The sequence below is a fragment of the Streptomyces sp. NPDC004266 genome (genome assembly GCF_042874095.1).
Classification (GTDB): domain Bacteria; phylum Actinomycetota; class Actinomycetes; order Streptomycetales; family Streptomycetaceae; genus Streptomyces.
Window position 1 is genome coordinate 1 of sequence record NZ_JBIAMM010000021.1, and the last position, 108,888, is coordinate 108,888.

Consider the following 108,888-nt stretch of genomic DNA (forward strand, 5'->3'; position numbering starts at 1 on the left):
AGAGAACACCACCGCAACGACCAGGAGCCTCGTCTCGTTGCACACCCCTGCTGACCTGCCATTTCACCCCACAGAGACAGGATGAAAACGGCTCAGTGAACTCTCGAGGCGTGAGCTCGCCGGCAAGCATGCGGCGCGCCAGGGCTCGGGCAGCGGCTTCCCGGCCGGCCTCGTCGGCAACCGGATAGAAGGTGAGGCCGAGTTCGTCGAGCGCTGCGGGGAGCAGGTCGTGGACGTCGTAGTCCGCCTCAGCGCGCGTGAGGGCGGCGAGAGTGCGAAGGCCGGGGGTGTCGAGTCCGGCGACGAGCGCATCACAGGCGGCGTTGACGACTTCGATCGCGCGGACTTCTCCCATGCTCCAGAGGGCGGCACGGTCCTGTAGGGCGATTGCTGCCGCTCGGGTCGACGTCATTCACTCATGATCCACTTCAAGGTGCGCCCCGGGCGAGTGGATTTCATCGAAGGTGCCTGTTCCGGAGCCTGCTTCTGTCGTCCAGGCCTTCCTCGGCGCCGAGCCGTCCCGCAGGTGGCCGCCGCGGTGCCGGACGGAGTGCGCGACGAATGGATGGGCTTCCCCCGCCGCTACCTCTGTGACCACGGCATCTCCCTTCTACGCCACCGTCGGCACGGAAGTCTCCTCGTCCGGATCGTCGATGGCGGCCCACCACTTGAGAACCCCGCCCTCCCGTTCGGAGTGATCGGCGTCGAAGGTCACACCGACGAAGCTTTGCTTCTCGTCGGAGCCCTGCTCCCGGATGCCTGTTCCGGGCCGGACCAGACTGCCGTACCGGCCTATGGCGATACGGACCTTGTCGGCGATGAACATCCCGTCCTGCTTCAGCGTGAGGGTGTCCCCGTCGGTCCCGGTCCGCCTGGTCGAGAGTTCGGCTACGCCACGGCAAGGGGGGGCATGATCTGTTCGCGCCGAGCCGTTCCTCCCTTCGATGCGCTTCCGTACGGAAGCCCTTGCCGGTGTGACGGTCGGTACGGATGTTCGTTGATCGCCCCGCCCCGCCCCGCCCCACGGCTCACGTCAGTACCAACAGCACCGCCAGGGCGACAAGGAGGGAGTCGATCCGGTCGAGGAGGCCGCCGGAGCCGGGCAGCCAGCGGCCGGCGTCCTTGACGCGGGCTCCTCGCTTGACCATCGACTCCAGCAGGTCCCCGAGCGGGCCGCCGACCGCCACGGCCACCGCGGTCTGCCACGTCAGGGACGACAGCACGGTGAGGACCAGAAGACCGGCCGCCGCCCCTGCCAGCGTGCCGCTCCACCGTTTGGCGGGCGACAGCGGGGAGAGCCGCGGGCCGCCGAGGCGGCGGCCCGCCGCGTACGCGACGATGTCGGCGATCGAAACGGCCACGAACAGGACGAGCCCGAGGGCGCCGGACGGTACCAGGCCGGCCAGGGCACCCAGCCACACGAGCCCGAGCAGGCCCGCCCCCAGGCGGCGGAGCCCGTGCTCGGCGTCGCCCGCGAACAGCGGCACCCCGGCGATCGCCAGCGCCCCGACCGCCGCCACCCGGACCACCTGGTCGGGGGCCAGCCAGGCGGCCAGGACGAGTGCGACAACCGCTGCGCCGAGCACCGCCCGGTCCACCGGGCCCAGCCGCAGCAGCCCGCCGAACTCCGCCACCGCAACCACCCCGACCACGGCTGTGAGCACCGCGATCCCTGGCGGCCCGAGCCAGAACGCGGCCGTCACCAGTGGCACCGCGAGCGCCCACACGCACCAGCGGACCATCAGCTCGCGGCGTCGGGTCGCCGCCACCGCGACACCCCCGGCCGCCAGTGCCCCGCCGAGGTACGGCACGAGACCCGCGACCGTCGTCACCGCGAGACCGGCGCCGGGACGCCCGACACCATCGCGGCCGGCGCGCGCAGGGCGTCCAGGGCGCTTCGGCACGCCGCCACGATCCGCGCGTTCTCCGCCGTGTCGCGGACGGCGATCCGGACGGTCCGTCCCTCGTACACCGGGGACATCGGCGACAGGTCACGCAGGAACACGTCGTGCCGCCGGCACTCGCGCACCAGCCGCGCCGCACTCGGCCCGTGCGGCGGCAGCGTCACCGTGAGGAAGTTCGCCACACCCTCGTCGACGGAAGAGAATCCGTCCAACTCCCTCAACCCGTCTGCCAGTTCCCGGCGCAGCACATGAGTGCGGGCCCAGCGCTCCGCGTAGTACGCGGGGTCGCGCAGCGCCGTCACGGCAGCCAGCTGGGCCGGCAGGCTCACGGGCCACGGCGGGGTCCAGCGGCGCAACTCCCCGGCCGTCTGCGGATCGGTCACCAGGTACGCGGCCCGCATCCCCGACAGCGCGTACATCTTCGACAGCGAGGTGCAGACCACGACCCGGCCGTCCGCCGAGGCGAGCCCGGCGAGCGAGTCCGCCGGATCGACATAGCCCAGGTACGCCTCGTCGATCCACCACCGGGTCCGCGCGGGCGACGCCTCGATCACCGCGCGCAGCGCGTCGGCCGGGGCGTGGCGGCCGGTCGGATTGTTCGGGTTGACCACCACCACGAGGTCGTACCGCCCGTCGCCGGTCGCGGCGGCGAGCCGAGCGGGATCGAGCAGCCAGCCGTCCTCCCGGCACAGCTGGAGGCGGTCGACACGGCAGCCGACCACCCGCTCGGTGACATGGGCGTACTCCCCGTAGCCGGGGTCGAGCAGGAGCACCCGGCTGCCCGGCGTCAGCCACCGGCCGAACGCCCGGAAGATCAGATCGGACGAGCCCGCCCCGACGACCAGCGACTCCACCGGCAGCCCACGGACCGCGGCGATCTCCGCGAGCAGTCCCTCCGCGCCCGTCGGCGGCGAGGTCCGGGCCGCCCATCCCGGATCCTCCGAAAGGACCGCGCGGACCCCCGGGGACGGCGGGAACCACGCGTCCAGCACATCCGCCGCGACCACCTCGTGACGGCGGGGCAGCGTCCGGAAGTCCGTACCGATCGCCGAGAAGAACGCCCCGCCGTGCTCACAGCCGTCCGCACGCGGCGCGAAGGGCACGTCGAGCCGCCAGTCGAGTCCCGTCCGCAGCCGCTCCAGGGACCGGCCGTGACGCTCCGAGACCGTCCTCGTCAGCTCGGCCACGGAACCGCTCAGCACCTCGAACGAGACCGCGCCCGAACGGACGGTCCGCCCCACCGGCCGCAACCCGGCGGCGAGGTACATGCCGAGCAGCTCCGTGCGTCCCATCGCCACCACCCGGCGGCCGCCCCGCGCCGCGACCCAGCGCAGCGCCGCGTACATGAGGAGCGGCGCCGCCGCGGTGGACCGCCACTGCTCCTCGACGGTCAGGACGCGGATCTCGAACGGCGACTCCTCGGTCAGGACCGGCAGTTCCTCGCGTGTCAGGTACTTGTCGAGGGAGTAGCGGCCGACCCACGGCGGGGTGAGGCTGACGAAGCCGATCGGCGTTTCGCCGCGCGCGGCCACGAGGTAGACGTTGTCGCCGTCGAGTCCGTCGCTCAGCCTCCCCGAGGGATTTACGGGATGCTGGCCGAGCTCCTCCGCGTACACCCGGTGGCGCAGTTCGTGGATCCAGTCGTGATCCCGAGGCGTGGCAGTCCGCAGCTGCAGTGCCTGGTCCATGCGTGTGTCCCCCTGAGACGTTCCGGCGTTCGCGACCCAGCATGGAGGAGTCCGGCGGACGGCACCTGAGTACGCGTACTCAGTCGGACGGCGGGGGAGCCGGAGGCGGTCCGGGCCAGGGTGGAGGAGACGCCGCCGCGCAAAGACCCGTGTGGGGAGCTGGTTTCGGGGCTGGTCAGGATTCGAGAAGCGCTGAAAGCGGTGCGGCTTCTAGCGTGATGGTCATGGCAACCACCACTTCCACCGAGGTCCGCATGTCTCTCTCGTCCGTCACTGTCGAGGGGGCCGATCATGAGGCCGCCCGTCCTGGCACCGGCGGCACGATCACGTTCCGCGCCTGTGTCGAGCCGCCTGAGCCCATGCGGGGTCTGGAAGTGCCGCCCGAGGTGGTGGCGGCGCTGGGAGGCGGCGCGCGGCCGCCGGTGACGATCACCGTCAACGGGCATTCCTGGAAGAGCCGCATCGCGATCCTGCGAGGCCGCCACCTGCTCGGCCTCAGCAACGCCAACCGGCGGGCGGCGGACGTCGCGATCGGCGAGGAGGTCGAGGTCGGCCTCGAGCTCGACAACGAGCCGCGTGTCGTGGTCGAACCGACGGACTTCGCTCGGGCTCTGGACGACGACCCGGTGGCCCGCGCCGCCTACGACGTCCTCGCCTACAGCCGTAAGCGTGAGCACGTGCGCGCGATCGAGAGCGCGAAGAAGCCCGAGACGCGCCGGCGGCGCATCGAGAAGGCCATCACCACCCTGCGGGGCTGACCCGAGAGCAACGACTCCGCACCGGGCCGCGATTCGCCGGTCTGAAGAATCACCCTGCCCACATTTCCCGCTGGAGGAAAGAAACATGTCGAAACGACTCATGAGTGGTGTGTACTGGTTCCTGGCTCTCGAGTTCGCGCTGGGCGCCGTGACCAAGTTCTGGCCGGGCGACACGGTGTTCAGCTCGGCGTACTCCGTGAAGTTCGCCGAGTGGGGATACCCGTCGTGGATGCGCTTCGCCGTCGGTGCCCTGGAAGGTGTCGCCGCCCTCCTGCTCGTGATGCCCGACGGGCGAGCACGGTTCCTGGGTGCCACGACCCTGATGTTCGTCCTCACCGGCGCGGTCACCACCCACATCGTCAACCACGACCCGGCGGTGGAGAGCTGGGCCGCGCCGACCCACCTCGTCATCATGGGCGTCCTCGCGCTGGCCAACTGGCCCGCCGACTGGCGCGACCTCCTGCGGGCTCCTGCCGTGCCGGCGACCCGGACACCACGTGCATCCAGCGAGGCCGACAGCGCCTGATCACGCTGTCGCCCGGCCGGTGCCGGGCGCTTGCCGTCCTGGCGTCCGGCGACATCGTGTGCCGGGACGGACGGGGGATTCTCGCCTGGTCATTCGCTCACGTGAGCGGGTCGAGAGGCAGAGAGCGGCCCAATGACCCAGGGCGGAGCGACTGGACCATCGGACGGGACGGAACTTGAGAGCCTTGACGCCACGGCGGCCGAGGCCGGCTCGACCGGAGGCCGGACAGGCCGGCCGAGGTGGGATGAGAATTCGAGGATCTCGCGGTCGAGGGTGCGAAGAGGGGTTCGTGGTGACAGATGCCGAGTGGGCTCGGATTCGGAGGGGGCTGCGCTTCGGGCAGGTTTTCGAGGGCACCGTGGTGAAGGTTCCCCGGCCCGGCGCGATCGGGATCTTCGTGGACATCGGCCTGAACGTCGGAGGATTCGTCGACGTCCTGTTGCTTCCGGAACAAAGCGACGACTGGCCGACGGAGGGTAAGGTTGCGGATTTCGAGATCTGGTGGGCAGACAGCCATCAGCAGATCCGGCTGAAGCCGTCCGATCCTCGGTATCTCCGGAACGACTTCACAGACTTCGTAAGACGTTTCCGCCCCCATTGGTCATCCGAGGTGGGTCAGCCCGTTCGTGATCCCGGAGCCCCGGCCCTTGATGAGGTGCGGTCCGCGCTGCGACCTGATGGGCCGTCGGCCGGCTTCCCGTGAGTTGTCAGGTGAGCCAGGGATTCGCACCGTCCGGAGCCCTGGGAAACCGGTGTCCGGTCCGGTCTTCCCTGCGAGGCCGACAGGATCATCGCCCGCCGGTAGCGCACGCTGTCTGTGCCGCCCCGTCGCAGACAATCGTGTTGACCGCCTCGGCAGGCGGTGCTTGAGTCGGCGCGTGGACAGCATTTCTGCCAACCGGCGGTTCTGGAACCAGATCAGCAGCGCCTACCAGCACGAGCACGACCCGCAGATCGGCGCGGCGCCCCGGCTGTGGGGCATGTACTCCCTCCCCGACGCGTACCTGCACGCCCTGGGCGACGTCACCGGCAAGCGCGTCCTCGAACTCGGCTGCGGCGCCGGCCAGTGGTCCAGGGCGCTCGCCGCCGAGGGCGCCACCGTGGTCGGGATCGACCTGTCCGAAGCCCAGCTCGCCGCGGCGGCTCGCGCGATGGGAGCGGCCCGCTACCCGCTGGTGCAAGGCGCCGCCGAACACCTTCCGTTCGCCGCCGACAGCTTCGACCTGGTGTTCTGTGACTACGGCGGGCTCAGCTGGGCGCCCCCGCACCTGGCCGTTCCGCAGGCCGCACGCATCCTGCGCCGCGGCGGGCGCCTTGTGTTCAACGTCGCCAGCCCATGGTTCGAAGCCTGCTACGACGAAGCCGCCGGCCGCGTGACCACGACGCTGCGGCAGGACTACTTCGGGCTGAACGCCGTCGCCGAAGCCGACGGCGCGACCAGCTATCAGCTCACCTACGGCGACTGGGTCAAGGTCCTGCGCGGCGCGGGTCTCGTCATCGACGACCTCATCGAGCCGCGGCCCGAACCCGGAACACCCAACGGCTACAACGAGACCGACCCACCCGACTGGGCACACCGCTGGCCGGCGGAACTGCTCTGGGTCACCCACAAACCGTAAGCACCGCCGCCACCAGGACGTGAAGGTACCTCTTTCCTGGTCGGCCCCAGGCAGTGTCCGGAAAGGCAGGGGAGCCAGAGCCGGAGGCAGGCGAGGGTGACCACGGCCTGGAAGCGGACGGCTCGTTTGTCGTGGCGAGTGGCCAGGGCCCGGCTCTGCTTGAGCCGGCCGAAGCAGCGCTCGACCACGCTGCGGCGCCGGTAGAAGGTCCGGTCGAGGCGACAGCGTGTCTCGCCGCGGCGGAGGCGCCCGTTGATCCGGTCGATCCGCTCCGGGATCGTCGCCGCACGCATCTGGGGCGGGATACCCGCCGAGGACCCGGCCGCCGCAGGCCGGGTCCTGGCCTGGCCGCCGCCGGCAGGAACGGTCACAGCGGGATCCGTACGCCTTGTCGCGCGTCATCGGTCAGGACGCCTGCGCGGAGGCGCCCCGGCTGAGCCCGGGCGCCCGGACCGCTCCCGCAGCGCACCGCGACTCCACGCCCTCGATCCCGGACCCGGACGAAAGACGACGCCGGTGGCGTCAGGGACCGGGACCGAGGCGGAGGGCAGCCCGGGCGCGTACCCCTCCCGGCGGCAGGGCGCGGCCCCGTCCCGGGCGATCCCGGAATCCGGCGCCGGGTCCTGGACGCCGTCGGATATGGTCCTGATCGCCATAGGCCCGACCGAGGAGTACCGGTATGCCTGACAGAGAGCCGCCGCTGGGCGGTGCGACGACCGCGACCGCCGACAGCGGCCCGGCAGACGAACGGATCCACCGCATACGCCGACGCCTGGAACGGCTCATCGGGATCGCGGCGACCGAGGGCAATTCCGTACGTCCCCTGCGCAACGGGGACGAGATCTTCGCTGCGATGCTCGGCGCGATCGGAAGTGCCCGTCACACCGTCGACATGATGACCTTCGTCTACTGGCGGGGCGACATCGCGCGGCGATTCGCCGTGGCCCTGTCCGACCGGGCGCGTGCGGGCGTGCGGGTGAGGCTGCTGCTGGACGGGTTCGGCAGCCGCCTGATAGAGCAGGACCTTCTGGACCGGATGAGCGAAGCCGGAGTCGAAGTCGCCTGGTTCCGCAAGCCCCTCTACCTCTCGCCGCTCAAGCAGAACCACCGCTGCCACCGCAAGGTCCTCGTGGTCGACGAGCAGACCGCTTTCACCGGGGGCGTCGGGATCGCCGAGGAATGGTGCGGTGACGCGCGGAACTCCGACGAGTGGCGGGACACGCACGTCGAGGTCCGAGGCCCCGCCGTGGACGGCATCGCCGCCGCCTTCGCCCAGAACTGGGCCGAATGCCATACGGAGCTCTTCGACGAGCGCGACCGCTTCGTGAGCCACCGCCCCAGCGGGAACGCCATCGTGCAGGTGGTCCGCGGCTCGGCCAGCTTCGGCTGGCAGGACATGCAGACCCTGATGCGCGTGATCCTCGAGTCGGCCGAGGAACGGATCCGTCTGGCGACCGCCTACTTCGCCCCCGACGACTACTTCATCGACCTGCTCTGCGCCACGGCCCGCCGCGGCGTGGAAGTCGAGATCCTGCTGCCCGGCCCCCACACGGACAAGCGGGTGTGCCAGCTGGCGGGACAGCACCGCTACGAGGCGCTGACCGCGTGCGGCGTGCGCATCCACCAGTACCAGCCGACCATGATGCACGCGAAGATCATCACCATGGACGGCGTGGTGTCGCTGATCGGCTCGACGAACTTCAACCGTCGCTCGCTCGACCATGACGAAGAGGTCATGCTCGCCGTCATGGACACCGAGTTCACCGCCGCCCTCGACGCGCACTACGACGAGGACCTCGAGGTCAGCGAACTGATCATCCCGGACCGCTGGAAGCGGCGTTCGCTGCTGCAGCGCGCACGGGAGACCGCCGTCCTTCCCATCCGCCGCTACCTGTAGGAGGAAGCGGTCTCGGCGTTCGCCGGCGCCTCGTCGGCCCGTTCCCCGCTCCCCGCGCGCACCGCGTTGAACTGCGCGCCGGCGAGCAGGGCCAGGTTGCTGAACCACAGCCACACAAGGAAGACGACGGTCCCCGCCAGCGAACCGTACAGGCGGCTGTAGGTCCCGAACTGGGTGTAGAGGGTGAAGAGGGCCGAAGCGCTGAGCCACAGGAAGGCCGCCAGGGCACCGCCCGGGAACCCCCGGCGCATGCCGCGGGCTTGGGCGGGCCCGGTCCGGTAGAGGATGAGGATCAGTGCCGTGACGACCACCAGGAGCACGGGCCACCGCAGGAGGGTCATGGCGGCCGTGCTCGAGTGGCCGGCGGCCGCGGCGAGCTGACGGGCCACGGGGCCCGTCGCGACGAGGCTCGCGGCGCCCGCGACGAGCAGGGCCAGCAGCGTGCCGGCGGTGAGGACGAGGACGTGCGCCGCGCGCAGCGGAGGCCGCGTGTCGGGCTGCCGGTGCATCGTGTGCAGGGCGCGACGGAAGACCGCCAGGTAGCTGGAGGCCGACCACAGGGCGCTCAGGACCCCGCTGACGAGCAGTGCCCACAGGGAGGAGGGCGTCGAGGTGAGGCCCTCCAAGGCCTCCCGGAGCGCCTGCGCCGACGGGGGAGGGACGTAGGAGGTGAGGTCGCGGATCAGGTGCTCGCGGGTGGCGGTCCCGGCGAGTCCCACCAGGGAGACCGAGACGAGCAGGGCGGGCACGAGCGCCAGCACCGCGTAGTAGGTGAGGGCCGCCGCGTAGTCGGCGATGTTGTCGTCCCAGAGGCGCACGGCGGTGTTCCACAGGCTGGAGCGGGTGCGCCTGAGCAGCTCGGCGGACCGGTTCCCCGGAGTGCTCCGCCGTGCGCGGAGAGCGTTCGATGTCACGGTGGTTTCCTGCCCGGCGGCATCGCTCTCATCCTTCTTTCCACGCGGTCGGACACCGTCGACGGAGGAGTGAGGACCGGGGAAGGGGGCAGCGGAGAGGTCGAAACCGTGTCTCACCGAACGAGGAGACTCTGATGCGAAGCACCCAGGAACCGGAGCTTCCCGACCCCGTTCCCGCGACGCGGGACCCCGTCACGCCGGACCTGCCCGTTCCGGGGCCGGAGGCACCGGACATCCGGATCGCCGGCAGGGAGCGCCCACGGACCGGCGACGCCGGCGAGGACGGCGAGCGGCAGAAGGACGCCGGCGCACAGGACGAGGACCGCCCGATGGCCGGCCCGGCCACGCCGGCGCCCCGGGAACCGACCGGCTAGGACGCCCCTCCGGCACCTCGTGCGGCCCCCCGGCCGAGACGTCGAGCGGCGGGGGGCGACATGGCGGGCGTCGAGAGGAAGCGCCGCAGCAGCGTGGTTCGGGCGCCCGGCGGAAAACGGCCATGCCGCGGCGCCCCGGCCTCGTCCACGACGCCGCAGGGCCCGGATACGGCCACAACGGCCCACCGGGCGTTTGACCGGCGCCCGTCAGGTAACACGGCGCGAATGACGAACCCGCACGAGGCGGCCAGACCGGGTCGCCCGCTCCTGCTGCTGCCCGTCCAGGCGGCCGCGGTCGCCGCACTGGGGCTGCTGGTGACCGGCCCCCTGGCACACCGCTGGCCGCTGTCGGCGGAAGACGACGTCAACCGCGCCCTCGCCGCCCGTCGTACCCCTCTCGCCACCGCGCTCACCGACGGGGCGTCGCTGCTGGCCGACACGGGGAGCGTGATCGCCCTCACCCTGGTGTGCACGGCGGCACTGCTCCTGGTGCCCCAGGTGCCCCGATGGCGTGAGGCGGCGTTCCTCGCCGTGGCGGTGGCCGCACAGTCCGCCGTCTTCCTGCTCGTCACCCTCGTCGTGAACCGCGAACGCCCCGACGTGCCCCACCTGGACCCGGCGCCGCCGACGTCCAGCTTCCCCTCCGGCCACGTCGGAGCCTCCGTTGCCCTCTTCGGCGGGCTGGCCGTCCTCGCGTCCCGGCGTCTGCAGGGCTTCCGGCGACACCTCGTGGTGGGGCTGTTCCTCGTGATCCCGCTGTTCGTGGCGGCCTCCCGCGTCTACCGCGGCATGCACCACCCCTCCGACGTGGTGGTGGGACTGCTGAACGGCGCCTGCGTGCTGGCCCTCGCGGCTGCCGCCTTGCTGCCGCGCCCCCGGGAGCAGGCGGCGAAGTCCGTCTCCGACCCGTCCGCCTCCTGCGCGCGGCGGGTCGTCGTGGTACGCCACCCGCACGCGTGCGACGACACCACCGCTGACCGCGTACGGGCCCTGCTGCGCGACCACGGATACGCGGAGCAGCGGTGGACGGAGACGACGGCCGCGGATCCCTCCGGCGGCCTCGCCCCGTGCCTCGCCGGGACGGACGCGGATCTGGTCGTCGTCTGCGGCGGGGACGGCACCGTACGAGCCTGCGCGGACGTCCTGGCCGGTACCGGCATCCCCCTGGCGATCGTCCCCTGCGGCACCGGGAACCTCCTCGCCCGCAACCTGCGGCTGCCCGCCGATCCCGTGGCCGCTCTGCGGGAGGCCGTGAACGGGCGGGCCGCCGCGCTCGACGTGGGACGGATGCAGGGCGACGGGATCGCTCCGACCCGGTTCGCGGTCATGGCGGGGGCGGGCTTCGACGCCGCCATGGTCCAGGACGCCTCAGCGCGGCTCAAAGAGCGTCTGGGCTGGGTCGCGTACGTGGTGTCGGCCGTACGGCATCTGGGAGACGCCCGGATGCGGCTGTCGATCCGGCTGGACGGGGGCGCCCGGTTGGACCGGCGGGCCCGCATGGTCGTCATCGGCAACGTCGGGACGCTCCAGGGCGGGCTGCCGCTGTTGCCGGAGGCCCGACCGGACAGCGGCAGGCTGGAGGTCGTCCTGCTCGACCCGCGAGGGCTGACCGGGTGGCTCGCCGCAGCCGGGTACCTCGCCTCGCGCGCACCGGGCGGAAGGCGGCAGCGTGCTGCCGGCCCGGGGGAGCGGTCCCTCGCGCGCGGCGCACTGGAGTACTTCAGCGCCGCCCGGATCGACCTCGAGTTCGCCCGGGCCCAGCCGCGCGAACTCGACGGCGACGTCTTCCCCGCGGGTACCCGGCTGACCGCGGAGGTCGAACCGGGTGCGCTGCGGGTGTACCTGCCGGCCTCGGCGCGGGCGGACGCACCGGCGGGGACGGACACCACGGCAGACGCCCTGGCGGAAGCAGGGTTCCCGGCCCGGGAAGAGGCCCCGGCCCGGGAAGAGGCCCGGAGCGGGGCGGTGCCACCGGGGCCGGCTGCCGTCCGGGCCCGGACGGGGACCTCGGCCGGGTCGGACCTCCCGGCGGGGACCGGAGCGGAAGGAGGAGTCCATGGGCACCGCGACGCGCGTACCACAGCGCAGTGAGGTCGACGCCGTCGAAGCCGCACTGCGTCTGCGGGGGGACGCCCTGTCGGGCGAGGAAGCATGGGCCGCGCTCCGCCACTACGGAGGCTGGGCCCTCGTACGGGACTCCTTCGTACGGTTCCGCTACGCCGACGGGTTCAGCCACTCCCGGGCCCTCGCCCTGCAGACCGTCCTGGCGCTCCTTCCGCTGGCCATCGCCGTCATCGGACTGTCCGGAGTGCTGCACACCGAGGACGTCGGGCGGATCGCCGAGCTGACGATCCACCGGATCAGCGGTCCGAGCCAGGACGTGGTGGACGACGCCCTGCGGGAAAGCCGACGGCACGCAGGGGAGGGCGGCACGGTGGCCCTGTGGCTCGGCCTCCTGTTCTCCGTCGCGAACGTCACCACGGCCATGTGCCAGGTGGAGCGCGGCGCGAACCGCATATACGGCGTGGAGCGCGACCGGCCGTTCCTCCACAAATACGCCCGTGGGCTGGTGATGGCGGTGCTGGCCGGGGTGCCCCTCGGACTGAGCTTCTGCGTCACCGTCCTCGGATCCGACCTGAACCGGGCCCTGATCGAGGTCTATCACCTGGAGCCGTCCACGTCCCGCGCGTGGGACGTGCTGCGCTGGCCCGTGGGGATCCTGCTGGCGGTGATCGCCACCAGCGTCGTCTTCCGCCGCTCGCCCCGACGCGCCCAACCGGGCTACACCTGGCTCGCCTTCGGCGCCACCGTCCACCTGCTGCTGTGGCTGGGCGCCACGTGGGCACTGAGCCTGTACGTCGGCTCCGCGAGCTCCTTCACCACCGTGTACGGGCCGCTGAGCGCGTTCGTGGCACTGCTGTTGTGGTCGTACCTCACTTCGCTCGCGCTGTTCCTGGGCCTTTCCTTCGCCGCCCAGCTGGAGGCCGTACGCGCGGGCGTGGCGACGCCGATCACCGAGGACCCCGGCGTCTGAGCCGACCGGCCCTCCCGCCCCCTGACGGAAAGGAACCGTACCGACCATGACTGAGCGTTCCACCCGGACCCGGAGGCACCGTCCCGGACGGCTCGTGACCGGTCACGGCGGGCCCGACACGAGGTTCGGCGCGCGGTTGGTGGTGGGCGCGGCCCTCACCGCCCTGGCGGCCGTCCCGTTCTCCCTCGCCCTGGTGCTGGTGGAGTCGCGCTGGGCCCCGCTGTACCGTTTCGACCAGGACGTGGCCGAGCGGCTGCACCGTTCCGCACTCGGCAGTCCGGCCTGGGTGCGGGTGCTCGACTTCCTCACGCACGTCGCGTGGGGACCGCTGACGATGCGGCTCCTGGTGGCAGGTGTGGTGGTGTGGCTCCTGCGGCGGCGGGCGTTCCGTCTCGCCGCCTGGGCGGCGGTCACCGCGACGGTCAGCGGGCTGGTGGGGCTGCTGGTCAAGAACGTGGTCGAGCGCGCCCGGCCGCACCTGCCGGAACCCGTCGCCCACGCGCCCGGCTTCTCCTTCCCCTCCGGGCACGCCATGACGGCCACCACCTCCTGTGCGGTCCTGCTGCTGGTCCTGCTCCCTCTGGTCCCGCGCGCCTGGCGGCCGCTGCCGTGGGTCCTGGCGACGGTGGCGGTGCTCGGCGTGAGCTACACGCGCGTCGCGCTGGGGGTGCACTGGGTGAGCGACGTGGTCGGGGGCTGGCTGCTGGGACTGGCCGTGGTGACGGCCACCACCCTCGCTTTCGAGGCCTGGCGCTCCGACATCGGCCGGCCTCGCACCACCCCCGCCGAGGGCCTGGAGCCCGAGATCGTGGCGGACTTCCCGGAGCCGGCGAGCCGGCCCGGCTCCCGGTGACGCGGGATCGAGGGCATCAGAGGGGCGAAGCCCGCAGGCCGTCCCGTTTCTCCCCTGTGCTCGGGAAGCCCCCCACCGGAGCCGGTCCACGCCGGCACGAGATGTCTTCCGTGAACATTCGGCCGACAGAGGAGAAGTGCCGGCTCCACCCGTGCGAGGCGCCCGTGGCACCGAAGGCCGCCGGTCCAGGATCGTGGCGATGCCGCGGTGTCGAAGGACGGCCGGCCCGTCCTGCACGGCCTTGATCTGCTGGGGCTCGCCGTCCGCCGTCCGCTCGCCGCTCGCGGCGTTCACGGACGAGAACCCTCCCGCCCCGTCTCACGAGGTGGTGGTCGAGACGTGGAGCGGGCCCTGCGTGACCGCCCGGCGGAGGGCGAGGCGGCCGAAGGCCTGGTCGGGATGAACGGATACCGGCCAACAGCGGGGTGGCGAAGGCGGGGTGTACGACCCGTTTCGCGGACGTGGGTACGGCTGCCGCTGCCGTTGTCGCCGACGGGGATCGGCCTGCCGGGGGCGGCGCGTTTCCCGGGGGAGCGGTGCTGCGGGGAGCGGTGCTGCGCGGGTCCCGCCGCGTCGGGGGTGCGTCGGGTGACGGACAGGGCCGAGCAAGGCAGTTGGCGTGCGTGGCGCGATACCGGCTGAAAGCGCCTCAGGCCGGGGTGAACTGGTGTCTACGTGCTGGTAACTTACGTGAGTTGATCAAGGTCGAGGCCCCGTCCACGGTGCCGTCGACCTGAGCCACCCCCCCCCAGCAAGGAACCGAACCACATTGGCACCCACCCTCCGCACGATGGCCCTGCCCCTCGCGCTCTCCAGCCTCCTGCTGTCCGCCGCTCCCGCGCTCGCCGACACGCCCACCCCGCACCTCGACGGCGTGGAACAGGCGCTGCGTCAGGTCTCTCCCGGTCTGGAGGGCTCCGTCTGGGAGCGGACGGAGGGCAACCGGCTCGGCGCCTCCGCACCCGGCGGCGCCGACTGGCTGCTCCAGACCCCCGGCTGCTGGGGTGATGCCACGTGCGCCGACCGCTCCGGCTCCCGTCGTCTGCTGGAGAAGGTGCGCGAGGACATCGCCGGGGCCCGGCACAGCGTGGACATATCCACGCTGGCCCCGTTTCCCAACGGCGGCTTCCAGGACGCGATCGTGGCCGGTCTGAAGGAGGCGACGCAGAAGGGCAACCGGCTCCAGGTCCGCATCCTGGTCGGCGCCGCGCCCCTCTACCACGCCAACGTCATCCCGTCCTCGTACCGCGACGAGCTGGTGACCAAGCTCGGACCCGCGGCCGCGGACGTCACCCTCAACGTCGCCTCGATGACGACCTCGAAGACCGGCTTCTCCTGGAACCACTCCAAACTGGTCGTCGTGGACGGCACTTCGGTGATCACCGGCGGCATCAACAGCTGGAAGGACGACTACCTCGACACAGCCCACCCGGTGAACGACGTCGACCTCGCGCTGTCGGGACCGGCCGCCGGCTCCGCCGGCCGTTACCTCGACGCGCTGTGGGACTGGACCTGCCGCAACAAGGGCAGCTGGACCAGCGTCTGGTTCGCCTCCTCCAACGGCGCGGGCTGTCTGCCCACCCTGCCCCGGCCCGCCGCCCCGCCGGCCGACGGCGACGTCCCCGCCCTCGCGGTGGGCGGCCTCGGCGTCGGGATCCGCCAGAGCGACCCGTCCTCGTCGTTCCGGCCCGTCCTGCCCACGGCCTCCGACACCACCTGCGGGATCGGCGTGCACGACTACACCAACGCCGACCGCGACTACGACACGGTCAACCCGGAGGAGACCGCCCTGCGCGCTCTCGTCGCCGGCGCCACCGAGCACATCGAGATCTCGCAGCAGGACATGAACGCGACCTGCCCGCCGCTGCCCCGCTACGACATCCGGCTCTACGACACCCTCGCCGCGAAGCTCGCCGCCGGAGTGAAGGTGCGCATCGTGGTCAGCGACCCGGCCAACCGGGGCACCATCGGAAGCGGCGGCTACTCGCAGATCAAGTCGCTGTCCGAGGTGAGCGACGCCCTGCGCGGCCGCCTGAAGGTCCTGACCGGCGACGAGCCGAAGGCACGGGCGGCGATGTGCCAGAACCTGCAGCTGGCGACCTTCCGCGCCTCGGACAAGCCGACCTGGGCGGACGGCAAGCCGTACGCGCAGCACCACAAGCTGGTCTCCGTGGACGACGCGGCCTTCTACATCGGCTCGAAGAACCTGTACCCGTCCTGGCTCCAGGACTTCGGCTACGTGATCGAGAGCCCCGCCGCCGCCCGCCGGCTGGCGGACGATCTCCTCGCTCCGCAGTGGAAGTACTCGCAGAAGACCGCCACGTACGACTACGCGCGCGGCGTCTGCCAGGGCTGACGCCCCCAGGCCGTGGATCTGGCTGGACGCGGTGCGGCTCGGCAGATCCACGGCACGCTTGTCGGTCCGCAGGGCCGAACCGCACCACGCATTCGAGACATGGTTCCGCCCTGGGCCCCGAGGGGCTCCGACCTCACGACGAAGACGCCGCGCCGCACCGCTCCGCACAGGAGCGCTCCGAGGTTCCCACCGACCTCTTCCCACTGCTGCGGCACGACGGGCGCAGGTCGGTCCGTCCCGGACGGCGTCGGCATCGCATCGTCCGCACCTCCCACCGGTTCCGGCCCGGGAACCAAGGCCTTCGCATCACCCTCGCCCGACCGAGTCGTCTGCGCGGCACGCCTTACCAGGCCGTGTGGAACGCGGCGAGATCCGTGGGGGGAGCCCGGTCACGTGCCCCTCGCCACGGCGGCGGCCGGCAGGCGGGTGGCCACCCCGTCGGCCAGCCGCTCGAACTCCGACCGCAAGAACGGCGTCGCCAACTTCGCGAGGCCCTTGAACGTCAGCGAAGCCCGGTAGGTCAGCCGCGTGCCGTTCCCCTCCACGCCGAAGCGGAGATCGTCGACCGCGGTCACCGTCTTGTTCTCCCCGACGAACCTCAGCCGCGCGGACTCACGCACGTCGAGCCGGTACTCCAGGTCGGTCGTACGGCCCCGGAAGACCGAGGTGTTGCGCCAGCGCGCACCTGCCCGCACCGGCCCGTCGTCAAGCCGTACGCACGACACCGTCCCGGGGTCCCATTCCTCGGTGCGGGCGAAGTCCTCCAAGTACGCCACGAGGTCGGCAAGGGGCAGGCCCACCACGAGAACCCTCTCTACGCTGATCACCGCACGGCCTCCCTCTCCGCCACCGACGCTCCTGCGGCATCTCCGGACACAGATGCTTCCGAGGGTGGGGGAGCCCCGGATGCGGCGGGCCGGGAAAATGTCCGCAGGGTCACGCCGCGGACCGGGCTGTGCGCCATCACCTACGGCGGTTCCTCGCCCCGGCCCTGTTCCCGCTCCAGCAGGTCGGGCACCCCTCGAGCCGGTCGAGGCCGTGCACCGCCCTGGAGACCCGGGCGTTGTCACCGGGCCGCCCGTGGTGACGGTGCGGGAACACGTCACCGCTCATTGCGCCACTTCAGCAAGGACAACGGCGCCGGAACCTCTGCGCCCGAATCCCCTGGCGGACGGCTCGCCCTCCGCTGGAGGTCGCAGGGGCCGCCGGACCTCTGGGACCGGCCCGACGGATACCGGACCTCCTCCTTCGACTGGGAACAGCCCCTGAGCGTCGGCCGCGACGTCTACGACACCTTCGGGGCAGAGGACACCTCCGGGGCAGAGAAGGACGGGGAGGCACACATGGACGACGTCGCCGCGCACACTGCCTCTGCCCGACGACGTCACGGGCCTGTTGCGCACACTGCGCGAACGCCTTGACGAACTCGTCGACGAGGAGCCGTTCGTCGTGCTGAAGGCAGTCGGTCAGCTGGAGGAGATCGTCACCGACCACGGGCCGGATCGCCGCCCGGTACATCGCCGACGGCTCCATGCCGCTGCGAGGTCACCCTCGCCCGCGCGGTAGATGAACGGGGTTGCGGTGGAGCGGTGATCCCGGTGAGGTACTTCCATGGACGGTGCACTCGGGCCGGTGTTCATGACGACCCAGAACGCGATGCTGCATTGCGCTCCAGGCCGTACGGACATCGCGCTCGCGGCGAACTCCGGTTCCTACCACGTCGGTATCGCGGCGGGCGCCGCGCTCGGGGGACTGATCCTGCCCCTTGCCGAGGTACGGGGCACCTTCCTCGTCGGCGGCCTGCTTTCTGTCGCAGCCCGCGCGGTGCCACTCGGCGGGCGGCTGCTGCGTCAACGGCCACCGGTAGTCAACGGCCACCGGGAGGAGGGGTTCGAGCAGGGTCCGCTCGGCGATGATGGTGTCGGAGGGGTAGCGGCTGCGGCGGCGCGAGGAGACGGCCCTAACGGGTGCGGCAAGGTTCGAGATCGGGCTATCGGGTGAGCTGGCTGAGGGCCGCGCGGACGCCGGTGAGCTGCGCGACGGCAAGCTGAACCCGATGCGTAGTCCCATTCGTGGTCCCAGGCCGTAGCCTCCCTGATGACACCTCTGTCCCATGGCGCCGGGCCACGTGAACCGCCCCTGAAACCGCACGGAGCGTCAAGTGTTCTTCCGGCTGCCCATTCGGCGCCGCGACGATGCGGTGGCGTCCGGCCCTGCGATCGCCCTCGAATCTGCACGGCCTGGGTCACGAGGTTCTAGGGTGGCTGGTAGCACTCGCCGCAGGAGGAGCCGATGAGCGCCGAGCCCGATCACACACCTGTCGCCGCGTACGCGCCCGCGCCCGGCGCCCCGGCCGAGCTTCTCGCCCGGCTGCGAGCCGATCGGCGTGCGGACCGGTGGGTCCCCGCCTTCGAAGGGGAATGGGCGGCCGCGTTGGAGGAGTCGCGTCGGACGTTCTCCTTGAACACCCTCTACGAGGTCGTGCACGTCTGGCAGGCCCGTCTCGCTTCCGCCGCCGCGGTCGAAGCGTTCGTGGCCTCCGGCCACGATGAGACCGGGTTCATCGACATGGCCGAGCTCCGCGGCCGGCGGCGCCGGTGAGCACGCAGCCGTATGCGGTCCGCCTCTCGGCCCCGGCCGCGAAGGTCCTCGCCGGACTTCCCGAGCACGCCGAAGAGACGGTCTGGGACCTGCTCGACGCCGCCGCGGCCGACCCGTGGGGCTTCCGCCAGTGGGACCCCGACGACCCCGAGGGCGAAGGCGTCCGGATCGCGTCCGCCGGCCGCCTGTCCGTCATCTACTTCGCCAACCGACCCCTTCGGCACCTGTCCGTCCTGGACATCGCCTGGCTCGGCTAGGACGTGTCTCCTTGATCGGTCGGTCAGTTGATCGGATGTGTCCGTCCGGTTAGTGATCACTGAGGCGATGTGGGACCGGATCGCGCCGCTGATGCCGGCCGACCCGGTACGCGGTCGGCGGTGGGCCGATCACCGCCGGACCTTGGAGGCCATCGCCTGGAAGTACCGGACCTGGTCGCCCTGGCGGGATCTGCCGGACGAGCTCGGCTCGTTCCAGACCGTCCACCAATGGCTGATCAGATGGGCCGTGGACGGAACCCGGGAACGCATCCTCGCCGCGCTCCTGGCAGCGGCCGACGACGGTGACGACATCGGCTGGACCGTGTCGGTGGACTCCACCGTCTGCCGGGCCCACCAGCACGCTGCCGGAGCCAGGGAAAAGGTGCTCCAGGCCGGGCCGAACCCGAAGACCATGCGCTGGACGCTCCCGCGGCGCTCTGAGCACGAAGGTCCACCTCGCCGGCGACAGCCACGCATGGCCCTTGGCCCTCCGTATCACCGCAGGCCAGACAGGTGACGCCCCGGCCTTCGAGACCGTCATGGCCGCCATCCGTGCTCCGCGAAGCGGACCGGGAAGATCGAGGACCCGACCCGATGCGGCCCTGGCCGACCGCGCGTACTCATCCCGCTCATCCCGCGCGATCAGGAAGCACCGTCGCCGACGCGCGATACGTGCCGTCATCCCTCAGCCCGCGGACCAGGCCGGCCTCCGCCTCCACCGCGGCCGGGCCGACGGCCGACCGCCCGCTTTCGACGCCGAGACGTACAAGCAGCGCAACGCGGTCGAACGATCCGTCGACATCGGAGCCTGACCGCCCCGACGACCGCGAGGGCAGCAACACTCCTGTGACCCGCCCCAACAAGGCGGGCAGTGGCGGCCGACCCCACTCGATCGTGCGGTCAAAGTCGGGTCAATCCGCACGGCGCAGGCGTCGTACGGCGAGGTATCCGCCTGCCAGGGCAGCTCCGACGAACAGGGTGAGGCCGACGCCTACGCTGAGACCGGACGGACGGAACGCTCCGCCGATACCCGCCCGGGTGCCGCGGCTCGGAGCGACAGGGCCGGGAACGACAGGGGCCGCCGACTGCAGGGCGGGGGCACTCGGATTCACCGGCGGGACGCCGGTAGCGCTGGGGCCCACGGGCGGCACCGTCTGCATGCCGCGCCTGGGCAGTGCTTCGCAGGCGATGCCGTCATCGGGACCCTGGTCTTCGTCGAGCCGGTTCGGGTCGCTCGGATCCCGGTCGAACACCGCCTGAGCGTCTTCCTGGAAGCGGAAGTCCCGGCAGTCGAGATCCTGAGCGTGAGCGACACCGGACCACGGGGCGACAGAAGCGATGGCCAGAGCTATGCCGGCGACCGTCCTGCGACTGCTCATCGGAAGACCTCCTCGGTGCCCTGCGAGCGTCATCCCACGCTAAGAGCGGCCCATGCCCGAGGCGCGTGACGCTAGGCCAAACGGGCGTCACGCGGGATGGCTCACAGGGCGCAGCTGTGTCCGCGCTGCGCCCCCATCTGCGGCCGACCTCAGCCTTGATCCCGTACTGCTCCCTGCTCGTGCGGGGATGGGCCCTGGTCGGCCGAAGGACGGAAGTGGACCCGCCGCTTCTCCTCGAGTCTGCGGGGATGGTCCTAAGACCTCTGGATGCGGTCGTCCTTGAGGTGAACCATCGGTCAGGCAGCACGTCGGGTGGGGGACCCTGGCCGGGCGATGGTGAAAACTGCTCGTGGTCTAGTGTCCCTCTGATCATTCGTACTGTTCAGAGGCCAGGTCATGCGTACAGGTGCCTTTCGTCGTTCCTCCGGCTTTCTCGTGCTGGCGGCCGCTGTCGTGCTGTCCGCCTCTGCCTGTGCGGCGGAAGCCCAGCCGTCCATGCCGGCGTCGGCATCCGGGCCGTCTGCGCCGCCTGTGGCTTCCCAGTCGCCCATACCGGCGTCGGCATCCGAGCCGGGCGCGGTCTCGTCCCCGGCCGTGGCCCGGCCCGCTCGGCGGCTGACGGCCGAGGAGCTGGTGGAGGCGGCGCTGCCGGTCGGTACGGTTCCGGATTTGATCGGTGAACCGGCCTCTGTCTTCCACACCGGAGCGGACGGTGCGGAAGTCAAGTTTTTGTCCGGGTCTACCTGCCGGGAGATGCTCGATGCCGCGGAGGGCGAGCAGACACCAGCCCCGGCGAAGGCCTTTCAGTTGTTCCGTTGGAAGGGTGACGTCTACGGCGGTAGCTCTCTGCTGGCGTCTTACGAGGGCTCCAGCGCCAAGGAGGTGTTCGCGAAGGTGCGTGAGGGCCTGAAGACCTGCCGGCACTTCGAGCGGCAGAGCCCGGCCGGCCGGTACAAGGCAACGGTCAGCGTTCTTTCCGCCCCGCGACTCGGGGATGAGGCTGTGCGGTTCGAGCTCGCCGCTCCGGTGGAACTGGGGCCGTCCGTGATCGAGTACACCGTGGTACGGGTCGGGAGCACGGTGGCGCGTTTCAGCAAGCTGTCGATCGCCGGCCGCGATGTACGCGCCTTCCCGCCTGTGCTCATCGCAGAGCAGGTCACCCGCCTTCAGAGGGCCCAGGGTTAGGTTGTCTCGTCGGCCTGGCCGGTGGTGAGGGGGGAAGACGCAGGTCCGGCGGCTGCGGGATCGCCAGCCGCACGGGGGCGGCTGTCAGCGCCTGCAGCGCCCGCTCGATGACGTTGGCTCTTGGCCGCATCCACCAGAATGCCGGCCAGCTCGACGGGCCGGCTGAGCGCGACACAGTGACTCGCGGCGATCTCGTGCGGGACCAGACCGAGACGTTTCAGCACGAGCCGACGCAGGAAGTCGGGAGGAAACAAGCGGTCCTCGGTACACAGCACGAATCTGGTCGGCACGGCCGGCCAGGCGTTGAGCGGCCATGGCTGGGCCGATGCGGCCGACGACGGGTGCGCCCGTCCCTTGCTCAGCGCTTCCTGGGCGAGTTCTCGGGGCACGTCGTGGTAGAAGGCGATGTATGGGTCGTCGCTGCCGGTGACGCCGTCCCGGGCAGCCTGGCGCCTCACGGCCTCGGTGTACCCGGTGCTGCTCCACCACTGGTCGGGTGATTCGCCGGGCTCGGGGACCATTCCGGCGACCAGCACCAGTGCTTCGACCGGGCGGCGCACGGAGACCAGGGGCGCGGTGAACGCACCGAACGACTGCCCCACGACCACGAGGCCGTGACGGTCGCCGACCGCCTCGACCACGGCGTCGGCGTAGTCGTCGAGCGTCAGCGAGTCATCGTCTCCCGGAAGGTCCGGAGCCACCACACAGTGCCCGCGCGCCCGCAGCTCTTTCTCGACCAGGTGCCAGTACCAACCGACGTCCCCGGCACCGTGGATCAACACGAACGTACTCACCACACGGCCCCTATCCTCCGCGACACGCCTCTCCGGCCTCCCGTGGGAGAAGCACCCCAGGCTCCCACTGCACGGTCCTGACTGCAGCCCAAGCAAGGCGACATCCCCAGACTCGGTCAGCAGGCACCTCCCATGGTCGCTCACGCACCACTTCCCAACTCATCGGCACGGCCACGCCCAGGCAGTTTCTTGCGGATCACTGCACCAGACCCGACCTGTCGATGATGTGGTGGTTTCATGCGACCTGAGCACTGTGTGACCAGGAATCACATCGAGGCGCGGCATGAAGGTGTGCCGCTGTCGGCACCGGAACGGATCGGGTTCGGGACGGTGCTGCGCGCCTCGCTCCTGCCGATCCTGGTCTGGGCTGGTGTCGCGTGCTTCGTGTACTTCGTCTCCAACCCGCTGGTAGAGACGGTCCTCGGGAGGCTCTTCGTGTTGTCGTTCATCGTGGGGGTCGGGCTGCGTCACAGGGCAAAGCGCTCGGTTCGTCGCAGCGTCTACGGTGCGCTGGGCGGAGTGCCCGACAAGTCCCTGGCAGGGCCGCCGGTGTCGGCGTACTCGAGAAGGGGTCCTGGCGTAACTTCTGTGGAGTCGAGCCGATTGTGTGTCTCCTGGTATTCGCTGACCGAGCCGCGGTCGGCATCTCAGCAGCCGCTGACGCCGTTCACTGCGCAAGGAGCACACGCTTGTGGAGCAGGGCAAGGCCTGCACGGCCGAACAACTGGCGCTTGAGCATCTTGATCCCGTCCAGTCCGACAGATCGTCGCTTCGTCGCGGGTGGGCTTGATCGTGATCTCTGGTTCTTCCAGCCCGGCCCCACCCCCTCGAACAGGCGACTCAACGCTCGACGCCACCACCTACCGATCGCCGGCCCCACGAGATCGACCAGCCTTCATCGGGGCCGGACACCTGTCTTCATCTCTCGTCGACATTCCCGAGCCGGTCGATCACCAACTGCCTCCGCAACCCATCGACAAGCGCTGTTCCTGCAAATGAACGAAGCCAGACCCTCTGCGCACGGTGAAGGGCGTAGGACCGAAGAGCATCGACTACCTGGGAAACCTTGTCGGCCGTGCGCAGGTCGCCGTCGACGTACACCTGCGCGGGCTGGGCATCCGGCACACCGTTCCGGAAAGGACGAGCAACCGGGCCGATCGTCTCAGGACGGTTCCGTGCTCGCCCGGACAGGTCCTGGCCTTGCCCGGAGCAGCACGGAGGCCGGCGCCGGGGATCCCCGGCGCCGGCCTGTTGGGGCGGGTCAGTGGATGCGGATGAGCCCGGCGGTGGCGGTGGCCGCTTCGAGGGCGGGGGTGCCGTGGTAGGTGGCGGTGTAGCCGAGGTTGAGGAGGACGGCGACGACGGGGGAGGGGCCGGTGCAGGTCGCGGTGCCTGCCGCGTTGGTGGTGGCGCTGCACACGGTGGTCGTGCCGACGGCGAACTTCACGGTCGCGCCGCTGACGGGCTTGCCGGTGGTGGTGTCGGTGAGGGTGGCCGACAGGTTCAGGTTGATGTTCAGCTGGCCGGGGGTCAGGGAGAACAGCAGGGGGTCGGCGGTGAGTTTCGTGGTGTCCCGGGTGTAGGTGTAGCGGTCGGCCGGGCTGGTGGTGCTGGTCCCGGCAGGGGTGGTGACGGTGACGTCGGCCGACCCGGCGGTGGTGGCGGCCGGGGAGGTCGCGGTGATCTCGGTGTCGCTGTGGACGGTGAACGAGGCGGCCGGGACGGCGCCGAAGGCGACGGCGGTCGCGCCGGTGAAGCCGGTGCCGGTGAGGGTCACGGTGGTGCCGCCGGCGGCCGGGCCCCGGGCGGGGGTGACGGCGGTGACCGTGGGTGCGGGCCGTTGGTAGGTGTAGGTCCCGGCGGCGACGGTCCGGCCCTTGACGGTCAGCGAAACGCCGACGGTGCCGGGCGTGTGGGCGGGGGCGGTCGCGGTGACGGTGGTGTCGTCGACCACGGTGATGCCGCTGGCGGGGGTGCCGTCGAAGGTGACGGCGGTGGTGCCGGTCAGGTGGCTGCCGGTCAGGGTGACGGTGGTGCCGCCCGTGGCCGGGCCGTGGTCCGGTGAGATGGCGGTGACGGCGGGCGGGACGGCCTTGCCCATCGCCAGGCCCCAGGGGCGGGAACCGGTGGGGACGGTGGCGGTGACCGTGAGCGTCGCGGTGTCGATCACCGACATGGTGTTGACGAAGGTGTTGGTGGCGTAGACACGGGTGCCGTCCGGGTCGGCCAGTACGCCGCTCGTCCCCGCACCGGTCGGGACCGTGGCGACGACGGTGTTGGTCGCCGTGTCCACGACGGAGACGGAGTTGCCACCCCGGTTGGCGACGTAGACGCGTCCTCCGTCGGGTGCGACGGCCACGTTCTGCGGCAGGCTGCCGACGGGGACGGTCGCCGTGACGGTGGCGGTGGCGGTGTCGATCACCGAGAGGCGGTTGTCGTTGTAGTCGGCGACGTAGACGTGGGCGCCGTCGGGACTGACCGCCAGCCCGGCCGCGTTCCCCACGGGAACGGTGGCGGTGACGGTGTTGCTCACGGTGTCGATCACCGACACCGTACTGCTGGAGAAGTTCCCCACGTAGAGTCGGCCGCCGTCCGGGGACAGGCCGACGATGTCCGGGAAGCTGCCGGCCGTGATGGTGGCGGTGACCACCAGGGAGGACGTGTCGATCACGTCGACCCCGCCGGGGTCGGCCGTGCGCACCACGTACGCCCGCCCCCCGTCCGGAGAAATGGCCACCGACTGGGGCGTGCGCCCCACCGCGACGGTGGCGGCGACGGAATTGCTCGCGGTGTCGATCACCGAGACCGTGTCGCTGGCGCCGTTGGCCACCCATGCCTGGGAGCCGTCCGGCGTGAGCGCCACGCCCGTCGGCGCGCTGCCGACCTCGATGGTGGCCACCGTCGACCCGGTCGCCGGGTCATAGGCGCTCACCGTCCCCGCACCGGCATTGGAGATGTAGACCAGCTGCGCCGGCCCGGCCGCGTGCGCCGGGCCGGCGGGAAGCACCGCGCCGACAGCGCCGAGCAGCGCGGCGGTCAGCGCCCCGGCTGTGGCGCGCCATAAGCGGCGCGGCGCTCTGCCACGTGCGTGAGGTCTGTCGATCGTGAATGCCATGAGCTCCGCCTCTCGGAGAGAACTGACCGGATGCCTTTGCTTCTGCCTTCAACTCATGCTATTCACAGCTTTTTTGATGCAGCCTCACATGCTCCGTACCTGCCGGATCGGCCCACTAATTGATCTTTTTTGATCAGCTTGGATCGGTGTGCTGGGCGTACGCCTCAGGGAACGGGCACTGCCGGCGGGCTGCCCGCAGACCTGACCGGCACCTCTGTCGCTCATGCGCTGACGGCGGGCGAGGGCTCGCCGGTTCCCGGGGGCAATGCCGTGCTCGCCCCGGACCCATCGTGAGGAATGTGCCTTGCGCTGTCGCTCGTGCACTTCCTTGTACCGGCCCGGAGGGTTCTTCTTGAACTTCCGGTGCGGTGGCGTCACCACGCCCCCGCCCCTTCTGGGCGCTGAGGCCGCCCCGGCGCTTGCGTCCGGCGGCAGGGCGATACCCGGATCTCGGTACGAGGCGCGGCAAGGATGCACGGGGTGGCGGTCAGGTAGAACCTGAAGTCGGTGGAGATGCGAGTGTGGTCGTGTTCTCCGGCGGGGTGGTAGCCCCTCATGCGGCGGCGGGTCATGTGGTGTCCTTGGGGCGTATGTGCTTCGCGCAGGCTTCGGGGGTGGTGGCGGCGTCCCACCGGTTCCATTCGGTGCCGGGGCCGTCTTCGTCGAACGCGGCGGCGAAAATTTCGTCAGCGGTCTGCTTCCGGCCCGCGCCCTCGAACTTCCGGACCACGTCCAGTGCTTCGGCGTAGGTGCACATCACGCCGACGGACCGGATGAGCCGGGCAAGGTGGTGCCGACGGCCGTCGAGTTTCATGTGTACCTCCGGCATTCGATGTGGTGGTCCCGGATGATGAGGGGAAGGAGGGGAACGGCGGCGTCGGCGTGTGTGTCGAGGGACCAGCCGCAGGGGCGGACGGCCCGGTAGCGCCAGTGCCGGATGCCCCGGTAGCCCCGGATGCGGATCTTCATCGCGCCTCCTTTCAGACGCCCTGGATGCCCTCCCCTCGGCGCTCGGCGCCTTGAGGGCGCACCGGGAGAGCGCGGAGGAATCGGTTCCGCCGAGCCGAGCGATTGCAGTTCATGTAATGGCACAAGTGCGCTGGTCAGGAGGCCTGTTGGCTGAAAACCTGTGCGATCATGATCATCTGTTTCCGGCCGTCGCCGGATTTTCCTTCTTGATTGCAGAGGACCATGAAACTCACCGCGTTCGCCCGTGCCAGGCACGGGCTGCTTGTTCTTGCCGCCTCCCTGGGGCTCGTCTTCGGCCTCTCGGCCGCTCCGGCCCAGGCCTCGTCCTTCATCTATCTGGGCACCGTCAAGCTCCAGGCGGCGCACTCTGGGAAGTGTCTTGAGGTGGCGGACTGGAGCAAGGCGGATGGCGCGGCCGTCCGGCAGTGGGACTGCCACGGCGGCGACAACCAGAAGTGGTACCGCTACGGCCTCTCGGACGACCCCAACGCGTTCTTCTACATCAACGTCAACAGCGGCAGGTGCCTGGAGATCGGCGGCTGGAACCGCAACAACGGTGCGACCGCCAACCAGTGGGGTTGCCACTACGGCCTCAACCAGATGTTCCGCGGTGATCGCGGTCTCAGAATGGACGGGGCGTACGCCTACCAGAAGTGCCTGGAGATAGCTGACTGGCGCACGGACAACGGCGCCCCCGCGCGGCTGTGGGACTGCCACAGCGGCGACAACCAGTACTTCTACATCTACGCCGCGTAACTCCTGGGCGGGTGTCGGGGCATGACTCCGACACCCTGCTCACTGGTTGAACGCTCTTCATCGCGCCCCCTGCTCGAGCCAGGTGTGGGCGACGGTGATGGCGACGATGAACGCCCAGTCGGCGTCCCGGCAGGCGTACTGTCCACCACAAGGACAGGTGGCCGCGTATCGCCACCCGCCCTGGAACTCGACGCCGACGACGCGGGCCGTCATACCGGTCCTCCTGCGAGATGGATTCGACGTCACAGGCGACCAGACCGCGCGCCATGTTGCAGGGCACCGCATTGCCCGCCATCCGCACCCGGTCCCGCTTCGACCCACGTCGCCGGTAGGTGTCCGGGAACGCCATCACGGCGGCGTACTCCTTCGCCTGGAGCATGCGGAAGCCGCAGTCCTCGACGCGCAGGGCGGGCTGGACCAGGCCGTCCAGAGAACCGCGGAGGCAGACACCAGGACGATTCTGGGCACGAGCACACCGTGCTTGCTGTCGAGGCTCATCCATGTGCCCGTCCGACGCGGGTGCTGGTCTGAGCTCGCCTCACCGCATCCGGCGCACAGCACAAGGCGCACGCCGTCAGGGGAACGTTGTACTGCCCTGAGAGGGCAGCCAAGGCCCTTCGTAGCTTTAGCGATCCCGGGCGGGAGCAAGAGCACTGCGTCGTGCCCGCCCTGTTCCCAGCGAACGCGGGATCCGACGGGGCGTGAGACCCACAGACGACCGCGGCCGCCAGACGCAGGCACGCGGCTGATCCGTCTTCCTGTGGAGCAGTGCGGTTTGTCCGTGATGGGGAAGCGGGCTGGGCCGTCGAGGAGCCATCGAACCAGTCCTCGCTCCCACGCCGTGGGGAGGGGGAGGCATGCCGACGGCTCCCGTCCCGTGTGCCACGGGGGAGGGAGCCGTTCGGGGCTGTGGTGCTTGTGTCTTCGGTGGGTCAGGCGTGGCGGTGGGTGTGGCGGTTGCCGGTGATGAGGCGGTAGAGGGCGAGGAGGATGACGGAGCCGACGATGGCGGCGATCCAGGTGGATATCTCGAAGAAGCCGTCGATGGAGTCGACGCCGAAGACGACCTTGCCGAGCCAGCCTCCGAGCAGGCCGCCGGCGATGCCGATGAGCATGGTGATGATGATGCCGCCGGGGTCCTTGCCCGGCATCAGGGCCTTGGCGATGGCGCCGGCGATCAGACCGATGAGGATCCACGCGATGATGCCCATAATGCCTCTCCACTTCGTCGCGTAAAGACTGTGTCAGCTCAGCGTCTGCGCCGATCTCGCCCGGGTAAACAACCCCTCCCATCGGAGTCCTGCCGATCCACGGTCCGAGGGACATCCGCGAACGTCGCAAAGTCGAACAGCGTCCGCTACCTCCTGCAGGGATGCCCCGGGAGCGCGCGTCTCCCTTCTTCAGGGCCTGAAGCGGAGTGGATCACGGTCGGTTGCCGTCCGTGCTGTCCGATCCCCTTCACCCACCTCGCCGAGGAGAACCGCCATGCCGAACCCTGGCGCTGACCGACCCCCCACCGCATGCCGAAGGCCCTCGCGGGACTTCCCGCGCCGGCCTGTGCGGCGTGCTGCGCGCTGCCCGTCCGGATCACCGCCAAGGTCGTCGGCTCCGGGGGCGGTGACGGGCCGGCTGCCCGCCCCCACCGCCCCCGGAGCCCTCGCTCTGAACGTCAGCGTGGTCCTGGCGCTCCTCGTCATCAACCCCCGCCTCCGTACCGGTCGCCAGGACCGCACCGAGTACAGCACCGGGTACATCTGTCCGGCAGACGCCGACCCGTCCGCCATCACGGAGGCCCTGGTCGGTGACCACCGCGCCCCCCAGCTCCAGACCCTCGCCCGTATCGCACTCACCAAGATGAGGCTCCTGCGCGTCGCCGGTGACACCGCCGTCGTCGCCATCGCCGCCGCGCTCTTCACCCGCTGACCCAAGAGGTGTTTTCAACCTCTGGGAAGAGGGGTGGGCGGTCGTGTCTGTGAGGTCGGGGGTTCGTTGAGTCGAGCGGGTCACATCGCTCCGTCACGCCCGGGTCCATCGGACCTCCGCCACGTTCGAGTACAGCCGGAGTGACGGCGGGATGCAGCCGAGCAAGCTCAACTGCGGCGGCCCCTACGACATCGGCACCTACAACCTCATGGTGGTCGTCGCCGAGAACGGCGACGACGGCGACTACAACGACTCCATCCTCGAGCTGAGCCGGCACACGTCGAAGGCGTGACGCCTGAACATGCCGTCACCGCGGCTGACGTGGACGAAGGCGACGACAAGGACAGTCGACTGCCCGTATCGTGCTGGACACCCGGATCGGCGAGCAGGCGGACCGGAGGGCAAGCTGCCGGTCGGCGACTTGAGGCGATCAAGGAGCCTTTTCCGAGCCGGCGGTGCCTTCCCGCCTCGCGACAAGCCCTGCTCGCCCTGGCTCCCTGCGGTGCGGTGACACCTGCGCCCCGCCGGCCGCCGGGTTCGGCATCAGGGTCGCGACCATCCACCGCCTCATACGTGAGGCCGTCGAGGCCCCGGCCGTCCTCGCTCCGTCCCCGGCCGAGGCGATGCGGACGATCCGGGAGAAGGCGTTCGTCATCCTCGGTCGGCACCCTGCTCACCCTGCTGCCGACCGGCCGCATCGCCGCCGATACTCCCTATTGCTCCGGCAAACGCAAGCGCTACGGCATGAACGTGCAGGTCCTCGCCGACCCGCCCGGGCGGCTGCTCCGGGCCTCGCCGGCTCCGCCCGGGTCAGCTCACGACCCGATCGCCGCGCGACAGCACGGGATCATCGAAGCTCTCACCGAAGCGGAGCTCGGACGTCGGGCGGACAAGGCGTATCAGAGCGCCGGCGGACCCGTCCGCGTACCCTTTCGGGGCCTTGGTGATGTACTGTCGCCCGAACCTTGGATTCCCCTCTCTGGGCAGCGTTCCCGTGGAGTCTGTCAAGAACCACTTGATCACCTTTGACACATCGGGGCCGTTTTCTGCAGGGCAGGTGTCGTCAAAGCCTCGGGGCAGAGCCATCCACTGGGTTTCGTGTCATGAATGTCCGCCGCCTGCGAGATGTTTCCACTCAGCGGAAGCGTCATCAGAACCGCCATGAGAAGGGCCGAGGAAAACCCGGGCGGATTCGCATGGAACTGCCTCGATTCACCGTTTGACGTCGGGTCGGGACTGGTGATTCGAACACAACGCCGTCCTGATGATCAAAGCAAGGTTCCGATCTTCACCCGAGCGGGCGTGTCGTACGGTGTCCGAATGGCCCCCCAAGGGGGAGCCTTTGGTTCCGGGGATCCCGTGTCTGCGACGGCTCCGACTTCGCGGCCCCTGCCGTCGGCCCGCAGGGAAACGGTCTCTGGTGATCCGGGAAGCGATCTCCACCTGGCCCCGTTGATGCACGTCATCCCCACTCGTGAACAGTCCCTTCGGGGCGCCGTGGTGAGCGCGGCTGCGGTAGAGGCGAGGGGCGGGCGGGATCTCCTGGAGTTGGCCTGTCATCGTCCAGGGGGCTGGCACCGTGGTCGACCGCGCGGCGTTCGAGGCTCTGCAGCCGGACGACCGGCCCCGTTTCTGGCCCTATCGTGCAAGTCGTACACCGACACCGCCGGCGGGCTGGGGCGTGTCCCGTCGTGTGGCGCCCCTCAGCCACATGGGTGTGGTGTTGCTCGGATGGGCGAGCCCGTGACCGGCTCGCCTGGCCGGGGTCGGGCCCGGCTTGAAAGATGAGGAGCCAAGCGCCTCCGCCCGCGCCCAACACCCCGAGTCACGAACACCGAGGCCCGCCCGCCATGCCCGACGGACAGAACCGGACGCGCAGGACGCACGACCTGCGCGTGCGAACACTGAGGATCTGCACCGCCACCACGGTCGCCGTGGCGGCGCTCGCCGCGTGTTCCACCGCCGACACGCCCCTCGAGGCGCAGGCTCCTTCGACACAGGCAGTCATGCCGGCCTCCGGGCCGACGGCACCGCCGCACAAGAACCGCAGGGCGACCCTCGCATCGGCGCTCAGGCCCATCCTGCTGGACGGCCACGCGCAGCTGGCAGTGGCGGTGCTCGACCAGGACAGTGCCGATCAGCAGATCATGTCGTTCGGACAGAACGCGACATTCAACACGGCAAGCATCATCAAGGTGGGCATCCTCGCGACGCTGCTGCTCCAGGCGCAGGACGAGGACCGAGAGCTGACAGCCGCGGAGCGCCAGAACGCCGAGGAGATGATCCGGACCAGCGACAACGAGGCAGCGACTGAGCTGTGGCAGGCGATCGGTGAGGCGGAAGGTCTCGACGCGGCAATCGAACGGCTGGGGCTTTCCTCGACGTACGGCGGCCCCGACGTCAGATGGGGACTCACCCAGACCACGGCAACGGATCAGGTCAAGCTGTTGCGCGCGGTCTTCTCCCGAGGGCCGATGGCCGCCCGTCCGCCCGAAGGGCTGAGTCAGACGTCCCGTGCCTACATCCGGGACCTGATGGGCCAGATCGCGCAGGACCAGGACTGGGGAGTCTCCGCAGCCAGCCCCCAAGGATCCCGATGTGCCCTGAAGAACGGCTGGCTGCAGCGGAGCACAGATGACCTGTGGGTCATCAACAGCATCGGTCAGGTCGCAGTCCAGGGGCACCGATATCTGGTGTCGGTCCTCAGCGGCGACAACGCCTCGATGAAAAGCGGGATCTCGCTGGTCGAGCGGGCGGCGAGAGCGGCGATCGGCGCGGCCAGCGCACACGCCCGCCAATGGCCACGTTAGGGGGCCGGCGCAGCACGGGACGCCTCCACCTGCCGACTGCGACCGTGCCCCCGCATGAGGGGCGGGGGCACGATGCGAGACAGGCATGGGAAGGCGGTCCGAGATTCTGATCAAAGGTGACGTGGTCCACGAGAGGCTGGTGGCCGAGTACGGCTTCACCGGCACCTACCAGCGGGTCAAGCTCTCCATGCGGGAGGCCCGGCCATGGATCGCGGGGAACTGGGCATCAGCCCGGGCGAGCCGGCCGGCCTGCACTGCAGGTTCGAGGTCGTGCCCGGGGCGCAGGCCCAGGTCGACTGGGGAGACGAAGGGCAGATCCTCGCCCGCGTCGGCATCCCGAAGGACTCCTCGTTTTTCAACGTTTGGCTTCCGTTGCGCAGGGCGAAGTCCCACGGCACCCACGGCGAAGTCATCAGGCATCGCGTGATCCGCGACCACATGGCCCTACGACCCCTGCCGACGACGCCCTATGTGGTCGCCCAGCGGCATCTTCGCTACGTGGGCAAGGACTTCCTGGTCGCCTTCGGCGCGAACCTCTACTCGGTGCCGGCCTGCCAAGTCCGCCCGCGCCGACTGGTGGAAGTCAGAGCCACGAAGTACCAGCTCACGCTGCATTCCAGCGTCCCCGGCGTCGAAGGCGACACCCTGCCGGCTACCCACTCAAGAGCCGTCGGCCGCGGAGCCTGCATCGTCGACGAGAAGCACTGGGACGGTCTTCCCGACGGCCGGAACCGACGGACCATCACGGGCGACATCCCTTCGCAGCCCCGCCATCAAGACGCCCTCGGCGAGGAACTCGCCATTCGTGACGACCGGCGCTTCTGCCAGGACCTGCGGCTGTCCAAGCTGCCGCACCACAAGACGCTCGACGAGTAGGATTTCTCCTTCCAGCCCGAACCCGATCCCCCGAAGATCAAAGACCTCGCCACTCTCGCGTTCGTCGAGGCCAAGGCCAACGCGGCCCTGCTGGGACCGCCCGGGGTCGGCAAGACCCACATCGCCGTCGCTCTCTCGGTCGCCGCCTGCCGGGCCGGCTTCTCGGTCTGCTCCACGACCCTCGACGACATGCTCCGCCGACTCAAGGCCGCCGAAGCCGCCGGCCGACTCAACAGCAAGCTCCGCACCTACCTCCGGCCCGGCGTTCTCGTCATCGATGAAGTCGGCTACCGGTCCCTTGAACGCGCTGAGGCGAACCTGGTCTTCCAGGTGATCTCGAAGCGCTACGAGAAGGGCTCGATCATCCTGACTTCGAACAAGACCTTCAGCGAATGGGGACAGGTGTTCGGTGGCGAAGTCCTGGCCACAGCCATCCTCGACCGACTCCTGCACCATTGCGACGTCGTCTCCCTCAACGGCCCCGGCTACCGACTCAAGAACCGTCTCGCAGCCATCGAGCGCGAGACCGCAGCCTAGGCCACTACCTCCGGATCTGGCCCTTGCTCGCGCCCCCCTGCCCCTCTGCTGCCGCCCGCCGGGCGGCAGGATGAGCGGATGGCGATGAGCGAGACGGAACTGCTGGCCCTCCTGCGCGAACTCGACGACCCCGAACGGCTGGAATGACCACTGCACTACGACCGCGCCGCGACCGGCCTCGCGTTCAGCAGGCTGGTCCGTCGACTCGAAGCGGACTTCAGTACCCCGTGCGAGTCCGAGCGGGACACCCAGGACTCCAGTGAGTACGGGCGCATCCGCGTGCCCGCGGACGCGACGATCTGCGGAACAAGGATCGTGGTCTGCGTGAGCAAGTTCGGCTCCCTCGCCGAGGTGTGCGCCGACAATCCGGGGGCCTTCCTCGGCACGGACGAAGCCCGTGAGGAGGGTGCGCTGGATCCCGCCGACCTCGCCACGGTGGAGCAGGCCCTGACCGAACTCGGCTACGTGAGCGTCCCTGAAGAACTGCTGGAGAGCGACTACGAGGGCCCCAGCGCGCTGGAGCACTTCGCAGCGCGGCCCACGTGGTGGACACGGTTCTTCGGCCTCTGGTGATCCATCCACCGGGCCGGGCGAACAGCCTGTCATCTCGCTGAGCACGTTCATCCGTACTTCACTGAGCACATTCTCGAGTACGCCGACACCAGAGTGAGGACGGCTGTGGCGAGGGCGGTCGTGTGGTGGGGGCTGCAGCGGGTTCTGCGGAGGTTCGCCAGGATTTCCGCCTTGCGATGCTTCGCTCGACCGGTGCTCGCGCCGCTGGCAGGGCCCGGTTGATCGTCCGCTGGGTCGTGGTGAGGTCCCGGCCAGGAAGCCGCCTGATGGGCGTGGTCACCCAGGAGCCGGCGCCGATGTAAGCGCGGTCGGCGAACGCGGGGACGCCCTGACGTTCGCATCTGAAAGAGCTCACTGGACCGTGGAGCCGATCGGACCCATGTTTACGCACTGTGATGGAGCTATCGAGTGAAAGCCCCATTCTGCGCGGCGCGGCTGAAGCTCGCGCCATTCGGATGGTCACACTATGCAACGGAAGTCGAACGTTTCCACGGAAGTCGCGCTTCTGTGCGTACCTAACTGAAGGAGCTGATGTGCCAGACACCCCGCAAAGTCGCCACTACGTGAGCAGGGGGATGGATGTCCGGATCACGGCGGAGAAGGAAGACATTGAGCTCCGCCTGAACGGTATGCCCGTAGACGTCATCTATCTCGACGGCGAGTACCACAGCCAAATGGCCAATCAATTCACCGGGTTCCCTACGATCGACGCATTGGTGGAGTCCCTGCTGCAGACTCAAGGGCGGACGTGGAGCGGACGCGGCGGGAGCTGCTGTGGCGGTCACCCGCACGACGGAGGCGGTCACCCGCACGACGGCGGCGGGCACCCGCACGACGGAGGGGGACACCCCCATAACGGCGGCGGGGGTCATGACCACGGCCATGGCGGGGGAGGTCACAAGTGAACATCCGTAAGAACATCTACAACCTGACTCCGCAGGAGCTCGCGGACTTCCAGGACGCGCTCAACGGGATCAAGACCGACGGCAGTTACGATGACTTCATTCGCCGCCATCACCACGCGATGATGACCGAGACCCCTGCGTCGGGAGAGACACCGCATCCGAGCAGGCGCAATGCCGCCCACCGCGGACCGGCATTCGCGCCCTGGCACCGGTACTTCTGCCGCGAACTGGAACTACTGCTCCAGAAGAAGAAGCCGCGCGTCACCCTTCCCTACTGGGACTGGTCTGCCGACGCGGACAGCCCCGCCACGGCGGCACTGTGGAACACCGACCCGGCCGCCGGCCCGGTATACGTGGGTGGCGACGGTGACGGCCCCAACGGTGAGGTGACCACCGGACCGTTCGCGGGATGGACCGCTCTGATCGAAGATCTCGCCACGGGAGGTCTGGTCCCCCGGCCGGGAGGAATCCTCCGGGCGTTGGGTAGCACCATCGGCGTGCCGGACTTGGACCTGGTCCTCTTCCCGACCGAGGCCCAAGTGGAGGACGCCATCCAGAACTGGCCGGTGTACGACACGGAGCCCTGGCGAACAGCGAGTGTCGGCAGCTTCCGCAACCGCTTGGAAGGCTGGAATCCTCCCCCGTTTCCCCCCCGGGGAGGGCGGCGGCTCGCAGCTGCACAACCGGGTGCACATCTGGGTCGGTGGGGACATGGGCCCCGGCACCTCTCCCAACGATCCCGTCTTCTTCCTGCACCACTGCAACGTCGACCGTCTGTGGGCACGCTGGCAGCACGCGCACCCCACCAGCCCCTACCTTCCGGCGAGCGGTGGCCCCCTCGGCCACAACCTCGGCGACACGATGGAACATCTGGTCACGACCGACGCGACGCCCGCACGGTCTCTGGACTACCGGCGCACCCTCGGCTTCATCTACGACACCGACCCGCCCCTGGTCGAAGCAGTCTCCTCCACGGTGCACTTCTACAACGTCCCGACGCTGGAGACCACCTGGCGGCCGGCGACCTTCCGGGTCAGGGCGGGCTCCGCGGTCACGTTTGAGGTGGTGCCGGGCAGCGGTCTGGCCGCGCCCTACTCGCTTACCTCTCTGGGCGCATCGGTCACCCACACCCCAGAGGTGAACAGCGACCCCTTCGACCTCGTGAGGCTCTGGTTCGCCTTCACCGGCGAGGGATCCCCCGGGCCGGCGGCCAGCGGGACCGTGAAGATCCGGTGTGTGGAAACCGGCCAGGTCTTCGACTTCGTCCTCACAGCCAACACGATCGAGCGGCAGAGCACCGGCGTCGTCTTCAGCCTGGACAAGTCCGGCAGCATGAGCCGCCCGGCAGGCACCGGTACCACCCGCATGGACATGCTGCACGAGGCAGCCGCCCGGTGTGTGGAACTGATCCGCGACGGCAGCGGGGCCGGGATGGTCAGTTTCGACCAGGACGCCCACCCCGAGGTGAAGCTCGCGCCCTTCGGCCCCGGGCTGGTTCAACGCGCCGACGTCCTGGCAGCGGTCGAGGCCCTGGCGCCGGGGGGCGACACCTCCATCGGAGACGGAGTGGAAGCCGCCTATCAGACGTTGGCGGCGAACGGCACCTCCTTCACCGACCACGCCATCGTCGTACTCACCGACGGCCTTGAGAACCAGCCCAAGTTCCTGAACGAGGTCAGCGGACTGATCGACGCACGTACCTTCGCCATCGGCCTGGGCGCCGCGCAGGAGGTCAGTACGTCCGCGCTCACAAAACTGACCAACGGGACCGGCGGCTACCTCCTCCTCACCGACGCTCTGGGCACCGACACCGACAGCTACTTCCGCGTGTCCAAGTACTTCCAGCAGATCCTCGCCTCGGCCAGCAACGACAGCGTGGTGACCGACCCGTCGGGCGTCCTTCCCGCCTCGGAGCTCATCCGGGTCCCCTTCGAGCTCACCGAAGCGGACATCGAGGCCACCCTCACCGTGCTGACGGACGTGTCGGCAGTGGACCTCAAGCTGGAGACGCCGGCCGGCGACGTCATCCCGGAAGCCGGTCTCGCAGCACTCGGCGTCAGCGTCTAGCACGGGACCAACATGATCTTCTGCCGGTTCAGGTTGCCCCTGCCCGTCGGGGTCGGCGCACACGGCGGAACGTGGCATGTGCATCTGCGGGCCGACGAGGATGCCCTGCGGGAGGAGACGGACACCCGCAGGGCATCGGCCGAAAAGGACCCGACACGCCGTGCCGACCTGGATCGGCTGACGGCTCATGGCCCGCGCTACAGCGTCTCCGTGAGCTCCTGGAGCAACCTGCGCTTCGGGGCCCGGCTGACGCAGTCGAGCATGGAACCCGGAGCCACCCTCCGGTTCGACGCTGCACTGACCGAGTACGGACGGCCGGTCGAAGGCCGTGCCGAGGTGGTGGCAGAAGTACAGCGCCCCGACGGTGTCCTGATGAGGGTGCCACTCGACGAGGAACTGCCCGGGGCCTTCACCGGCAATGTCACCGCGGCGATGGCAGGTGTCTGGCAAGCCCGGATCCGGGCCAGCGGGCACACCTACGGGCAGACACGGTTCACCAGGGAGCAGCAGCTGACCGCTGCCGTTCTGGTGGGCGGGGACAAGCCGCCCGCGCCCAGGCCGGGTTCCGACAACACCGAGAAGCGCTAGGTGTGCATCTGCCGGAGCTTGGTCACAGGGGGGTCTGGGCCTTCTGCTTGAGGCGTGCGTAGGGCGTCTGTCCGCCGAGGGCGCCGCGGGGGCGGTGGCGGTTGGAGTGGTCCTCCCACTCGCGGAGCTTGTCGTTGAAGACGCCGGTGTCGTCGATGAGGACGCCGACGAGCATGCGGGAGAACTCCTCGGCGCCGTTGTCGGTCTGGATCGCCTCGACGCGGAACGGCAGACGCTCCAGGGCGGAGTCGAGGAACTGCACGGCGGTCTTCTGGTCACACCGGGGTGGAGCCGCAGCACGCGCAGCCGGGTGCAGTCGTCGACGGCGGGGAACCGGTAGTACTTCGCCCGGCGCCGCCGCCGCCGGGGCAGGGTTCCGGTGACCGGCGCCGCGGCTGGTGGTTGTTCCGTGAGGCCGGTCGGTTCGATGAATTTCACGTCGATCTGGACTCGGTTGCCGGGCTGCTGCTTCTCGTAGCGGCTGTAGCGCCTGTCGTGCCGTTTGTGGTGCTGGGAGGCCGGCAGGCGGTTCATGCCCAGCTTCTTGAGGATGCGGGTAGACGGCGGAGCAGGCGAGGTCGATGTCGTGGTATCGCGTGAGGTACATCTTGATCTTCATCGGGCCGAAGTGGTGGTGCCGCCGCAGGTAGACGATCTTGTTGACGACGTCGGCCTCGGTGGCGTGCGGGCAGTGGTGGGGCCTGCTGGAGCGGTCCCGCAGGCCCTCGTACTGGTAACGGCGCAGCCACTGGGAGAAGCAGGTGCGGCTGATGCCGTAACGGCGACAGGTCAGCGCGACGTTCCGGTGACTTCCTCGGAGTGGCGTAGGACCGCCAGGGGATGCTGGGCCTGGCGGTCCTGTTGCTGTTGCAGCGAAGGGGGCATGGCAGATCTCCGTCTGTTCGGAGACCCATGTGTCACCAACGTCCAGCAGTTTTATGCCGCTCAGAGCGCCGGGCGGACCGCTGACAGACGTGGTGCGTCGGTGGCGTCGTGACGGGTGTGGGGGACGTCTGCCGCCTCTGTGGGAGACGGCGTCACGTCGATCACGTCGACGAGCCTGCGCAGCTTGTGCTGCGCGCGCAGGGCGTCGGACTGTGCCACGCATACGACGGCCGTGGCCGTGTCCGCCGGTGCGGTGGTGTAGGTCAGGTCCAGCACGTGGTGGTTGTTGAGCGTGGCGGCGAGCCGCGCGAGTGTTCCGTGGCCGGGCTGGAGCGTGACGGTGAGCCGGGTGTGTTCCATGGGTGGTGGTCCTGTTCATGGGGCCGTGGTGGGGCCGGAAAACGGAAAAGACCCCTCGCGAGGTGCGAGAGGTCTGCGTGCGGGCGGTGAGCGCGGGGAGGATCACTCCCTCGGGCTCGGTGCCGGCACGCTGCCGCTGATAATCAGCTGCTGCTGCATGCCCGGCATGCTGGCACAATCCGGCCGTAGCCCGGAAGGCCATCTCATACTGCGGGCGGTCTGAGAGGGATAAACCCTGTACCGAAGGGGCCCCATGACGGCTGCTGGTTCAGCGCATGGAGGCCGGCAGCCGCAGACGGCCCTCGTGGGCTTCGACGACCCGATCCAAGCGGCCCAGATGCCGGGCCCGGCGATGGACAACCAGGCCAGGCCCGCTCATCCCGTCCGGGGATCCCGCACCCGAACCACCGCCAGGTGCCGAGCGCGGTCCCCGTGATCAGCCGGTGACCACACGAAACCCCCGCCGAAGCTCCCTGCGTCGCGCCGCGGCCGCCGCCCTCACCGCCGTCCTGCCCCTCACGACCGGCTGCGGCACACCGCCCGCCGGGCACGAGGAACGGTCGAACAAGGCCGCCGGCGTCGCCTCCTCAAGATCACCTGCACCCAGGACATGTGGGACCGCACGAAGCCCAACGGGTGGCCCCGGACCGACTCGCACGAGGACGCCAAGCCCCGCAAGGTCGACGGCCCGGCCGGGGAGCGCGGTCTGGTCGAGATCACTCCGGAGCCGTACACCTCAAGCAGCCCGGCCCGTGGCGGGTCAGGCTGCTGCGGCCGCCTGCAGACCGCCCTCGTGGGGCCGGCTCTTCACCAGGTGTCGGCGTACGACCTCAGCTCCCCAGTTGCGTACGGATGAACGTCCCCAGTTGACGGCCAGGGTGCGTGGCCGGACTGTACCGAGATCACAAGATCGTCTCTGGTGTAGGCGGCCTGACCTGACCCTGGCAGGATGCGTGGATGCAGATCCTGAGAATGGTGTGCTGCGTTGGCCTGCTGGTTGCGCTCGTGGGGTGCGGTGGTTCCGGTGACGGTGCGGCAGCCCCGAGTGAAGTAGAACGTGTGGAGACGACAGCTTCGATGGACCCGAACTCGATCACTGTCCTGGTGACCTTCGTCGGTGGGCCGGCTGATGGTCGGACTGAGCATCTGCCTCTGCCCGAGGCGACGGGCAAGGTCGCTATCGACGGTGTGACGTATCGGGGCAACCCGGGGCCGCCGCCGGAGGTGAAGGACACCCCGGAGGGCCTGGCCCAGGTGATGCGGCCCCTCTGAGGAAGGACGGACTGTCGCGCACGACGGCTTCCTAGGCGACGTCGTTTTCTCGCTCGATGGCCATGAGGCGGTTCTTCAGCCGGTAGCTGGGGCCGTTGATGGAGATCACTTCACAGTGGTGGAGGAGCCGGTCGAGGATGGCGGTGGCCAGGACCTCGTCGCCGAAGGCCTGGCCCCATTCGCTGAAGGTCTTGTTCGAGGTCAGGATGATCGAGCCCTTCTCGTAACGCTTGGAGACGACCTGGAAGACCAGGTTCGCCTCCGCCCGTTCGAGGGGCTGGTAGCCGACCTCGTCGACCACGAGGACGCCGGGCCGCAGATAGGTGCCGAGCTTGTTCGTCAGACGCCCGGCGGCCTCGGCGGCCTTGAGGTTGCGGACCATGTCGTCGAGGCTGGTGAAGTAGATCGAGTAGCCGGCCCGGCAGGCCGCGACCGCCAAGGCGACGGCGATGTGCGTCTTGCCGACCCCGGGCGGCCCGAGCAGAGCGGCGTTCGCCTTGCCCTCGACGAACGAGAGGGTGGCGAGGCCCTTGACCTTGCGCGGGTCGAGGTCGGGCTGGAAGGAGAAGTCGTACTCGTCGAGCGTCTTGTGGTGCGGCAGCTTCGAGAGCCGCAGACCCTGGCGGAAGCGGCGATCGTCGCGGACTGCCAGTTCCTCGGACAGGACCAGGTCGAGGGAGTAGAGGTAGCCCATCTTCCCCTCGTCGGCCCGCCGGGTGTACTCCCTGAGGGTTTCCGCCAGGTGGGGAAGGCCGAGCTTGCCCTGAGGGTTTCCGCCAGGTGAGGAAGGCCGAGCTTGCCGGCCGTGTTGCGGATGCGGGTGGAGACCAGCTCGCTCAAGACGTTTCCCTCGTGCTCGGACGGGTGGTGAAGGGGCGGGCTCCGGTCAGCTCGTCGTAGACCGACAGCGGACGGCGGCCGCCTCGACGCGGGTGGCCGCGGCCCGGTTCAGCAGGGCCTGTAGAGGTCCTGCCTCCTCGCCCCGGGGGCGTTCACGGCGGGGCTGTGGCAGAACGTCGCCGGTGGTGGTGCGGCGTCCTTTGCCGGTGGGCAGGCCGTCCCAGTGGGCCTCTTCGACGACGCGGATCCCGCGGCCGATCGCCCGGGGATGGGTGGCCAGCAGCGTCTCGCCGCTGGCGTCCGCGATGGTGGAATGCAGCATGATCTGCGATTTTGTGGCCCGGATCTCCACCAGCTGCCGCGGTCGGACCTTGCGGGCGGGCACCGAGTAGAGGTTGCCGCCGAAGGCGACCAGGCAGTCCTTGCCGACCGGCCGCAGATGCCGTTCGGCCACCAGATACGGAGTCTCCGGCAGCGGTTTGAGGGCCATGTGGTCGCGGGCCGCCCGCTCGCCGATGATCTGCTGGTGCGTCCTGTGGGCCTGGGCCCGCCGCTGCGGGGCCCAGGTGGTGAAGGCGGCGTCCATCTCCTCGACGGAGGAGAAGGGCCGGCCGGACAGGACGTGGTCGCGGACGATGAGGACTTGCCGTTCGATGCGTCCCTTGCCGGTGGGCCGGTAGGCGGCCAGGACGTCGATGTCGAAGTCGTAGTGGCCGGCGAAGCCGACCGCTTCCGGGTGCAGCGGGACCGCCTCGCTCGGAGCGACGTGGCGGCGGACGACGGTCTTGGTGCGGTCGTAGACGATCGTCATCGGGACGCCGTCGAAGTGGGCGAAGACCCGGCGGTGGCAGTCGAAGAACGTCTGGAGGTCCTGGCTTGTGGTGAAGCAGCAGAACGGGTCGCGTGAGTACGACAGCGTCATGTGGAAGGAGTAGACCTTCCCGATGCCCATGTGGGCGAGGATCTTGCCCTCGTCGCCTCAGTCGACCTGGGCCTGGGCTCCGGAGATGACCTCGAACCGGCGGTGCATGCCGGCGAGTTCCTTCGGCGTGACGCCGAGTTCCTCGGCGATGCGAGGCCGGGCTTCCTGGACGTAGAGCTTGACGCGCTGGTAGTGGCCGGTGAACCCGTACTCCGCCACCAGCCGCCCGTGGATCACCGAGGCCTTCATCAGGATCTCGGCCCGCAGTATCGAGTCGACCAGCGGCGCGAACTCGTCGATCCCCCTCGCCTTCGACCGCCCGTTCGGCGACCGGCGCGGCGGGGTCGCCGGACCCGGTGCCGACAGATACTTGCCGACCGTCTTCCGATCCAGCCCCGTCTCCCGGGCCGCCTCCGACAGGCTGATCGCCCCGGACTCCAACAGACTCCGGAAGCGCCGCAATTCCAACCATCGATGCGGATCCAGGACCATCGCCGACCGCCTTCCGCCGCCTCTCGCCGACCAAGCAGCAGAGTGCCGAGCAGCGGGTCTCAACGCATCAACGACTATCCCTTTTCATCCGTACGCGGGTGGGGACGTTCACGTGTACGCCGACACCGGGCGCGTCCCGCCGCTGAGGGTGGCGGTGATAGTGAGGACGGTGCCGGACTGTTCATGTGCCCCGAGCCACTTCAGGAACTTCTCGTCGGCCACCTCGGGCGTGGACCACACGCCTAGGACGGCCGGCCCGCCCGGACGGAAGCGGAGCACGACCTCGTACTCGACGTCCTCGCCCTCGAGACCGGTGCTGCTCACGGCGGGGCCTTCCTGCGCTGATCGGGGTGCCGGTGCCGGTGCCGGTGCCGATGCCCGGCGGGGCGGCGTCGGCTTTACGGGCGCGACCCCACCGGGTACCTCCACCGTGGCACACCGGCCGACTCCCGCCACTGGCCGGCCTCTGCCGAGTCGTGAGCGTCGCGCGGGAAGGCGGGCGGTGGCTCTTCAAGCGGAGGGACGGTTACGGCCTGGGGCGATGACGGCTTCGAAGGCGCCCTGCTTGTTCCCAAGGACGGCAGGGCTGGAGTAGGAGAAGGAGTACTGCAGGCCGACGAGCTCGTCCGGGGGTCCGCGTTCTTGGCGATGGTCTCCGGTGGAGCTGCCCGGGCGGCCCGCCTGGGTGAGTGCCTGACGGCTGGCTGGTGGACGGCGGGGCGGTGTGACGGTGTGTCAGTAGGTCGCCGTGGGGCGGTGTGGCTTGATCGTCGGGTGGTCCCGCACAGGGGCGGGAGCATCAACCGGCGTCCGTGGCGCTGCGGCCTTCGTCAAGGAGTCACGATCGTGGGACCGACCCCGTTCCACGCGGCGTTCCGACGAGACGGAAGCGGAGGACCACGGAGGCGACGCGCTGCGTTCCTGCTCGCCACGGCGGCCCTCCCAGCGGTGGCGCTGGTGGTGCCCACGGCGACGACTGCCGTGGCGGCGCCCGTGACCGTCACCTTCACTGCGGGCGCCGATCAGCCCTTCACCGTCCCGGCCGGCGTCACCCAGCTCGACATCACCGCCACCGGCGCCGCTGGCCAGAACGGGTCCGACGGCGGCGCGGGCGGGATCGGCGCCACCGTCAGCGGCCCCCTCACCGCAGCGCCCGGCACCACCCTCTACGTCAACGTCGGCATCGGCACGGTCACTGCCGGTTCGAACTCGGGCGGCATCGGCGGCGGTGCCAGCGACGTCCGCACCTGCAGCTCGGCCGATGCGAGCTGTGTCCTGACCGGTGTTTCCGCCACCGACCCCCGGATCATCGTCGCGGGAGGTGGAGGAGGTGGAGGAGGTGGAGGAGGTGGAGGAGGTGGAGGAGGCGGAGGAAGCGGGGAGGCCGGTGTGTTCACCGTCCCCCAGGCCACAGGCGGAAACGCTGGAGACACCGGGCAGGCCGGCGGCGACCGGCCGAGCAGCGGCCAAGGGGGAGGCGGCGGAACCCAGACCGCGGGCGGTGCCGGCGGAGCCGCTTGCGGCGCCCCGGGCAGCACGCCGGGTACCGCCGGCACGGCCGGTAACGGCGGCACCGGCGGCGAGACCTACGGCGGCGCGGGCGGAGGCGGCTGGTTCGGCGGCGGGGGCTGCGTGCAGATCAACAGCGACGGCACCTTCGGGCCCGGCGGCGGTGGGGGCGGGTCGAACCTCCTCCCTCCGGCCGGCGACTCCGGACCCGCCGCGGGGCCTGCGCAAGTGACCATCACCTACGAGGTGCCCCCCATGGACTGTGCGACCGCCACGCCCACCATCACCGGCACCAATCGCAACGACGTCGTCACCGGCACCCCGATGGACGACGTGATCTTCGCGCTCGGCGGGAACGACGTCGTCAACGGCCAGGGCGGCAACGACCTCATCTGCGGCGGCTCGGGCAACGACACGCTCAACGGTGGTGCCGGCAACGACCGCATCGAAGGCGGCAGCGGCAACGACGACATCAACGGTGGCAGCAACGGCGACATCCTCATCGGTGACGACGGCCGCGACCGGGTCCTCGGCGGCGACGGCGACGACGCCCTCCAGGGCGACAACGGCAGCGACGCCCTCGACGGCGGCCCTGGCACCAACACCAACGACGGCGGCGCCGGAAACAACTCCTGCACCAACCCCGGCCCCGGGCAGACCGGCGCATCCAACTGCAGATGATGACCACGCCGTCCGGTCACTGATCACGACATCCGCACAGCCGGATCGTGGGACACAGGCCGACTGCGTCGGCGTCCCACGATCAGCGGCGAGCGCGCCGATAGGCGATGAGCAGGCCCAGGACGATCCCCGCCAGGAGGGTGCCCGCGAGGACGGTCCACAGCGGGAGCGTGACATCGGCGACCCACAGTCGGATGGTGACCGAGGCCGTGTTGGCGGCGATGAACCAGACGGCCAGAGCCGCGAGCACGACGAAGCCGATGGTGCGCAACCGGACGTCTCGCCCCTTGACCGTCAGGGTGGAATGCTCGTGCGCTTTGGTAGCTGTTCGAGCCATACATCCAGTATTAGCCAATCAGCCTCCGTAGGGCGACCCGGCACCGAGTCGCAGCCACCAACCTCTCAAGCGTGTTGCTGAAGGTCGCGTCTGTGCAGGTCAGGGACGGTTTCGGGACTGGCCCTGCTCATGCGGCGTGGGCGAGGTTGTGCAGGTGGGAGACGGCCTGGACCGCGTGGTGGAGGCCGTGGCCGCTCCGGCGGCAGTCGCGGAGGATCTTGCGGTGCTTCATGCGGGCGAGGGGCGTGCTCGACCCGGGCCCGCACCCGTCGGTGCTGGGCGCTGTCCTCCTTGTCGCCCGGCAGCAGGGCCCGGCCGGGGCGTTTGCGGCGCGGGACGACGAGCCCGGTGTGGAGGCAGGTGCCGTCGGCCAGCACAGTCACGCCCTCGCAGACGTCGGCCGGGTCGGAGTCCCGCCAGGCCTTCGCGTCCGCGGTGGCGCCGGATACCGCCGGGCAGGTGGCCGGCTCGATCGCCAGCAGCGGCCGCAGCCGCTGGATGCCCCGGCACACCGTCGCCGGCGAGACGTCGAACAGCAGCGCGAGCATTCGCGCCCTCGTGAACGTCTCCACCCGCAGCGGTTCAGCCCTCAACACTCCACGCCCGCAGGGGAAATTCCTGCTGCGTCGCCTTCTGTGACACGCTTTAGGGGGCGGTACTCGGGCCGGTTCGACCGGCGACGAAAGCCGGGCGGAAAGCCGTTCGTGGGGCCCTCTCGTGGGACCCCCTCGTTCCTTCGCCCCGTAGGCCACCGCATGGACGTGCTGCGACTCGGGCCGTCCCGTCTCACCCCCGCGTGCGCGCATCGTCACACCTCTCACGACTCCGCTCCGCCAGGGCGACCTGGACAGGTCCTGGCGGGCTGCCCCGGAGCTTCTGCGGGCGGTCCGTGGTGAGCGGATCGGCCCGGTTTCCGATTCCCCTTCGGGTGCGCGTGACATGCGTGGCGGTCTGGGTACGCGCAGCATTGCCGGGGACCTGGAATCCCTCACGAAGGAAGTGTTCCCATGCCCAGAGGAAGCAGCTCCAAGCGCGAGCGCCAGTACGAGCACGTCAAGGAGTCCGGCGAGAAGCGGGGCATGTCCGAGGGCCGTGCCCAGGAGATGGCCTCCCGCACCGTGAACAAGGAGCGGGCGCGGTCGGGCGAGAGCGAGACGGCCGGCCGCGGTTCGACCTCGGGCAAGTCCGCCTCGCAGCGCGGTGGCGAGAGGACCGGGGGCGGCTCGTCCGAGCGCACCAAGGACGACCTGTACCAGGAGGCGAAAAAGCGCGGCATCGAAGGCCGCTCCACCATGACCAAGCAGCAGCTCAAGAACGCCCTCGGCCACTGAGACACCAGCAGCACGGCGCGCAAAGGGCCCACCGCCGGTGACGAGCGAGGCCCTTGCCGATTCCTTTCAGGAGGACACGATGAGTAAACCCCAGCAGCCCGAGCAGCGGCGCAGCGGCAGGGGAGCGGCCACGCCGGAGGATGTCGCCGCCCTCAAGGCGCGGCAGAAGCAGGGAGGCGCGGAGAAGTCCTCCGGCCCGGCCCACGGCACCGACAAGGGCGACCGGGGCGGCGGCGAAGGAGGCGGTACCCCGCCCGACCAGAAGGGCATGGGCACCTGACCGAAGGGCCATGACGACAGACACGGACGACAGACACAGACGACAGACACAGACGACAGACACAGACGGCAGGCACGGACGACAGACACGGACGACAGACACGGACGGCAGGCCCGGGCGCAGCCCCGCTGCCCGCTCCTCAGCGGGCGGGCGCGGCCTCCGCGGCCTGGTCGTGCGCCCATGGCGGAGGCCTCCACGGTGACCCCACGGCGTGGCGCCCGTCTGGCGACGTGGAGTGCCGGGTTACGAGCCGAGAGTCCGGAGGAGCGCGCGTGTCACAGACATCGGAGTCCCTGTACGCCCGTATCAGGCAGGAGGTGGCGGCCCGCGCCGATCGGTTGTGGGAAGTGAGCCTGGCGCTCCACCGCGACCCGGAGACGGCGTACGAGGAGCACCGGGCGGCCCGGCTGTTGGCGGGTGAGCTCGAACGGGAGGGCTTCGAGGTGCAACGAGGGGTGGCCGGCCTGCCGACCGCGTTCGTCGCCCGCACCGGTTCGGCTGTCAGCGCCCGGGAAGGGGCTGCCCGGGAAGGGCCTTCCGTGGCCCTTCTGATGGAGTACGACGCTCTGCCGCTCCTCGGGCACGCGTGCGGCCACAACCTGATCGCGGCGGCGGGCCTCGGTGCCGCGCTCGCCCTGCGCGCCGCGCTCGGCGTGGTCGAGGGGGCGCTGCTGGCCGTCGGGACGCCCGCGGAAGAGCGGGGCGGTGGCAAGGTCGCGGAGGTGGCGGCGGGCCTGTTCGAGGGAGTGGACGCGGCGCTCATGTTCCATCCGGGTGTCCACGACTGGACGTGGGCGCCGCTGACGGCCAGCGCACAGGTACGGGTGGGGTTCCACGGCCGCGCCGCGCACCCGACCGGCAGCCCGACCGAGGGGATCGACGCGTTGGGCGCGCTGATCCAGCTCTTCAACACGCTCGGTGTACTGAGCAGGCGGCTTCCCATGGGGTCGCACATCCAGGGCATCGTGACGGAGGGCGGCCGGGCGACGAACCTGGTCCCCGCGTACGCGGAAGGCCTCTTCGGGCTGCGCGGGGAGACCACGTCGGCCCTGGAGCGGCTGGTGGAGGAGTTGCGGTCGTGCGCGCAGGGCGTGGCTCTGGCCACCCGTACCGGAGTGGAGGTGACCGACGTGGGAGGGCGGTACGAACACTTCCGTGACAACGAGGTGCTGTCGACCCTGTTCGCCGGGCACCTCGACCGGGCCGGCATCCGTCTGTCGGAACCCACGGCGGGCGTGTACCTGGGGTCGTCCGACATCGGAAACGTGAGCACGCGGGTGCCCGGGATCCACCCGTGGATCGCCATCATGGGTCCGGAGGCCTCCGACCACACGCCCGAGTTCGCGGAGGCGGCGGCGGGGCCGAGAGCCCGGCGCGTGATGTGCGCTGCGGCGGAGGCGCTGGCTTGCACGGCGGCTGACGTCCTGCTGCGTCCGGACGTGCGCGAGCAGGCCTGGGACCGTCTGAGGGCGAAGGCCGCGGCGGGACGGTAGGGGCCCGCGTCAGGGCAGCGGCGACAGGGCCTCCGCCGGGCGTCGGCGCGTCGGTGCGTCGGTGACCGGAAAGTACGGTCGATCCGACGGGGGCGGATCCAGTGGGCGATCCGATGGCCGCCGGTACCGAGCGTGCTGAGGTCGACGATGGCCGGGGGAGGGGTGAGGCGGGCCGCGGCCCGGGCCTCAGGTTCCGTCGCGCCCGTGGGCGTGCGGCCCGTCGATCCAGCCGGTCCGCCCCCCGCCCCCGCTCGTGGCCCGGCCGAGCTCGCCTCAGCCGAGGAGCCACCGCTGCATCCACGCCGCAGCGGTGCGGCGGAACAGCCGCCGGTTGTCGGCGCGCCGGAAGTCGTGGCCCTCGCCGCGCAGCAGCAGCAGTTCCGCCACCAGCCCCCGTGCACGTGCGGCGTTGACGATCTGCTCGGACTCTCCCGGCGGGACGTTCGTGTCGTGCTCCCCGTGCACCGCGAGCAGCGGGACGCGCAGTTCGTCCACGCGGCTCATGGGCGACAGCGCGCGCAGGAGGACCCGGTCCCGTTCGGGATGACCGTATTTGTGGGCGGCCGATTCCGCGAGCCACGGCTCGGTGCCGGCGAAGAAGGTGGCGAAGTCCGACATCCCGCACACGGTGATGCCCGTGCGAAAGAGGGCGGGGTGCCACACGAGGGAGGCCAGTGTGAGGTAGCCGCCGTAGGAGTGCCCCATCACGGCCAAGCGGCGGGGGTCGGCGAGGCCCGACGCGACCGCGTGCATCGCGCAGTCCGCGACGTCGTCGATCGCGGCGAAACGGCCCTCGCCCAGGTCGGCGTCGACGAAGGAACGGCCCCACCCGGAGGAGCCGCGGACATCGGGTGCGTAGACGTCCAGGCCGCGTCCGAGCAGCTCCTGGTAGAGCGGGTCGAAGACCGGGCGTTCCTGATCCTCCGGGCCGCCGTGCAGATGCAGCACGCAGGGCGCCGGTTCACCGGGCCCCCGGCCGGGGGCCCGGTGGTACCAGCCGCCCAGGAGCAGCCCGTCGCGGGCGGCCGCGCGCAGGGGGACGGGCCGGACGGGCTCCATCCCCCGCGGGACGGAGTCGCGGTCGCGCGCCGACCACGGCGTGCGCGCGGGCGGCGCGGAGGGCGACACGGCCCATACGCCGGGGCGGCGACGGGATCCCGACAGCGCGATCACCATCCCGTCGGGCCCCGCCGGCGCGATGCGGGTGACCACCTCGTGGGCCAGTTCCACCGGACGGGGCGGCGGGCTGGCCCACCCCTCGGTCAGGGGAATGGTCTCGAGCCGGCTCACCCCTCCGTCGTTCCAGGCCAGGGCAGCGCGCCGACCGCTCTCCACGAGAGCGAGCAGTTCGAGGTCGCACGCGTCGCGTGCGGCCACCACGGAAAGGTCCTTCTGCTCGTCGGCGCCGTCCAGGTGGACCGCGAGGAGCGCCGCGAACTCCCGGTCGTGGTCGCTGCGCAGCCACACCGTGCGCCCGTCGGACGAGAAGCGACCGATCCACGGATCGCCGTCCGCGACCCGCAGGACGCACGTCGGGGTCCGGTCGGCCCGGCGCACGACCACGGCCTCGCGCCTTCCCCTGGGGCCGCGGCGCAGCAGGGCCAGGCGCCCGTCCTGGCTGAGGTCGCACACCCGGAGCGTCGCCGCCTCCGTCTCGTCGGCCAGGAGCTCGGGCGCGGCCGTCCCGGCGGGATCGACGAGATAGGCCGTGAGCCGGTCACGGACCGGTGCCGGCGGCCGGCCGCCCGCCGCCGGGCCGGGAGGGGGAGCGTCGAGGAGGGTGGGGTGCCCGTCCCGTTCCGTCCAGCCGGTGGGCCGGTCGGCTTCGACGAACGGGTCCGCCTCCTGCCGGAGGGGCTCGGCGACCGTCACCGCGAGGGCCGATCCGTCCGGCGCCCAGCACCCCAGATAGGCCGAGCTCCCCGGCTCCGCGCCCGCCAGGACCCTGCGGTCCGAGCCGTCGGGGCGGACGCAGAGCACCCGGGTGTGTCCGCTTCCGCCGGGGGCCGCGGTGTACGCGATCCACCTGCCGTCCGGGGACCAGGAGACCTCCGTGACGTGATCCGGACCGGTGTCCAGGAGGTGGGCGTCGTCGGAGCCGGCCGGGCCGGTCCAGAGCTGCGGCGCGCCCTCGCGGTCGCAGATGAACGCCACGTGCTCGCCCCGCGGATCGGAGGACGGGTACCAGCAGCCGTGGGCCACCCGTGGCGGCGGCGCGTCCCTCGGGCCGGCGGCGTCGGCCAGCGGCTCCGCCAGGGGAGCCGCCGACTCGGGTGCCGCGTTCAGTGGATTCCGTGCGTCTGCAGCCATATCTCCAACAATGCCGCCTGCCACAGGGCATTCGCCCCCCGGTTCGTGCGGTGCTCGTCGGGCGCCGCCAGCAACGAGGCGACGTACTCCTCACGGAACAGCCCGCGTGCCCGGGCCTCCGGGGCCGACAGGGCGTCCCGTACGCGTTCGAGGACGGGGCCCGCCATGTGGCGGACGGCCGGGACCGGGAAGTAGCCCTTGGGCCGGTCCACGACGTTGCGCGGCAGCACCGTGCGCCCGGCGCGCTTGAGCACGCCCTTGCCTCCCTCCGCGAGTTTCAGCTCCGGCGGGCAGGCGGCCGCGAGCTCGACCAGTTCGTGGTCGAGGAACGGCACGCGCGCTTCGAGTCCCCAGTCCATCGTCATGTTGTCGACCCGCTTGACCGGGTCGTCCACGAGCATGACGTGGGTGTCGAGGCGGAGCGCCGCGTCCAGCGCGGTCTCGGCCCCCGGCGCGGCCATGTGCGCGCGGACGTACTCCGCGGACACGTCGCGGTCGGGCAGCATGTGCGGCTGCAGGATCTTCGCGAGATCGGCGTGCGAGCGGTCGAAGTAGACCTCCTCGTAACGCCGGGGTTCCTGCTCCCGCTCGACGGACGCCAGGTCGGGGTACCAGCCGTATCCGGCGAAGACCTCGTCCGCCCCCTGGCCGCTCTGGACGACGCCGACCTCCTTGGACACCAGCTCCGACAACAGGTGGAAGGCGACGGTGTCGTGACTGACCATCGGTTCGCTCATGGCGGCGATGGCGTCGCCCAGGGCGTTGGCGACCCGGTCCGACGGCACCATCAGCTGGTGGTGGTCGGTCCCGAAGTGCCGTGCGACCTGGTCGGAGTAGACGAACTCGTCGCCCTCCTCGCCCGCCTCCGACTCGAAGCCCACGCTGAACGTCGCCAGGTCCTTCTGCCCCTCCTCCGCCAGCAGGGCGACGATGAGGCTGGAGTCGAGGCCGCCCGAGAGCAGGACGCCGACGGGCACGTCGCCCACCATCCGTCGCCGCACCGCCGTGCGGAGCGCGTCGAGGACGGCGTCCCTCCAGTCGTCCGGTCCCATCCCCGCGAACGCGCTGCGGCGTGTGTAGGAGGGCTGCCAGTAGCAGTGGTCGTGATGGGTGCCGTCCGGCTGCACCACGCGTACGGTGGCCGGCGGAAGCTTGCGCACGCCGGCCAGGACGGTACGGGGCGGAGCCACGGTCGCGTGCCAGCTCATGTACTGGTGCACCGCCACCGGGTCGAGCGTCGTGTCCACCCCGCCGCCCGCGAGGAGCGCGGGGAGCGTCGAGGCGAAGCGCAGCCGGCCGGGAAGTTCGGCCAGGTAGAGGGGCTTGATGCCCAGCCGGTCACGGGCGAGCACGAGCCGCCCCGTCTCGTGCTCCACCAGCGCCACGGCGAACATGCCGACGAGGTGCTGGACGAAGTCGCGGCCCCACTGGCGATAGGCCTTGAGCACCACTTCGGTGTCGGAGGTGGTGACGAAGTGGTGGCCGAACCCCCGCAGTTCCTCACGGAGCTGCCGGTAGTTGTAGACGCAGCCGTTGAAGACACAGGTCAGGGCTGCCTCGCTGTCGGTCATCGGCTGAGCGCCCCGCTCGGACAGGTCGATGATCTTCAGACGGCGGTGCCCGAGGGCGACCGCCCCCTGTGACCACACGCCCCGGCCGTCGGGCCCGCGGGCCGCCATCCGGTCGGTCATGCGCTCGACGGCGGCCACGTCCGCCGGTCTCTTGTCGAAGCGGATCTCACCGCTCAAGCCACACATTCACAATCTCCTTGACGATCGGACACAGGTACGAAGTTCGTCATGCTCGGGCAGCCTTACGCCGGTACGCCCCGCGCCCGGAAGCGGGGCGTCGTGAGAGCCGCGTCCGCCCCCCTGCGCCCGCTCCGGTTCTCACCGCGGGTCTCGGCCAGGAGCAGGTCCACGGCCGCGAGCAGGTCGGCGCCGGACGCCGCGCGGCGGAGGCGGTGGGCGGCGCTGCCGCGGGCCAGTGCCTCCTCGGCCAGGCTCCGAGCGGTCTCCCAGTCCCCGTACGCCTCCAGAGTCGGACGCAGATGGCGGAGCATGGCGCGTACGACCTCCGGCGCCGGCGCCGGCCTGCGGGTGACCGGGTCGACCAGGTCTCCCTCCAGACCGGAGCGGGCTGCCCGCCACGTCGCCGCCCGCAGCCACTCGTGTCTGTCGGCGCAGCGCTCACCCCCCGCGGCTTCGACGCGCGCGCAGGCGTCGACGACGAGCGCCCGGAAGAGGACCGCGACCAGCACCACCGTCTCGACGCGGGGACAGGCGTCGCAGACGCGCAGTTCGAGCGTCGACAGGTGCGCGGAAGGGCGGACGTCGTAATAGATCATCCCCGCGTCGCTGATGACGCCGGAGCCGATCAGCTCGTTGACGGCTGCGTCGTAGTCCGCGGCGCCGGTGAAGCATCCGGCGGGGCCCGAGGTGGGCCAGCGCTGCCAGACCATACTGCGCCAGCTCGCGTAGCCCGTGTCGGCCCCGAGCCAGTAGGGAGAACTCGCGGACAACGCCAGGAGGGGCGGAACCCAGGGGTTCAGCACGCAGAGTGCCCGGACCGCGGTGTCTCTGTCGGGGACGTCGACGTGCACCTGGGCGCCGCAGATCAGCTGCTCGTCGGCAACCCGGCGGTAGTCCTCCGCCATGGCGAGGTAGCGGGGGGCGTCCGTCGCCCGTACGGCTCCGAGGCGGGCGATCGGGGGCGTCCCCGCTGCCAGGACCGCAAGGCCCTGGGAGGAGGCGGCCGCGTCCAGGAGCCGCCGCGACGCGGAGAGGTCCGCGTACAGCGCGTCGGGGGAGGCGTGCACCCCGCTGTTCGACTCGACGACCGATCGGGGCAGCTCCCGCGTGAACTCCTCCTTGTGCCGGGAAAGCCGTTCGAGGACGGCGTCCGCCCGAGGGGTGAGTGCGCCGCTCTCGGCGTCGATCACATGGAATTCCTCTTCGACGCCCATTCGGACGGCCACGGTGACTCCTGGGAAGCTCGACGATTCTCGGTCCGGTCGCCATCTGCCTGGCGGATCTGCTGGTGCGGGTTCCCCGAAGGCCGCGATCTAAGCAAAATCGCTCGCATGATAAGCCAGCCGCTCATTCGAGCATCTCTCTCCATGATGCGACGCCGAGGACGGCCCGGCCACTTCGCCCGGTCTCGACGGCCGCGTGACGGGCCGGCGGGCCCGGCCCTCGGACGCCCAAGGTCGGCAGGACGCCAGGGATCGCGTGGCGGTGTCCGGGGGCAAGGCCGAGAATGAGAGGCGGACGGGTTCGCTACGGAACCCCGTGGACCAGTGGGAGAGGCAACGTTCCCTGCAGGAGCTCTTGGAGGAGCACCAGCGTCCGGCCACCACGGCGGGTGGGACGCCGGCCGGTGCGGGCCCGAAGGAGCGGGAACGCCCCTCTCCGTCGCGCCACAGGGACACAGGTGATCGCGCATGTGTCGATGGCTCGCGTATTCGGGAACGCCCGTGCTGCTCGACACCATCCTGTACAGACCGACGCATTCGCTGATCGATCAGAGCCGGTTCGCCAAGCTCGGCCTCGAGACGACGAACGGCGACGGGTTCGGCGTCGGCTGGTACACGAACGAAAGCAGCACCCCGGCGCTCCTGAGGGACGTGGGCCCCGCCTGGAACAACCGGAACCTGCGCGAGCTGGCGGACCACGTCCGGTCCCCGCTGTTCTTCGCCCACATCCGGGCGTCGACCGGGACGGCCGTGCAGCAGTCGAACTGTCACCCGTTCCGGCACGGCCGCTGGATGTTCATGCACAACGGCGCCATCACCGGCTTCCACCTCGTACGCCGCGACCTCATGCTGCTGATAGACCCCTCCCTCTTCGCCCATCTCGAAGGCACGACGGACTCCGAGGTGATGTTCTACCTGGCCCTCACCTACGGCCTGGACCGGGACCCGCCCGCCGCCGTGGCGCGCATGGCGGGGGAGGTGGAACGCGTCGGCCGTGAACACGGGGTGGACTTCCCGCTCCAGATGACCCTCGCCATCACCGAGGGGGAACGCCTCTGGGCCTTCCGCTACTCCACCGAACGGTCGTCGCGCTCGCTGTTCTACGGCAGCCGGGTGGAGGACCTGCGCAGGCTGCATCCCGACGTCGCCTTCCTGCGGGACATCTCCCCGGAGACGCGCCTCATCGTGTCCGAACCCCTCGACAACCTGCCCGGCGCATGGAACGAGGTACCGGAGAGCAGCTACAGATTCGTCCGCCCAGGCGCCGACGAACTGCATCCCTTCGCCCCCGCGCCCGCGCACGGCTGAACCGGGCAGGCGGAGGGTTCTCACGGCCGCCGGGCCAGGCCCCGGGCCCGCGTCCGGCCTCGCGGCCACGCAGAACCCGGAGCCGCGCCCTGGGGCCCTCGACCCCCAGAAGGTACGAACGGTCGCCCGGTGAGCTTGTCGCACCGCCGGGCCAGGCATTCGCCGAGTACGGACGGATCGCGAAGACCGAGCACCCGCTGCGGGTGGTCGGCCCGGTCGACGACACTTACCGGCGGCGGATGAACCGCTGGCTCACCGTGCACGAGTTCCGTCACAAGCCCGCCCGGGCCGTGCACCACGGCGAGCGCGGCGCCATCCACCAGGCGTACCGCGGAGGGACGGAGGACCAGCTCGGCGTACTCGGCCTGACCCCCAACGCCATCGTGCTCCGGACGACGAAGTACGTCGACGCCGCCGTCGCTCAGCTCCGCGCCGAAAGCGCCGAAGGCCACGAGCTCCGCGAGGAAGACATCGCCCGCTTGTCCCCGCTCAAGCACCGCAACCTGAAGCCTCCCGGCCGCTACAGCTTCACCGCGAGCGTCCCGTCCGCCGACGCCCTGCGCCCGCCGCGACCCGGACGCGCCGGAGCTGGAAGGGGACGACGAGGAAGAAGGCCTCTGGCGCCTCCTCCCTGGTCAGCTAGCCGCTTCCGCGGCAACGCCGGGCTGCGGCCGGGTCCGCACACCCCAGCGGGCAAGAGAGGGGCCGGCAGCGCCCAGCGCCGCGAAGAACAACGCCAGCAGCAGCCAGCCTTTCGTGCCGAGGCCGAGTACCACCGTGGTGAGGATGGCGGGGGCCAGAGCCTGGCCCGCGCTGAAGCCGAGACCGAGGACACCTTGGTACTGGCCCTGGGCGTGGTCGGGGGCAAGGCCGAAGCCCAGGGCGAAGCCCGCCGAGGATTCCCAGACCTCTCCCAGGCTGTGCACGAAGATCGCTGCCAGGACCAGTCCCGCCGCGGCCCAGACCGGGGCGTACGCCGCCAGCGCCATCATCGGGCAGCTGACGAGGAAGAGCAGCCCCGCGGTGCGAAACGCCCGGCCGCCGTCGTGCGGGGTCTCGATACGCGAGCCGATCCTGGTCTGCATCAGCACGCAGAAGGCGGAATTGACGCCGAACAGCGCGGCCACCGTCCAGCGCGGCGCTTCGGTGTGCTCGGAGATCCAGATCGGCAGGAGCAGGGAAACCACCGGGTACTGCAGTCCCATGGCCCCGTAGAGGGCGGTGAACGTCAGGAACGGGCGGTCCGTGAACGCGAGCCAGCGACGCTGTTGCGGCGGTGCCGCCAGCACCGGGTAGCGAGGTAGCAGGAGCAACAGCACGGCATACAGGGCGAAGCTCGCCGCGTTGCCGAGGATCAGCGTGACATAGGCGCCGCGGGTGTCCGCGGCCAGCGCCAGCCCCGCGCCCGCCGTTCCCAGGACGACGCCCAGGTTGACGAAGGTGCGCAGCTTCGCCCGGAACTTCGCCGGGCGATCACCCCCGACCCGGACCACCAGAGCGCCCCAGGCCGCCCCGCCGACCGCCGCGGCGATCTGGTCGACCGTCGCGACGATCGTAAGCGCGGTCCAGCTTTCGACGAGGACGAGGGCCGCCATCGACACCGCCTGGACCGCGAGGGCGAGCATCATGATCGTGCGCGCGCCGCGCCGGTCGGCGAGATGCCCGCCGGGTATCCCCGCGCACAGGCCGATCACTCCGGCGATGCTGAGCGCGGCACCGACCTGCACCGCGGGCAGACCCACGACCAAGGTGAAATACAGCGCCGACGCCGCGTTGAACAGACCGTTGCCGACCCGGTTGACGAAACTGGCGGCGACCAGCACGCGCTCCGGCCTGCTGTCCCCCGCCATCCGACCTATTCGCCCTGCTAAGCCGCCCTTGATCATGGACCGTAGGCTAACAGCGCCGCAGAACCCGCCACAGTCGTACCAAGACCGTGTGCCCTGGCGGTGACGCGGGCCCCGACGTGTGTTCCGTCCGCTGAAGGCCGGTGTCGGCACAACGCAAGGCCCGCCGCGAGTACGCGAACCGCGTCAGCGCCCTCGATCAGTAACCGAGATCATCCCGTGGCGGGTTTCCGGCTTGTCCGGGTCATGCCCCCTGATGTCTCGACGCGCGGATCGGAGTGGGGGTCAGAAGTCGAAGACGGGACCGGTGGCGAGCGCGAGCTCGCAGTCGTTGTCGAATGCGTGCTCCCAGTGGACCTGTCGGCCCTGGTAGATGCCGTGGGCGGTCACCGTGACCCGGCCGCCGTCATTCGAGCAGATGGCGGTGGCCTGCCCGGGCAGGCGGGCGAAGTCCCCATGGGCTGTGCGCAGGTCGGCGCAGGCCTCGCGCGTCCGTGGGTGGTCCTGTCCTGACCGGCCAGGACAGTTGAGCCAGACGAATCCGACGGCCTCGACATCGCCCTGGGTGCGGGCGACGGTGAGCTCGATGCGCGCGTCGTGGGTGGGGCCAACGGGAGCGGCGGCACTCGCGACGGGGACGAGAACGGGGGCGAGGAGGCCGGCGCCGAGCACGACGGTGATGATCTTTTTCATGAGCGGATCAACAGTGGGCCGGCGCGGCCGGTCACCTCGCTCAGTAGGGGACATGCGGCCTGTTTCTGCCCCGACGGACGAGAGGAGCGACGCTCAGTTCTCCCCGCGGCCGAGCGTAAGCAGCGCGCCGCCGAGGCCGCGCGCGAGCTCGGAGTGGACTGCACCGAGCAGGTCCAGCAGGTCCAGCGGGTCTAGGTCCTGTCCGGCGGATCATGTGACGGTCGGAGTGGCTGTTCGTCGTTGTCGGCATGGGGCGGGGTGATCTGACGAATGCCGAGTGGGTGCGGCTGGAGCCGCACCTGCCGGTGTCTGGACGGCGTGGCGGCCGGTGGAACGACCACCGCAGAGTGGTCAACGGGATCCTGTTCCGAGTGCGAACGGATATACCGTGGCGGGACCTTCCCGAGCGTTTCGGCAGTTGGAAGACCGTTTATGAACGGCACCGGCGCTGGTCGGCGGACGGCACGTGGGACCGGATCCTGCGTGCCGTCCAGGCCGACGCCGACCTCGCAGGCCGGATCGATGGGACCATCGTCAGCGTCGACTCGACGTCATGCCGTACCCACCAGCACGGGGCTGGCGGCCGCAAGAAGAAGCCACGCGTCCCGAAAAAGGACCATGCCCCGGCACCACCGCCCCGACGAAGGACTCGGACGGTCCCGGGGCGGTCTGACCTGCAAGATCCACCTCGCCGGCGAAGGTGGCTGTCGGCCGCTGGCCTTCCTGCTCACGCCCGGCCAGTGGGGCGACGCACCGCAGATGATCGAGGTCCTCGAACTCGTCCGCGTTCCCCGCCCGCAGGGCGGTCGCCCCCGCACCCGACCGAACCACCTCGGCGGCGACAAGGCATACAGCTCACGCCTCAACCGGCGCTACCTGCGCAGACGCCAGATCAAGCACACCATCCCCGCACCGAAGGACCAGCGGGCCAACCGCAAACGACGCGGCAGCAAGGGCGGCCGGCCCACCGGCTTCGACAGCGAGATCTGCAAACGCCGCAACGAGGTCGAGCGGACGGTCAACCAGCTCAAGAACTTCCGGGCAGTCGCCACCCGATACGACAAGAGAGCCTACGTATTCCACGGCCCCGTCACCGCAGCCGCGGTCCGGCTATGGATCAAAACATGAGACAGAGCCGAACCTAGGCTGCCGCATCCAGAGCATCGGCCCGTCGTTCAAGCTCGGCCGCTATGTCGTCCCAGTCAGGCCCGTGAAGATAAAGGCTGCCCGCTGCCTCCCTCATCAGCGCCGGTTCATCCGGCTTCTGAAGAAGAACGAGCCGATACGCGAGGTTACGGATCCGCACGGGCAGGTACCCGTCGACCAAGCTCGGACACAGCTCCCGAAGCATGCACAGGATCGCGTCGGCGTCAGCGAACGTCAGCTCCTCGATGAAGGAGCACTCATCGTGCTCACGGTCGCACGGCGGCGTAGGCCGGTACTCGTCCCCGAAAAGGCATCGGGCGTGATCAGTCAGGCTGGCGTGCATGGACCCGAGCGTACGATGCGATGATCCGCCGGACACGCCCTGGTAGGCCGGTCAGCACGCCTGGGCGAAGATCCGAGCCCACCAGGGCCGGGCCGCGTGAACCTGACGGCGGTTCTCGACCCGAGCGTCCCAGCCCATGATCACGGGGTTCGGTGAACACGCCGCCCGATGCTTCCTTCTGCAGGTCACCCCGTTTCCGGCCCCGGCCGCGTGCTGATGGGCGCGGCAGGACGTCGAGTCGACACCGACCGTCGACCAGTCGATCCGGCCCGCCAGGTCGGCGTCGGCCTGGACCGACGGCAGGATCCGGTTCCGGGTGCCGTCCGCCGACCAGCGGCGATGCCGTTCGTACACGGTTTTTCACCAGCTGCCTGGACCACTCGAAGGTGACAGATGCGGCTCCAACAGCGACCACTCGCGATTCGTCAGCCCCCGACCCATGACCGAACCAACGAGCGGCCGATCGGAAAGTCACATGATCCGCCGGGCAGAACTCAGGGCCGTCGCTCCCTCAGCGGCCGACGGTCGTCGACTGGCTCCGCAGAGTCCTTGTGGCGCAGCCGTTTCACCAGGGGATCGCCATCAAGATGCAGTCGGCGGTCGCGGCACTGCTCGAACAGGCGGAGCAGTGAGTCGGGGAGTGAACATGGCAGCTGATGCCGGAGCACCAGACCTTGGCCCTGGAAACGGCCACCAGCCCGCATGAGGCTGTCGGCGCCGCCCGGAATCAGGAAGTCCTGCCGGACATCGAGCGGTCGGCGCACTTGCATGAGGCGCGGGCGGCGTTGGCGATCACCCTGGCCCGCACCCACGGCCCTCTCGCCCGGTTCGCTGGGGCGGGCGTCGAGGCGCTGTCGCCGATTCTCAGTTGGCGCGCACTGACAACCGACGAGACGCTCACCTTCGGGACCACGCACCCGCCCCGGCTCAGCTCGCCGATGCCGAGGACGCAGTACGGCAGTTGGCCGCCGCACTGACCCGCATCGCGGCGTAAAGCCCACGACAGGCGTACAGCAGCCGCGCCGGGCCGCTCTGCTCGGGGAGCATGGCGTGCTGTCTGCGCGGTGAGCAGGGAACCGGCCCGGCCGCCACCCAGGCATCACTGCATTCGCCCCGCCTCGGCCGCCAACGACTACTGGTGCTGACCACGTTGGGGCCGGCACCAGTCCCAGACCGGGCGTCCCCCCGGTTGCACCCCTTCACGGGCAGGGCGGTCTCATGCCTTGGACGGCGCACCACTGCCCTGGCGCTGCCGCTGGCGGTGTTTGCGCATGGACACCTGCGAGCCGCAGCCGGTGCTGCAGTACAGCCCCGCTCCATTGCGGGTGCGGTCGAAGAAACCGAAATGGCACGGGGGATTCTGGCAGGCTTTGACGCGTCCCCAGTCGCTGCTCTGAGCGAGCGTCGTCACCGCGGCCAGTACGGTTCCGAACACGCCGGGCACGCCCGTCTGCGGCGAGGCGAGCTCTGCGCCGCCGGCCGTCACCACGGTCGCCAGGGGGTAGAGCGACCCCACACGTCGCAGGTGCCGCTCGGCGTGCAGCAGCGGCTCCCCCCGGCTCTTCTCGTCGCCCGAGTGCGCGAGCAGCAGGACCACCAGGGCGTCACGCAGCTCACGCGCGACCGCGGCGTCCGCGTCGGTCACCACGGATTCGCCGTCGAACTCGTCACGCTCCGCCAGCCACGCAGCGAACGAGTGCCCGTCCTCGAACAGCTCTCGGCGACCCGATCCGTCCGCGCGCGTGTTCACGAACGCGAGAACGGTCTCCACCGTCGGTGTCACGGTGCGCGGGCTGGGCTTGGGGGATTCGGATGCCGTACTGCTCATGGGCCCACCCTACATCAGCGCAATCGACACTAATCCTCCTAGAGGGCAACTCAGACATCTAGCTACCTTGATTCGTTGCGAGCTAACGACTTATGGTCGCAACATGAAGAGAACATCCAACCAGCAGACCCACCTCCGTACCTGGCTGATCACCGGCGCGACGTCCGGCATCGGCCGCGAACTGACGCTCCAGGCGTTGGAGAACGGCGACACCGTCTCGGCCCTCGCCCGCGACACCTCGCCCCTGGACGAACTGGCGCAAGCGCACGGTGAGCGCCTGCTCCTCATTCCGGCGGACGTACGCGACGAGCAGGCCGTCCGGGACGCAGTGGAAGGCACGCTCGCACGATTCGGCCGTATCGACGTCGTGGCCAACAACGCGGGATACGGACTGTTCGGAGCCGTCGAGGAGGCATCCGACGCCCAGGCGCGTGCCGTGTTCGACACCAATGTCTTCGGCGTGCTCAACGTGCTCCGCGCAACGCTGCCGGTGCTCCGCGCCCAGCGGTCCGGGCACATCCTCCAGGGCTCGTCCGTCTACGGGCAGTCCGCCCATCCCGGCGTGGGTCTGCTGGCCGCCACCAAGTACGCGGTCGAGGGGCTGTCGGACGCGCTCGCGGCCGAGGTCGCACCGCTCGGCATCAAGGTCACGAGCATCCAGCCCGGCATGACCGCGACCCCCTTCCTCGCCAACCTCGACGTCGCGGCCGGCCTGGACGACTACGACCAGACCGTCCGCGAGGTCCAGAAGGGCATCGGAGAGCTGCCGGCGTCCGCGTTCTCCTCCGCCGCGCGGATCGCCGAAGGCATCCGGACCGCGGTCGACAGCCCCAACCCTCCGCTGCGCCTCGCCCTCGGCGTCTCCGGCGCGACGGGCATGCGCTCCGCTCTGGAGGCACGGATCGCGGACCTGGACGGCTGGCAGAACGTGACCGACGCCGTCGACAGGTAGCAAGCCACCCGTCCCGCCGGGACCACGGCCATGGCGGAGACGGCCCGGACCTCCTCACCACCCGGCCATGACCAACGGGTCTGGGCCGAAGCCACGGCAGATGGCTTCGGCCCAGACCCCTGTATTACCACTGCTCGGCGACCTCCCCGGCGAGCGTCGGCGGATGCTCGTCCCCGGCGAGTGTCGGCCGCGGCTCGTCCACCGCCGGCCTGGGACGGTCACAGCCGGGTGGACATCGATCCGATTGCCCATGTCGAACTCGAACCGGCCGTAGATCTCCTTGTCCGGACACCTCCGAGTGACGCGTGAACCGGCGCCGTGGCGGTCGAGGTACAGGTCTCGCCGCACACGATCTGCGCGTACGCGTACGGCCTGCGGCGGCTGTTCACCTTCCTCGCCGCTGAGGGCATGGACCGGCGTGAGTTCCGGGGCCCGGATGCCTTGCGGCTGCTGGCGTTTCTGCGGCGGACACCGTCGCGCCGCCCCGCCCAGCGGCTCGGCCTGACGGTCGTGGTCTGCGGCCCGGCGAGGTGCCAAGGACTGACGACCGCCGCAACTCGGCCGGTAAAGATGCCCTCACCCCACCAGGGGATGCCGCCCCGCGTGATGGCGTGAGACTGTGCTCGACCTGCTCGACCTGCTCGACGCCTCGACCAGCCGGGGAGACCCTGGAGCTGCTCCAGCGCATCATCCGGCGCGACACCCTGATCAGGAAGGAGCAGGTCGAGAAGCGTCAGGCCGCCCTGCGGCCCGTGCGGAACCTGCCGGAGAGGCCGGCCTGGGGTGTCGTTTATCTGAGCGAGCGTGAACGCCGTGTCCCGGCCGCCGTCCACATCGGCAACTGCCCGCTCGCCGGAAAGAACACCGATCCCCTCGGCACCGAGGAAGCCCACCGGATCCTGACCGAAGGCCGATCCCCGCCTGCGACATCCACGGGCCCGACCGCGAGCTCGGCATCCTCAAGTAGCGATTAAACCTGAGACGGGCCCGGAACAGGAGCTCCGGGTGGCCGCCGACGGCGGGCCGGTTCTCGCACTGGGTGGAGCACCACCTGCGGCCGGAACGCCCCCGGTGACCCTCGTAGGCTGCTCCTCTGTCTTCTGTGCGACGTGGGAGGGGAACCTGATGAGATCGACGAGGGCGAGACGGCGGGGGCGGTGGGCCGGGGCGCTCGCCTCGGCCCTGCTGACGGTGGGGCTGCTGCCGCAGCCGGCCCAGGCTGCCGATGTCCCGAACGGGGCGGTGGTCGCGGCGAGCATCACCACGGCGACGCCGGAGGATCACTGGACCCTGGCCTCGACGGAGACCACCGCGGTCGCGGATGTCTACCGCACCAGGCTGGCGGAGCAAGCCGACCAGGCCGAGGCGCGCGGCATTCCGAAGAAGACCGTCACGGACGTGCTGAACGACAGGAACATGACCGCCCGCCCGCTGTGTCACCCGACCAACGCAGCCGGTGCCCAGGGGTTCTGCTGGGACGACACCTACGGTGACGACACTGGGACGCAGTGGGTGCCGCAGGGCATCGCCGGATCGGGCGAGTCCGCCGCCAACCAGCAGATCGTCAGCGGCCGCCGCATCGTGGTGACCAGCTGGTCCAACTTCACGAGTCACCCTTCGTACCCCGGAACGCCCAACCAGCTGATGCGGGTCACGTTCACGGACGTGACCGACCCCGCGAAGGTGACGTACCGGCACGTCCTGCTGGTGACCCCCACCGCCACGGGCTACGAGCAGCTGCGGGGGCACGCCGATTCCGTGACCTGGTACCGCAACTACCTGTACGTCTCCACCGGCGCCGGACTCGCCGTCTTCGACCTGAACCGCTTCTGGCTCATGGACGCGAGCGTCGGAAGTGTCGGCGCGTCGAACGGCGCGTACGGGGCGGCGTGGCACAAGTACGCGCTGCCGCAGATCAACCGCTACCAGCACCGCTTCGACAACCCCGCGCAGCAGGACCCGCTGAAGGACCCACAGAGCTGCTACACCCGGTTCGAGGCGAACAAGCCGCCGAAGGACAACCCGCCGCCGTGTTTCGCGGGCATCTCGCTCGACGACAGCGGCGCTGTCCCGGCGCTGGTGACCACCGAGATGGCCCCGGTCCCCATCGGCCAGCAGCAGTCGTTCAACACCCCGAACGCGATCGTGCGCTGGCCGCTGAACCCGGAGACCGGCCTTTTGGCCACGGAGCCGGAGGGCCCCGTGGGCGCGAAGATCGACGTCGTCCGGCCCGAGGCGGCCTACACCTCCACCATCAGCGGTGCCAACGGGGTCGCCATGAACCGCGGCCGTCTCGTCGTCTCAGCGGCCTGCCCCGAGTTCATCGCGGGCAAGACGGAGATCGCGGGCTGCCTCTACCACGCGTGGCCCGGCGAGCCGGTGCGGCTGTGGACCCGGACGGGGGTCTACGGGGAGAACGTCATGTACTGGCCGTCGACGAACGAAATGTGGACGCTGAACGAGAAGGCCGGCAACCGCACGGTCTTCCACATCCCGTGGCCGAAGCCGCCCGTGCCGGTGCGCTCCCTGGCCTGGGGCAACCTGACCGGTGACAGCAAGCCCGACCTGCTCGCCGTCCGGCCGAGCGCGGGCACGGAGAGCGTCGTGGGCAACGGCAATCTCGTCCTCTACCCCGGCGCCTCGGACGGTGTCGGGGCCCGGAAGTCCATCGGCACGAACTGGGACCAGATGCGTCTGCTCACTGGCATGGGCCCCCAGTCCGAGAGCACCATGCCGGACTTCCTCGCCGTCGACGCCACTGGTGCGCTATGGCGTTACCCCGGCGCGCAGAACGGGCTCGGCACCCGCGTCAACCTCTCCTCCGGCTGGGGTGTCGTCTCCTCCATGTCCGGCGTCGGCGATCTCACCGGCGACAAGCTGCCGGACCTCATGGCCGTATGGAACGACGGCAGCGCCCACCTCTACCCCGGCACGCCCGCCGGCGGTCTCGGCGCCAGCTACGACATCGGTTCGAACTGGGACGCGATGCCGCTCTACACCGGGGTGGGCAACCTCGATCAGGACCCGACCTCTTCTCCGGATGTACTCGCGGTCGACGGCGCAGGGGTGCTGTGGCTCTATCCGGGCATCAAGGGCGATCCCGCTCAGGGCAGGCAAGGCAAGCTCGGGCCCCGTGTCGAGCTGTCCAAAGGCTGGGGCGTAGTCCGCACCATGACCGGTGCAGGCGACCTCAACGACGACGGCCGGCCCGACGTCCTCGCCGTGTGGGACGACGGCAGCGCCCACCTCTACCCTGGCAACTCCGACGGCAGGCTCGACCCGAGCACACCCGTGAACCTCGGCTGGGGAACCGCCTGAGGGGACCATGGCCAAGACCCTCCAGGCTGTGCTCCGCACATCAGGACTCCAAGGGGGAAGCCCCAGGCCTTACGAGCTGGTGCGTGGTAGCGGTGGAGACGTGTTTGCCTGATCGGGGTCGTGTTCAGGCGTGGGCGGTGCGGCCGGAGGCGAGGCCGGCGATGGCCCGGTGGGTGTCGGGCCGAGCTTCACGCCGGTGGGTCCATCGGGTCAGCCGTTTCCCGCGCTTGTGGTCGGCGAGGGCGTGCTCGACGGTGATGCGCTTCGACGAGCGTCTGTGCCGGACCTCTTCTCTGGCGGCGCGTACGTGCGGCAAAGCGATCTTGTTCGTTTACTGGGTGGCGTGATCGCCTGGCCGGGGTGGTCGCGCCGGAGCCCGAGGCAGCCGTCGTCCAGAAGCACTTCCACGTCTGGGAGGTGCTGGAAACAGGTCCCTGGCTTCGTCCGCCTTCAGTGACAGCGCTTGTCGACCAGTTGGAGAGGCGGTCAGCGAGCTCTGGGGTGATGAGGCTTCACGGGTTTTGGTTCTGGCTCGCTTTCCGTGGAGGGCTGACTGAGCGTGATGTCAGTGGCAGGGGAGAGGATGCCGGTATGACACTGCTGCCGATCACCGCGCCCGCGTCCCTGCTGGACGTCCACCATCTCGACCCCGAAGTCGGCGGATGGGGATTCAGGGTCGATCACGCGGTGGCGACGGCGGCCGGCGACACCTACGTGCTGACCGGCCTGCGCCGCTACCGCGGGCGTGCAGCCGGCTCGACCGACCCCGCCGAGCAGGATTTCGGCTACCAGCTGATCACCCGCCACGGGTCCGACGGAAAGCCCACCGCCACCGCCGTCTTCGGACAGGCGGTTCCGGGCGGCGGCCCGTCGGCCATACCTGAGCGCGACGGGACGACCCTGGCCGTCCTCCCGGACGGCGCGATCGCCGTCAGCTCCAAGCCCGGCAGCACCCACCTCCTGTCCCCGGACCTGAACGAGGTCCTCGCCTCCTGGCCGATGTCCTGGGGCTGGGAGAAGCGGCAGGATCCCGAGGAGGATCCGTTCGCCGCGTCGATCGCCGTCACCCCCGCCGGTCGGCTGCTGTGCATGACCTCCGAGTACGGGCTCAGCAACTGGGCCGGCGCCCACGCCAACATCGTCGCCGTCTCCGAACCGGGCATTGCCCTCGGCCCGGGCCGCAAGCCCGTGCTGCGCGCCATCGCGACCCTGGACGCACGCACCGATCACCAGAGCGACACCGACTCGTACGCACACGTGCGATACGGCGACGAGCCGGTGGGGCGCGGCAACCGCCCCTCGCCCTCGTTGACCGAGGCCCTGTCGGAACTCACGGGGACCAGCGGCAGCCTCTACGGCTACCTCGACTCCACGATGACCCGCCCGGCAGCGCTCGGCGACGACCTGTTCGTCGTCCCGGTGTTCGGGAAGACCTACCGTTCGACCAACCGGGGGCAGGAGTTCAGCTTCGCCCTCGTCGACGACCGCGGGGTGCTGCAAGGCCGGCTGGGAGGCTTGCACCTGCGCGAGGACAGCCCGTTCACCGGCTTCGACTTCACCGTCGTCGCCGACCCGTACCGTGCCCGTGCCTTCCATCTCAACCGCTACGGCTTGTACGCGTGGAGCGCCGACGGGGTGTTGCGCGCCCGGATGCCCACTGCGGAGAAGCCCTTCAAGTCCCTCGTCCACTTTGCCCTGCTGGAGTGCACACCCGCAGGGGAGCTGCTCCTCGCACACCGCAAGCAGCGCCTGCTGCTGCGGGTGCCGGTGCCGCAGGACCTGGACGACCTGGCGGCGGCGGTGGAGACCACGCTGAAGGGCTACGGGCGCGAGCGCACCGCGCTGAAGAAGCAGTACTCACCCGTGAACTGGCTCTGGTCGGACAGCGCGGTCACCGTGAACCACCTCTGACGGCCCATCATTTCGATCGAGGTGCCGGGTGTGGTGTGGCTGTTGGGGCGGGCCGTGGAAGCCAAGCCCGTGCCGGCTTGCGATGCAGGGGGGTGTCCTTCGACGACGCCGGAGTCGCAGGGCAGGGTGAGGCCGGCGATGACGGCGTCGCGGTCACGTTCGATGCCCGCGGTGAGGGTGTGGAGGCTGGGGAGGTCGTCGCGCCGGACGGCGTCGAGCCACTGCGGCAGCCGTTCGCCCTGGCGCTCTGTGAGCATCTGGCCGAAGGAGCGGACGTGGCCGGTGAGGGCTTCGACTTCAGGGCAGTGGATCAGAATGGCCTTGAGCCGAAGGTGCTCGGTCTCGGTGAGGGTTTCCGGCCGACGGAGGATCCATCCGGCGACGACGCGGGGCGACGGCGGCCGCTCGCCCGCCGGCTGAGCCCGGCGGCCAGTAGTTCGTGGACGGTGGTGTGGTTCACGCGGGTACGGTCGACGAAGCGGTGTCCCCTCGGCCAGGGCGAGCCGGAGAGATCTTCGGGCTTCTCCGGCTCGGGGGTACGTGCTGGGCGGGATCCGACGCCAGGACCTGCAGGCATCCGCAGTGGTCTGCGACGCACCGTTCCGCGGCCTTGCTCAGGTTGTGCCAAAGATGCCACCTGTCCGCCACCGGCACCGGTTTGGGCGCCCCGGCGGCAGCGACTTCGGCGAAGAACAGTGCTCGATCTCGGCAGACCACTTCGACCCCTGGCCACTTCGCGAGCCAAGCGGCCAGGCTGGACGCCTCCCGGCCGGGGAGCAGGTCCACCTGCCGCCGACTTTGGACATCGACCAGGACCGTCCCGTAGTGGCGGCCTTTGCGGGTCGCGTACTCATCGACGCCGATCACCCGCAGGGCCGGAACTTCGTGGTCAGGCAGCGCTTCGACCAGCCGCAGCACCGCACTGCGGCTGACGGACACGCCGAAAACACTCGCCAGGCGGGCACCGGCCCGACCGGCGAGCGCGAGGCCGATCGCGGCCGGCGTCGACCGTAGGCGCTCGGTCCGCCGACCGTACCGACGGGTCAGCCCCGGCAGCTGCTCGGCGAAGGTCCGGCGCCCACACGAGATGACCGGGCAGAGGAATCTGCGGCCCCGCAGGCAGAGGACGACTCGTCTGCCTCCGCTGGGCACATCAGCGGGAAGCGCAGGTAGGAGCTGCGAATCCGCCGCGACCAGCCCCCACAGCCAGGGCAATCGGACCCAGCTACCGTGCCCTGGGCCTCGGTTCGTACCTCCTCGACGTTCACGTCGACCGACGACACCGTCACGTCGGCGATCGACGGGAACAGTAACTCCTCCAGCCGGAGCACTACTTCTTCCACCGGCCGAACTGCCAGCCAGACGGCATCCGGTACAGATCAGGTCCGGGCAACTTCCGCAGGACCCGATCGTCCGACAACCGTCACCCAGCGTGCACGCTCCACGGAAAGTGAGCCAGAACCCGAGTTTTGACGGCGTTTCGCGTCAGTGATCTTGGCCTGTGGTCCGTGTGGAGCAGTCGTGTCCGTCGCCGGGCAGGCCCGTGACGTTCAGCACGGGTTCCTCGCCGTCGGGGATCTCGAAATCGGCGGGCTGCTGATCGGCTACCTGATCGGCCCCCACCTGGCAGGCGCCCCCGAGCAGCAGCCGGCCTCGCCCCCGGCCGGGCCACAGCGCCCCCACGCCCGGAGAGCACCCCGCGCGCACGGCCCACGGCCTCGCCGCATAGCCCGCCCGCACCACCTGCTGCGCCCCGCCGACACCCGCACGACGTCGGGGGCGCAGCGCTGTCAGCCCGACGACTGGAGGAGACCGCTCGTGCTCATTCCCCGCCCGCGCCGCCCTGGCGTTGAGGATGCGTAAGGATTACTGAGGGGCGGGGCTTGTCGAGAAGTGCTGTGGTGGCCTCCGGGCACGGAGTTCTTGAACGGATGGCACGGCTCATTGCGTGGGCACTCTGCCTTGAAACGCGGGCATGTTGAGATCGGGGACCCCATCCGGGATGTGGGCTGGTGTGCCGGGCACAAGGGCAGCACGGGCAAGGTGGCCCGTCTGTTCGGTGCCGGTCCGCGCCGGCGGCTGACTCATACCCGATGATCGTCGTGCGGCCCGGAACCGGTGGCCGTCGCACGGGTGCGTTGCACAGGCCGGAAAGGGTTGATGGGGGACATGAGAGACAGGGACCAGCCGGGTATGCCGGAGGTGGTGGACAGCCCCGCTCTGCAGGCTCAGCCATCTGGCAGGCTGTCGCAGTGGATGCTCCGACACAAGGTGCAGCCAGTGGGACCCGCCTCGGGTGAGGGCCATGCTGAACCACACCCGTGGTGGAAAGTGATGTGCCTGACCGGCGTCGACTACTTCTCCAGCCTCGCCTACGTGCCCGCGATCGCCGCTCTTGCCGCAGGGGCGGTCTCGCCGCTGGCGACGCTGCTGATCGTGGCGCTGACCCTGCTTGGGATGCTCCCGATGTACCGACGGGTGGCGAAGGAAAGCCCGCACGGTGCCGGGTCGGTGGCGATGCTGGAGGATCTGCTGCCGTTTTGGTGGGGCAAGCTGTTCGTCCTGGTCCTCCTTGGCTTCGTGGCCACCTCATGGATCATCACGATCACCCTCTCCACAGCGGACGCCTCCGTGCACGTGGTGGAGAACCCGTTCTTCCCGTCCGCGCTGCACGGGCACGAGGTCGCCCTCACCGTGGCGCTGCTCCTGGTCCTGGGAGGCGTCTTCCTGCTCGGGTTCAGTGAAGCGGTCAGCGTGGCCATCCCCCTGGTCGCTGTCTTCCTCGCCTTGAACGCGATCGTCATCGGCGTCGGCCTGGTCCACGTGTTCACCACCCCCGGGGCTTGGTCAGGGTGGACCGACGCCCTCGCCGCGAACGGAGGCGGCTTCGGTGACCTGATGGGCCCGGCGCTCCTGGCCTTCCCCCTGCTGGTCCTGGGTCTGTCGGGCTTCGAGACCGGGGTGAGCATGATGCCGCTGATCGCGGCCGAGGGGGCGGACGAGGAGCAGCGGCTGCGCTCACGGATCCGCAACACCCGTCGCCTGCTGACCACCGCCGCGCTCATCATGAGCGTCTACCTGCTGTCCGCGAGCTTCGTCACCACCCTCCTCATCCCGCACGACCTGTTCGAGCCGGGCGGAGCCGCCAACGGCCGCGCCCTGGCGTGGCTGGCCCACGAGCACGTCGGGGAGGCGTTCGGCACCGTCTACGACATCAGCACCATCCTGATCCTGTGGTTCGCCGGAGCCTCCGCCATGGCAGGACTGGTCAACATCGTCCCCCGCTACCTGCCCGACTACGGCATGGCCCCCGAATGGGGACGCGCCGTACGCCCCGTCGTCATCGTCTACACCGTGCTGTGCATCGCGATCACGATCGCCTTCAACGCCGACGTCGACGAACAGGCCGGCGCCTACGCCACCGGCATCCTCGCCATGATGGTCTCCGGGGCCTTCGCCGTCACAGTTTCCGTCGCACGCCACCGTCGGCGCGCCACCACCGTCGGCTTCGGCCTGCTCACCGCGGTCCTGCTCTACGCCCTGGTCGCCAACATCATCGACAAGCCCGATGGAATCGTCATCTCCGCCTTCTTCATCGCTGGGATCATCATCGTGTCGCTGATCTCGCGTGTCTCGCGCACCACCGAGCTGCGAGCCGACCGCATCGTCTTCGACGACGACGCCCGCCGGTTCATCGACGACACCCTCGCCCATGACGGTGCCATCAACATCATCGCCAACCGTCGGCAGACCGGTGACGTCGCCGAGTACAGCGACAAGGAACGCGAACAGCGCGGGATCAACCCGGTACCCGGCCGCGCGGACGTCATCTTCCTGGAGATCGACGTGGTCGACCCCTCCGACTTCAGCGACACCCTCACCGTCCACGGCGCCGAAGTCGACGGCTACCGGATCCTGCGCGCGGCCGCGCCGGCCGCGCCGAACGCCATCGCCGCCATCCTGCTGGCACTGCGGAATGCCACCGGGGTGCAGCCGCACTGCTACTTCGCCTGGGCCGAGGGCAGCCCGCTGGTGCACATGGTCCGCTACTTCCTCCTGGGACGCGGAGACACCGCTCCGGTCACCCGCGAGATCATCCGCAGCCACGAACCCGACCCCGCACGCCGCCCCGGTATCCACGTCGGGGGCTGACGACCTCCGCCGCACGCCGCCACGTGCGAGAGTGCCGAGGCGGAGACCGAAAGCCATGACAGACCATGGCCCCCACGCCGGACCGTCTCAGAATTGCTCCGGGAGGACCTCCACGCCGGCCGCGAGCATCGCGGCGGTGACCCGTCGGGCCACGGCCTCGTCGCAGATCAGCAGCGTGGTCTGCGGATCGCCCCGGCGGCAGGGCAGGTGACCGCCGCCGGTCTCCAGCAACTGCCACTGGTCGCGTTCCGTGGTCCACAGCGGCTCGAGTTCGACCAAGGCGCGCTCGACCTCGGCCGCCTCGGCCGCAGCCCGGGCACGGCGGCCGGCCGGCGCGGTCGGCGGGGTGGCGTGCAGGGCAACGCTGGTCAGGTAGCCGTGCCCGTCAGCGGGCCGGATCTCCAGCTCTGGAGGCCGGTGGCCGCCGAGGGCCTCCAGCACCTCGGCGGCCGGGTAGCCGAACAGGTCGACGTCTCCGAGGACGACGGGTGTGCCGCCCGGGCCGCTCGACGCCGACCCGCCGCGACTCAGCACGACGGAGCGCAGTGGCGGTTCGCCGGGCCTGGCCGCGACCCGGTCCGCCTCGTCCGCGTGGGCGGCCACCTCGACGTCACCCCAGCGGGCGGTGTGGATCCAGGGGGCTTCCGGCAGCGCCCGGACGCGACCGAGCCCCGCCAGGACCTCGGCGGCCGTCCGCTCGTCCGCCCCGAAGCGGAGGGTGCCCGTGTCGCCGGGCAGGACGACCCCGACACCGGGCAGCAACTCGAACATCGGCCGATCGTGCACCAGGGCCCGGCGGGGCCGCAAGCGCCGGCGCGCCCGTCACGACGGATCGCCGCGTACAGAATGACCTTGGACTTCGGCAGCACGCGGGCCCCTCCTCGTGCAGAGCACACGCATGGTCCCGGGGCAAGCACCCTGCACTTCGCGGTCGAAGTCCCGCTGGTGATCGCCGACTGGGAGTTCACCGAGGCCGCCCCCGACCGCGACGGACGCGTCTACGCCAGGGCCTGTCTGATCATTCCCACCGAACCCGGCCGTGCGGCCTGGTCCGGCGCGACCTCTCGGACAGCCCCTAAGCCCTCTTCGCCCTGGCGGCAGGGGAGTCAGGGCCGCAGGACAGACGGGCCGCCTCCAGGGCCATTTCCCCTGCCTTCGCGTTCGTGACCGGGGTGGAGCACTCCAGGACGCCCGAGCCGTCGACGGTCCAGCCGACCGCATGGCCCGCCGCCCGCCGGCCGTCGCCGCAGGAGTACTGGAAGTCGGCACCGACCTCGTGCACCCAGGCGTACTCCACAAAGGTTCCGGCGCCGTCGACGCTGGTGGCGTCGGACCGGAAATCCGGGGCGGGCCTGTGGACATCGGTGAACTCGTGGTCATCGCCTTCGGCGGCGTCCGCTTCCCCGACGCGGGCCGCCAGCGAGCGGAGCACGGCCCTCGCGTCGACCCGGGGACCCTTCTCGAAGGTGACGGCGGTGGCCGGGACGTGGAGCGGGGCCGGCTCGTGCGTCAGTGCGCCGCCTCCCTTGCCCAGCTGCTGCTTCTCGGTGACGCCGGTCAGCACGTCGCGCACGTCGACGTCGGACCAGGTGTACGTGCCGTTCGCGCAGACCGCGCCGGTCGTCCGCGTGGTCCGCTCGGCCGTGCCGCCGCCCTCGTTCGTGCAGGCGACCGCGCCGGCGAGCAGCGCGGCGACGGCGCACGCGGAGAGGCCGGACTTCGTGATCTTCATGCTCGGATCCCCCTGATGTCTCGTGCCATTGGTCGATGGCAGATTTGATCGTGGCGCTGGGGCACCGGTCTGGGAAGGGACTTGAGCCACTTCTGAGCTCGGTCACGAGACTTGCGGGTCTTTTGGCCCCTGGCTTGGTCAGGACGGGAGGGCGCCTGGGGGGTTCCTTGTCGATCATGTGTCGAGCCAGGTGAGGGCACCGGCGAGGGTGAGGGCGGCGAGGCAGTGGTCGGGGTGCTTGTCGTGGCGGGTGGCGAGGCCGCGCCACGGCTTGAGCTGATGGAAGCAGCGTTCTACGACGTTGCGGCGCTGGTAGGCGGCCTTGCCGAACCCGCAGGGCCGTTCACGACGCCGACCCCCTTGGCCCCGGCCCTGAGATCCCCGAGCGGACCGCCCGCGACCCGCGTGCCCTGACCGCCGCCGAGCGCGCCGCCGCGGGCGAGTGGACAGCCGCCCCCGCTCCCGTACCGCCGACGGAGCCTCGGCCCGCCCGACGTCGTCTCGGCGGTGGTCCGGCCGGCCCTGGTACCGGGGCGGCTCTGTAGGGCCGGCGGCAGCCCGCGCCGGTACGGCATGCGCAGGTAAGCGTCCTGTCGGTGGCGACGTGTGTGCACGCGTCTCAGTTGGTCGCGATGACGATGACGATGATGAGGCCGTGATGATGATGGCGAGGCAGCCGTAGAGGTTCTGTACCCGGCGTTCGGACTCTGCTTTCGCTCTTCCGAAGTCGTAGGGCAGGAGGTTGCGGTTGGCGGCGAGGGGAGTGCCGCACCGTCGGCAGGACTGCCGGACTACGTAGTGCAGATGGACCGTGATGGGCGCGGCATGGCACTTGGGGCATTCGACGTCAACGGTGAACAGCTCTCGCTGCGAGAGTATTCGAGGCTTGGCCGGCCTTGGCCACGTGGGAGTGGAGGGTTGAGGCGGAGGCATGTTGTTCAGGACGCCGCAGCGGGTGCACTTCCACCCTTGCGAGGTGTCTCCCTCATGCGGTTTCTTGCAGGTTCGGCACTGCATCAGTCGGTCTCCACTGGAGGTGGCTGCGGAACGGCCGGCCTGGGGCCGTCTGGGCAGTCGCTGTCGTCGGCGCGGCGGCCGCCGCCCTTGCCGCGGCCGGGGGCGTCGTGGCGCTGCCAGGTGGCGAGGGGGACGCGGGCGCGGGCGGCGATGTCGGTCTCGTTGATGACGGGCCGGCTGTGGGGGATCACGTTGTCTCCTCGGGGCTGCCGGGTGGCGGAAGGGGCCGGTAGGGGCCGGTAGGGCAGGGGTGCAGGGACGATCTCTTTCGTGCCTGGACTTTGCAGGTGCCAGCGGTGTGCCGGGCCGCTCCCTGAGCGGCCCTCCGCCGGCTTCGCCTTTTGGGAACTCACCAACTTGACACTTTCAACATCACAGGATTTCCGCTCGATTGGAGAACAGGCGGTCCCTCACGGATGCGTCGACGTCGGTTACGCAGTAGGGGAGATGCCGACGGGGCGCGCCCAGGCACGGAGGAGGCGCACCCCAGGCCCTGGAGGCGCGGCGCGGTTGGACCGGCCGAGTGGGGTGCGGCGCGGTCCTGGCCGGATCAGGCTGGAGGAGGGGGCGCAGTAGTCCGGCCAGCACCCCACCACGCTCCGCCTTCCCCGCCGTACTGGGCTGGCGGCTGTCGAGCGGCGGGCAGTGGGCGAGGAGCCGGCCGAGGGCGGCAGGAGCGGATCGCCGATCGCCGATACCTCCTGAACTCAAGCAAGACGACCTCCTTCCCCCTCACGACCGGGACCGGGGGCCCAGCCTCCCGCTCCTCGATGGGTGTAGCTGGCTCCCGGGCCGGTCGGGGGGCGCGCTGGATGGTCCGGGGTGCCCCCGCGCGGCGAGAGTGGGGCCCATGAACACGCACAAGGCCCTGCTCGCCGCCCTGCTCGTCCCGCTCGGTGCCACCCTGGCCCTCGCCCCGACCGCCTCCGCCGCCACCCCACCTGCCCCGGCCGTCACATCGGTCTCCGCTGCCGACGCCGCGCCCGTCGGCCCGGAGGAGGCCGTGGCCGCCGCGTTCCGCTCTCCCGAGGCGGCCCTGGGCCGGGTGGCGCACCCGCTGCGCACCACCGAGCCCCGTGGCGGTCTGGCCGACCTGCGCCCGTTCGGCCGGATGGTCGGCGACGCCCGGGTGGTGGGCCTGGGCGAGGCCACCCACAGCTCGCACGAGTTCTTCACCGTCAAGCACCGCATCCTGCGGTACCTGGTGGAGGAGAAGGGCTTTCGGGCCTTCGCCCTCGAAGCGCCGTGGAGCACCGGACTGCGGCTCGATGCCTACCTCCTGCGTGGCGAGGGCGACTTGAAGCAGATCATGGACGAGGAGTTCCAGGGCACCTACCGGTGGTGGAACAACGCCGAGTACCGGGATCTGCTCCAGTGGATCCGCGCGTACAACGTCAAGCACCCCGATGACCCGGTCCGCTTCGTCGGCGACGACGGCGGGTTCGCCGGCGCGGAGCTGTACGACAAGGTGAGCGCCTACGCGGTGGCGGCCCGCCCCGACCTCACCCCGCAGCTCACTGAGCTGTACCGGGGCCTGCGGCCCGCCACCGACGCCGAGACGTACGTCAACGACTACCTGTCGAAGCCGATGGCCGAACGCAAGGAGCTCGCCGAGCGGACCGGCCGGGCGGTGGACCTGCTCAAGCAGCGGCCCGCCACGGGCGCCGACGCCGACGCGCACGCCTGGGCCGTCCAGCACGCCACCGCGATCCACCAGATGACCACGCTGTTCGCCTTCGACTGGGACGACCCCCAGGACATCCCCGACATCATGCTCTACCGCGACCGGATCATGGCGGAGAACATCGCCTGGTGGCAGCGGCAGACCGGCGACAAGATCATGCTCGCCGCCCACAACGGCCACATCGCCCTCAAGACCTACATCCCCGGCGCCTACCCGAAGGTCCAGGGCGACTTCCTGCGCGAACAGCTGGGCGCCGGCTACCTGAGTGTCGGACTCACCTTCGACCGCGGCTCGTTCAACGCCTTCGGCCCAGACGGCGCCGTCCACCGTTTCACCGTCGGCCCGGCCGCGCCCGGCACCATCGAGCACACTCTGGACCGGGTGCGGTACCGCGACTTCGTGGTGGATCTGCGCAACGCCCCGGCGGCGGCCCGCGCCTGGCTCGCCGCACCGCACACCGTCAAGAACATCGGCGCCACCTACCCCGGGATCGCGGACGCCCCCCAGATCCGGCTCTCGGAGTCGTACGACGTCGTGATCCACCTCCAGCAGGTGGAGGCGGCCCACCTGCTCAAGTAGCACCGGGCCCGCCCGGTGCAGCGGCAGCGCGGGAAGTCGGCTGATCCGATGTCCCGCGCCGCCGGCGATGGGCGCCCTCCTTGACGGAGCGCGCGATGGCCCCCTCACGCAGTCGCTGTCCTTCTCTGCATCGGCCTCCCTGCGCATGCTCCTGCTCCGATTCACCGCGACGCGAGCCCTCGCGCCCGCCGCCGAGTGGACTTCACCGCTCACCGCGTGAACCGCCCCCGGCCCTTTTGTGTCAGTCGGGGCCGTGTCTGCCGGGGAAGCGAGGGCGCGCTGGAGGTGTACCTGGCGGCCGAGACAAGCCCCGGGACCGGCGAGGCGACCCATGGGCTTGGCCGGCGCTGCCTCCTGCGGCTCTTCGCACCAAGGCATGCCAAGGCGTGCCGAGGCGCTCTTAGAGGTCCTAACAAAGGCGCTGGACGTGTCGGTAGGTGATGAGGCAGGTGGCGAGGCCGAGGAAGGCCTCGTGGATGTCGTCACGTCGCTCCCAGCGGACTCGGAGACGCCGGAAGCCGTGCAGCCAGACGATCGTCCGCTCGACAACCCATCGGTAGACACCAAGGCCGGAGCCGTGCGGGACACCGCGCCGGGCGATCAACGGCTTGATGCCCTGAGCCCAGACCAGGCGACGGTACTTGTCGTGGTCGTAACCCCGGTCGGCCAACAGCACGTCAGGCCGTCGCCTGGGCCGGCCGACCAGGCCGGCGACGGACGGGACCTTCGCGAGCAGGGGCAACAGCTGGGTGACGTCGTTGCGGTTTCCGCCGGTCAGCGACACCGCGAGCGGAATGCCTTGCCCGTCGACGAGGACGTGGTGCTTGCTGCCCGACCATCCTCGGTCGACCGGGCTGGGCCCGCTTTTGGGCCCCTGCGGGCAGCCCGGACATGGCTGGAGTCGATCACCGCCCGCGACCAGTCCAGCTGCTTCGCCGAACGCAGCTTCGTCAGCAGGATGGCATGGAGCCGGTCCCAGACACCGGCCTCATTCCACGCGGCCAGCCGTCGCCAGCACGTCATGCCGGAGCCGAATCCGAGCTCCTGGGGCAGGTACTCCCACTGGATGCCGGTGTGCAGGACGAACAGGATCCCGCACAGAGCCTGCCGGTCCGGCACCCGCGGCCGCCCCGCCACCAGCTTCGGCGCCGGGACCGGCAACAACGGCTCGACCAGCGACCACAGTTCGTCCGAGACGATCCACGGCCGGGAGTTCCTCTTCGCCACGAACAGACCAACGAGCAGCCAAGCAGACAGTCACATGATCAACAGCTTCTGTTAGGGCCTCTAAACCCCTAGGTTCTGTCGTCAAATGTCACGCCCACATCAGGAGTGAGGCGAGGGTGACGGCTGCTTCGCAGGACTGGACGGTCTTGTCGTGGCGGGTCGCGATCCCGCGCCACTGCTTCAGGCGGGCGAAGCAGCGTTCCACGACGTTGCGCCGCTGGTAGGCCTCGCAGCCGAAGGCCGACGGGCGGCCGCTGCGGCTGCCGCGCCGGGCCCGGTTGCCGACCTGGTCGGCCCGCTCGGAAATCGTGTGCGGGATACCTCGGCGGCGGAGCCAGGCGCGGATCGCCTTCGAGATGTAGCCCTTGTCGCCCAGGACGTGATCAGGCCGGGTGCGGGGCCGTCCCGGGCCAAGGCGGGGCACCCGGATCGCTTCCACCACAGTGGTGCACCGGGTGCGGTCGTTGGTGTTGCCGCCTGTGGCGACGAAGGCGAACGGACGGCCCCTGCCGTCACAAGCCAGGTGAATCTTGCTAGTCAGGCTGCCTCTGGACCGGCCGAGGGCCGGGTCGCGGAGCCCCTTTTTCGGGCACCGGCCGCGTGCTGGTGGACCCGGACGATCGTGGAATCGACGGACACCAGCCACTCGATGTCGCCCGCCGCGTCCGCCTTCGCCTACGCGGCCCGTAACATCCGGTCGAACGCCCCGTCTGCCGCCCATCTGCGAAAACGCGTATGCAGCGTTGCCCACGGACCATAGCGCTCGGGCACGTCCCGCCAAGCCGTCCTGGTACCGATCGCCTGCAAGCGCTCCGCGAAGAACTCCTCGCCGCACACCCGGGCATCAAGGTGTCCGTACGCAGCCTCGACGTCAACGACCAGCAGCAGGTCTTCGACGCCTTCCACGCGCTGCGCGAAGACCTGGACGGCCCGGATCGGATCATCGTCAACGCCGGTCTGGGCAAAGGGAAACCGATCGGAACCGGCCGCTTCGACGCCAACCTGCAGACCGCCCGGACCAACTTCACCGCCGCCCTCGTGCAGTGCGAGGCCATCATGGAGACCTTCCGCGCCCAGGGCTCTGGGCACCTCGTGGTCGTCTCCTCCATGAGCGCCCTGCGCGGCCTTCCCCGCAACCTCACCACCTACGCGGCCAGCAAGGCCGGCCTGTCCGCCCTCGCCGAAGGCATCCGGGCCGAGATGACCGTCACCCCACACCCATCGCCGTCACCACCCTCCTCCCTGGCTACATCGCCACCGACCAGAGCGCGATTCACGCCATGGACGCCTTCGACGTCGAAGGCGTCCGCGCCTGGCTGACGCCGCAGATGGACGGCCTTACGGACCCCGGCCCCGAAGTCGCCCCGTTCACGGGCGGCGCATCGAACCTCGCCTACCTGCTGAACTACCCGCATTTGAGAACAGAGTTGATTCTGCGCCGCCGGCCGGCGGGCAAGAAGGCCGGCTCCGCGCACGGCATGGCCCGTGAGTACCGCGTCCAAAAGGCGCTGGAACCCGTCTTCCCGCTCGTCCCCACCGTCCGGGCGCTCTGCCAGGACCCTGACGTCATCGGCGCCGACTTCTACGTCATGGGCAAGGTGCCCGGACTCATCCTCCGCGGAAAACTCCCGGAAGGCATGGCCCTGTCACCCAGCAGGGCGCGGGCACTGTCGGAGGTCTTCGTCGGCACCCTCGCCGACCCGCAGCGGGTCGACCCCGCAACGGCCGGACTCGACGACCTCGGCAAGGGCGAAGGCTACGTCCGCCGGCAGGTGGAGGGCTGGACCCGCCACTACGCACAGGCCCGCATCTGGAACACGCCCGGCTTCCGGCACGTGACGGCCTGGCTGGCCGACCACCAGCCCGACGGCACCGCCCTCTGCGTCGTCCACAACGACTGGCGCCCTGAGAACCTCGTCCTCCACGAGGAGACCCTCCAGGTCGCCGGAGCCCTCGACTGGGAACTGGCCACCCTGGTCGACCCGCTGATGGACCTCGGCAGTGCCATGGCCTACCGGGTGCAGGCCGACGACAGCCGCATGGCCCGGGCGATGCGCCCCCAGCCCAGTCACCTGCCCGGCATGCTCACCCGCGCGGAGACCGTCGAACGGCACTGCGACCGGACGGGTCTCTCCGCCGAGAACTGGTCTTTCTGCGAGGTCTTCGGCCTGTTCCGGATCGCCGTGATCGCCTAACAGGAGCACCCCCATGCCCCTCATCTGCCTCGTCCGTCACGGCCAGGCGTCCTTCGCCGCGAGAGACTACGACGTCCTGTCCGACCTCGGCCGCGCTCAGGGTTCCGTCGTCGGCCAGGAACTCGCCCGTCGCGGGCTGCGCGACCCGTACCTCGTCGCCGGCACCCTCACCCGCCAGCGCGACACCGCCCGCATCGCCGCCGACGCAGCAGGATTCCAGGGGCCGCTGCATCAGGACGCCCGCTGGAACAAGTACGACCACCTCGCCCTGCTGGCCCGTTACGCTCCCGCACCCGACAAGGAGCGGTCCGTGCAGGACCTGTTCGACCATGCCCTGATGGCTTGGATGAAGGACTCCGAGCCCCGAGGGCGGAACCTGGGCCGCGTTCGCGGAGGGCGCCGTCGCCGCGCTGGCCGAGCTGCCCGCCGCGCTCGGCCGACGACGCGACGCGGTCGTGTTCACTTCCGGCGGTCAGCTCGCCGCGGCCGCCTTCTGGATCACGGGGGAGGCGGTGAACAGGGCGATCACGGAGGAACGGACCTGGTCGGCGACGGCCTCGGGGGTGGAGGCGTCGAGCTTGCCGTCGAGGTGCAGGAACGCCAGGCCGTGGACGAGGGCCCAGACGGTGGTCGACAGGGCACCGGTGTCCTCAGCCCCGGGGAAGGCGTCGCGGACGATGCCCTGGACGTACGCGGAGATGGCGGCGGTCGCGGCGACGCGTTCCTCGCTGGTCGGGTCGCAGGGTTCGGCGAACATGACGCGGAACATCGCGGGGTGGTCGAGCGCGAACCGGACGTAGGCGGTGGCGACGGCGGCCAGATCGTCGGGGGTCGACGGGGCGGGGTGGGCCGCTGTCAGATGCTGGGCGAGCTCGCGGTAGCCCTCGGCGGCGACCGCGGAGACGAGCGCCTCGCGGTCCGCGTAGTGACGGTAGGGGGCCGTGGCCGAGACTCCGGCCCTGCGGGCGACCGCGCGCAGCGAGAGGGCCGCGCTGCCGTCCTCCTCCAGGAGTTCCCGTGCCGCCCGCAGACAGGCGGCCCGCAGGTCACCGTGATGATACGCACTGGCCTGTGGCATGGGTCACACTCTCTTTCCCTATGTTTGCGGTGCCGACATCGCGCCCTAATGTGAACGGTGCATACATCTTAAATGATCGAAAGGGAAGAGGGAAACAGGGATGGCCGATGAGCTGTTCTCCCCGCTGCTCCTGCGCTCCGGGCAGGTGCTGAAGAACCGGATCGCGAAGGCGGCCATGGAAGAGAACATGGCCGACGACGGCCAACTCCTCGGAGGACGGATACTCACCCTCCACCGACGCTGGGCCGTCGGCGGCGCCGGGCTGCTGATCACCGGCAACGTGATGGTCCACGCCGAAGCGCTGACCGGCCCCGCCGGAGTCGTACTCGACCAGTACACGCCCCTGAAGCCCTTCACCGAGTGGCGAAGGTGGCCAAGTCCGGCGGAGGCATGGTCTGGATGCAGATCAACCACCCCGGCCGTCAGGTGCCCGCCGACATGCCCGGCGTGGCCTGGGGGCCGTCCGACATCGGCGTGTCCCTGGGCGAGCACAGCAGCCGCTTCGGCCGCCCCACCGCCATGACCCCCAGCAGATCGACGACACCGTGACCCGGTTCGCCATCACAGCCCACCTCGCCGAAAAGGCCGGCTTCGACGGCGTCGAGGTACACGCCGCCCACGGCTACCTCCTCTCGCAGTTCCTCTCCCCCTGGTCAACAAGCGCACCGACCAGTGGGGCGGATCGCTGCGCAACCGCGCCCGTCTGCTCCTGGACATCGTCCGCGCCATCCGCATCGCCGTCTTCCCGGCCTTCGCGGTCGCGGTGAAGCTCAACTCCGCCGACTTCCAGCGCGGGGGCTTCGACGCCGACGACGCCCGCCAGGTCATCGAGATGCTCGAACCGCTCGGCGTCGACCTGGTCGAACTGTCCGGCGGCAGCTATGAGAGCCCGGCCATGACCGGCCGCCCCGCCGACGACCGCACCCAGGCCCGCGAGGCCTACTTCCTCGACCTCGCCAAGGACCTCGTCAAGACCAGCCCCCTGCCCCTCATGCTCACCGGCGGCATCAACCGCCGCGTCACCGCAGAGCGCGTCCTCTACAACGGTGTGGCGCTCGTCGGCATGGGAACCGCCCTCACCCTCACCCCCCGACCTCCCCCGGCGCTGGTGGGACTACCGTGAGGCCGGCCGCACAATGGAACCGCTGACCTGGTCCGACAAAGCCCTTGCCGCAACCGCCGGCATGGCCAGGGTGCGGCACCAGATGCGCCGCCTTGCCCGCGGACGCAACACCAAGCCCGACACCAGCCCCCTGCTCGCACTGATCTCCGAACGCCGCAAGCAGCGCAGTGCCCTGCGCAGCTACCGAGCCTGGCTCGCCGCGACAGGGAAGAGCAAGGCGAACTGAGTCGCACCACGACCGGCCGGCGCCATAGCTACGCAGTCGCGGTACTCGTCCCGCCCACCGACGGCGTGGCGCGGCGGTGGACCAGGCGGAGTTTTACGGATGTGACGGGCGGCTTCGGAGTGCCCGGAGTTCAGCGGACCCCCACTGCCTTCATGACCTTCAGAGCGCTGGTCAGGAGCGTGGCCCACGTCTCGGGGCTGATGCGGGACGGCGGGTAGAAGCCCTGGATGCGCTGGTGGGCGACGGTCTGGGCCTCGGTGTATTTGAGGATGCCGTCGGCGCCGTGACGGCGGCCGAGCCCGGAGTCGCCCATGCCGCCCATGGGGGCGTCGATGCTTCCCCAGGCCGCGGCGAAGGCTTCGTTGACGTTGACGGTGCCGGCGTGGACGCGGGCGGCTACGGCCCGGCCGCGCGCGCCGTTGCCCGACCAGACACTGGCGTTGAGGCCGTAGGCGGTGGCGTTGGCCATGGCGATGGCCTCATCGACGTCGCGGTAGGAGTAGAGGGAGACGACGGGGCCGAACGTCTCGTGGTCGTACACCGTCATGTCGGAAGTGACGTCGGTGAGGATGGTCGGCTCGTGGAAAAGCGGCCCGAGGTCGGGGCGTGCCTTGCCGCCGGCGAGGACGGTGGCGCCCTTGGACACGGCGTCGGCGACGTGTGCGGTGACGGTCTTGAGCTGGGACGGGGTGGTGAGGCTGCCGACGTCGATGCTGTAGTCGTACGCGGCACCGATCTTGAGCTTCTTGGTCCGCGCGACGAACGCGGCGACGAACTTGTCGCGGATCGACTCGGCCACGTAGAGGCGCTCGATGGAGACGCACAGCTGGCCGGCGGAGGGGAAGCAGGCGTTGACGGCGCCCTCGGCGGCCTTGTCGATGTCGGCGTCGTCCAGGACGATCATGGCGTTCTTGCCGCCGAGCTCCAGGGAGGCGCCGATGAGGCGCCTGCCGGCGTCGCTCGCGATCTGGCGACCGGTGGAGGTGGAGCCGGTGAACATCATGTAGCTGGCGTTGTCCATCAGCGCGCCGCCGATGGAGCTGCCCCGTCCGATCACCATCTGCCAGACATCGGCCGGAAGGCCCGCCTCGTACATGAGGTTCATGGACCACAGGGCGGTGAGGGCGGTCTGGGTGTCGGGCTTCTGCACGACGGCGTTGCCGGCCATCAGTGCCGCGATGGTGTCGCTGGCGGCCATGCTGAGCGGGTAGTTCCACGGCGAGATGACGGTGACGACGCCCTTGGGGTGGCGCAGCTCGGTGGTGTGGGTGAGCAGCGGTATCGCGCCGCGGCGACGCTTGGGGCTGAGGTACTTGGCGGCAGTGCGGGCGTAGTAGCGGGAGACGATGCCGATGTCGAGGACCTCGAGGTAGGCGTCACGGCGCGTCTTGCCGTTCTCGGCCTGCATCAGGTCCAGCGCCTCGTCCTGCCGCGCCAGGACGAGGTCGTGGTAGCGCAGCAGGATCCGCTTGCGCTCCGCGATCGGAGTGGCTGCCCAGGACTTCTGCGCGGTCCGGGCCCGCCCGAACGCGGCCTCGACGTCCGCAGGGGTGGAGACGGGGAGGTCGGCCAGGGGAACGCCGGTGTAGGGGGCGTTGGTGGTGACCCGTGCGGCATCGGGGGCGGCCGAGACCCGCGCGGTCAGCCGCGTGAGCAGGGCCGGGGTGAGGGACGCGGGCAGGGCCGGGCCGCGGGCGGTCTTCGTGCGGGTGGCGTGATCGGTGACCATGGCAGGACTCCTTGTTGCTTGCTGCTACTTGTTCCGGCTCTGGACCGAGGTGGGCACCGGCATGTGGAGGGCGGCCTGGCCCTCGGTCATGACGTCGAACTGGATGGTCCGCTTCGGCTTCAGCGACCGCAGGTCGTCGGACATGCGGCCCTCACCGAGCTGAAGGGCGATGCCGCTGCTGCTGCGCGTCGTGCCGGCGTTCAGCACGTTGGTCTGGTTCAGCGTGGAGTGCCACGCGCCGTTGATCGTCGTGTACGAGGTGAGCGAACCGACGCGCTCCCCGCTCGGGTAGGCCCGCTGGGCCGGGGTGGTCGCCAGAAGCGACAGATCGACTCCGCCGGCGTCGTTGGCCACGCGGGCGGTCGTCCGGTGGTCGTCGATGTCGACGTCGAGCTCGGTGACCCACTTGGGGAAGCCGTAGCCGTCGTGGCCGCGGACCTGCGCGATGTCGGTGTTCACCGGCAGCGACAGCACGTAGGCGTCGAGGTGCTCGTTCTTCAGGCCGGTGACGAGGTCGAAGAAGCCGAGCTTGCCGTGCCGCGCGGGCTTGACGGCGATGCCGACGGCCGCTTCGGTGTAGAAGTCGATGTCGCACACGTCGTAGCGGAAGAACATGACCGAGATCAGTCCGAGGCCCGGCACGATCTCCAGCGGCCAGAGGTCCTCGGGCAGACGGCTGCGGATCGCACGGGTCGGCGCGATCATCGTGAGCCGGGCGCTCGACATCGTGTAGTAGAAGTTCGGGGTGAGCGTGGGACCGATGGGCGAGTCGACCTTGATCTTGGGCAGCCGGCGGAAGAAGTCCACACTGCTGACGCGGGGGTCGCGGGCGATGGCGTCGAGGTCGGGGTTCATTCGGTACCGGTCGTACAGGCCGCCCTTCGGGACCGTGACCTCACGGCTGCCCAGGTTGACCTTGAGGGTGTCCTTCTGCGTTGAAGACATGGGGGCTCCTTCACTAGGCATGTAAGCGGTGTACACATGACTGTAGGGGTGCGATGTATGCACCGTCAACAACGGTGTGTGGGGATTCTGCAGATGGCTTTCGGGGCGATGGCAGGGGCATTTCAGTGTCTGCGGCACCGGGGTGCGCCGAGGGGGGAGGGTCAGGACTGCCGCACCGAATTCAACCTGCTGGACAGGTGATTCGAGGCGGTCGGAAGCGGCATCGGGACGGTTGCGCGCGAGTGGATTTGTGGCGAGCCCTGTTTCGCCACGGCGGCGCAGGGCCACCACGGGAGGCGAGCCCCTGACGGTTGCCTGCCCGGTCGGCGGGAGGCCGCCACGCTGCACTGCACCCGGCATCCGCCGCCAGTGCCTGGAGCATGCTCACAAGACGGCCCTCGACACGGCCCTGCACGACCTGATCGAGCACGAGGATCGCAGGATCCGCAACGTGACCAGAGTTTCCGCTGCGTCTCATGCCGCCGCACCGTGCTCGCGGACACGGCGGGCGCCCTGAACGTCTTACGGGCCGGGCTGGTCCGTCGCGACGCCGAGCGGGCATAGCGAGAAGCCCCCCTTTCAGCCGGGGGAGGGGCCGGCGGACGATCTCGGCACGCCTCGATGCCCGGGAGTCCAGCCAGGCGCCCATTCTGCCCGAGGCGTTGACGCGAGCACGGGGTGGGGTGATCTGACGGATCCTGAGGGGAAACCTTCACGTGTTTCTTTGGCTGGTTCCCCCCGAGAGCGTCTCCGCTGCCGGAAAGCCGCGATGGCAACGCCGTGTACGGACGCTCTTGTCCGTACACGGCTTCCTATCGGCCTCCCTGAAGTCGGCGGAATGCTGTGGAGAGGATGTTTGACCACACGGTGGTCACAGCTCCGGGCAGGAATGCCGGTTCGAGCGGACCTTCTCCACCGGGTTCGCCGGAGACCGGATCCATCGTGGTGGCGGAACCCGATTCCTCACCGGCACCCGGCCACTGCTCCTCCACGTCCGGATCGAGGGCGTAGTCATGATCCGGGAGCCCCGACGCCGTCGCAGAGGCTTTCGGCGAGGTGGCGCGGATCCCCCCGAGGTGCTGGACGTTGTGCCAGTACGGCACGGCACGGCCGCCGGGCGCATGTGCAGGATCCTCTGCTGCGGGATCTTCCGGATCCTCCTGGTCGCCGAGGCTGATCGGTTCCGCCATGTTCGCGCTCCCTCTGTCCGGGTGGGGACGGTCTCTGGATCCCGCCTGTGCTTACTGGGTGCGCCTCGCAGCCCGGACGAAGCGCCGCGCGCCGCAGACGCTCCCTTGTCGCTTCCAGGGTGAGCTGGTGCCATCCAGTTGATCTTGACGGCACGCCGCCTGAAGCAGTCGGCAATTCGTACGTGGTTGAAGGCAAAGCCGATGGCGCCCCGCGCGTAACGGGGGCGGGCTGCGCGCTGGGGCGCCATCGGCCGTTCTCAGGCCGCTGCCTGGTACTTCGACAGCCAGGAGCGGTAGTTGCGCAGGGCCCTTCGCTGCTTGCGGCGTTCGGAGATCAGGGCGATCGCCGGGTGGGTGCCGGGCTTGGGGCTGCTGCCGCGGGCGAGGCGGCGCATCTGGTGGCGGACCTGCGCCATGCTGGCGGCCGATGCGAGGGCCTTGTCGGACCAGGTCACCGGACGCATGTGACGCTCGGCCTCACGGCCCTGGCGCCAACGTGCGGGCAGGTCGGGGGTGACGGCGAGGGCGGTGCCCATGCCGATGACCGCCACGCCGCTGTCGAGGACCTTGTCCGCGGTCGCGCGCTTGGTGATGCCGCCGGTGAGCATCAGCGGGATGGGGCTGGTTGTGACGAGGTCCTTGGCGAGGTCGAGGAAGTAGGCCTCGCGGGCCTGGGTGCGGTCGTCGGCGGGGCGGCCGGTCATGGCCGGGCTCTCATAGCTGCCGCCGGACAGTTCGACCAGGTCGACGCCGAGCGGTTCGAGCATCTCGATGACCTGGCGGGCGTCGTCGGCGTCGAAGCCCCCGCGCTGGAAGTCGGCGGAGTTGAGCTTCACCGCAACCGCGAAGGAGGACGAGACGGCCGCGCGGACGGCGCGGACGATGTCCAGCAGCATCCGGGCCCGGTTCTCCAGCGATCCGCCCCACTGATCGGTGCGCTTGTTGACGAGGGGGGAGAGGAACTGCGACAGCAGATAGCCGTGCGCGGCGTGGATCTCGACGCCGTCGAAGCCGGCTTCCTCGGCGCGGCGCGCGGTCACCGCGTACCGCGTCACGGTCTCCTGGATCTGCTGGGGGGTCATGGCGGTGGGCTTGCCGAAGCGGCTGCTGTGCTTGCCCAGGCTGACGCCGATGTCGGTGGGACCCCAGACGACGCCGGGCATGTCGGAAGCCACCTGGCGGCCGGGGTGGTTGATCTGCATCCAGATCGCCGCCCCGCCGGCCTTGGCGGCCTTCGCCCAGTCCACGAAGGGTTCCAGGGGCGCATTCTCGTCGAGTACGACTCCGGCGGGGCCGGTCAGGGCTTCGGCGTGGACCATCACGTTGCCGGTGATCAGCAGCCCGGTACCGCCGGCGGCCCAGTGCTTGTACAGCGACATCAGCTGCCGGTCGGGGAGCTGGCCGTCGCCGGCCATGTTCTCCTCCATGGCCGCCTTCGCGATCCGGTTCTTCAGTACCTGCCCGGAGCGCAGGGTCAACGGCGAGAACAGCTCGCTGGTCATCCCGGTCTCTCTTCCATCTCGATCGCTTACGATGTGTGCACCACTCACATTAGGGCAAGAATGTAGGCATCGTAAACATCGAGGTGTGTGGGGTATCTCGCAGAGCGGGGACCCGCACCGACGGCCCGGCCGAAACGCAGCCCGGGCCTGCCGACATCGTGATCGCGTCGGCAGGCCCGGCTTTGTGCTTCATGCGCAGAGAAGCACGGGTGCGTGTCAGGTGTTGTGGAGTGCGGTGTGGAGGAAGTCGACGGCGAGTTTGCGGGCGACGTTGGCGGCGCGGGTGTCGCGGAGGCTGTCGAGGAGGAGGAAGTCGTGGACCATCCCCTGGACGCGGACGGAGGTGACGTCGACGCCGGCCTCGCGGAGCTTGTTGGCGTACTGCTCGCCCTCGTCGCGCAGGACGTCGGCCTCGTCGGTGATGACCAGGGTGGTGGGCAGGCCCTTGAGCTGGTCGAGGGAGGCCTGCAGGGGGGAGGCGTGGTGTTCGGCGCGCTGGGCGGGGTCGGTGGTGTAGGCGTCCCAGAACCACTGCATGCCGTCGCGGGTGAGGTAGTAGCCCTCGGCGAACTGCAGGTAGGAGGGGGTGTCGAAGTCGGCGTTGGTGACCGGGTAGAGCAGGCACTGGGCCTTGAGGTCGATGCCGCCGCGTTCCTTGTTCATCAGGGCGAAGACCGTGGACATGCAGCCGCCCACCGATTCGCCGGTGACGGCGATGCGGGAGGTGTCCAGGCCGTGGTCGGCGCCGTTCTTCAGGACCCACTGGCCCACGGCGTAGTTCTGCTCGACCTGGGTGGGGTACTTCGCCTCGGGTGCGCGGTCGTAGACGGGGAAGACGCCGGCGGCACCGGCGCCGACGGCCAGTTCACGGAAGAGGCGGTCGTGGGTCTGGTCGTCGCCGAAGACCCAGCCGGCGCCGTGGATGTAGAAGACGACGGGCAGGGGCCCGGTGGCTCCTTTGGGGCGGATGATGCGGGTGCGGACGGTGCCCCACTGGCCGGCGTCGACGTCGACCCATTCCTCGTCGACCTCCGGGCGCGGCACGCTCGCATCGCTTTGCAGGCCGAGGAGGATGTCACGGCCCTTCTCGGGCGGCACCTCGTAGATCCGGGGGTGCGGGTCGGTCGCCTCGCACAGCTCCTTCGCGGCCGGCTCGAGGTAAGGCGTGATCGGAGGAGGAAGCTCGGTCATGTCGACTCCATGGTCACGAGCACACACGTGCCCTGTTCCTACGGCCTCGCCGGCCGCGGCTGGTGATCCCCCGCCTCAGGCGTCCATGCCCGGGTCCCATCGTTCGCGCCGCATTCCCCCTCCGCAACCCGGCCGCATGCCCCCGGGTGTCAAAACCTCTCGTGGTGCTGTTCGGCCGCCCCTTGCCTGCCAGGAGGCCTGACGTCAGAACGTCTGTGCCGGTATCCATTCGGGTGTCTCCAGCCCGCGTGAGCACTCCCCTCCCCAGACTGTTGAGGTCATGAAACGGAGCACCTTGTCCGAGGTGAGGGGCGCGGTCACCCGACGGGTCACGATCCTGGTCATCGGCGTGAGGACCCTGCAGCTGCTGTTCCATCGCTTCTTTCGTGGGCGCGTGGGCGCGTGGCACGAACCCCGCCTCAAGGACGCGACCTTCGGTGTCGCGGCGCCGCGGGCCTTGGCCGAGCGGGCGGTGAACCGCCTGGACGAGCTGCCCGGCTCGCCTCTGGACCCCGAGCGCTGCCCGATGAGGCGACGGCGCGGGCGTAGATCATGAACGGGGACAGCGACGGCGCGCTCATCGCCGGGCCGATCCTGGGCCAGACAGGTGCGGGCGCTTTGGGGCTTGGCGCGCTGATCATCTTCGCGGTCGGCGCCACCACGCTCGCCCTCCAGGAACTCTCCGGCATCATGGGCGTCGGCCTGGCGATCCTGCTGATCGGGATCGCGGGAAATCCGAGTGATAGTGCCCCGGCGGAGGGCTCGCTCAGGCGTGGGGGAACTGGACGAACCTGAACACGTCGTCCACGAGAGCCGCGAGGGAGAGGTCCGCGCTGCCGTATCTCCCAGCGCACCGTGGAGCGGTACGTGACGGGCAAGTTCAAGCGGCCCCGCCAGGAGCCGCGCGCCCGCCTGGAGGGCGAGGTGAAGAAGAGTTGGCAGCCGCAGGTCTGCGCGAGGGCGAGGCAGAAGGCGGCGACCACGAGCGGGCTGGTCGTCTCCACCCGCGCCCGCTTCGGCTTCGAAGCCGCCGCAGGCACGACCGACGATGCCCGGATCCGGGGCATCACCCAGGCCCTGCCGCCCGAGTACGCCGACCAGCTGTTCAGCGCACGGGAGCAGGGCGCCGGCGAGGACCAGCTCCGGCAGATCGCCGCCGAGGGCCTGGCCCGGATGTACTTCCGCGCCGACAGCACCCGCGCGCACGGCCTGGACGTGGAGTGCACCGACACGGACAGGTCGTACGCGCGGCACGGCGCCGTGCCCACCAGGACAGCTGCGGCGCGGTGGGGGCGTTGACGGCCCGGCAGAACGCCTCCAGCGCAGCCTCCAGGCGCGCGGTGTTCTCCACGTCCGGCAGGGCGTTCAGCAGCTGCTCGATGGCGGTGACGACCGCAGGGTCGGAGGAGCGCATGAGCGGGGCGGCGGCGGTGGCGAGCCGGGTGAGCGGCTCGCGCACGGCGGCCACGGTCTGCTTGCTCGCCTCCCGCTCCCGGCCCAGCAGCTCGGCCGCGCGCCCGAAGCCCATGAGCCCGCTCTGCGCGTCGGTGCCGCCGGCGATCCGGGCGCGGGCGGCACCGCCGGCGAAGGCGAGGACGGCCAGCAGGAGGTCCGGCCGCGCTCGGCCGACCCCTCCCGCAGCAGCCGGTTGGCGGCGGCCGCGCCCTGCAGTTCCATCACCGCCACCGCCACCGCCACCGCCACCGCCACCGCCACCGCCACCGCCACTGCCACTGCCACCGTCATCGCATCCGCCTGCACCCGCAGGGCGCCGATCTCGGCCTGCTGCTCCTGGCGGTTGCGGGAGCGGTTGGTCAGCCATGGCGCGAGGACGGCGATCATCCCCCCGAGACGAGCGTGCTGGCCAACTCGATCAACTTGTCCATCCCCACAGGCTGACCGCGTGCAGGCCCCGTCGTCCGGGCCGTTGCGCACTGACGCACAACCCGCACCCTCCCGTTGCCGAGCAGGAGCAGAGGCGGAAGCCGAGCAGCGGCGCGATCACACTCGTGGCTTCGTACGCGAGTAGCGACGCCGTTTTGACATGGCTTCGGGCGTCGCACGCTCGGACGAACAGACGGTGTTCGCGAGTACGGGAGTCAGCTGCCGGCGGGCCTCTCCTCGGGCGTATCCGTCACTGCCCGGTCCAGTCGGTGAGGGGGTGGGGAGAGGCGGTCGGCGGTACGAAAAGTGCCTGGACGGTTTCGGCGGCCGTTTCGCGCAGCCAGGTGTGGGCGCGATCGTCGTCGTAGCGCTGGTGCCAGAGCAGGTACAGGGGGACGTCGGGCAACTGAAGCGGAAGCGGCAGTGTGACCAGGCCGAGTTGTTCCCGGGCCGTGCGGGTGACGGCGTCCGGGAGGGTGACGACCAGGTCGGTGCCGAGGGCGAGTTGCAGGGCGAAGGCGGTGGTGGGGCCGGCGGCCACGACGCGACGCTCGAGGCCACGTGTGGTCAGGGCGTCGTCGATCGGGTCGCGCAGGTTTCCGCGCCGCGAGACGGTGAGGTGTTCGGCGGCAGCGTAGTGCTCGAGGCTCATGGGGCCTTCGGTGAGCGGGTTGCCTGGTCGGACGGCGACGACCAGCCGGTCCCTGCCGACGAGGCGGTGGCGGATGTCGGGGAGCGTCGGAGGGCTGGAGCTCGACGCGAGGTCGACCTCGCCTCGGCGTAGCTCGGGGGTGTCCGTGCCGGGTTCGGCGGGCAGGCGCAGCTGGATGCGGGGGGCTTGCCGGTGGACGGCGGTGATCAGGGCGGTGCCGCAGGCGGTGGTCAGGGCGTCGTGCCAGCGCACGGTGAAGACCCGTTCCAGCGCCGCCAGGTCGAGTTCCTGCTGTGCGGAGAGCAGCTGGTGGGCCTGCTGCACGAGGGCGTGGACCTGGGCGCGCATGGCCGATGCGCGGGTGGTGGGGACCATGGTGCGGCCGGTGCGGACCAGGATCTGGTCGCCGGTGGCCTTGCGGATGCGGCCCAGGGAGCGGCTCATCGCCGGGGCGGTGACGTGGAGGCGGTCTGCGGCGCCGGTGACACTGCCCTCTTCCAGCAGGGCGTCCAGTGCGGTCAGCAGGTTCAAGTCCAGTTGCATGAGAGTAACTCTACGAGTGAAAAGCATGCACTTGTCGTTAACCGTCACGGGCCCTACGTTCGAAGTGTGGGTGCGGGACGAGCCGCCCCGCATCGACCGAACCCAGGGAAGCCGACCATGAGCACAGCCATGCCTTTCCACGCCGACACGACGCTCCTGCCCGAGGTGACCGCAGCGGTGAAGACCGCCGGTGTGACCCTCCGGGACCGCCACACCTCGCACGCCCGAGGAGTGAGCCTGGACGAGGTCGTCGAGGAGATCCACGCCAACGACGACGCGGTGCTGGACGTGCTGAGGGAGCCGCTGCTGCGGTCCCGACCGGGGTCGCGGTGGGCCGAGGACGAGCTGGCCGGCGGCGCGCTCCCGCCCGGGGAGTGGTGGGTCGTCGACCCCGCGGAGGGCAACATCAACCACGTCCACGGCATGGAGGACTGGGCCGTGACCGCCACCTTGGTGCGCGACAACCATCCGGTTCTCACCGTCGTGCACCTGCCGCTGACCGGCGACACCTACACCGCCGTCGCCGGCGGCGGTGCCCGCCTCAACGACCACCTCCTGAAGGCGTCCGCCAAGACCGACCTGGGCGCCGCGCTCACCGGCACCGGCCAGGCCAGGCCCGGCGAGGACGAGCGCACCTTCCGGCGGATCGGCGACTCCGTCACCGCCATGCTCGTCAACGGCCTGGTCGTGCGCGTGTCCGTTCCCGCCACGATGCAACTCATCCACGTCGCCGCCGGACGCCTGGACGGTTTCTGGCAGTTCTCCGACGTCCGCTCCGGCCTGGTCGCCGGCGCCCTGCTGGTCTCCGAGGCCGGAGGCACCGTCACCGACCTGGCGGGCGAGCCCTGGGCCATCGGCAGTCGCGACTTCCTGGCCGCCGCCCCCGGCATCCACACCGCCGCCCTCAAGGTCCTCTCACCGATCGCCTGACCGCACGTCCCCGCTCTTCCCCACCCGATACCGCAAGGAGCATCACCGCATGACCAGCATCGGCATCCTGGGCACCGGCCGCGTCGGCACCAACCTGGCCAACAAGCTCTCCGAGGCCGGACACCACGTCATCCTCGGCCGCCGGAGCCCGACGCAAGAGACCACAGCGGCCCCCGAAGGCACAGAGCCCCGTGTCTCCTTCGCCGACCAGCGCACCACCGCCCGCACCGCCGGCATCGTGATCAACGCGACGCCCGGCGACAGCGCCCTCGAGCGCCTCGCCGGCCTGCGCGCCGAGCTCGCCGGAAAGATCCTCATCGACGTCTCCAACGCCACCCGCGACGCCGGTGACGGTCTGCCCGGCGACCTGTGCTATCCCGGCAGCAGCCTCGCCGAGCAGCTCCAAGCCGCCCTCCCCGACACCCATGTGGTCAAGACCCTCAACACCATGCTGTTCACGGTCATGACCGCTCCCGAAACCCTGGCCACCCCACCGACCGTCTATGTCTCGGGCAACGACGAGAACGCGAAGACGACCGTCACCGGCCTGCTCGGCGACCTGGGCTGGCAGCCCGCATGGATCGAGAACCTCGGCGACATCACCACAGCCCGCGCCACCGAGTCCATGATCCTGGTCGTGCCCCACGTCCTGCGCCGACACGGCTTTGAGCCCTTCGCCGTCTCCCTCGCCCGCTGACCCGCCCATACCGGTTCAGACCAACACCGGACAGCGAGCTCCGTGCGCGACAGCCGTGCCTGCCACGGACAACGGCAGGGCCCCAGATGACGCCCCCACTCATCGACATCGATCATGCCGACTACACGGGAGGCGACTCCCGGAGTCGTCGCCAAACGACTCCCCTTCCCGGGTTCTGGCACAACTTCCGTGAAACCACGCCGACCGGGCTCGTGCCCGCCTCCGGACGAGCCGCGGACCTGCCGGTTCATCAGGGTCGCCGACCTCGGGCACTGAGGGGCGGTTCGACTTCACGGAAGTTGTGCCAGAACCTTGCGACGTGAACAGAGCCGACCGCGGCCGGCGCCCCCGTGTCGGCGTACACGTGAACGTGCCCAGGCACGTACGGATGAACGGACTCTGTCGCTGATCTTGTGATGGGGTTGTGGTCAGGTTCTGAGCAGGATTCGGGTTCGCAGGAGGTCGAGTTTGGCTCGGCCGTATCCCGCCCGCTTGATCAGCTTGACCCGGGTGACTTGGCCTTCAACTTGCCCTGAGCTCCAGGTTGATGAGAGGCCGGCGACGACGGCGTCCTGATCGTGGAGGAGTCCACGGGCGAACTGTTGCAGTGACGGCAGGTCGCCGTCGTGGACCTGTTCGATCCAGTCGAAGATGTCCTGGCCGCGTCGCTCGTGCATGAGGATGGCGAAGTTGCGGACGTGCTCGACGGCCGTGTCGAGCTCGGGACAAGAGGCCCGGACGGCCTTGAGACCGAGTACTTCATGCGGCCGCAACCGGTCGGGATGCGTCATGACCCAGCGAAGTGCCCGCCGCGGTTTGGGCAGGGCCGGTGCCGGAGGGACCGTCTCGACACCCTGCTTGAGCTGGCGGACGTAGCGGTTGACAACCGTTCTGTCTCCGCGAAAGCCCTGGTCACGGACCTCCCGGAAGAGTTGGCTGGCGTTGCGGCAGCCCTGGGCGAAGCGTTCGTAGAGGTAGGGCTTGTAGTCGTCGAGCAGGGTCCGTCGCTGGGTGACCTTGACCAGCAGCTCGTCGACGTTGGCGGTGCGTGCGTATCGACGGACGGCGTAGTAGTCCAGGTCGAGGTCCCGGCTGATCCCCCGAAGGGAACGGCCCTGGGCCAGCAGTTCGTGGACCCGGCGGTGTCGTTCGCGGATCCGGCCGACGATCCGGCGCGGGCGTCCGTTGACGTCGAATGTGCCGTCCGGCGGTGGCGCCATGGTCTCCTCGTCGGGTTGCCTGGCGGCTTCGTGGCCGGCACGGATGCAGGCGTAGTGGCTGGTGAGAGTTCGTTCGACGGCTTTGGCGAGGTTGTTCCACAGGTGCCAGACGTCTGCGATCTGGACCGCTTGAGGTGCGGCCGCCCGGGCTGCCTCGGCATAGGCGGATGCCCGGTCGCGGCAGACGATCTCCACCTCCGGATGGTCCTCTAGCCAGCGGGCGACCGTCTCTGCCTCGCGACCGGGCAGGACATCGACGGGGCGGCGGGCTTCGAGGTCGACCAGCAGCGTCGCGTAGTTGTGCCCCTTGAGCAGGGCGAACTCGTCCACCCCAGGACCCGCACAGCACCGGGATCCTCCAGATCGGACGCACGCAGAAGCCGAAGCGGGGTGTCCTTGGCCACCGGCATTCCCATCCGCCGGGCGAGCCGGGCGCCGGCCCGGCCGGCCAGGGCCTCGGCGACCCACGCCAGCAGCTTGCGCAGGACCGGGGTGTGTCGGGCATGGGGGCTGGTCAGGCCCGGTATCTGTTCGGCGAGAGTCACCGCCGGGCAGTCAGGACTGAGGCACTTGAACCTACGGACCGTCAGCCGGACAACCGTCGGAGTCGTACCCACGGCGGCGTCCGCCAGGCGCCGTTCGTACCGACCGTGCACCCGCCACGACAGCGACATGCACTGCGGGCATCTCGCCGCGTCGGCCCGGGCCCGCGTACGAAACGTGACCACACACGCCTTCCGCGAGATCGACTCCACCACCACACCCGACAGATGCGGAAACAATCGCACCAAACCCCCAGAACCGCACACCCAAAGGCTGCCCAGCTCAGCCGCACAGCATCACAAGATCAGCGACAGAGTCCGTTCACCCGTACCTGGCTGAGCACTTCAACGAGTACGCCGACACCAGCGAAATACGGGGCTGCCCGGCGCAGGATCTCGCGCTCGAGGTGCCACTCTTTCTCGGCCTTCCGCAGCCGGGCGTTTTCCGCCCTCAGCCGGGCCGGCTTATACCCCTCGCCGCCCGTGTCACGGCATCCGGGTACGGCCTCGGCCTCGTCCTTGCGCACCCACGTCCGCAGCGATTCCGCAGTGATGCCAAGATCCGCGGCCACGGCCGGGTAGGTCCACTTCCCGGCTGCGGCTCGGTAGAGGGCGACAGCGTCCTTCCTGAACTCTTCCGGATACGGAGACTTGCGTCCCACTGGACATCCCTGCGACGTTCCGGCTGGGTCAGCGCCTGCGTGGGGCCGGGGAGTCCATGACCAGGGCCTCGGAGACCAGGCGGACGCCGCGGGAGAGACGGGCGAGCTGTTCGAGCTCGACGGCGTACATCCTGATCGTCTTCTCGATGACCGACTCGGCCACGCCCATCGCCGGCAGCTCGGCCCTGCTGGTGCGCAGGGCCGCGCGCACCGCGCGCGTCTCGTGTTCGAGCTGCAGCTGGACGTGCCGGGTGAGGAGGACGGGGTGACGGGTGAGCGGCAGGTAGCCGCCATAGCGGGCCGGGAGGAGATTGCGCAGCCACTGGGTGGCGGTGCGTTCCCAGTCGGGCATGCCGGGGGCCTTGACCTGGAGTGGCCAGTCCGGGCTGCGCGTGAGGGTGGCCGTCTGGGACATTCTCGTCACTTCCGAGGGGTGTCGAAGCTCTGATCGAGACAATGGTGGGGCGGCCTCGGTCCAAGGGTTGACCGAGGCCGCCGTGCGTTCCACAGGATCCGAGAGCCCTGCCCATCACCCGGTGGGGCCAAGGAGGAGGGGGCGGCCCATCGGGTGGCTGTTCGAAGAGGACGTGGAGTCGTCCTTCCCGGCCTCGGGGATGCGGAACACCGGAGTCAGTAAATATATATACCGCCGAGTATGCAAGGGTATGAAAAATTTCATGCGTGATGAAGGCTGCATACCCCCGTGCCGGCGGCGCGGACGGAGCCCGGGCCTGTGCCCCTTAGAGGAAGAATCCGTGCTGGTCAGCGGCCTGTTCGTATTGTTCGAGTCGAGCCTGGGTCCGCTCCGGACGGGCGTCCGCCATGGCCTGGAGCAAGGCGGCGGAGATCATGCCGGGGGCGGCGTACGAGTCGAAGACGAGCCGCGAACCGGTCTCGGCGGTCAGCACCACGTCCGCCTCCTCGACGAGCGGACCGACGATGGGGTCCGTGATCAGCACGACGCGCAGGCCGGTGCTCCGGGCAGCCCGTAGTGCGGCCAGCGTCTCCTTGGCGTGCCGAGGCATCGCGAAGGCCAGCACCCAGCCGCCGCCGGCCGCCCGGGCCTGCAGCAAGGCGTCGTAGGCGACGCTGCCGCCGCGGGTCACCACGCGGACATCGGGATGGATGCGGCGGGCGGCGTAGGCGAAGTACTCCGCGAGAGACACCGAGATGCGCAGGCCGAGGATGGCCAGGGGCACCGAGTCGGCCAGTTCGCGGCCGATCTCCAGGACGTGGTCGGTGTCGGCGAGGAGCCGCCGGACGTTCTCCAGGTTCTGGATCTCGGCGTCGACAGCGGCCTGGAGTTCGTTGTGCCGCAACTGCTCGCGGCTGCCCGGAACGCCCGCCACCGCGCTCAGGGCGATCGGCTGAAGCGCCTCGCGCAGGGCGGGATACCCGGTGAACCCGAGGGACACCGCGAAGCGGGTCACCGAGGGCTGGCTGACCCCGACCCGCTCGGCGAGCTCCGTGATCGAGAGGAAAGCGGCCTCGGTGAGGTGATCCACCAGATACTGGGCGATCCGCCGCTGGCCGGGGGAGAGCCGGTGCCCGTCGAAGAGCGCGAGCAACCGGTCGGAGGGAGTCTTCTCCTGCCCCGGCGAAGCTCCACCCGGTGTGATTGCGGCCGCCTGCGCGCGCGCCTGCTGGCTCGATGACACCCGGCGACCTCCCTCTTGCATCACTCGTGTCCAACATAGTCCACGCTCGGCGACCAGATGATCAGCGCGCCGTGATCGTCCCTGCCAGCTGCGCTTGTGAAGGCCCGCAGGCGCCCCGGTGGCTCCCGCCAGGTTGCGTCAGACCTCGTCCGGATCGGCACGGTGGCCGCCGGAACCCTCGCCGGCACAGGGCTGCCGCGAGTGACGCACCCACGCCGCCCCCGACCCTTCCGGCGTCGCGCTGGCGCAGGCACCGCTCGGGGACCCGTGTGTGATGGGGCTCGTTGAAAATGGTTCTGTCCGCACTTCCGTGAACGATCTTTCTGCGGCCACCAGGCGGATCGGTAGGATCGCGGCATGATCGAAAATCCCGTAGTCGTGCTGCCAGAGGCCGAGTACCGGCGTGTATGGGACCGTTTCTACGAGGATTTCAGCTTCCGTCCGAGTACGAATCCGATCAAGTGGCCGGCCATCGAGGAGCCCGTCGCGTCGGTGACCTGGAGCCTTGCTGCACTTGACGATGATCCGGGTGACGAGCGCCTGGACCGCCTGGTCGCGGTCGTCGAGCAGGGGCTGTCTTCCTGCGTTGGCCCGTCGGGCACTCTGTTCGCCCTCGACTGGCAGCACACGTCGTACTGCTTCGCACCGCAGGAGGTCGGCGGTCCTGGGCAACCGGCCTGGCCGCTGAGCCCGTATCCCGACGGGGACTACTTCATTTTCCTTGCGGAGGACTTCCGCTTCGGCAGTTTTGGCCACCCTTGGGAGGGGTCTCTCTGCCTGTTCGGTGAGGAGCTTCTCGACGTCGCGGCCACGGAAGTCGACAAGGTTCTTGGGCCGCCGATCCGCAGGTCAGGCAGGGCGGCAGGCCCGGCCTGAGCCTGGGCCCGGGCTCACGGTCTCGCGAGAACACGTGCCCGCAGCAGGGCGAATGTTGCGCGTCCGTACATGCTTCTCTTCAGCAGTTTCACGCGGCACACGTGGCCTTCGACGACGCCTGAGCTGTAGGGCAGGGTCAGACCAGCCGTCACCGCGTCGAGGTCCTGACGCAGGAAGCTGCCGAACGCACGGCGGCCTTGGCGCCGGATTCCTCCCACGCCTTGCAGTCGTTGCGGTTCCCGGTGAGCGGCCGGCCGACCACGACGATCAGGCGGGTGCCGGCGTCGATGACGACCTGGTGGTTGGTGGAGTACCGGTAGTTCTTCGAGCGTTCGGCCACGGCGTGGTCCCGGGTGGGAACCAGAGTTCCGTCCACGATGAGCACGGTGTCCTTGGAGAACCGCTTGCGGGGCTGGAGCGCGAGCATCGGTCCAAGGTGGTCGATGATACGGTCCGCCGCCGACTTCGACACACCGAACAGCGGGGCGAGCTGGCGCATGGTGAGGTTCGTGCGCCAGTACGCGGTGACCAGCAAGGTCCGGTCTTCCCGTGGAAGGCTCCACGGCCGGCCCTTGCGGGCTGTGTCCGCACTTGCGCGACGCAGCACCGTCACCAGCTTCCCGAAGGTGCGCGGGCTGAGCCCGGTGAACGGGGCTATCCAGGACGGTTCCGACGCCGTGATCACACAAGACACAACAAGATCATCTCAGTTGCCGAGGCTGCCCCATGTCCTCGATCCTGTGTATTCGGCAAGCGGGGAGGACACATGGGGCTGGTTCTTTTCCCGGGCGACGGAGACAACAACAGTCCGGATGTCGCCTGGTCCTACAGCGGCTTTGCCGTGTTCCGGCGGCGTCTGGCCGAGGCCGAGGGGTTCGCCCTCTCCGAGATGTGGGGCTTCGGCGGCGAGCGCCCGTGGAGCGAGGTGTCCACCGCTCTGGAGCCACTCCTCGATCATCCGGATGCCGGCGGTGAGGACCTCTCACCTACCGAGTGCGCGTCGGTCCTGGTCCGGCTGGAGGCGATCACCGACCAGTGGGCACGGGAGAGCGGTGATCAGCTCCTCCAGCAGCACATCGAGGATGCCCGCCGGCTGGCGGGCATCCTGCGGCTCTGCATCGAGAAGGACGTCCCGCTGGCCTTCCTCTGAGGCCCACCGACCACAGAACCACTTACGGGACAGCTCTTGGGACTCGCAAAAAAACAACTTGTAGGTTCCGGGCCTTGACACAGCAGGTCGGCACGTTGCTCGCCCACATGTTGTTATCCGGCAAGCCCTTGGCTTCAGCGAGATCTACATCGCTGAGCTCGATATTGCTCAGGTCCGAACCCGTGAGATCCGCTCCCCGTAGGTGGATGGCCCGCCCTTGGTCAGGATTCGCGGGCTTCCACTTCCGCAGGTCGGTGTGGCTCAGGTCCAGTTCCAACCCGTGGTCGAGTTCGGGGTGGCGCCGAACCAGTACGTTCATGGCTGCACTGATGTCGGCGGCAGGCGCAGCAGCCGAAGTTAGACGTCGTTTCTTATGGTGTGATCGTTCGTTGAGCCGTGCATGGCGGATCTCATTGAGCGGTTGGTGCCGGACGAGTTGTGGATGTTGTTCAGGCGGGTTGTGCCGCCGACGGTGGTGATACGTCCGCAGGGCGGTGGCCGGCGCCGGGCGGGCGACCGTGAGGCTCTGGCGGCGATCATCTTCGTGGCTACCTCGGGCTGCACGTGGCGGCAGCTGCCGCCGGTGTTCGGCCCGAGCTGGCAGACGGTTTACCGGCGCTTCGCCCAGTGGAGCCGGGACCGGGTCTGGGCCCGGCTCTACCGCGTGATCCTTGACGAACTCGGAGCGCGGGGCGAGCTGGACTGGTCGCGGTGTGCGATCGACTCGGTCAGTCTGCGCGCGGCAAAAAGGGGGCCACTGACGGGACCGAATCCGACCGACCGCGGCAAGCTGGGATCGAAAATCCCCCCGATCTGCGACCGGAACGGGCTTCCGCTGTCCTTAGACGGTGTCTCACGTGGCGATCTCGTCCCCTGCGGGGCATAGGGGCTGAGGGGGGGGCGGAGCCGTCAGGACGGCCAGCTGAGCCGGCCGTGCATGACGGTCGGGAGAGACGTGGGCATCTCGTCGGTGACCCAGGCGAACTCCAGGGCCGCGAGCGTGGCTCCCCGGTCCGTCCATACGAGGATCTTGCCGACGTAGGCGCCGGACGGGTCATGGACGTGCGCGTCTACGGGAACGAGCTCGGTCGGCAGTGCCGCATGCTCACACGGCTCCCGGACCTGCAGATCGACGCTCACGGAGTCGGGCCCCCAGACAGCGGTCACCTCGGTGCGGTCCAGCTGATTCCGCAGTTGCGACGCGCGGCGAACTCCGCCGACAGGATGTGTTCAAGCACTGCGAGCTCGTCGGCGTTCAACGAGCGCGGGTCGATGGAGAGAGGAGCCATGCGCCCATTCTGAGGTGGCGAGGGCAACCAGCCCAACAACTCCACCGGCCGTCGCCGGGCTGGCCGGCAGCGGCATCATGATCGTTCATGGGTGGGGATCTGTCGCAGCGGCTTGTGCCGGATGATCTATGGGCATTGGTCGAGCCGGTGCTGCCGTCCTTCCGCTCGCGCCCGCAGGGCGGTGGCACCGCGCCGGTCGACCAACGTGCCGTGTTCACGGCCGTCGTGTACGTGTTGACCAGCGGGTGCGCGTGGCGGTATCTGCCACCGTCATTCGGAGTGTCGCCGGCGACGGCTCACCGGAGGTTCTCCGTCTGGACCGCATCCGGAGTATGGCGTCGCCTGCACCGCGTGATTCTGGATGAGATCGGAGCCCGCAGCGGCCTCGACTGGAGCTCTGTGATCATCGACGCGGCCTCGGTGCGCGCGAAAAAGGGGGTTCGCTGACGGGGCCGAATCCGGTCGACCGAGGCAAAGCGGGCAGTGAACTGCACGTTCTGACCGACGCGCAGGGGCTGCCCATGGTCGTCGGGGTGTCCGCCGCGAACGTCAACGACGTCCAAGCGCTTGGCCCGCTCGTCCTCGGGATCCCGGCCGTCCGCTCGCGCCGCGGCCCTCGCCGGCGACGCCCTAACAAGGTTCGGGCCTACAAGGCGTACCACTCGGCCGGCAACCTGGCGTGGCTGCGCGAACGCAACATCACTCCATGGATCGCCCGGCCAGGCGTGGAGTCCTCCGAACGTCTCGGGAGACACCGATGGAAGATCGAAAGAGCGATCTCGTGGCTCTTCGGGTACCGCCGCCTGACCGTCCGCTATGAACGAAAGGGCGGTCACTTCCTCGGCCTTGCTGCAGCCATGACCTGCTACAAGAAGCTCGCCAAGATCGCCACGTGAGACACGGTCTCAGCAGCGTGAGGTGTCTGTCTGGACCAAAAAGCGCACCGCGACGCTGCACAGCACATCCTGTGCCATCCCTCCCGGTCGTCGGCGCATCCCCGGCAGGGTGCTGTCGTTGGCCCGGGGGAGGTACAGGGAAGTAATGAGGGATTCGAAGGCGCTGTCAGCGTTGATCCGGCGCCGCTACCGTGAAGGCGCCAGTATCGCCGTGGTGGCCAGGGAACTGGGGGTCTCGAAGACCACCGTCCAGCGGCACGTACCCGCTCAGGAACGGCGCGATGCGGCGGCCGCCGCACGGCAGCGACACCAGAACCGAGCTGAGCAACCGTACGAGAAGGCGCTGCGTGCCCAGGTCGTGCGCCTTTACCGTTCAGGCATGCCGCAGCAGCGTGTCGCGGCCACCCTCAACATCTCGATCCAAGCGGTGACCGCACGACTCGACCCCTCCCAGCGCCGCTCCCGTAGGGAAGCGGCCCGGCTTGCCGCCCAGCAGCAGGGTGAGCTTCTGCCGCAGGACGAGATCATCGCCCGCTACGTGCAGGGCGCCACCATCGCCGAGCTCGGACAGCTCTATCAGGTTCACCCCTCCACGATTCGCCGCCGGATCCCCGACGACCTGATCCGCCCCCGCGGCCGGATCTCGCAACCTCGGCCCCGGCGCCGGCGGACGCTTACGGACGAGGAGACCCGCCAGCGCTACCAGGCTGGGCAGAGCTCCTACGCGCTCGCCCGTGAGTTCGGTGTATCTCCCCACACCATCCGGGCACGGATCCCCGACGCCGACTGGCGCGGCCGCCCGACCAGGAAAACCACGCTCCCGCCACCCGGTCCCCCGAAGCCGAGGACGGCAAGCAGCCGGATGGCGCTGCCGGTCCCGGACGAGGAAATTCTCACCCGCTACCGGACCGGACAGTCCGCATCGGCCACCGCCCGCGAGCTCGGCGTGGACTGCAGGACGATCCTGCGCCGCATCCCCGAAGACGAACGGCGAACCCACCTCCAGGCCCGGCAACTGAACAGGCCGGCCCCCGGCGTCGGCGCAGACGCCATCCGTGCTCTACGAGCCCAGGGCCTGACCTGGGCCGCGATCGCCGCCGAAGTCGGCCTGTCAGCGAAAACGGTCCGTGCCCGCGTGTGAAACGGTGATTGAGCGGTATCGAGCTCGATCAGCTGCGCGGCGTCACCACCGTCACTCAGACTGAGTCCGCCCTGGGCAAGGCCGAGACTGATACCGCGGCACTGCGCGCCACGGAGGCGGCGGGGGCCAGGACGGTCAGGGCCAGTCCGAGAGCGTCGGTGATCACGTGGCGCTTGCGACCCTTGATCTTTTTACCAACGTCGATGCCCTGCCTGGGTTCGGCGGCATCGCCCGAGGCCTTCACGTTCTGTGCGTCACCACGGCCGCGGACGGCTCCATTGTCTGGTCCGGGGTGGTTCTGCGGGCGAGGCAGAGTGGACGACGGTGGTCTTGCCCGCCCCTTCGGCGTACACCGCATGACTGTCGACGGCTGACCCTGCCGACGAGCCCGAGCAGGAGCTGTCCAGGCTTTGAAGCGTCCCGTCCCGTGCCTCCCCAACTTAGTCGCATTCGCGACGGCGTTAACTGCTTGCTACTCAGGTCTTCTTGAACACGCAGGCGCGTGAACTGCGGCTTTCATCAGAACGATGACTTCTCGCCAGGTATCCAGACAGGTTGCTGGAGCGGATTACCCGTCGTTCAGACACCGTGGTAGGACTGTTCGGCTGGCTGAGCATCATCTGACGGGGGAGTTGGGCTCATGGCTGTCACGGTGCCGGACTGGGCGGACACGCTGCTGGACCTGGTGGGGGTGAACTGGCCGAACGTCGACGAGGACGCGTACCGCGATATGGCGGACGCGCTGCGGGAGTTCGCGGACGATCTCGCCGACGACGGCCAGCTCGCCAACAACCACATGGAGCGTCTGCTGTCGTCGGGTCACGGCGAGGCGATGGACGCGCTCAACGAGCACTGGACCAAGGTCAAGGGCAAGCACCTGAAGGACATGGTGTCCGCCGCCCGGACGATCGCCGACGCAATCGACTTGGCGGCGGGCGCGATCGAGGTCATGAAGGGCAAGGCGCTCGTCGAGCTGGGGGTGCTGGCCGGCCAGACCGGCCTGGCCATGGCGTTGATCCCGGTGACCGGTGGCCTGTCCGCGCTGCTTGGCGCCGGAGCGATCGCCTTCACGAAGAAGCAGTTGCTGAAGTTGATCACGCAGGCGATGGAGGAGGCGGTCGGTCACGTCGTCTCGGTGATGACCGAGCCGGTGGTGGCCGCGCTGGAGAACATGGCGGCGGACCTGGTCGTCCAGGTGAGCATGGACGCGCTGGGCGTCCAGAACGGCGTCAACCTCGACCAGACCAAGCAGGCCGGCAAGGACGGCTTCGACGAGGGGGTGAAGGGTGCCAAGGAGGGCCTGAACCTCGCCTCCGCCGGAGGCGGGGGCGGCGGTCGCTCTGGGGGCAAGGGCTTTCACATCGAGCACGACGAGCACGAACAGGCCGGCACGAAGCTGAACGGCGTGAGCGTCGGCATCCACGGCAAGACCGCCGGGAAGCTCACCAAGGCCAAGGGGCACCAGCGCCGCAACAAGGGCCGGGACGACATCGCCGACGCCCTCGACCCGGTCATCGAGAAGGCCATGGGCGCCCTGGCGAAGTCCGCCAAGACCATGGGCGACCACATCGGCGAGACGCTCCCCAAAGCCGTCAAGCAGATATCCAAGGACCACAAGAACAACGACGACGCCATCCGCGACCGCCTCGCCCGCCAGCGCAAGGGCGACCACGATGACCGGAATCCAGGGAAGAATCCCGGCGATCATGGTGGCAGGGACAAGGACGCGCGTCTGAAGCCTGACTCGCTGCGCGAGGTGAAGTCCAACCCGCGCCGGCACGGGATCGAGCTCAGCAAGAAGAAGTGCGCGAACGACCCCGTCGACGTGGCGACGGGTGAGATGACTCTCCCCCAGACCGATCTGTCCCTTCCGGGAGTCCTTCCCCTCGTCCTGCGCCGCACCCATCTGTCCGAGTACCGCTTTGGCCACTTCTTCGGCCGCAGCTGGGCCTCCACCCTCGATGAACGCCTCGAGCTCGACGTGCCTGGTGCCGGGGCGATCTGGGCACGCGAGGACGGTTCCACTCTGGTTTATCCCCGTCTTCCTCTCCCGGACGGCACCCCGGTCCTGCCCGTGGAGGGCCCCCGGATCGCCCTGGTCCATGGCGGTCAGAGCGAGGACGAGACCACCTACGTGGCAACCGACCTTCACACCGGGTTGACTCGCTCCTTCATTGGTAGCCCCTACCGCGCCTCTCCCGCTTACTGGCTGACCAGGCTGACCGATAGAAACCACAACCGGATCACCTTTTCCCGGCGCCCGGACGGAACCCCCACCGTGGTCACCCACGACGGCGGCTACACCGTCCAGCTCACGTCCGAAGGTACTCGTATCCGCGAACTCTCCCTGCGCACCGCCGAAGGCCCGGTCACTGTCCTGGGATACGGATACGACGGCCTGGGCAACCTCACCGAGGTCACCAACTCCTCCGGCCTGCCCATGCGATTTACCTACAGCCCGGAAGGCCGGATCACTTCCTGGACCGACCGGAACGAGGCGACGTTCCGGTATGTCTACGACGCCGAGGGTCGCGTGGTCCGTACCGTCGGCCCCGACGGCTATCTGTCGTCGACGTTCGCCTACAGTGCCCACCCGGAAACCGGCGACCGCGTGACGCGGTACACCAACTCGCAGAGCGCGACGACCACGTACGTCGTCAACGATCGTCTCCAGATCACAGCCGAGATCGATCCTCTCGGTCACACCACACGTTTCGAGTTCGACGCCCACGACCACTTGCTGGTCCAGACAGACGCGCTGGGGCGCTCCACCCGCTTCGAGCGTGATGAGCGCGGCAATCTCGTCGGACTTGTCGCGCCGGACGGCGTGCGGACCACCGCCACCTACAACAAGCTGCATCAGCCTGAGGTGATCACCGAGCGAGCCGGGATTTCCCGCTCCTACGGCTACGACGAGCGTGGGAACCTCACCGTGTCCGTGGACCCGGCCGGCGCGCGCACGGAGTATGCGTTCACCCCCCGCGGGCACCTGTGTCTCGTGCAGGATGCGCTGGGAGCCTCCACACACATCACGACCAACGCCGCCGGACTGCGCCTCCAGCTCACCCGGCCCGATGGGTCGACCGCTTCGTGCACACGCGATGCCTTCGGACGTGTCGTCAAGGTTGTCGACGCTGAGGGCGGGATCGTCCGGCAGGGCTGGAGCGTGGAGGGCAAGCTCACCTGGCGTGAACTGCCGGACGGCAGTCGCGAGGAATGGACGTGGGACGGCGAGGGCAACCTGGTCTCTCACACCGACCGGATGGGCCGGACCTCCACGCACTCCTCCGGCCCTTTCGACCTGCTGCTCGGTACGCAGACGGGCGAGGACCGCAGTTACCGCTTCACCCACGACACAGAGCTGCGGCTGACTGCGGTCACCAACGCCGACGGCCTGGTGTGGGAGTACAGCTACGACGCCGCGGGCCGACTCGTGGCCGAGAGGGATTTCGACGGCCGCCCGCTGACGTACGAGCGCGACCCCTGTGGCCGTATCGTCCGACGAACGAATGCCGCGGGCCAGAGCCTCAGCTTCGACCGCGACGTCCTGGGCCGCGTCACTCGCATCCGGCACGACGACGGTTCAGCCTCGCACTTCGACTACGACGAGAGCGGCCACGTCGCACAGATCGTGAACGCGCACTCCCGCATTCAGCTGGAAAGAGATCCTCTGGGCCGCATCGTCTCAGAGACGGTCAACGGCGCCACCCTGTCCTTTGCCTATGACGCCCTCGGTCGCCGTGTGGCCCGGCGTACACCTTCCGGTGCCGAGAGTCGCATGGAGTACGCGCCGGGTGGCCTCGCCTCCTACACGGCCGGAGACCATGTCTTCCAGTTCGAACGCGACACACTCGGACGTGAGACCGCGCGATTCATCGACGATGCCCTGGAGATGCGGCAGGACTGGGATCCGGTCGGCCGGGTCACCCACATGGCATGGGACAGCGACCGGTCGCCTTTGTTGCACAGAAACTACACCTACCAGGCCGACGGCGTACCGACGAGCGTCGAGGACAGCCTGGCGGGGCGCCGCACCTTCGCGCTGGATGCCGCCAGTCGCGTGCGTGAGGTTCAGGCCCGCGGCTGGACGGAGCGGTACACCTATAACGCGGCCGGCGACCAGAGCCGCACCGCTCTCTCCGACCAGGCACCGGGTCAAGCGGCCGCCGGCGACCGGCACTACGAAGGTACGCGTCTGGCTCGGGCGGGACGCACGCGCTATAGCTATGACGCGCAGGGCCGTCTCACCCTCCGGCGCACGAAGACTCTCAGTGGCGCGACGCTGACCTGGCATTTTCAGTGGGACGCGGAAGACCGGCTCACCCAGGTGCAGACACCCGAAGGGGACCGCTGGCGCTACCTCTACGACGCTCTCGGGCGCCGCCTGTCCAAGCAGCGCCTTGGCCGGGATGACGAGGAGGTCACGCAGACTACGACGTTCTGCTGGGATGGCGCGCAGCTGGCCGAGCAGCGGGGTGAGGGCGCGACCCTGGTGTGGGACTACGCCGGAGCTCAGCCCCTTGGCCAGCGTGAGGTGAAGACCGACGGCACGCAGCGGAAACTCGACCGTCGTTTCTTCGCGATCGTCACCGATCTCGTGGGAAGTCCCACGGAGCTGGTCTCGACCGATGGGTCACTGGCCTGGCGTGCCCGTAGTACCGCCTGGGGAGCCACCCAGTGGAACGCGAACAGCACCGCATACACCCCGTTGCGGTACCCGGGCCAGTATTTCGACCCCGAGACAGGTCTGCACTACAACTTCAACCGCTACTACGACCCCGAGGTAGGCAGGTACCTGTCGCCCGATCCTCTGGGTATCGCTCCGTCGATCAACCACTACTCCTACGTCGTGAACCCGTTCGTACTGTCGGACCCTCTGGGTCTGGCAGCCTGCGAGCCGGATCCCACGTGGGGAGGACAGGTCAGGTGGGTCCGCGACGAGCACGGGCGTCCCTACGAGATGCACGCGGTGATCACACGCAACATGCTGGATGAGGGCACGCATGCCCGGAACTCGATCATCCCTCCCGGGTACCAGTCGGATAAGGGACAGGCCCGCGGGCACATGCTGGCGCGGCAGCTCGGTGGGTCCGGCGACATCGACGACAACCTGTTCACGATCTCCCAGAACCCGACGAACACGCCGGAGATGAGCATGTTCGAGCAGCGTGTGTACGACGCTGTCTACGACCACGACGTCGTCAACTACAGCGTGTATCTGGAGTATGCAGACGATGATCCCGATTCACCTCCCGCGGTCATCCAGGTCGAGGCATTCGGCACGAAGAAGGACCGCAACGGAAACCTTCTGTTCGACGAGGGAACCTTCTTCGACAACCCCGCCCATCTTGAGCCCCGCCCCCGACGCCACCCTTAGCCACCGAGGAAACCGATGACCTCTCTCACCGCGCTGACCGCGCTGTGCCCGCCTCCTGCTGTCGTTCCCCCTGCTCCGGACTGGTCTCAGGTCGAAGACACGCTGGGTAAGGGCTTGCCCCAGGACTACAAGGAGCTCATCACCGCATACGGACCGGGCCAGTTCTGCGGATTCATCACCCTCTACCAGCCGCATGCCCCCAGCGAATGGGCCGATCTGACCGGCCCCATGCCAGCGCGTCTGCGGGGGCAGATCGAGGAGGTCCGACACGCTGCCCGGCATCCCTGGCAACTGCCGCACTCCCCCGAGAATCTTTTCGCCATGGGCGTCACCGGCAACGGGGACTACCTCTTCTGGGTCACCCAGCCCGCCGACACCCCAAACGAGTGGACCGTCGCTGTCAACGAGGCCCTACGCGCGCCCTGGTTCACCTACAACGGCTCCTTGACCGAGTTCCTCGTCGGCATTCTCAGCGGGACCACAAGCGTCCCCATGTTCCCCAAAGATCTCCTCGACCACGGTCCCGCCTTCACCCCGTCGACTCTCGAAAGCAGCGCACCGACCGCAGCCGCCCGGAGGTCCGTCAGCACACGCACCATCCGCGATTGGGCCAACGCCAACGGATATGACCTGCCCGAACGCGGACGCGTCCCGATCGAAATCATCGAGGCATGGAAGCAGGACAATCCCAGCTGACACACGCCAGCCGCCCTCCTTGCCGTGACAACCGCGCCCTCTACGCCCGGATCAATCGGGCAGGAGCGCGACTCCGGTGGCGACCTCGTCGACAAGGTCACGCAGCGGGGCCGCCAGGGTGGGGCGGTCGCCACGGGAAGCCGCCTGGAGGAGGACGGCAGCAGCGACGAGAAGCACGGTATGCACCCGCTTTTGGTTACCGTCAGGCTGCCGAACAACACCGAACACTGATGGACAGCGGTAAGCATCGTTGCCCGAGTATTCGTCACTCGGAAGGAGCTTCTCTGGCCCCAGTGGATCTTCGGACAGGCTCTGCGATGCGTCGAGACACTGGACGGAAACCGGTGGGACCACCACGTCGTCAAGCTCCGGCAGCTGGCCATGGCCGCCGTCGTCAATGAGTAGCGCGAGGTACTGATGACGTGGCGGCACCGCTTCGTCACGGACGTCTGGGCGTGGAAGCTGCTGTCGACGGTCATGTATTTCCCCATCGCGAGCGTCAGCTTCCCCGCCCAGACGTTCGGTCCGTCGTCACGCCATCGTGGTCGTTTCTCGACCGACCGGGGGTGAGGCGAGGTGCGGCTGGTCAGTCCCAGTCGGATGCCGGCTGGTCGACTCGTCCGCCTTTGTGGGGTGTGGGGATGTAGTCGCGAGCACCGCCGGGCAGCGCGGCCACACACGCCGCCGAGCAAGCGTTGACCAGCAGGGGCAGTACGTCAGTGAGCCGTTTTCATCCTGTCTCTGTGGGGTGAAATGGCAGGTCAGCAGGGGTGTGCAACGAGACGAGGCTCCTGGTCGTTGCGGTGGTGTTCTCT

92 protein-coding genes and 25 pseudogenes are annotated in these 108,888 nt (G+C 69.8%); 61 read left to right on the top strand and 56 right to left on the bottom strand.

All coding sequences use genetic code 11. The annotated features are described in order from the left end of the window. The 4 genes and pseudogenes from ACFYUZ_RS35160 to ACFYUZ_RS35175 all read right to left on the bottom strand — a co-directional run. Window positions 1–412, bottom strand: a pseudogene (locus ACFYUZ_RS35160) (hypothetical protein); the annotation flags it as partial. A 198-nt stretch (window positions 413–610) separates the two neighbouring features. Continuing rightward, window positions 611–826 (bottom strand): hypothetical protein, encoded by a 216-nt coding sequence (locus tag ACFYUZ_RS35165; RefSeq protein WP_389316217.1) that lies wholly within the window; start codon window positions 824–826, stop codon window positions 611–613. Between the two features lie 202 nt (window positions 827–1,028). Beyond that, entirely contained in the window at window positions 1,029–1,832 is an 804-nt protein-coding gene (locus ACFYUZ_RS35170; protein WP_389316219.1) for a phosphatidate cytidylyltransferase, read from the bottom strand. Next, complete coding sequence (locus tag ACFYUZ_RS35175) at window positions 1,829–3,592, bottom strand: aminotransferase class I/II-fold pyridoxal phosphate-dependent enzyme (RefSeq protein WP_389316220.1); 1,764 nt, start codon at window positions 3,590–3,592, stop codon at window positions 1,829–1,831. Before ACFYUZ_RS35175 ends, ACFYUZ_RS35170 begins: the two co-directional genes overlap by 4 nt. Window positions 3,593–3,816: 224 nt before the next feature. Between ACFYUZ_RS35175 and ACFYUZ_RS35180 the strand changes: the two genes are divergently transcribed. From ACFYUZ_RS35180 to ACFYUZ_RS35195, 4 genes are all read left to right on the top strand, one after another. Beyond that, window positions 3,817–4,350, top strand: a complete 534-nt coding sequence (locus tag ACFYUZ_RS35180) for a YdeI/OmpD-associated family protein (protein WP_389316221.1) — start codon at window positions 3,817–3,819, stop codon at window positions 4,348–4,350. A gap of 85 nt (window positions 4,351–4,435) precedes the next feature. Next, a complete protein-coding gene (locus ACFYUZ_RS35185; protein ID WP_389316223.1) occupies window positions 4,436–4,876 on the top strand; it encodes a DoxX family protein in 441 nt (146 codons plus the stop codon). 292 nt (window positions 4,877–5,168) lie between these two features. Then, entirely contained in the window at window positions 5,169–5,579 is a 411-nt protein-coding gene (locus ACFYUZ_RS35190) for a hypothetical protein (protein ID WP_389316225.1), read from the top strand. 175 nt (window positions 5,580–5,754) lie between these two features. After that, window positions 5,755–6,495, top strand: a complete 741-nt coding sequence (locus tag ACFYUZ_RS35195) for a class I SAM-dependent methyltransferase (RefSeq protein ID WP_389316227.1) — start codon at window positions 5,755–5,757, stop codon at window positions 6,493–6,495. Window positions 6,496–6,563: 68 nt separating this feature from the next. Here the strand turns inward: ACFYUZ_RS35195 and ACFYUZ_RS35200 are convergent. Further along, window positions 6,564–6,851 (bottom strand): annotated as a pseudogene (locus ACFYUZ_RS35200) (transposase); the annotation flags it as partial. A 323-nt stretch (window positions 6,852–7,174) separates the two neighbouring features. Between ACFYUZ_RS35200 and ACFYUZ_RS35205 the strand changes: the two are divergent. Continuing rightward, a complete protein-coding gene (locus ACFYUZ_RS35205; protein ID WP_389316229.1) occupies window positions 7,175–8,392 on the top strand; it encodes a phosphatidylserine/phosphatidylglycerophosphate/cardiolipin synthase family protein in 1,218 nt (405 codons plus the stop codon). On the opposite strand, the gene ACFYUZ_RS35210 is transcribed toward ACFYUZ_RS35205, so the two are convergent. Then, the gene (locus ACFYUZ_RS35210) at window positions 8,383–9,306 is read right to left on the bottom strand and encodes a YihY/virulence factor BrkB family protein (protein WP_389316231.1); all 924 of its coding nucleotides are present in this window, start codon (window positions 9,304–9,306) and stop codon (window positions 8,383–8,385) included. The genes ACFYUZ_RS35205 and ACFYUZ_RS35210 overlap by 10 nt on opposite strands. 134 nt (window positions 9,307–9,440) lie before the next feature. Between ACFYUZ_RS35210 and ACFYUZ_RS35215 the strand changes: the two genes are divergently transcribed. From ACFYUZ_RS35215 to ACFYUZ_RS35235, 5 genes are all read left to right on the top strand, one after another. Next, window positions 9,441–9,680 (top strand): hypothetical protein, encoded by a 240-nt coding sequence (locus ACFYUZ_RS35215; protein ID WP_389316233.1) that lies wholly within the window; start codon window positions 9,441–9,443, stop codon window positions 9,678–9,680. 225 nt (window positions 9,681–9,905) lie between these two features. Next, the gene (locus ACFYUZ_RS35220) at window positions 9,906–11,771 is read left to right on the top strand and encodes a diacylglycerol kinase family protein (protein ID WP_389316234.1); all 1,866 of its coding nucleotides are present in this window, start codon (window positions 9,906–9,908) and stop codon (window positions 11,769–11,771) included. After that, window positions 11,737–12,714: a YihY/virulence factor BrkB family protein gene (locus ACFYUZ_RS35225; protein WP_389316236.1), complete on the top strand. Its 978-nt coding sequence runs from the start codon at window positions 11,737–11,739 to the stop codon at window positions 12,712–12,714. The genes ACFYUZ_RS35220 and ACFYUZ_RS35225 overlap by 35 nt, the downstream gene beginning before the upstream one ends. 46 nt (window positions 12,715–12,760) lie before the next feature. Next, entirely contained in the window at window positions 12,761–13,567 is an 807-nt protein-coding gene (locus ACFYUZ_RS35230; protein ID WP_389316238.1) for a phosphatase PAP2 family protein, read from the top strand. Between the two features lie 769 nt (window positions 13,568–14,336). After that, entirely contained in the window at window positions 14,337–15,923 is a 1,587-nt protein-coding gene (locus tag ACFYUZ_RS35235; protein ID WP_389316240.1) for a phospholipase, read from the top strand. A 389-nt stretch (window positions 15,924–16,312) separates the two neighbouring features. Here the strand turns inward: ACFYUZ_RS35235 and ACFYUZ_RS35240 are convergent, their stop codons facing one another. Continuing rightward, a complete protein-coding gene (locus ACFYUZ_RS35240; RefSeq protein ID WP_389316242.1) occupies window positions 16,313–16,750 on the bottom strand; it encodes an SRPBCC family protein in 438 nt (145 codons plus the stop codon). 784 nt (window positions 16,751–17,534) lie between these two features. On the opposite strand from ACFYUZ_RS35240, the pseudogene ACFYUZ_RS35245 reads away from it, so the two are divergent. The 4 genes and pseudogenes from ACFYUZ_RS35245 to ACFYUZ_RS35260 all read left to right on the top strand — a co-directional run. After that, window positions 17,535–17,924, top strand: a pseudogene (locus tag ACFYUZ_RS35245) (hypothetical protein); the annotation flags it as partial. A 291-nt stretch (window positions 17,925–18,215) separates the two neighbouring features. Further along, on the top strand, window positions 18,216–18,524 hold the full coding sequence (locus ACFYUZ_RS35250; protein WP_389316244.1) for a DUF6247 family protein: 309 nt from the start codon (window positions 18,216–18,218) through the stop codon (window positions 18,522–18,524). Then, the gene (locus ACFYUZ_RS35255; RefSeq protein ID WP_389316246.1) at window positions 18,521–18,781 is read left to right on the top strand and encodes a hypothetical protein; all 261 of its coding nucleotides are present in this window, start codon (window positions 18,521–18,523) and stop codon (window positions 18,779–18,781) included. The genes ACFYUZ_RS35250 and ACFYUZ_RS35255 overlap by 4 nt, the downstream gene beginning before the upstream one ends. Before the next feature lie 37 nt (window positions 18,782–18,818). Continuing rightward, window positions 18,819–19,581, top strand: a pseudogene (locus ACFYUZ_RS35260) (IS5 family transposase); the annotation flags it as partial. 111 nt (window positions 19,582–19,692) lie between these two features. Here ACFYUZ_RS35260 and ACFYUZ_RS35265 read toward each other — a convergent pair. Next, window positions 19,693–20,160, bottom strand: coding sequence for an excalibur calcium-binding protein (locus ACFYUZ_RS35265; RefSeq protein WP_389316247.1), 468 nt, complete (start codon window positions 20,158–20,160; stop codon window positions 19,693–19,695). Window positions 20,161–20,556: 396 nt separating this feature from the next. Here ACFYUZ_RS35265 and ACFYUZ_RS35270 point away from each other — a divergent pair, with 396 nt between their 5' ends. Beyond that, complete coding sequence (locus ACFYUZ_RS35270) at window positions 20,557–21,345, top strand: hypothetical protein (protein ID WP_389316249.1); 789 nt, start codon at window positions 20,557–20,559, stop codon at window positions 21,343–21,345. Here ACFYUZ_RS35270 and ACFYUZ_RS35275 read toward each other — a convergent pair. From ACFYUZ_RS35275 to ACFYUZ_RS35290, 4 genes are all read right to left on the bottom strand, one after another. Beyond that, window positions 21,342–22,139 (bottom strand): alpha/beta fold hydrolase, encoded by a 798-nt coding sequence (locus ACFYUZ_RS35275; protein WP_389316250.1) that lies wholly within the window; start codon window positions 22,137–22,139, stop codon window positions 21,342–21,344. The two genes, ACFYUZ_RS35270 and ACFYUZ_RS35275, sit on opposite strands and share 4 nt — an antisense overlap. 1,261 nt (window positions 22,140–23,400) lie before the next feature. Continuing rightward, the gene (locus ACFYUZ_RS35280) at window positions 23,401–25,254 is read right to left on the bottom strand and encodes an IPT/TIG domain-containing protein (protein ID WP_389316251.1); all 1,854 of its coding nucleotides are present in this window, start codon (window positions 25,252–25,254) and stop codon (window positions 23,401–23,403) included. A gap of 568 nt (window positions 25,255–25,822) precedes the next feature. Further along, window positions 25,823–26,068: a hypothetical protein gene (locus tag ACFYUZ_RS35285; protein ID WP_389316253.1), complete on the bottom strand. Its 246-nt coding sequence runs from the start codon at window positions 26,066–26,068 to the stop codon at window positions 25,823–25,825. Then, on the bottom strand, window positions 26,065–26,223 hold the full coding sequence (locus tag ACFYUZ_RS35290) for a hypothetical protein (protein ID WP_389316254.1): 159 nt from the start codon (window positions 26,221–26,223) through the stop codon (window positions 26,065–26,067). Before ACFYUZ_RS35290 ends, ACFYUZ_RS35285 begins: the two co-directional genes overlap by 4 nt. Before the next feature lie 222 nt (window positions 26,224–26,445). On the opposite strand from ACFYUZ_RS35290, the gene ACFYUZ_RS35295 reads away from it, so the two are divergent. Continuing rightward, window positions 26,446–26,979, top strand: coding sequence for an RICIN domain-containing protein (locus ACFYUZ_RS35295; protein ID WP_389316256.1), 534 nt, complete (start codon window positions 26,446–26,448; stop codon window positions 26,977–26,979). A 57-nt stretch (window positions 26,980–27,036) separates the two neighbouring features. On the opposite strand, the gene ACFYUZ_RS35300 is transcribed toward ACFYUZ_RS35295, so the two are convergent. The 3 genes and pseudogenes from ACFYUZ_RS35300 to ACFYUZ_RS35310 form a co-directional block, all read right to left on the bottom strand. Continuing rightward, a complete protein-coding gene (locus tag ACFYUZ_RS35300) occupies window positions 27,037–27,192 on the bottom strand; it encodes a hypothetical protein (RefSeq protein ID WP_389316364.1) in 156 nt (51 codons plus the stop codon). A gap of 58 nt (window positions 27,193–27,250) precedes the next feature. Further along, window positions 27,251–27,481, bottom strand: a pseudogene (locus ACFYUZ_RS35305) (DNA cytosine methyltransferase); the annotation flags it as partial. Window positions 27,482–27,911: 430 nt separating this feature from the next. Continuing rightward, the gene (locus ACFYUZ_RS35310; protein ID WP_389316258.1) at window positions 27,912–28,190 is read right to left on the bottom strand and encodes a GlsB/YeaQ/YmgE family stress response membrane protein; all 279 of its coding nucleotides are present in this window, start codon (window positions 28,188–28,190) and stop codon (window positions 27,912–27,914) included. Between the two features lie 406 nt (window positions 28,191–28,596). Between ACFYUZ_RS35310 and ACFYUZ_RS35315 the strand changes: the two genes are divergently transcribed. From ACFYUZ_RS35315 to ACFYUZ_RS35345, 7 genes and pseudogenes are all read left to right on the top strand, one after another. Beyond that, window positions 28,597–28,902 (top strand): Pycsar system effector family protein, encoded by a 306-nt coding sequence (locus ACFYUZ_RS35315; protein WP_389316259.1) that lies wholly within the window; start codon window positions 28,597–28,599, stop codon window positions 28,900–28,902. 151 nt (window positions 28,903–29,053) lie between these two features. Then, window positions 29,054–29,194 carry a fucose-binding lectin II gene (locus ACFYUZ_RS35320; RefSeq protein WP_389316261.1) on the top strand — a complete coding sequence of 47 codons (141 nt, stop codon included), beginning with the start codon at window positions 29,054–29,056 and terminating at the stop codon, window positions 29,192–29,194. Window positions 29,195–29,355: 161 nt separating this feature from the next. Continuing rightward, a pseudogene (locus tag ACFYUZ_RS35325) lies at window positions 29,356–29,841 on the top strand (transposase family protein); the annotation flags it as partial. Between the two features lie 911 nt (window positions 29,842–30,752). Next, complete coding sequence (locus ACFYUZ_RS35330) at window positions 30,753–31,712, top strand: serine hydrolase (protein ID WP_389316263.1); 960 nt, start codon at window positions 30,753–30,755, stop codon at window positions 31,710–31,712. A 94-nt stretch (window positions 31,713–31,806) separates the two neighbouring features. Further along, window positions 31,807–32,507: pseudogene (locus tag ACFYUZ_RS35335) on the top strand (IS21 family transposase); the annotation flags it as partial. Beyond that, window positions 32,496–33,125, top strand: a pseudogene (gene istB, locus ACFYUZ_RS35340) (IS21-like element helper ATPase IstB); the annotation flags it as partial. The pseudogenes ACFYUZ_RS35335 and istB (ACFYUZ_RS35340), both read left to right, overlap by 12 nt. A gap of 324 nt (window positions 33,126–33,449) precedes the next feature. Further along, window positions 33,450–33,698, top strand: coding sequence for a hypothetical protein (locus ACFYUZ_RS35345; RefSeq protein WP_389316265.1), 249 nt, complete (start codon window positions 33,450–33,452; stop codon window positions 33,696–33,698). A gap of 47 nt (window positions 33,699–33,745) precedes the next feature. Here ACFYUZ_RS35345 and ACFYUZ_RS35350 read toward each other — a convergent pair. After that, window positions 33,746–34,149, bottom strand: a pseudogene (locus tag ACFYUZ_RS35350) (transposase family protein). A 450-nt stretch (window positions 34,150–34,599) separates the two neighbouring features. On the opposite strand from ACFYUZ_RS35350, the pseudogene ACFYUZ_RS35355 reads away from it, so the two are divergent. The 3 genes and pseudogenes from ACFYUZ_RS35355 to ACFYUZ_RS35365 form a co-directional block, all read left to right on the top strand. Continuing rightward, a pseudogene (locus tag ACFYUZ_RS35355) lies at window positions 34,600–35,019 on the top strand (tyrosinase family protein); the annotation flags it as partial. A 181-nt stretch (window positions 35,020–35,200) separates the two neighbouring features. Next, window positions 35,201–36,670: a tyrosinase family protein gene (locus ACFYUZ_RS35360; protein ID WP_389316267.1), complete on the top strand. Its 1,470-nt coding sequence runs from the start codon at window positions 35,201–35,203 to the stop codon at window positions 36,668–36,670. A 12-nt stretch (window positions 36,671–36,682) separates the two neighbouring features. After that, entirely contained in the window at window positions 36,683–37,258 is a 576-nt protein-coding gene (locus ACFYUZ_RS35365) for a hypothetical protein (RefSeq protein ID WP_389316268.1), read from the top strand. A gap of 22 nt (window positions 37,259–37,280) precedes the next feature. Here ACFYUZ_RS35365 and ACFYUZ_RS35370 read toward each other — a convergent pair whose 3' ends face one another. From ACFYUZ_RS35370 to ACFYUZ_RS35380, 3 genes and pseudogenes are all read right to left on the bottom strand, one after another. Next, window positions 37,281–37,520, bottom strand: a complete 240-nt coding sequence (locus ACFYUZ_RS35370) for a hypothetical protein (RefSeq protein ID WP_389316366.1) — start codon at window positions 37,518–37,520, stop codon at window positions 37,281–37,283. 486 nt (window positions 37,521–38,006) lie between these two features. Further along, window positions 38,007–38,207 (bottom strand): annotated as a pseudogene (locus ACFYUZ_RS35375) (hypothetical protein); the annotation flags it as partial. Next, entirely contained in the window at window positions 38,204–38,503 is a 300-nt protein-coding gene (locus ACFYUZ_RS35380) for a hypothetical protein (RefSeq protein ID WP_389316270.1), read from the bottom strand. The pseudogene ACFYUZ_RS35375 and the gene ACFYUZ_RS35380, both read right to left, overlap by 4 nt. Window positions 38,504–39,113: 610 nt before the next feature. On the opposite strand from ACFYUZ_RS35380, the gene ACFYUZ_RS35385 reads away from it, so the two are divergent. Both ACFYUZ_RS35385 and ACFYUZ_RS35390 read left to right on the top strand, forming a co-directional pair. Beyond that, a complete protein-coding gene (locus ACFYUZ_RS35385; protein ID WP_389316272.1) occupies window positions 39,114–39,359 on the top strand; it encodes a hypothetical protein in 246 nt (81 codons plus the stop codon). A gap of 101 nt (window positions 39,360–39,460) precedes the next feature. Further along, window positions 39,461–39,775, top strand: coding sequence for a hypothetical protein (locus tag ACFYUZ_RS35390; RefSeq protein ID WP_389316274.1), 315 nt, complete (start codon window positions 39,461–39,463; stop codon window positions 39,773–39,775). Between the two features lie 31 nt (window positions 39,776–39,806). On the opposite strand, the gene istB (ACFYUZ_RS35395) is transcribed toward ACFYUZ_RS35390, so the two are convergent. From istB (ACFYUZ_RS35395) to ACFYUZ_RS35405, 3 genes and pseudogenes are all read right to left on the bottom strand, one after another. After that, window positions 39,807–40,517 carry an IS21-like element helper ATPase IstB gene (gene istB, locus ACFYUZ_RS35395; RefSeq protein WP_389316358.1) on the bottom strand — a complete coding sequence of 237 codons (711 nt, stop codon included), beginning with the start codon at window positions 40,515–40,517 and terminating at the stop codon, window positions 39,807–39,809. Between the two features lie 94 nt (window positions 40,518–40,611). Further along, a pseudogene (istA, locus tag ACFYUZ_RS35400) lies at window positions 40,612–42,029 on the bottom strand (IS21 family transposase). Window positions 42,030–42,137: 108 nt separating this feature from the next. Beyond that, complete coding sequence (locus ACFYUZ_RS35405; protein WP_389316275.1) at window positions 42,138–42,353, bottom strand: hypothetical protein; 216 nt, start codon at window positions 42,351–42,353, stop codon at window positions 42,138–42,140. A 669-nt stretch (window positions 42,354–43,022) separates the two neighbouring features. Here ACFYUZ_RS35405 and ACFYUZ_RS35410 point away from each other — a divergent pair. Further along, window positions 43,023–44,219: a calcium-binding protein gene (locus ACFYUZ_RS35410; protein WP_389316276.1), complete on the top strand. Its 1,197-nt coding sequence runs from the start codon at window positions 43,023–43,025 to the stop codon at window positions 44,217–44,219. 82 nt (window positions 44,220–44,301) lie between these two features. On the opposite strand, the gene ACFYUZ_RS35415 is transcribed toward ACFYUZ_RS35410, so the two are convergent. Both ACFYUZ_RS35415 and ACFYUZ_RS35420 read right to left on the bottom strand, forming a co-directional pair. Next, window positions 44,302–44,556, bottom strand: a complete 255-nt coding sequence (locus tag ACFYUZ_RS35415) for a LapA family protein (RefSeq protein WP_389316278.1) — start codon at window positions 44,554–44,556, stop codon at window positions 44,302–44,304. A gap of 127 nt (window positions 44,557–44,683) precedes the next feature. Beyond that, window positions 44,684–45,104 (bottom strand): annotated as a pseudogene (locus tag ACFYUZ_RS35420) (transposase family protein). A 459-nt stretch (window positions 45,105–45,563) separates the two neighbouring features. Between ACFYUZ_RS35420 and ACFYUZ_RS35425 the strand changes: the two are divergent. The 3 genes from ACFYUZ_RS35425 (at window position 45,564) to ACFYUZ_RS35435 (ending at window position 47,660) form a co-directional block, all read left to right on the top strand. After that, entirely contained in the window at window positions 45,564–45,887 is a 324-nt protein-coding gene (locus tag ACFYUZ_RS35425; RefSeq protein WP_389316280.1) for a plasmid stabilization protein, read from the top strand. 79 nt (window positions 45,888–45,966) lie between these two features. After that, complete coding sequence (locus tag ACFYUZ_RS35430) at window positions 45,967–46,167, top strand: hypothetical protein (protein ID WP_389316282.1); 201 nt, start codon at window positions 45,967–45,969, stop codon at window positions 46,165–46,167. A 272-nt stretch (window positions 46,168–46,439) separates the two neighbouring features. Continuing rightward, window positions 46,440–47,660, top strand: coding sequence for an amidohydrolase (locus ACFYUZ_RS35435; protein WP_389316284.1), 1,221 nt, complete (start codon window positions 46,440–46,442; stop codon window positions 47,658–47,660). A 273-nt stretch (window positions 47,661–47,933) separates the two neighbouring features. Here the strand turns inward: ACFYUZ_RS35435 and ACFYUZ_RS35440 are convergent, their stop codons facing one another. The 3 genes from ACFYUZ_RS35440 to ACFYUZ_RS35450 are packed head-to-tail and all read right to left on the bottom strand — an operon-like array spanning window position 47,934 to window position 52,947. Then, window positions 47,934–49,970: a S9 family peptidase gene (locus ACFYUZ_RS35440; RefSeq protein WP_389316286.1), complete on the bottom strand. Its 2,037-nt coding sequence runs from the start codon at window positions 49,968–49,970 to the stop codon at window positions 47,934–47,936. Then, a complete protein-coding gene (locus tag ACFYUZ_RS35445; RefSeq protein ID WP_389316288.1) occupies window positions 49,943–51,727 on the bottom strand; it encodes an N-acetylglutaminylglutamine amidotransferase in 1,785 nt (594 codons plus the stop codon). The genes ACFYUZ_RS35440 and ACFYUZ_RS35445 overlap by 28 nt, the downstream gene beginning before the upstream one ends. A gap of 56 nt (window positions 51,728–51,783) precedes the next feature. Further along, window positions 51,784–52,947 carry a glutamate--cysteine ligase gene (locus tag ACFYUZ_RS35450; RefSeq protein ID WP_389316290.1) on the bottom strand — a complete coding sequence of 388 codons (1,164 nt, stop codon included), beginning with the start codon at window positions 52,945–52,947 and terminating at the stop codon, window positions 51,784–51,786. Window positions 52,948–53,412: 465 nt separating this feature from the next. Between ACFYUZ_RS35450 and ACFYUZ_RS35455 the strand changes: the two genes are divergently transcribed. Both ACFYUZ_RS35455 and ACFYUZ_RS35460 read left to right on the top strand, forming a co-directional pair. Further along, window positions 53,413–54,252 carry a class II glutamine amidotransferase gene (locus ACFYUZ_RS35455; protein ID WP_389316292.1) on the top strand — a complete coding sequence of 280 codons (840 nt, stop codon included), beginning with the start codon at window positions 53,413–53,415 and terminating at the stop codon, window positions 54,250–54,252. 143 nt (window positions 54,253–54,395) lie between these two features. After that, window positions 54,396–54,864: pseudogene (locus ACFYUZ_RS35460) on the top strand (Tn3 family transposase); the annotation flags it as partial. 23 nt (window positions 54,865–54,887) lie between these two features. Here ACFYUZ_RS35460 and ACFYUZ_RS35465 read toward each other — a convergent pair. Together ACFYUZ_RS35465 and ACFYUZ_RS35470 are read right to left on the bottom strand one after the other, a co-directional pair. After that, window positions 54,888–56,138: an MFS transporter gene (locus ACFYUZ_RS35465; RefSeq protein ID WP_389316294.1), complete on the bottom strand. Its 1,251-nt coding sequence runs from the start codon at window positions 56,136–56,138 to the stop codon at window positions 54,888–54,890. A gap of 246 nt (window positions 56,139–56,384) precedes the next feature. Then, the gene (locus ACFYUZ_RS35470; RefSeq protein ID WP_389316295.1) at window positions 56,385–56,792 is read right to left on the bottom strand and encodes an SSI family serine proteinase inhibitor; all 408 of its coding nucleotides are present in this window, start codon (window positions 56,790–56,792) and stop codon (window positions 56,385–56,387) included. 248 nt (window positions 56,793–57,040) lie between these two features. On the opposite strand from ACFYUZ_RS35470, the gene ACFYUZ_RS35475 reads away from it, so the two are divergent. Further along, window positions 57,041–57,920, top strand: a protein-coding gene (locus tag ACFYUZ_RS35475) for an IS5 family transposase (protein WP_389316297.1) whose coding sequence is annotated in 2 segments (ribosomal slippage) — window positions 57,041–57,402 and window positions 57,401–57,920 — 882 coding nt in all. Because the reading frame shifts where the segments join, the coding sequence is not laid out codon by codon here. Between the two features lie 13 nt (window positions 57,921–57,933). Here ACFYUZ_RS35475 and ACFYUZ_RS35480 read toward each other — a convergent pair. Both ACFYUZ_RS35480 and ACFYUZ_RS35485 read right to left on the bottom strand, forming a co-directional pair. Beyond that, complete coding sequence (locus tag ACFYUZ_RS35480) at window positions 57,934–58,281, bottom strand: hypothetical protein (RefSeq protein WP_389316299.1); 348 nt, start codon at window positions 58,279–58,281, stop codon at window positions 57,934–57,936. Window positions 58,282–58,479: 198 nt separating this feature from the next. Beyond that, window positions 58,480–58,722, bottom strand: a pseudogene (locus ACFYUZ_RS35485) (IS5/IS1182 family transposase); the annotation flags it as partial. A gap of 215 nt (window positions 58,723–58,937) precedes the next feature. On the opposite strand from ACFYUZ_RS35485, the gene ACFYUZ_RS35490 reads away from it, so the two are divergent. Continuing rightward, window positions 58,938–59,258, top strand: coding sequence for a hypothetical protein (locus tag ACFYUZ_RS35490; RefSeq protein WP_389316301.1), 321 nt, complete (start codon window positions 58,938–58,940; stop codon window positions 59,256–59,258). A gap of 239 nt (window positions 59,259–59,497) precedes the next feature. Here the strand turns inward: ACFYUZ_RS35490 and ACFYUZ_RS35495 are convergent, their stop codons facing one another. Further along, on the bottom strand, window positions 59,498–60,109 hold the full coding sequence (locus ACFYUZ_RS35495) for a CGNR zinc finger domain-containing protein (protein ID WP_389316303.1): 612 nt from the start codon (window positions 60,107–60,109) through the stop codon (window positions 59,498–59,500). Between the two features lie 103 nt (window positions 60,110–60,212). Between ACFYUZ_RS35495 and ACFYUZ_RS35500 the strand changes: the two genes are divergently transcribed. The 4 genes from ACFYUZ_RS35500 (at window position 60,213) to ACFYUZ_RS35515 (ending at window position 64,379) form a co-directional block, all read left to right on the top strand. Beyond that, on the top strand, window positions 60,213–61,061 hold the full coding sequence (locus ACFYUZ_RS35500) for an SDR family NAD(P)-dependent oxidoreductase (RefSeq protein WP_389316304.1): 849 nt from the start codon (window positions 60,213–60,215) through the stop codon (window positions 61,059–61,061). A gap of 318 nt (window positions 61,062–61,379) precedes the next feature. Further along, entirely contained in the window at window positions 61,380–61,676 is a 297-nt protein-coding gene (locus tag ACFYUZ_RS35505) for a hypothetical protein (protein WP_389316305.1), read from the top strand. After that, window positions 61,673–62,035: a DUF6233 domain-containing protein gene (locus ACFYUZ_RS35510; protein ID WP_389316306.1), complete on the top strand. Its 363-nt coding sequence runs from the start codon at window positions 61,673–61,675 to the stop codon at window positions 62,033–62,035. The genes ACFYUZ_RS35505 and ACFYUZ_RS35510 overlap by 4 nt, the downstream gene beginning before the upstream one ends. Window positions 62,036–62,186: 151 nt before the next feature. Then, window positions 62,187–64,379 carry an FG-GAP repeat domain-containing protein gene (locus tag ACFYUZ_RS35515; protein ID WP_389316307.1) on the top strand — a complete coding sequence of 731 codons (2,193 nt, stop codon included), beginning with the start codon at window positions 62,187–62,189 and terminating at the stop codon, window positions 64,377–64,379. A gap of 124 nt (window positions 64,380–64,503) precedes the next feature. On the opposite strand, the pseudogene ACFYUZ_RS35520 reads toward ACFYUZ_RS35515, so the two are convergent. Continuing rightward, window positions 64,504–64,808, bottom strand: a pseudogene (locus ACFYUZ_RS35520) (hypothetical protein); the annotation flags it as partial. Between the two features lie 162 nt (window positions 64,809–64,970). Between ACFYUZ_RS35520 and ACFYUZ_RS35525 the strand changes: the two are divergent. Beyond that, window positions 64,971–66,290, top strand: coding sequence for a hypothetical protein (locus tag ACFYUZ_RS35525; RefSeq protein ID WP_389316308.1), 1,320 nt, complete (start codon window positions 64,971–64,973; stop codon window positions 66,288–66,290). On the opposite strand, the gene ACFYUZ_RS35530 is transcribed toward ACFYUZ_RS35525, so the two are convergent. Continuing rightward, window positions 66,200–66,547 (bottom strand): hypothetical protein, encoded by a 348-nt coding sequence (locus ACFYUZ_RS35530; protein WP_389316309.1) that lies wholly within the window; start codon window positions 66,545–66,547, stop codon window positions 66,200–66,202. The two genes, ACFYUZ_RS35525 and ACFYUZ_RS35530, sit on opposite strands and share 91 nt — an antisense overlap. A 199-nt stretch (window positions 66,548–66,746) precedes the next feature. Next, window positions 66,747–67,442 carry an ISL3 family transposase gene (locus ACFYUZ_RS35535; RefSeq protein WP_389316360.1) on the bottom strand — a complete coding sequence of 232 codons (696 nt, stop codon included), beginning with the start codon at window positions 67,440–67,442 and terminating at the stop codon, window positions 66,747–66,749. A gap of 1,041 nt (window positions 67,443–68,483) precedes the next feature. Between ACFYUZ_RS35535 and ACFYUZ_RS35540 the strand changes: the two genes are divergently transcribed. Beyond that, complete coding sequence (locus ACFYUZ_RS35540; protein ID WP_389316362.1) at window positions 68,484–70,442, top strand: amino acid transporter; 1,959 nt, start codon at window positions 68,484–68,486, stop codon at window positions 70,440–70,442. A gap of 87 nt (window positions 70,443–70,529) precedes the next feature. Here the strand turns inward: ACFYUZ_RS35540 and ACFYUZ_RS35545 are convergent, their stop codons facing one another. The 3 genes from ACFYUZ_RS35545 to ACFYUZ_RS35555 form a co-directional block, all read right to left on the bottom strand. After that, window positions 70,530–71,213, bottom strand: coding sequence for a hypothetical protein (locus ACFYUZ_RS35545; protein WP_389316310.1), 684 nt, complete (start codon window positions 71,211–71,213; stop codon window positions 70,530–70,532). 304 nt (window positions 71,214–71,517) lie between these two features. Continuing rightward, window positions 71,518–72,174, bottom strand: coding sequence for a hypothetical protein (locus ACFYUZ_RS35550; protein ID WP_389316312.1), 657 nt, complete (start codon window positions 72,172–72,174; stop codon window positions 71,518–71,520). Between the two features lie 1,016 nt (window positions 72,175–73,190). Beyond that, window positions 73,191–73,382, bottom strand: a complete 192-nt coding sequence (locus ACFYUZ_RS35555) for a hypothetical protein (protein WP_389316314.1) — start codon at window positions 73,380–73,382, stop codon at window positions 73,191–73,193. Between the two features lie 659 nt (window positions 73,383–74,041). On the opposite strand from ACFYUZ_RS35555, the gene ACFYUZ_RS35560 reads away from it, so the two are divergent. Then, window positions 74,042–75,454: an erythromycin esterase family protein gene (locus tag ACFYUZ_RS35560; RefSeq protein ID WP_389316315.1), complete on the top strand. Its 1,413-nt coding sequence runs from the start codon at window positions 74,042–74,044 to the stop codon at window positions 75,452–75,454. A 409-nt stretch (window positions 75,455–75,863) separates the two neighbouring features. On the opposite strand, the pseudogene ACFYUZ_RS35565 reads toward ACFYUZ_RS35560, so the two are convergent. Together ACFYUZ_RS35565 and ACFYUZ_RS35570 are read right to left on the bottom strand one after the other, a co-directional pair. Then, window positions 75,864–76,681 (bottom strand): annotated as a pseudogene (locus tag ACFYUZ_RS35565) (IS5 family transposase). A gap of 88 nt (window positions 76,682–76,769) precedes the next feature. After that, window positions 76,770–77,488: pseudogene (locus ACFYUZ_RS35570) on the bottom strand (IS5 family transposase); the annotation flags it as partial. Here ACFYUZ_RS35570 and ACFYUZ_RS35575 point away from each other — a divergent pair. The 3 genes and pseudogenes from ACFYUZ_RS35575 to ACFYUZ_RS35585 all read left to right on the top strand — a co-directional run. Continuing rightward, the gene (locus ACFYUZ_RS35575) at window positions 77,417–78,001 is read left to right on the top strand and encodes an SDR family NAD(P)-dependent oxidoreductase (RefSeq protein ID WP_389316317.1); all 585 of its coding nucleotides are present in this window, start codon (window positions 77,417–77,419) and stop codon (window positions 77,999–78,001) included. The pseudogene ACFYUZ_RS35570 and the gene ACFYUZ_RS35575 overlap by 72 nt on opposite strands. Beyond that, the gene (locus ACFYUZ_RS35580) at window positions 77,962–78,876 is read left to right on the top strand and encodes a phosphotransferase family protein (RefSeq protein ID WP_389316318.1); all 915 of its coding nucleotides are present in this window, start codon (window positions 77,962–77,964) and stop codon (window positions 78,874–78,876) included. Before ACFYUZ_RS35575 ends, ACFYUZ_RS35580 begins: the two co-directional genes overlap by 40 nt. Before the next feature lie 13 nt (window positions 78,877–78,889). Continuing rightward, window positions 78,890–79,081: pseudogene (locus tag ACFYUZ_RS35585) on the top strand (histidine phosphatase family protein); the annotation flags it as partial. Window positions 79,082–79,348: 267 nt separating this feature from the next. On the opposite strand, the gene ACFYUZ_RS35590 reads toward ACFYUZ_RS35585, so the two are convergent. After that, entirely contained in the window at window positions 79,349–79,954 is a 606-nt protein-coding gene (locus ACFYUZ_RS35590; RefSeq protein WP_389316320.1) for a TetR/AcrR family transcriptional regulator, read from the bottom strand. 360 nt (window positions 79,955–80,314) lie between these two features. Here ACFYUZ_RS35590 and ACFYUZ_RS35595 point away from each other — a divergent pair, with 360 nt between their 5' ends. From ACFYUZ_RS35595 to ACFYUZ_RS35605, 3 genes and pseudogenes are all read left to right on the top strand, one after another. Further along, window positions 80,315–80,503, top strand: a complete 189-nt coding sequence (locus ACFYUZ_RS35595; RefSeq protein WP_389316321.1) for a hypothetical protein — start codon at window positions 80,315–80,317, stop codon at window positions 80,501–80,503. Beyond that, a pseudogene (locus ACFYUZ_RS35600) lies at window positions 80,500–81,077 on the top strand (hypothetical protein). The gene ACFYUZ_RS35595 and the pseudogene ACFYUZ_RS35600 overlap by 4 nt, the downstream one beginning before the upstream one ends. A 13-nt stretch (window positions 81,078–81,090) precedes the next feature. Next, on the top strand, window positions 81,091–81,303 hold the full coding sequence (locus ACFYUZ_RS35605) for a hypothetical protein (protein WP_389316322.1): 213 nt from the start codon (window positions 81,091–81,093) through the stop codon (window positions 81,301–81,303). Between the two features lie 130 nt (window positions 81,304–81,433). Here ACFYUZ_RS35605 and ACFYUZ_RS35610 read toward each other — a convergent pair whose 3' ends face one another. The 5 genes from ACFYUZ_RS35610 to ACFYUZ_RS35630 all read right to left on the bottom strand — a co-directional run bounded on the left by ACFYUZ_RS35610 (window position 81,434) and on the right by ACFYUZ_RS35630 (window position 87,860). Beyond that, window positions 81,434–83,032, bottom strand: coding sequence for a succinic semialdehyde dehydrogenase (locus ACFYUZ_RS35610; protein WP_389316323.1), 1,599 nt, complete (start codon window positions 83,030–83,032; stop codon window positions 81,434–81,436). Window positions 83,033–83,056: 24 nt separating this feature from the next. After that, window positions 83,057–83,977, bottom strand: coding sequence for an acetoacetate decarboxylase family protein (locus ACFYUZ_RS35615; protein WP_389316324.1), 921 nt, complete (start codon window positions 83,975–83,977; stop codon window positions 83,057–83,059). An 812-nt stretch (window positions 83,978–84,789) separates the two neighbouring features. After that, window positions 84,790–85,167 carry a hypothetical protein gene (locus ACFYUZ_RS35620; RefSeq protein WP_389316326.1) on the bottom strand — a complete coding sequence of 126 codons (378 nt, stop codon included), beginning with the start codon at window positions 85,165–85,167 and terminating at the stop codon, window positions 84,790–84,792. A gap of 257 nt (window positions 85,168–85,424) precedes the next feature. Further along, a complete protein-coding gene (locus ACFYUZ_RS35625; protein ID WP_389316327.1) occupies window positions 85,425–86,669 on the bottom strand; it encodes an NADH:flavin oxidoreductase/NADH oxidase family protein in 1,245 nt (414 codons plus the stop codon). A gap of 216 nt (window positions 86,670–86,885) precedes the next feature. After that, window positions 86,886–87,860, bottom strand: coding sequence for an alpha/beta hydrolase (locus ACFYUZ_RS35630; protein ID WP_389316328.1), 975 nt, complete (start codon window positions 87,858–87,860; stop codon window positions 86,886–86,888). Between the two features lie 280 nt (window positions 87,861–88,140). Here ACFYUZ_RS35630 and ACFYUZ_RS35635 point away from each other — a divergent pair, with 280 nt between their 5' ends. Genes ACFYUZ_RS35635 through tpg form a run of 3 tightly spaced genes read left to right on the top strand, consistent with a single transcriptional unit; the run spans window position 88,141 to window position 89,159 of the window. Then, entirely contained in the window at window positions 88,141–88,416 is a 276-nt protein-coding gene (locus tag ACFYUZ_RS35635; protein WP_389316329.1) for a hypothetical protein, read from the top strand. After that, entirely contained in the window at window positions 88,413–88,655 is a 243-nt protein-coding gene (locus ACFYUZ_RS35640) for a hypothetical protein (protein ID WP_389316331.1), read from the top strand. The genes ACFYUZ_RS35635 and ACFYUZ_RS35640 overlap by 4 nt, the downstream gene beginning before the upstream one ends. 45 nt (window positions 88,656–88,700) lie before the next feature. Next, the gene (gene tpg / locus ACFYUZ_RS35645) at window positions 88,701–89,159 is read left to right on the top strand and encodes a telomere-protecting terminal protein Tpg (protein WP_389316363.1); all 459 of its coding nucleotides are present in this window, start codon (window positions 88,701–88,703) and stop codon (window positions 89,157–89,159) included. Window positions 89,160–89,994: 835 nt separating this feature from the next. Here tpg and ACFYUZ_RS35650 read toward each other — a convergent pair. After that, complete coding sequence (locus tag ACFYUZ_RS35650) at window positions 89,995–90,939, bottom strand: LysR family transcriptional regulator (RefSeq protein WP_389316333.1); 945 nt, start codon at window positions 90,937–90,939, stop codon at window positions 89,995–89,997. Between the two features lie 117 nt (window positions 90,940–91,056). On the opposite strand from ACFYUZ_RS35650, the gene ACFYUZ_RS35655 reads away from it, so the two are divergent. Together ACFYUZ_RS35655 and ACFYUZ_RS35660 are read left to right on the top strand one after the other, a co-directional pair. Further along, the gene (locus tag ACFYUZ_RS35655; protein ID WP_389316335.1) at window positions 91,057–91,869 is read left to right on the top strand and encodes an inositol monophosphatase family protein; all 813 of its coding nucleotides are present in this window, start codon (window positions 91,057–91,059) and stop codon (window positions 91,867–91,869) included. Window positions 91,870–91,912: 43 nt separating this feature from the next. Continuing rightward, window positions 91,913–92,566, top strand: a pseudogene (locus tag ACFYUZ_RS35660) (NADPH-dependent F420 reductase); the annotation flags it as partial. Between the two features lie 428 nt (window positions 92,567–92,994). Here the strand turns inward: ACFYUZ_RS35660 and ACFYUZ_RS35665 are convergent. The 5 genes and pseudogenes from ACFYUZ_RS35665 to ACFYUZ_RS35685 all read right to left on the bottom strand — a co-directional run bounded on the left by ACFYUZ_RS35665 (window position 92,995) and on the right by ACFYUZ_RS35685 (window position 96,648). Beyond that, on the bottom strand, window positions 92,995–94,116 hold the full coding sequence (locus ACFYUZ_RS35665) for an ISL3 family transposase (protein ID WP_389316337.1): 1,122 nt from the start codon (window positions 94,114–94,116) through the stop codon (window positions 92,995–92,997). Between the two features lie 248 nt (window positions 94,117–94,364). Next, window positions 94,365–94,595: pseudogene (locus ACFYUZ_RS35670) on the bottom strand (transposase family protein); the annotation flags it as partial. Window positions 94,596–94,694: 99 nt separating this feature from the next. Beyond that, window positions 94,695–94,990 (bottom strand): annotated as a pseudogene (locus ACFYUZ_RS35675) (transposase); the annotation flags it as partial. Window positions 94,991–95,018: 28 nt separating this feature from the next. Then, window positions 95,019–95,405 (bottom strand): hypothetical protein, encoded by a 387-nt coding sequence (locus ACFYUZ_RS35680; RefSeq protein WP_225804910.1) that lies wholly within the window; start codon window positions 95,403–95,405, stop codon window positions 95,019–95,021. A gap of 325 nt (window positions 95,406–95,730) precedes the next feature. Further along, a complete protein-coding gene (locus tag ACFYUZ_RS35685; protein ID WP_389316339.1) occupies window positions 95,731–96,648 on the bottom strand; it encodes a MurR/RpiR family transcriptional regulator in 918 nt (305 codons plus the stop codon). A gap of 357 nt (window positions 96,649–97,005) precedes the next feature. On the opposite strand from ACFYUZ_RS35685, the gene ACFYUZ_RS35690 reads away from it, so the two are divergent. After that, window positions 97,006–97,524 (top strand): DUF2716 domain-containing protein, encoded by a 519-nt coding sequence (locus ACFYUZ_RS35690; protein WP_389316340.1) that lies wholly within the window; start codon window positions 97,006–97,008, stop codon window positions 97,522–97,524. Window positions 97,525–97,711: 187 nt separating this feature from the next. Here ACFYUZ_RS35690 and ACFYUZ_RS35695 read toward each other — a convergent pair. Then, a pseudogene (locus tag ACFYUZ_RS35695) lies at window positions 97,712–98,218 on the bottom strand (transposase family protein); the annotation flags it as partial. A gap of 72 nt (window positions 98,219–98,290) precedes the next feature. Between ACFYUZ_RS35695 and ACFYUZ_RS35700 the strand changes: the two are divergent. Further along, the gene (locus ACFYUZ_RS35700) at window positions 98,291–98,674 is read left to right on the top strand and encodes a hypothetical protein (protein WP_389316342.1); all 384 of its coding nucleotides are present in this window, start codon (window positions 98,291–98,293) and stop codon (window positions 98,672–98,674) included. A 22-nt stretch (window positions 98,675–98,696) separates the two neighbouring features. Here ACFYUZ_RS35700 and ACFYUZ_RS35705 read toward each other — a convergent pair whose 3' ends face one another. Beyond that, window positions 98,697–98,993, bottom strand: a complete 297-nt coding sequence (locus tag ACFYUZ_RS35705) for a pentapeptide repeat-containing protein (protein WP_389316344.1) — start codon at window positions 98,991–98,993, stop codon at window positions 98,697–98,699. 81 nt (window positions 98,994–99,074) lie between these two features. Between ACFYUZ_RS35705 and ACFYUZ_RS35710 the strand changes: the two are divergent. Further along, window positions 99,075–99,542 (top strand): annotated as a pseudogene (locus tag ACFYUZ_RS35710) (IS5 family transposase); the annotation flags it as partial. 41 nt (window positions 99,543–99,583) lie between these two features. On the opposite strand, the gene ACFYUZ_RS35715 reads toward ACFYUZ_RS35710, so the two are convergent. After that, complete coding sequence (locus ACFYUZ_RS35715) at window positions 99,584–99,814, bottom strand: hypothetical protein (protein ID WP_389316346.1); 231 nt, start codon at window positions 99,812–99,814, stop codon at window positions 99,584–99,586. Window positions 99,815–100,050: 236 nt separating this feature from the next. Here ACFYUZ_RS35715 and ACFYUZ_RS35720 point away from each other — a divergent pair. The 4 genes from ACFYUZ_RS35720 to ACFYUZ_RS35735 all read left to right on the top strand — a co-directional run bounded on the left by ACFYUZ_RS35720 (window position 100,051) and on the right by ACFYUZ_RS35735 (window position 108,073). Then, a protein-coding gene (locus ACFYUZ_RS35720; protein WP_389316348.1) for an IS5 family transposase occupies window positions 100,051–100,859 on the top strand; the annotation gives its coding sequence in 2 pieces (ribosomal slippage) (window positions 100,051–100,393 and window positions 100,393–100,859; 810 coding nt in all). 145 nt (window positions 100,860–101,004) lie between these two features. Further along, a complete protein-coding gene (locus tag ACFYUZ_RS35725) occupies window positions 101,005–102,000 on the top strand; it encodes a hypothetical protein (RefSeq protein WP_389316350.1) in 996 nt (331 codons plus the stop codon). Between the two features lie 640 nt (window positions 102,001–102,640). Continuing rightward, complete coding sequence (locus ACFYUZ_RS35730; protein WP_389316352.1) at window positions 102,641–107,377, top strand: RHS repeat-associated core domain-containing protein; 4,737 nt, start codon at window positions 102,641–102,643, stop codon at window positions 107,375–107,377. A 15-nt stretch (window positions 107,378–107,392) separates the two neighbouring features. After that, window positions 107,393–108,073: a histone-like nucleoid-structuring protein Lsr2 gene (locus ACFYUZ_RS35735; protein ID WP_389316354.1), complete on the top strand. Its 681-nt coding sequence runs from the start codon at window positions 107,393–107,395 to the stop codon at window positions 108,071–108,073. A gap of 51 nt (window positions 108,074–108,124) precedes the next feature. On the opposite strand, the gene ACFYUZ_RS35740 is transcribed toward ACFYUZ_RS35735, so the two are convergent. After that, entirely contained in the window at window positions 108,125–108,259 is a 135-nt protein-coding gene (locus ACFYUZ_RS35740) for a hypothetical protein (RefSeq protein ID WP_389316356.1), read from the bottom strand. Window positions 108,260–108,888 lie beyond the last annotated feature (629 nt).

Excerpts from the sequence above, each read along its gene's own strand:
- ACFYUZ_RS35630 (WP_389316328.1), bottom strand. The coding sequence starts at position 87,860 with ATGACCGAGCTTCCTCCTCCGATCACGCCTTACCTCGAGCCGGCCGCG.
- ACFYUZ_RS35580 (WP_389316318.1), top strand. The coding sequence starts at position 77,962 with ATGGACGCCTTCGACGTCGAAGGCGTCCGCGCCTGGCTGACGCCGCAG.
- ACFYUZ_RS35185 (WP_389316223.1), top strand. The coding sequence starts at position 4,436 with ATGTCGAAACGACTCATGAGTGGTGTGTACTGGTTCCTGGCTCTCGAG.
- ACFYUZ_RS35285 (WP_389316253.1), bottom strand. The coding sequence starts at position 26,068 with ATGAAACTCGACGGCCGTCGGCACCACCTTGCCCGGCTCATCCGGTCC.
- ACFYUZ_RS35560 (WP_389316315.1), top strand. The coding sequence starts at position 74,042 with ATGAACACGCACAAGGCCCTGCTCGCCGCCCTGCTCGTCCCGCTCGGT.
- ACFYUZ_RS35225 (WP_389316236.1), top strand. The coding sequence starts at position 11,737 with ATGGGCACCGCGACGCGCGTACCACAGCGCAGTGAGGTCGACGCCGTC.
- ACFYUZ_RS35615 (WP_389316324.1), bottom strand. The coding sequence starts at position 83,977 with ATGTCTTCAACGCAGAAGGACACCCTCAAGGTCAACCTGGGCAGCCGT.
- ACFYUZ_RS35515 (WP_389316307.1), top strand. The coding sequence starts at position 62,187 with ATGAGATCGACGAGGGCGAGACGGCGGGGGCGGTGGGCCGGGGCGCTC.
- ACFYUZ_RS35490 (WP_389316301.1), top strand. The coding sequence starts at position 58,938 with ATGCCGGAGCACCAGACCTTGGCCCTGGAAACGGCCACCAGCCCGCAT.
- ACFYUZ_RS35215 (WP_389316233.1), top strand. The coding sequence starts at position 9,441 with ATGCGAAGCACCCAGGAACCGGAGCTTCCCGACCCCGTTCCCGCGACG.
- ACFYUZ_RS35280 (WP_389316251.1), bottom strand. The coding sequence starts at position 25,254 with ATGGCATTCACGATCGACAGACCTCACGCACGTGGCAGAGCGCCGCGC.
- ACFYUZ_RS35310 (WP_389316258.1), bottom strand. The coding sequence starts at position 28,190 with ATGGGCATCATCGCGTGGATCCTCATCGGTCTGATCGCCGGCGCCATC.
- ACFYUZ_RS35690 (WP_389316340.1), top strand. The coding sequence starts at position 97,006 with ATGATCGAAAATCCCGTAGTCGTGCTGCCAGAGGCCGAGTACCGGCGT.
- ACFYUZ_RS35295 (WP_389316256.1), top strand. The coding sequence starts at position 26,446 with ATGAAACTCACCGCGTTCGCCCGTGCCAGGCACGGGCTGCTTGTTCTT.
- ACFYUZ_RS35725 (WP_389316350.1), top strand. The coding sequence starts at position 101,005 with ATGAGGGATTCGAAGGCGCTGTCAGCGTTGATCCGGCGCCGCTACCGT.
- ACFYUZ_RS35270 (WP_389316249.1), top strand. The coding sequence starts at position 20,557 with ATGCGTACAGGTGCCTTTCGTCGTTCCTCCGGCTTTCTCGTGCTGGCG.
- ACFYUZ_RS35205 (WP_389316229.1), top strand. The coding sequence starts at position 7,175 with ATGCCTGACAGAGAGCCGCCGCTGGGCGGTGCGACGACCGCGACCGCC.
- ACFYUZ_RS35380 (WP_389316270.1), bottom strand. The coding sequence starts at position 38,503 with ATGGAACACACCCGGCTCACCGTCACGCTCCAGCCCGGCCACGGAACA.
- ACFYUZ_RS35390 (WP_389316274.1), top strand. The coding sequence starts at position 39,461 with ATGCAGATCCTGAGAATGGTGTGCTGCGTTGGCCTGCTGGTTGCGCTC.
- ACFYUZ_RS35250 (WP_389316244.1), top strand. The coding sequence starts at position 18,216 with ATGAGCGCCGAGCCCGATCACACACCTGTCGCCGCGTACGCGCCCGCG.
- ACFYUZ_RS35265 (WP_389316247.1), bottom strand. The coding sequence starts at position 20,160 with ATGAGCAGTCGCAGGACGGTCGCCGGCATAGCTCTGGCCATCGCTTCT.
- ACFYUZ_RS35610 (WP_389316323.1), bottom strand. The coding sequence starts at position 83,032 with ATGGTCACCGATCACGCCACCCGCACGAAGACCGCCCGCGGCCCGGCC.
- ACFYUZ_RS35635 (WP_389316329.1), top strand. The coding sequence starts at position 88,141 with ATGAAACGGAGCACCTTGTCCGAGGTGAGGGGCGCGGTCACCCGACGG.
- ACFYUZ_RS35625 (WP_389316327.1), bottom strand. The coding sequence starts at position 86,669 with ATGACCAGCGAGCTGTTCTCGCCGTTGACCCTGCGCTCCGGGCAGGTA.
- ACFYUZ_RS35320 (WP_389316261.1), top strand. The coding sequence starts at position 29,054 with ATGCAGCCGAGCAAGCTCAACTGCGGCGGCCCCTACGACATCGGCACC.
- ACFYUZ_RS35730 (WP_389316352.1), top strand. The coding sequence starts at position 102,641 with ATGGCTGTCACGGTGCCGGACTGGGCGGACACGCTGCTGGACCTGGTG.
- ACFYUZ_RS35620 (WP_389316326.1), bottom strand. The coding sequence starts at position 85,167 with ATGGCGGAACCGATCAGCCTCGGCGACCAGGAGGATCCGGAAGATCCC.
- ACFYUZ_RS35705 (WP_389316344.1), bottom strand. The coding sequence starts at position 98,993 with ATGAACGTACTGGTTCGGCGCCACCCCGAACTCGACCACGGGTTGGAA.
- ACFYUZ_RS35445 (WP_389316288.1), bottom strand. The coding sequence starts at position 51,727 with ATGTGTGGCTTGAGCGGTGAGATCCGCTTCGACAAGAGACCGGCGGAC.
- ACFYUZ_RS35455 (WP_389316292.1), top strand. The coding sequence starts at position 53,413 with ATGTGTCGATGGCTCGCGTATTCGGGAACGCCCGTGCTGCTCGACACC.
- ACFYUZ_RS35385 (WP_389316272.1), top strand. The coding sequence starts at position 39,114 with ATGTGGGACCGCACGAAGCCCAACGGGTGGCCCCGGACCGACTCGCAC.
- ACFYUZ_RS35495 (WP_389316303.1), bottom strand. The coding sequence starts at position 60,109 with ATGAGCAGTACGGCATCCGAATCCCCCAAGCCCAGCCCGCGCACCGTG.
- ACFYUZ_RS35465 (WP_389316294.1), bottom strand. The coding sequence starts at position 56,138 with ATGATCAAGGGCGGCTTAGCAGGGCGAATAGGTCGGATGGCGGGGGAC.
- ACFYUZ_RS35545 (WP_389316310.1), bottom strand. The coding sequence starts at position 71,213 with ATGTTCGAGTTGCTGCCCGGTGTCGGGGTCGTCCTGCCCGGCGACACG.
- ACFYUZ_RS35175 (WP_389316220.1), bottom strand. The coding sequence starts at position 3,592 with ATGGACCAGGCACTGCAGCTGCGGACTGCCACGCCTCGGGATCACGAC.
- ACFYUZ_RS35470 (WP_389316295.1), bottom strand. The coding sequence starts at position 56,792 with ATGAAAAAGATCATCACCGTCGTGCTCGGCGCCGGCCTCCTCGCCCCC.
- ACFYUZ_RS35220 (WP_389316234.1), top strand. The coding sequence starts at position 9,906 with ATGACGAACCCGCACGAGGCGGCCAGACCGGGTCGCCCGCTCCTGCTG.
- ACFYUZ_RS35180 (WP_389316221.1), top strand. The coding sequence starts at position 3,817 with ATGGCAACCACCACTTCCACCGAGGTCCGCATGTCTCTCTCGTCCGTC.
- ACFYUZ_RS35300 (WP_389316364.1), bottom strand. The coding sequence starts at position 27,192 with ATGACGGCCCGCGTCGTCGGCGTCGAGTTCCAGGGCGGGTGGCGATAC.
- ACFYUZ_RS35590 (WP_389316320.1), bottom strand. The coding sequence starts at position 79,954 with ATGCCACAGGCCAGTGCGTATCATCACGGTGACCTGCGGGCCGCCTGT.
- ACFYUZ_RS35640 (WP_389316331.1), top strand. The coding sequence starts at position 88,413 with ATGAACGGGGACAGCGACGGCGCGCTCATCGCCGGGCCGATCCTGGGC.
- ACFYUZ_RS35530 (WP_389316309.1), bottom strand. The coding sequence starts at position 66,547 with ATGCTCACAGAGCGCCAGGGCGAACGGCTGCCGCAGTGGCTCGACGCC.
- ACFYUZ_RS35290 (WP_389316254.1), bottom strand. The coding sequence starts at position 26,223 with ATGAAGATCCGCATCCGGGGCTACCGGGGCATCCGGCACTGGCGCTAC.
- ACFYUZ_RS35735 (WP_389316354.1), top strand. The coding sequence starts at position 107,393 with ATGACCTCTCTCACCGCGCTGACCGCGCTGTGCCCGCCTCCTGCTGTC.
- ACFYUZ_RS35605 (WP_389316322.1), top strand. The coding sequence starts at position 81,091 with ATGGAACCGCTGACCTGGTCCGACAAAGCCCTTGCCGCAACCGCCGGC.
- ACFYUZ_RS35165 (WP_389316217.1), bottom strand. The coding sequence starts at position 826 with ATGTTCATCGCCGACAAGGTCCGTATCGCCATAGGCCGGTACGGCAGT.
- ACFYUZ_RS35500 (WP_389316304.1), top strand. The coding sequence starts at position 60,213 with ATGAAGAGAACATCCAACCAGCAGACCCACCTCCGTACCTGGCTGATC.
- ACFYUZ_RS35440 (WP_389316286.1), bottom strand. The coding sequence starts at position 49,970 with ATGGCTGCAGACGCACGGAATCCACTGAACGCGGCACCCGAGTCGGCG.
- ACFYUZ_RS35330 (WP_389316263.1), top strand. The coding sequence starts at position 30,753 with ATGCCCGACGGACAGAACCGGACGCGCAGGACGCACGACCTGCGCGTG.
- ACFYUZ_RS35430 (WP_389316282.1), top strand. The coding sequence starts at position 45,967 with ATGAGTAAACCCCAGCAGCCCGAGCAGCGGCGCAGCGGCAGGGGAGCG.
- ACFYUZ_RS35650 (WP_389316333.1), bottom strand. The coding sequence starts at position 90,939 with ATGCAACTGGACTTGAACCTGCTGACCGCACTGGACGCCCTGCTGGAA.
- ACFYUZ_RS35680 (WP_225804910.1), bottom strand. The coding sequence starts at position 95,405 with ATGTCCCAGACGGCCACCCTCACGCGCAGCCCGGACTGGCCACTCCAG.
- ACFYUZ_RS35655 (WP_389316335.1), top strand. The coding sequence starts at position 91,057 with ATGAGCACAGCCATGCCTTTCCACGCCGACACGACGCTCCTGCCCGAG.
- ACFYUZ_RS35480 (WP_389316299.1), bottom strand. The coding sequence starts at position 58,281 with ATGCACGCCAGCCTGACTGATCACGCCCGATGCCTTTTCGGGGACGAG.
- ACFYUZ_RS35540 (WP_389316362.1), top strand. The coding sequence starts at position 68,484 with ATGCCGGAGGTGGTGGACAGCCCCGCTCTGCAGGCTCAGCCATCTGGC.
- ACFYUZ_RS35700 (WP_389316342.1), top strand. The coding sequence starts at position 98,291 with ATGGGGCTGGTTCTTTTCCCGGGCGACGGAGACAACAACAGTCCGGAT.
- ACFYUZ_RS35415 (WP_389316278.1), bottom strand. The coding sequence starts at position 44,556 with ATGGCTCGAACAGCTACCAAAGCGCACGAGCATTCCACCCTGACGGTC.
- ACFYUZ_RS35550 (WP_389316312.1), bottom strand. The coding sequence starts at position 72,174 with ATGAAGATCACGAAGTCCGGCCTCTCCGCGTGCGCCGTCGCCGCGCTG.
- ACFYUZ_RS35425 (WP_389316280.1), top strand. The coding sequence starts at position 45,564 with ATGCCCAGAGGAAGCAGCTCCAAGCGCGAGCGCCAGTACGAGCACGTC.
- ACFYUZ_RS35525 (WP_389316308.1), top strand. The coding sequence starts at position 64,971 with ATGACACTGCTGCCGATCACCGCGCCCGCGTCCCTGCTGGACGTCCAC.
- ACFYUZ_RS35575 (WP_389316317.1), top strand. The coding sequence starts at position 77,417 with ATGCAGCGTTGCCCACGGACCATAGCGCTCGGGCACGTCCCGCCAAGC.
- ACFYUZ_RS35365 (WP_389316268.1), top strand. The coding sequence starts at position 36,683 with ATGATCTTCTGCCGGTTCAGGTTGCCCCTGCCCGTCGGGGTCGGCGCA.
- ACFYUZ_RS35230 (WP_389316238.1), top strand. The coding sequence starts at position 12,761 with ATGACTGAGCGTTCCACCCGGACCCGGAGGCACCGTCCCGGACGGCTC.